The organism is Campylobacter sp. RM16192, assembly GCF_004803855.2.
Classification (GTDB): Bacteria; Campylobacterota; Campylobacteria; order Campylobacterales; family Campylobacteraceae; genus Campylobacter_A.
In genome coordinates this window covers 689534-804876 of record NZ_CP012552.1, presented here as the reverse complement: position 1 = coordinate 804876, position 115343 = coordinate 689534, and the positions used below count along the sequence as shown (strand labels likewise).

The 115343-nt window shown below is 36.3% G+C and carries 112 protein-coding genes and 1 other RNA gene (2 of these 113 running past the window's edge); 39 read left to right on the top strand and 74 right to left on the bottom strand.

Annotation, left to right across the window (positions count from 1 at the left end):
• The 3 genes in view from fliD to CDOMC_RS04120 are tightly spaced (at most 13 nt apart) and all read left to right on the top strand, a layout consistent with a single transcriptional unit that may run on beyond the window.
• Nucleotides 1-1578, top strand: the 3' portion of a protein-coding gene (fliD, locus tag CDOMC_RS04130; protein ID WP_172128169.1) for a flagellar filament capping protein FliD. It extends 210 nt beyond the left edge of the window; the window shows 1578 of its 1788 coding nt (coding positions 211-1788); the start codon falls outside the window, past its left edge; it ends in the stop codon at nt 1576-1578.
• Nucleotides 1579-1591: 13 nt separating this feature from the next.
• Nucleotides 1592-1960, top strand: a complete 369-nt coding sequence (gene fliS / locus CDOMC_RS04125) for a flagellar export chaperone FliS (RefSeq protein ID WP_170018998.1) — start codon at nt 1592-1594, stop codon at nt 1958-1960.
• Nucleotides 1953-2195, top strand: a complete 243-nt coding sequence (locus CDOMC_RS04120) for a hypothetical protein (protein ID WP_172128167.1) — start codon at nt 1953-1955, stop codon at nt 2193-2195. Before fliS ends, CDOMC_RS04120 begins: the two co-directional genes overlap by 8 nt.
• Nucleotides 2196-2251: 56 nt before the next feature.
• On the opposite strand, the gene rnpB is transcribed toward CDOMC_RS04120, so the two are convergent.
• The 5 genes from rnpB to CDOMC_RS04095 form a co-directional block, all read right to left on the bottom strand.
• Nucleotides 2252-2580, bottom strand: an RNA gene (rnpB, locus tag CDOMC_RS04115) — RNase P RNA component class A.
• Between the two features lie 5 nt (nt 2581-2585).
• On the bottom strand, nt 2586-3200 hold the full coding sequence (locus CDOMC_RS04110; RefSeq protein ID WP_172128165.1) for a Type 1 glutamine amidotransferase-like domain-containing protein: 615 nt from the start codon (nt 3198-3200) through the stop codon (nt 2586-2588).
• Nucleotides 3197-3544, bottom strand: a complete 348-nt coding sequence (locus tag CDOMC_RS04105; protein WP_172128163.1) for a hypothetical protein — start codon at nt 3542-3544, stop codon at nt 3197-3199. Before CDOMC_RS04105 ends, CDOMC_RS04110 begins: the two co-directional genes overlap by 4 nt.
• A 9-nt stretch (nt 3545-3553) precedes the next feature.
• Nucleotides 3554-4678, bottom strand: a complete 1125-nt coding sequence (gene truD / locus CDOMC_RS04100; RefSeq protein ID WP_172128161.1) for a tRNA pseudouridine(13) synthase TruD — start codon at nt 4676-4678, stop codon at nt 3554-3556.
• Nucleotides 4656-5477 carry a thiamine-phosphate kinase gene (locus CDOMC_RS04095; protein ID WP_172128159.1) on the bottom strand — a complete coding sequence of 274 codons (822 nt, stop codon included), beginning with the start codon at nt 5475-5477 and terminating at the stop codon, nt 4656-4658. The genes truD and CDOMC_RS04095 overlap by 23 nt, the downstream gene beginning before the upstream one ends.
• 92 nt (nt 5478-5569) lie before the next feature.
• On the opposite strand from CDOMC_RS04095, the gene CDOMC_RS04090 reads away from it, so the two are divergent.
• From CDOMC_RS04090 to CDOMC_RS04080, 3 genes are all read left to right on the top strand, one after another.
• Nucleotides 5570-6610 carry an HdrB C-terminal domain-containing protein gene (locus tag CDOMC_RS04090; protein ID WP_172128157.1) on the top strand — a complete coding sequence of 347 codons (1041 nt, stop codon included), beginning with the start codon at nt 5570-5572 and terminating at the stop codon, nt 6608-6610.
• Nucleotides 6611-6681: 71 nt separating this feature from the next.
• A complete protein-coding gene (locus CDOMC_RS04085) occupies nt 6682-7623 on the top strand; it encodes a 4Fe-4S dicluster domain-containing protein (protein WP_172128155.1) in 942 nt (313 codons plus the stop codon).
• A complete protein-coding gene (locus tag CDOMC_RS04080) occupies nt 7620-8297 on the top strand; it encodes a formate dehydrogenase subunit gamma (protein ID WP_172128153.1) in 678 nt (225 codons plus the stop codon). The genes CDOMC_RS04085 and CDOMC_RS04080 overlap by 4 nt, the downstream gene beginning before the upstream one ends.
• An 8-nt stretch (nt 8298-8305) precedes the next feature.
• On the opposite strand, the gene CDOMC_RS04075 is transcribed toward CDOMC_RS04080, so the two are convergent.
• The 7 genes from CDOMC_RS04075 to CDOMC_RS04045 form a co-directional block, all read right to left on the bottom strand.
• Nucleotides 8306-8746: a helicase IV gene (locus CDOMC_RS04075; protein WP_236861350.1), complete on the bottom strand. Its 441-nt coding sequence runs from the start codon at nt 8744-8746 to the stop codon at nt 8306-8308.
• A gap of 27 nt (nt 8747-8773) precedes the next feature.
• Nucleotides 8774-9469, bottom strand: coding sequence for an ABC transporter ATP-binding protein (locus CDOMC_RS04070; RefSeq protein ID WP_170019007.1), 696 nt, complete (start codon nt 9467-9469; stop codon nt 8774-8776).
• Entirely contained in the window at nt 9466-10230 is a 765-nt protein-coding gene (locus CDOMC_RS04065; protein WP_172128151.1) for an ABC transporter ATP-binding protein, read from the bottom strand. Before CDOMC_RS04065 ends, CDOMC_RS04070 begins: the two co-directional genes overlap by 4 nt.
• Nucleotides 10227-11258 carry a branched-chain amino acid ABC transporter permease gene (locus CDOMC_RS04060; protein ID WP_172128149.1) on the bottom strand — a complete coding sequence of 344 codons (1032 nt, stop codon included), beginning with the start codon at nt 11256-11258 and terminating at the stop codon, nt 10227-10229. The genes CDOMC_RS04065 and CDOMC_RS04060 overlap by 4 nt, the downstream gene beginning before the upstream one ends.
• Nucleotides 11259-12155, bottom strand: a complete 897-nt coding sequence (locus CDOMC_RS04055) for a branched-chain amino acid ABC transporter permease (protein WP_172128147.1) — start codon at nt 12153-12155, stop codon at nt 11259-11261.
• A gap of 29 nt (nt 12156-12184) precedes the next feature.
• Nucleotides 12185-13303, bottom strand: a complete 1119-nt coding sequence (locus tag CDOMC_RS04050) for an ABC transporter substrate-binding protein (protein ID WP_172128145.1) — start codon at nt 13301-13303, stop codon at nt 12185-12187.
• Nucleotides 13304-13526: 223 nt separating this feature from the next.
• Complete coding sequence (locus CDOMC_RS04045; RefSeq protein ID WP_172128143.1) at nt 13527-15341, bottom strand: menaquinone biosynthesis decarboxylase; 1815 nt, start codon at nt 15339-15341, stop codon at nt 13527-13529.
• A gap of 140 nt (nt 15342-15481) precedes the next feature.
• Between CDOMC_RS04045 and CDOMC_RS04040 the strand changes: the two genes are divergently transcribed.
• Nucleotides 15482-17134: a sulfatase-like hydrolase/transferase gene (locus tag CDOMC_RS04040; RefSeq protein ID WP_172128141.1), complete on the top strand. Its 1653-nt coding sequence runs from the start codon at nt 15482-15484 to the stop codon at nt 17132-17134.
• A 21-nt stretch (nt 17135-17155) separates the two neighbouring features.
• Here CDOMC_RS04040 and hemC read toward each other — a convergent pair whose 3' ends face one another.
• From hemC to CDOMC_RS04005, 7 genes are read right to left on the bottom strand one after another with little or no spacing between them, the layout of a single operon-like run.
• Nucleotides 17156-18091: a hydroxymethylbilane synthase gene (gene hemC, locus CDOMC_RS04035; protein WP_172128139.1), complete on the bottom strand. Its 936-nt coding sequence runs from the start codon at nt 18089-18091 to the stop codon at nt 17156-17158.
• 9 nt (nt 18092-18100) lie between these two features.
• Nucleotides 18101-18529: an FxsA family protein gene (locus CDOMC_RS04030; protein ID WP_172128137.1), complete on the bottom strand. Its 429-nt coding sequence runs from the start codon at nt 18527-18529 to the stop codon at nt 18101-18103.
• Nucleotides 18523-20226, bottom strand: coding sequence for a proline--tRNA ligase (locus CDOMC_RS04025; RefSeq protein ID WP_172128135.1), 1704 nt, complete (start codon nt 20224-20226; stop codon nt 18523-18525). Before CDOMC_RS04025 ends, CDOMC_RS04030 begins: the two co-directional genes overlap by 7 nt.
• Nucleotides 20226-21518 carry a glutamyl-tRNA reductase gene (gene hemA, locus CDOMC_RS04020; protein WP_172128133.1) on the bottom strand — a complete coding sequence of 431 codons (1293 nt, stop codon included), beginning with the start codon at nt 21516-21518 and terminating at the stop codon, nt 20226-20228. The genes CDOMC_RS04025 and hemA overlap by 1 nt, the downstream gene beginning before the upstream one ends.
• Nucleotides 21518-22411: a polyprenyl synthetase family protein gene (locus tag CDOMC_RS04015; protein ID WP_172128131.1), complete on the bottom strand. Its 894-nt coding sequence runs from the start codon at nt 22409-22411 to the stop codon at nt 21518-21520. The genes hemA and CDOMC_RS04015 overlap by 1 nt, the downstream gene beginning before the upstream one ends.
• A gap of 5 nt (nt 22412-22416) precedes the next feature.
• Entirely contained in the window at nt 22417-22842 is a 426-nt protein-coding gene (locus CDOMC_RS04010) for a hypothetical protein (protein WP_172128129.1), read from the bottom strand.
• Nucleotides 22835-23092 carry a DUF2018 family protein gene (locus tag CDOMC_RS04005; RefSeq protein ID WP_169973892.1) on the bottom strand — a complete coding sequence of 86 codons (258 nt, stop codon included), beginning with the start codon at nt 23090-23092 and terminating at the stop codon, nt 22835-22837. Before CDOMC_RS04005 ends, CDOMC_RS04010 begins: the two co-directional genes overlap by 8 nt.
• A 267-nt stretch (nt 23093-23359) precedes the next feature.
• Between CDOMC_RS04005 and CDOMC_RS04000 the strand changes: the two genes are divergently transcribed.
• Nucleotides 23360-24082 (top strand): alpha/beta hydrolase, encoded by a 723-nt coding sequence (locus tag CDOMC_RS04000; RefSeq protein WP_169941484.1) that lies wholly within the window; start codon nt 23360-23362, stop codon nt 24080-24082.
• 130 nt (nt 24083-24212) lie between these two features.
• Here the strand turns inward: CDOMC_RS04000 and CDOMC_RS03995 are convergent, their stop codons facing one another.
• Both CDOMC_RS03995 and CDOMC_RS03990 read right to left on the bottom strand, forming a co-directional pair.
• Nucleotides 24213-24836: an HAD family hydrolase gene (locus tag CDOMC_RS03995; protein WP_172128127.1), complete on the bottom strand. Its 624-nt coding sequence runs from the start codon at nt 24834-24836 to the stop codon at nt 24213-24215.
• Nucleotides 24833-25168, bottom strand: a complete 336-nt coding sequence (locus tag CDOMC_RS03990; protein ID WP_170019022.1) for a hypothetical protein — start codon at nt 25166-25168, stop codon at nt 24833-24835. The genes CDOMC_RS03995 and CDOMC_RS03990 overlap by 4 nt, the downstream gene beginning before the upstream one ends.
• Nucleotides 25169-25316: 148 nt before the next feature.
• Here CDOMC_RS03990 and CDOMC_RS03985 point away from each other — a divergent pair, with 148 nt between their 5' ends.
• Nucleotides 25317-26591 (top strand): O-acetylhomoserine aminocarboxypropyltransferase/cysteine synthase family protein, encoded by a 1275-nt coding sequence (locus CDOMC_RS03985; protein ID WP_172128125.1) that lies wholly within the window; start codon nt 25317-25319, stop codon nt 26589-26591.
• A gap of 15 nt (nt 26592-26606) precedes the next feature.
• On the opposite strand, the gene CDOMC_RS03980 is transcribed toward CDOMC_RS03985, so the two are convergent.
• From CDOMC_RS03980 to CDOMC_RS03970, 3 genes are all read right to left on the bottom strand, one after another.
• Nucleotides 26607-28058 (bottom strand): potassium/proton antiporter, encoded by a 1452-nt coding sequence (locus CDOMC_RS03980; protein WP_172128123.1) that lies wholly within the window; start codon nt 28056-28058, stop codon nt 26607-26609.
• 94 nt (nt 28059-28152) lie between these two features.
• A complete protein-coding gene (locus CDOMC_RS03975) occupies nt 28153-28539 on the bottom strand; it encodes a heat shock protein transcriptional repressor HspR (RefSeq protein ID WP_169973883.1) in 387 nt (128 codons plus the stop codon).
• Between the two features lies 1 nt (nt 28540).
• Nucleotides 28541-29449: a DnaJ C-terminal domain-containing protein gene (locus tag CDOMC_RS03970; RefSeq protein WP_172128121.1), complete on the bottom strand. Its 909-nt coding sequence runs from the start codon at nt 29447-29449 to the stop codon at nt 28541-28543.
• Nucleotides 29450-29624: 175 nt separating this feature from the next.
• Between CDOMC_RS03970 and CDOMC_RS03965 the strand changes: the two genes are divergently transcribed.
• From CDOMC_RS03965 to CDOMC_RS03955, 3 genes are all read left to right on the top strand, one after another.
• Nucleotides 29625-31031 carry a Do family serine endopeptidase gene (locus tag CDOMC_RS03965; RefSeq protein WP_172128119.1) on the top strand — a complete coding sequence of 469 codons (1407 nt, stop codon included), beginning with the start codon at nt 29625-29627 and terminating at the stop codon, nt 31029-31031.
• A gap of 101 nt (nt 31032-31132) precedes the next feature.
• Entirely contained in the window at nt 31133-31810 is a 678-nt protein-coding gene (locus CDOMC_RS03960) for a response regulator transcription factor (RefSeq protein WP_172128117.1), read from the top strand.
• 12 nt (nt 31811-31822) lie between these two features.
• Nucleotides 31823-33067: an ArsS family sensor histidine kinase gene (locus tag CDOMC_RS03955; protein WP_172128115.1), complete on the top strand. Its 1245-nt coding sequence runs from the start codon at nt 31823-31825 to the stop codon at nt 33065-33067.
• Nucleotides 33068-33069: 2 nt separating this feature from the next.
• On the opposite strand, the gene CDOMC_RS03950 is transcribed toward CDOMC_RS03955, so the two are convergent.
• Both CDOMC_RS03950 and secA read right to left on the bottom strand, forming a co-directional pair.
• Nucleotides 33070-34266: an ABC transporter permease gene (locus CDOMC_RS03950; protein WP_172128113.1), complete on the bottom strand. Its 1197-nt coding sequence runs from the start codon at nt 34264-34266 to the stop codon at nt 33070-33072.
• Nucleotides 34267-36870 (bottom strand): preprotein translocase subunit SecA, encoded by a 2604-nt coding sequence (secA, locus tag CDOMC_RS03945; RefSeq protein WP_172128111.1) that lies wholly within the window; start codon nt 36868-36870, stop codon nt 34267-34269. It lies immediately after the preceding gene.
• 92 nt (nt 36871-36962) lie between these two features.
• Between secA and lolA the strand changes: the two genes are divergently transcribed.
• On the top strand, nt 36963-37475 hold the full coding sequence (gene lolA / locus CDOMC_RS03940; protein WP_172128109.1) for a LolA-like outer membrane lipoprotein chaperone: 513 nt from the start codon (nt 36963-36965) through the stop codon (nt 37473-37475).
• Between the two features lie 2 nt (nt 37476-37477).
• Here lolA and CDOMC_RS03935 read toward each other — a convergent pair whose 3' ends face one another.
• Both CDOMC_RS03935 and CDOMC_RS03930 read right to left on the bottom strand, forming a co-directional pair.
• Entirely contained in the window at nt 37478-37990 is a 513-nt protein-coding gene (locus CDOMC_RS03935) for a hypothetical protein (RefSeq protein ID WP_172128107.1), read from the bottom strand.
• Complete coding sequence (locus tag CDOMC_RS03930; protein WP_236861349.1) at nt 37987-39285, bottom strand: ATP-dependent DNA helicase; 1299 nt, start codon at nt 39283-39285, stop codon at nt 37987-37989. The genes CDOMC_RS03935 and CDOMC_RS03930 overlap by 4 nt, the downstream gene beginning before the upstream one ends.
• A 75-nt stretch (nt 39286-39360) precedes the next feature.
• Here CDOMC_RS03930 and CDOMC_RS03925 point away from each other — a divergent pair, with 75 nt between their 5' ends.
• On the top strand, nt 39361-41361 hold the full coding sequence (locus CDOMC_RS03925; RefSeq protein WP_236861348.1) for a bifunctional C40 family peptidase/M15 family metallopeptidase: 2001 nt from the start codon (nt 39361-39363) through the stop codon (nt 41359-41361).
• A gap of 2 nt (nt 41362-41363) precedes the next feature.
• On the opposite strand, the gene CDOMC_RS03920 is transcribed toward CDOMC_RS03925, so the two are convergent.
• Nucleotides 41364-42221, bottom strand: coding sequence for a D-amino-acid transaminase (locus tag CDOMC_RS03920; protein ID WP_172128103.1), 858 nt, complete (start codon nt 42219-42221; stop codon nt 41364-41366).
• A 142-nt stretch (nt 42222-42363) separates the two neighbouring features.
• Between CDOMC_RS03920 and CDOMC_RS03915 the strand changes: the two genes are divergently transcribed.
• Nucleotides 42364-42876, top strand: coding sequence for a hypothetical protein (locus tag CDOMC_RS03915; protein ID WP_172128101.1), 513 nt, complete (start codon nt 42364-42366; stop codon nt 42874-42876).
• A gap of 1 nt (nt 42877) precedes the next feature.
• Here CDOMC_RS03915 and CDOMC_RS03910 read toward each other — a convergent pair whose 3' ends face one another.
• Nucleotides 42878-43162: a hypothetical protein gene (locus tag CDOMC_RS03910; protein WP_172128099.1), complete on the bottom strand. Its 285-nt coding sequence runs from the start codon at nt 43160-43162 to the stop codon at nt 42878-42880.
• Nucleotides 43152-44084: a 16S rRNA (cytosine(1402)-N(4))-methyltransferase RsmH gene (rsmH, locus tag CDOMC_RS03905; RefSeq protein ID WP_172128097.1), complete on the bottom strand. Its 933-nt coding sequence runs from the start codon at nt 44082-44084 to the stop codon at nt 43152-43154. The genes CDOMC_RS03910 and rsmH overlap by 11 nt, the downstream gene beginning before the upstream one ends.
• A 66-nt stretch (nt 44085-44150) precedes the next feature.
• On the opposite strand from rsmH, the gene CDOMC_RS03900 reads away from it, so the two are divergent.
• From CDOMC_RS03900 to ftsZ, 4 genes are all read left to right on the top strand, one after another.
• On the top strand, nt 44151-44729 hold the full coding sequence (locus CDOMC_RS03900) for a class II aldolase and adducin N-terminal domain-containing protein (RefSeq protein ID WP_169973855.1): 579 nt from the start codon (nt 44151-44153) through the stop codon (nt 44727-44729).
• Between the two features lie 131 nt (nt 44730-44860).
• The gene (locus tag CDOMC_RS03895; RefSeq protein ID WP_172128095.1) at nt 44861-46336 is read left to right on the top strand and encodes a peptidylprolyl isomerase; all 1476 of its coding nucleotides are present in this window, start codon (nt 44861-44863) and stop codon (nt 46334-46336) included.
• Nucleotides 46337-46342: 6 nt separating this feature from the next.
• A complete protein-coding gene (gene ftsA / locus CDOMC_RS03890; RefSeq protein ID WP_172128093.1) occupies nt 46343-47761 on the top strand; it encodes a cell division protein FtsA in 1419 nt (472 codons plus the stop codon).
• Nucleotides 47762-47775: 14 nt separating this feature from the next.
• The gene (ftsZ, locus tag CDOMC_RS03885) at nt 47776-48918 is read left to right on the top strand and encodes a cell division protein FtsZ (RefSeq protein WP_172128091.1); all 1143 of its coding nucleotides are present in this window, start codon (nt 47776-47778) and stop codon (nt 48916-48918) included.
• Between the two features lie 90 nt (nt 48919-49008).
• Here ftsZ and CDOMC_RS03880 read toward each other — a convergent pair whose 3' ends face one another.
• From CDOMC_RS03880 to rpmH, 14 genes are all read right to left on the bottom strand, one after another.
• Nucleotides 49009-49299: a metal-sulfur cluster assembly factor gene (locus CDOMC_RS03880; protein ID WP_172128089.1), complete on the bottom strand. Its 291-nt coding sequence runs from the start codon at nt 49297-49299 to the stop codon at nt 49009-49011.
• Nucleotides 49289-50470 (bottom strand): peptidase M50, encoded by a 1182-nt coding sequence (locus tag CDOMC_RS03875; protein ID WP_172128087.1) that lies wholly within the window; start codon nt 50468-50470, stop codon nt 49289-49291. The genes CDOMC_RS03880 and CDOMC_RS03875 overlap by 11 nt, the downstream gene beginning before the upstream one ends.
• Complete coding sequence (locus CDOMC_RS03870; RefSeq protein WP_172128085.1) at nt 50471-50818, bottom strand: hypothetical protein; 348 nt, start codon at nt 50816-50818, stop codon at nt 50471-50473.
• A 170-nt stretch (nt 50819-50988) separates the two neighbouring features.
• Entirely contained in the window at nt 50989-52521 is a 1533-nt protein-coding gene (gene purH, locus CDOMC_RS03865) for a bifunctional phosphoribosylaminoimidazolecarboxamide formyltransferase/IMP cyclohydrolase (protein WP_172128083.1), read from the bottom strand.
• A complete protein-coding gene (locus CDOMC_RS03860) occupies nt 52493-53002 on the bottom strand; it encodes a GNAT family N-acetyltransferase (protein ID WP_172128081.1) in 510 nt (169 codons plus the stop codon). Before CDOMC_RS03860 ends, purH begins: the two co-directional genes overlap by 29 nt.
• Complete coding sequence (locus tag CDOMC_RS03855; protein ID WP_236861347.1) at nt 52989-53756, bottom strand: TerB family tellurite resistance protein; 768 nt, start codon at nt 53754-53756, stop codon at nt 52989-52991. The genes CDOMC_RS03860 and CDOMC_RS03855 overlap by 14 nt, the downstream gene beginning before the upstream one ends.
• A gap of 13 nt (nt 53757-53769) precedes the next feature.
• Nucleotides 53770-54828, bottom strand: coding sequence for an SDH family Clp fold serine proteinase (locus CDOMC_RS03850; RefSeq protein WP_172128079.1), 1059 nt, complete (start codon nt 54826-54828; stop codon nt 53770-53772).
• The gene (gene purL / locus CDOMC_RS03845) at nt 54794-56989 is read right to left on the bottom strand and encodes a phosphoribosylformylglycinamidine synthase subunit PurL (RefSeq protein ID WP_172128077.1); all 2196 of its coding nucleotides are present in this window, start codon (nt 56987-56989) and stop codon (nt 54794-54796) included. Before purL ends, CDOMC_RS03850 begins: the two co-directional genes overlap by 35 nt.
• A 99-nt stretch (nt 56990-57088) precedes the next feature.
• Nucleotides 57089-58414: a tRNA uridine-5-carboxymethylaminomethyl(34) synthesis GTPase MnmE gene (gene mnmE / locus CDOMC_RS03840; RefSeq protein WP_172128075.1), complete on the bottom strand. Its 1326-nt coding sequence runs from the start codon at nt 58412-58414 to the stop codon at nt 57089-57091.
• Nucleotides 58407-59546: a Jag N-terminal domain-containing protein gene (locus CDOMC_RS03835; protein WP_172128073.1), complete on the bottom strand. Its 1140-nt coding sequence runs from the start codon at nt 59544-59546 to the stop codon at nt 58407-58409. The genes mnmE and CDOMC_RS03835 overlap by 8 nt, the downstream gene beginning before the upstream one ends.
• Complete coding sequence (gene yidC / locus CDOMC_RS03830) at nt 59546-61105, bottom strand: membrane protein insertase YidC (RefSeq protein WP_172128071.1); 1560 nt, start codon at nt 61103-61105, stop codon at nt 59546-59548. The genes CDOMC_RS03835 and yidC overlap by 1 nt, the downstream gene beginning before the upstream one ends.
• Nucleotides 61105-61467 (bottom strand): membrane protein insertion efficiency factor YidD, encoded by a 363-nt coding sequence (gene yidD / locus CDOMC_RS03825; protein WP_442861612.1) that lies wholly within the window; start codon nt 61465-61467, stop codon nt 61105-61107. The genes yidC and yidD overlap by 1 nt, the downstream gene beginning before the upstream one ends.
• Nucleotides 61452-61742 carry a ribonuclease P protein component gene (gene rnpA / locus CDOMC_RS03820; protein WP_236861346.1) on the bottom strand — a complete coding sequence of 97 codons (291 nt, stop codon included), beginning with the start codon at nt 61740-61742 and terminating at the stop codon, nt 61452-61454. The genes yidD and rnpA overlap by 16 nt, the downstream gene beginning before the upstream one ends.
• A gap of 35 nt (nt 61743-61777) precedes the next feature.
• On the bottom strand, nt 61778-61912 hold the full coding sequence (rpmH, locus tag CDOMC_RS03815; RefSeq protein ID WP_169973825.1) for a 50S ribosomal protein L34: 135 nt from the start codon (nt 61910-61912) through the stop codon (nt 61778-61780).
• A 175-nt stretch (nt 61913-62087) separates the two neighbouring features.
• Here rpmH and CDOMC_RS03810 point away from each other — a divergent pair, with 175 nt between their 5' ends.
• Together CDOMC_RS03810 and CDOMC_RS03805 are read left to right on the top strand one after the other, a co-directional pair.
• Nucleotides 62088-62750, top strand: coding sequence for a uracil-DNA glycosylase (locus CDOMC_RS03810; RefSeq protein WP_172128069.1), 663 nt, complete (start codon nt 62088-62090; stop codon nt 62748-62750).
• Nucleotides 62747-63946, top strand: coding sequence for a hypothetical protein (locus tag CDOMC_RS03805; RefSeq protein ID WP_172128067.1), 1200 nt, complete (start codon nt 62747-62749; stop codon nt 63944-63946). The genes CDOMC_RS03810 and CDOMC_RS03805 overlap by 4 nt, the downstream gene beginning before the upstream one ends.
• On the opposite strand, the gene CDOMC_RS03800 is transcribed toward CDOMC_RS03805, so the two are convergent.
• Genes CDOMC_RS03800 through CDOMC_RS03770 form a run of 7 tightly spaced genes read right to left on the bottom strand, consistent with a single transcriptional unit; the run spans nt 63943 to nt 69573 of the window.
• On the bottom strand, nt 63943-64338 hold the full coding sequence (locus tag CDOMC_RS03800) for a YbgC/FadM family acyl-CoA thioesterase (RefSeq protein ID WP_172128065.1): 396 nt from the start codon (nt 64336-64338) through the stop codon (nt 63943-63945). The genes CDOMC_RS03805 and CDOMC_RS03800 overlap by 4 nt on opposite strands.
• The gene (locus CDOMC_RS03795; RefSeq protein WP_172128063.1) at nt 64335-64859 is read right to left on the bottom strand and encodes a threonine/serine exporter family protein; all 525 of its coding nucleotides are present in this window, start codon (nt 64857-64859) and stop codon (nt 64335-64337) included. Before CDOMC_RS03795 ends, CDOMC_RS03800 begins: the two co-directional genes overlap by 4 nt.
• Nucleotides 64852-65634 (bottom strand): threonine/serine ThrE exporter family protein, encoded by a 783-nt coding sequence (locus tag CDOMC_RS03790; protein ID WP_172128061.1) that lies wholly within the window; start codon nt 65632-65634, stop codon nt 64852-64854. The genes CDOMC_RS03795 and CDOMC_RS03790 overlap by 8 nt, the downstream gene beginning before the upstream one ends.
• 9 nt (nt 65635-65643) lie before the next feature.
• Nucleotides 65644-66120 (bottom strand): DUF4149 domain-containing protein, encoded by a 477-nt coding sequence (locus tag CDOMC_RS03785; RefSeq protein ID WP_172128059.1) that lies wholly within the window; start codon nt 66118-66120, stop codon nt 65644-65646.
• 25 nt (nt 66121-66145) lie between these two features.
• On the bottom strand, nt 66146-66961 hold the full coding sequence (gene prmC, locus CDOMC_RS03780) for a peptide chain release factor N(5)-glutamine methyltransferase (RefSeq protein ID WP_172128057.1): 816 nt from the start codon (nt 66959-66961) through the stop codon (nt 66146-66148).
• A complete protein-coding gene (locus CDOMC_RS03775) occupies nt 66948-68150 on the bottom strand; it encodes a M48 family metallopeptidase (RefSeq protein WP_172128055.1) in 1203 nt (400 codons plus the stop codon). Before CDOMC_RS03775 ends, prmC begins: the two co-directional genes overlap by 14 nt.
• A gap of 46 nt (nt 68151-68196) precedes the next feature.
• The gene (locus CDOMC_RS03770) at nt 68197-69573 is read right to left on the bottom strand and encodes a sodium-dependent transporter (protein WP_172128053.1); all 1377 of its coding nucleotides are present in this window, start codon (nt 69571-69573) and stop codon (nt 68197-68199) included.
• Nucleotides 69574-69852: 279 nt separating this feature from the next.
• Here CDOMC_RS03770 and CDOMC_RS03765 point away from each other — a divergent pair, with 279 nt between their 5' ends.
• The 5 genes from CDOMC_RS03765 to CDOMC_RS03745 all read left to right on the top strand — a co-directional run bounded on the left by CDOMC_RS03765 (nt 69853) and on the right by CDOMC_RS03745 (nt 74876).
• Entirely contained in the window at nt 69853-71283 is a 1431-nt protein-coding gene (locus CDOMC_RS03765; protein ID WP_172128051.1) for a catalase, read from the top strand.
• Nucleotides 71284-71286: 3 nt separating this feature from the next.
• Nucleotides 71287-71778 (top strand): ankyrin repeat domain-containing protein, encoded by a 492-nt coding sequence (locus CDOMC_RS03760; protein WP_172128049.1) that lies wholly within the window; start codon nt 71287-71289, stop codon nt 71776-71778.
• A 223-nt stretch (nt 71779-72001) separates the two neighbouring features.
• Complete coding sequence (locus CDOMC_RS03755) at nt 72002-73663, top strand: carbon starvation CstA family protein (protein ID WP_172128047.1); 1662 nt, start codon at nt 72002-72004, stop codon at nt 73661-73663.
• Nucleotides 73660-73917 (top strand): cory-CC-star protein, encoded by a 258-nt coding sequence (locus CDOMC_RS03750; RefSeq protein WP_172128045.1) that lies wholly within the window; start codon nt 73660-73662, stop codon nt 73915-73917. Before CDOMC_RS03755 ends, CDOMC_RS03750 begins: the two co-directional genes overlap by 4 nt.
• The gene (locus CDOMC_RS03745) at nt 73908-74876 is read left to right on the top strand and encodes an ArsA family ATPase (protein WP_172128043.1); all 969 of its coding nucleotides are present in this window, start codon (nt 73908-73910) and stop codon (nt 74874-74876) included. The genes CDOMC_RS03750 and CDOMC_RS03745 overlap by 10 nt, the downstream gene beginning before the upstream one ends.
• Nucleotides 74877-74914: 38 nt before the next feature.
• Here CDOMC_RS03745 and CDOMC_RS03740 read toward each other — a convergent pair whose 3' ends face one another.
• Both CDOMC_RS03740 and CDOMC_RS03735 read right to left on the bottom strand, forming a co-directional pair.
• Nucleotides 74915-76135: a rhodanese-like domain-containing protein gene (locus CDOMC_RS03740; protein WP_172128041.1), complete on the bottom strand. Its 1221-nt coding sequence runs from the start codon at nt 76133-76135 to the stop codon at nt 74915-74917.
• Nucleotides 76136-76178: 43 nt separating this feature from the next.
• Nucleotides 76179-77648 (bottom strand): NAD(P)/FAD-dependent oxidoreductase, encoded by a 1470-nt coding sequence (locus CDOMC_RS03735; protein ID WP_172128039.1) that lies wholly within the window; start codon nt 77646-77648, stop codon nt 76179-76181.
• Between the two features lie 249 nt (nt 77649-77897).
• Between CDOMC_RS03735 and CDOMC_RS03730 the strand changes: the two genes are divergently transcribed.
• Nucleotides 77898-78239 (top strand): hypothetical protein, encoded by a 342-nt coding sequence (locus CDOMC_RS03730; protein WP_172129636.1) that lies wholly within the window; start codon nt 77898-77900, stop codon nt 78237-78239.
• Between the two features lie 34 nt (nt 78240-78273).
• On the opposite strand, the gene abc-f is transcribed toward CDOMC_RS03730, so the two are convergent.
• Entirely contained in the window at nt 78274-80211 is a 1938-nt protein-coding gene (gene abc-f / locus CDOMC_RS03725) for a ribosomal protection-like ABC-F family protein (RefSeq protein ID WP_172128037.1), read from the bottom strand.
• A gap of 12 nt (nt 80212-80223) precedes the next feature.
• The gene (locus CDOMC_RS03720) at nt 80224-81537 is read right to left on the bottom strand and encodes a sodium-dependent transporter (protein ID WP_172128035.1); all 1314 of its coding nucleotides are present in this window, start codon (nt 81535-81537) and stop codon (nt 80224-80226) included.
• A 214-nt stretch (nt 81538-81751) separates the two neighbouring features.
• Here CDOMC_RS03720 and CDOMC_RS03715 point away from each other — a divergent pair, with 214 nt between their 5' ends.
• The 3 genes from CDOMC_RS03715 (at nt 81752) to CDOMC_RS03705 (ending at nt 84281) form a co-directional block, all read left to right on the top strand.
• A complete protein-coding gene (locus CDOMC_RS03715) occupies nt 81752-83071 on the top strand; it encodes an MATE family efflux transporter (RefSeq protein WP_172128033.1) in 1320 nt (439 codons plus the stop codon).
• Nucleotides 83047-83694 carry a M48 family metallopeptidase gene (locus tag CDOMC_RS03710; RefSeq protein ID WP_169973785.1) on the top strand — a complete coding sequence of 216 codons (648 nt, stop codon included), beginning with the start codon at nt 83047-83049 and terminating at the stop codon, nt 83692-83694. The genes CDOMC_RS03715 and CDOMC_RS03710 overlap by 25 nt, the downstream gene beginning before the upstream one ends.
• 77 nt (nt 83695-83771) lie before the next feature.
• A complete protein-coding gene (locus CDOMC_RS03705) occupies nt 83772-84281 on the top strand; it encodes a tetratricopeptide repeat protein (RefSeq protein ID WP_172128031.1) in 510 nt (169 codons plus the stop codon).
• Between the two features lie 45 nt (nt 84282-84326).
• Here the strand turns inward: CDOMC_RS03705 and CDOMC_RS03700 are convergent, their stop codons facing one another.
• The 9 genes from CDOMC_RS03700 to CDOMC_RS03660 all read right to left on the bottom strand — a co-directional run bounded on the left by CDOMC_RS03700 (nt 84327) and on the right by CDOMC_RS03660 (nt 95885).
• Nucleotides 84327-87065: a M16 family metallopeptidase gene (locus CDOMC_RS03700; RefSeq protein ID WP_172128029.1), complete on the bottom strand. Its 2739-nt coding sequence runs from the start codon at nt 87063-87065 to the stop codon at nt 84327-84329.
• 17 nt (nt 87066-87082) lie between these two features.
• On the bottom strand, nt 87083-87865 hold the full coding sequence (murI, locus tag CDOMC_RS03695; protein WP_172128027.1) for a glutamate racemase: 783 nt from the start codon (nt 87863-87865) through the stop codon (nt 87083-87085).
• A gap of 12 nt (nt 87866-87877) precedes the next feature.
• Nucleotides 87878-89422: a phosphoethanolamine transferase gene (locus CDOMC_RS03690; RefSeq protein WP_172128025.1), complete on the bottom strand. Its 1545-nt coding sequence runs from the start codon at nt 89420-89422 to the stop codon at nt 87878-87880.
• Nucleotides 89423-89504: 82 nt separating this feature from the next.
• Nucleotides 89505-91547: a TRAP transporter permease gene (locus CDOMC_RS03685; RefSeq protein WP_172129635.1), complete on the bottom strand. Its 2043-nt coding sequence runs from the start codon at nt 91545-91547 to the stop codon at nt 89505-89507.
• A 100-nt stretch (nt 91548-91647) separates the two neighbouring features.
• Nucleotides 91648-92586, bottom strand: coding sequence for a TAXI family TRAP transporter solute-binding subunit (locus tag CDOMC_RS03680; RefSeq protein WP_172128023.1), 939 nt, complete (start codon nt 92584-92586; stop codon nt 91648-91650).
• Nucleotides 92587-92842: 256 nt separating this feature from the next.
• A complete protein-coding gene (locus CDOMC_RS03675) occupies nt 92843-93715 on the bottom strand; it encodes a carbon-nitrogen hydrolase (protein ID WP_172128021.1) in 873 nt (290 codons plus the stop codon).
• Between the two features lie 48 nt (nt 93716-93763).
• A complete protein-coding gene (locus CDOMC_RS03670; RefSeq protein WP_172128019.1) occupies nt 93764-94657 on the bottom strand; it encodes a cation diffusion facilitator family transporter in 894 nt (297 codons plus the stop codon).
• Nucleotides 94638-95627: an agmatine deiminase family protein gene (locus CDOMC_RS03665; RefSeq protein WP_172128017.1), complete on the bottom strand. Its 990-nt coding sequence runs from the start codon at nt 95625-95627 to the stop codon at nt 94638-94640. Before CDOMC_RS03665 ends, CDOMC_RS03670 begins: the two co-directional genes overlap by 20 nt.
• Before the next feature lie 3 nt (nt 95628-95630).
• A complete protein-coding gene (locus CDOMC_RS03660) occupies nt 95631-95885 on the bottom strand; it encodes a CBU_0592 family membrane protein (RefSeq protein WP_172128015.1) in 255 nt (84 codons plus the stop codon).
• Nucleotides 95886-96035: 150 nt separating this feature from the next.
• Here CDOMC_RS03660 and CDOMC_RS03655 point away from each other — a divergent pair, with 150 nt between their 5' ends.
• The 5 genes from CDOMC_RS03655 to CDOMC_RS03635 all read left to right on the top strand — a co-directional run bounded on the left by CDOMC_RS03655 (nt 96036) and on the right by CDOMC_RS03635 (nt 100071).
• Complete coding sequence (locus tag CDOMC_RS03655; protein ID WP_172128013.1) at nt 96036-97025, top strand: c-type cytochrome; 990 nt, start codon at nt 96036-96038, stop codon at nt 97023-97025.
• Nucleotides 97026-97127: 102 nt separating this feature from the next.
• A complete protein-coding gene (locus CDOMC_RS03650) occupies nt 97128-97781 on the top strand; it encodes an amino acid ABC transporter permease (RefSeq protein WP_172128011.1) in 654 nt (217 codons plus the stop codon).
• A 25-nt stretch (nt 97782-97806) separates the two neighbouring features.
• Entirely contained in the window at nt 97807-98436 is a 630-nt protein-coding gene (locus CDOMC_RS03645) for an amino acid ABC transporter permease (protein WP_172129634.1), read from the top strand.
• 8 nt (nt 98437-98444) lie between these two features.
• The gene (locus tag CDOMC_RS03640) at nt 98445-99182 is read left to right on the top strand and encodes an amino acid ABC transporter ATP-binding protein (RefSeq protein WP_172128009.1); all 738 of its coding nucleotides are present in this window, start codon (nt 98445-98447) and stop codon (nt 99180-99182) included.
• A 61-nt stretch (nt 99183-99243) separates the two neighbouring features.
• Nucleotides 99244-100071: a cysteine ABC transporter substrate-binding protein gene (locus CDOMC_RS03635; protein ID WP_172128007.1), complete on the top strand. Its 828-nt coding sequence runs from the start codon at nt 99244-99246 to the stop codon at nt 100069-100071.
• A gap of 72 nt (nt 100072-100143) precedes the next feature.
• Here the strand turns inward: CDOMC_RS03635 and groL are convergent, their stop codons facing one another.
• Together groL and groES are read right to left on the bottom strand one after the other, a co-directional pair.
• Nucleotides 100144-101781: a chaperonin GroEL gene (gene groL, locus CDOMC_RS03630; RefSeq protein WP_172128005.1), complete on the bottom strand. Its 1638-nt coding sequence runs from the start codon at nt 101779-101781 to the stop codon at nt 100144-100146.
• Nucleotides 101782-101808: 27 nt separating this feature from the next.
• On the bottom strand, nt 101809-102069 hold the full coding sequence (groES, locus tag CDOMC_RS03625; RefSeq protein WP_172128003.1) for a co-chaperone GroES: 261 nt from the start codon (nt 102067-102069) through the stop codon (nt 101809-101811).
• 167 nt (nt 102070-102236) lie between these two features.
• Between groES and CDOMC_RS03620 the strand changes: the two genes are divergently transcribed.
• Nucleotides 102237-104834, top strand: coding sequence for a hypothetical protein (locus CDOMC_RS03620; RefSeq protein WP_172128001.1), 2598 nt, complete (start codon nt 102237-102239; stop codon nt 104832-104834).
• A 51-nt stretch (nt 104835-104885) separates the two neighbouring features.
• Here the strand turns inward: CDOMC_RS03620 and CDOMC_RS03615 are convergent, their stop codons facing one another.
• From CDOMC_RS03615 to CDOMC_RS03600, 4 genes are all read right to left on the bottom strand, one after another.
• On the bottom strand, nt 104886-105407 hold the full coding sequence (locus CDOMC_RS03615; RefSeq protein WP_172127999.1) for a tetratricopeptide repeat protein: 522 nt from the start codon (nt 105405-105407) through the stop codon (nt 104886-104888).
• A gap of 170 nt (nt 105408-105577) precedes the next feature.
• Nucleotides 105578-106165: an NUDIX domain-containing protein gene (locus CDOMC_RS03610; protein WP_172127997.1), complete on the bottom strand. Its 588-nt coding sequence runs from the start codon at nt 106163-106165 to the stop codon at nt 105578-105580.
• A complete protein-coding gene (gene mgtE / locus CDOMC_RS03605) occupies nt 106150-107523 on the bottom strand; it encodes a magnesium transporter (RefSeq protein WP_172127995.1) in 1374 nt (457 codons plus the stop codon). The genes CDOMC_RS03610 and mgtE overlap by 16 nt, the downstream gene beginning before the upstream one ends.
• 8 nt (nt 107524-107531) lie before the next feature.
• On the bottom strand, nt 107532-108698 hold the full coding sequence (locus CDOMC_RS03600; protein WP_172127993.1) for a peptidoglycan DD-metalloendopeptidase family protein: 1167 nt from the start codon (nt 108696-108698) through the stop codon (nt 107532-107534).
• 116 nt (nt 108699-108814) lie between these two features.
• Here CDOMC_RS03600 and CDOMC_RS03595 point away from each other — a divergent pair, with 116 nt between their 5' ends.
• Genes CDOMC_RS03595 through CDOMC_RS03585 form a run of 3 tightly spaced genes read left to right on the top strand, consistent with a single transcriptional unit; the run spans nt 108815 to nt 111756 of the window.
• Nucleotides 108815-109534 carry a plasminogen-binding N-terminal domain-containing protein gene (locus CDOMC_RS03595; protein ID WP_236861345.1) on the top strand — a complete coding sequence of 240 codons (720 nt, stop codon included), beginning with the start codon at nt 108815-108817 and terminating at the stop codon, nt 109532-109534.
• Nucleotides 109534-110916 carry an FAD-linked oxidase C-terminal domain-containing protein gene (locus CDOMC_RS03590; protein ID WP_172127991.1) on the top strand — a complete coding sequence of 461 codons (1383 nt, stop codon included), beginning with the start codon at nt 109534-109536 and terminating at the stop codon, nt 110914-110916. Before CDOMC_RS03595 ends, CDOMC_RS03590 begins: the two co-directional genes overlap by 1 nt.
• 6 nt (nt 110917-110922) lie before the next feature.
• Nucleotides 110923-111756 carry a YihY family inner membrane protein gene (locus CDOMC_RS03585; protein ID WP_211437404.1) on the top strand — a complete coding sequence of 278 codons (834 nt, stop codon included), beginning with the start codon at nt 110923-110925 and terminating at the stop codon, nt 111754-111756.
• On the opposite strand, the gene CDOMC_RS03580 is transcribed toward CDOMC_RS03585, so the two are convergent.
• The 3 genes in view from CDOMC_RS03580 to ispG are tightly spaced (at most 41 nt apart) and all read right to left on the bottom strand, a layout consistent with a single transcriptional unit that may run on beyond the window.
• The gene (locus tag CDOMC_RS03580; protein WP_172127989.1) at nt 111703-112977 is read right to left on the bottom strand and encodes a ComEC/Rec2 family competence protein; all 1275 of its coding nucleotides are present in this window, start codon (nt 112975-112977) and stop codon (nt 111703-111705) included. The two genes, CDOMC_RS03585 and CDOMC_RS03580, sit on opposite strands and share 54 nt — an antisense overlap.
• 41 nt (nt 112978-113018) lie before the next feature.
• Nucleotides 113019-114401, bottom strand: coding sequence for a replicative DNA helicase (locus CDOMC_RS03575; protein ID WP_236861366.1), 1383 nt, complete (start codon nt 114399-114401; stop codon nt 113019-113021).
• A gap of 16 nt (nt 114402-114417) precedes the next feature.
• Nucleotides 114418-115343, bottom strand: partial view of a flavodoxin-dependent (E)-4-hydroxy-3-methylbut-2-enyl-diphosphate synthase gene (gene ispG / locus CDOMC_RS03570; RefSeq protein ID WP_257793020.1) — the 3' portion only. The gene runs 136 nt beyond the window's last position; the window shows 926 of its 1062 coding nt (coding positions 137-1062); its start codon lies off the right edge, out of view; the stop codon is at nt 114418-114420.

Genomic DNA, 115343 nt, shown 5'->3' with positions numbered 1-115343 from the left:
GCTATGTTCTTAAAAAGAAGTGTTAATACCAATGGTAAAAGTGCGGATCTAAGCGTAAGTTCTGGTGTTGGCTTGCAAGATATAGATATAGATGTGAAACAACTTGCGGCAAGAGATATATATCAAAGTAAAAAATTTATAAGCCCTGAATCGTTTGCGGCTAGAGAGGGTTCTTTTGTAATCAAATTCAATAATATAGATTATAAAATAGATCTTAAACAATCTACATCCTACGAAGAGTTGGCAGCAAAAATAACAGATGCCACTGGTGGCTATGTTCAAGCTAAAATTCTAAAAGTCGGAGGAGATAGACCGTATCAGCTAATTTTGCAATCAAAAGACACCGGAGCCAGCAATAAAATAGAGTTTTCTACCCAAGATTCAAGTGGAAACGAACTAAATAATGCAAATTATATATTAGAAGCCCTAGGTTGGGATAGTGCAAATGTAAATAGCAACAAAATATCTACAGCACAAGACTCCGAATTTACATATAATGGCATAACGGTAAAAAGAGACTCTAACAACATTAAAGATCTATCAATAGGCTTGCATTTGACACTAAAAGAAGTGGGAAAAACAACTTTTAGTGTCAAAGAAGATACTTCTGATATAAAAAAAGAGATAGAAAACTTAGTAAAAACATATAATAGTCTAGTAAACAATCTTGATATAGCAACCGACTACAACAGCGATACAAATAATGCAGGAACTTTTCAGGGAATTAACGAGATAACAAGCATAAAATCTACTATAAATAGACTTTTATTCACTACAAAAACGATAGGAGAACAAGACAATATATCTATGCGCTCTATGCACGATTCAGGATCTTTTGCGGTAGCTATAAAATCAAAAAGCAGCAACCTTAATATAACTGATTTTGGCATAACATTAACCAAAGATGGACTGCTGGAACTTAATAGCCTAAAATTAAGCTCAAAGCTATCCGAAAGTTTAGATGATGCTAAAAAGCTATTCGCAAAATCTAGTATGTATAGCACTATACAAACAGCGAGCAGTAAAGCCATAAATAGCGGTGCAATAAGTGTATCAAACGATGATTTTATAATTAACGGAAACAAAATAACCTTAACCACTCCTAGTACAAATACATCAAAAGAAAACGCCTTAGCACTTTTGAAGGCTATAAACGAAGCTAGTATTGTAGGTATCCAAGCCACTTTGAATAAAGCTGAAGACAGAATCGTTTTAAAAAGCACAGACGGAACAGCTATAAATATTCAAGGCAAAGCTGATGTGCTTGAGAGCTTTGGTTTAAGCGCTATGAATTTAACGTCAAAAGAGACAAGGACTGATGGGGTATTCTCGTCTTTAAATTCAAAACTAGATAATATAGTGGGTAAAAATGGAACATTGACTATATACAATCAAAATTTAATAGAAGAAAAAAAGAAGCTTGAAAAAGATAGGCTAAAAGCGACACAAGATCTTGATACTAAATACGACATGATGGCTCAAAGATTTTTAGCCTATGACAATATGATCAATAAGCTTCAAAATCAGTTTTCTACATTGCAATCAATGATAGATGCCGAGCTAAAATCTAAAAAATAAGAATGGAAAAATAATGATGAATAGCGCAGCTTACGCAGCATACTCTCAAAACGCAGTCGGAGGCATAGAGTCTCCGCATAAACTAATAGAGATGCTATATGAAGGAATTTTAAGATTTATTTTTAGAGCTAGACAATCTATGCAAAATAAAGATGTCGAGAAAAAAGTATACTTTATAAACAGAGCAAATGCGATTTTTGTTGAGCTTTTAAATTCGCTTGACTACTCTCAAGGAAACGTTGCTCATTATCTTAGCGGAATTTACACTAGACAAATTCAGCTACTTTCACAAGCAAATATAACAAACGATGAAAAAAATCTGGATGAGGTAGTAAGTGTAGTAAAGCAACTTCTTGAGGCTTGGAAAGAAAGCAATGCCTGAGACTATATGGCTAAACGAGTTTAAGATAGCGGTCTTAAACGAAGATGAGGAGTCTATAGAAAGACTTATCCAAAATGCTCCATTGATTTTTGACAGCATAGAAGAGCTAGAAGAAGTTGCGACACTAACTAAAGATGCAGAAGAAATCATACAAAAAAGATTAGAAAAACTGAGTCTAGAACTAAAAAAATTAAAAGACGCTAGAAACTACATATCTCAATATATCAATGAATAAAGCTTCACAAAATAGCCTAGAATTCTAGGCTATTTTCTTATAAATTTACACAAATATAAAAAGGCACGGCGATAAGCCGAGTTCTGTCGTGAGTGATTATTTATCTAATCCAAATTTCGCAATTTGGCTCTAGCGAAGGGTTTAACATAAGACTAAAACCATCCCTTCTTGCTGCAAGTCGGGTTTATATAGCCGCCATGCTTTCGCGTGGCGCTGGTGGGCTCTTACCCCGCCGTTTCACCATCACCGCCGAAGCGGCAGTCTGCTTTCTGTTACACTATCCCTTAGGTTTCCCTAGCCATCCGTTAGATGGGACTTTGTCTTATAGCAGCTCGGACTTTCCTCTTTTAAACCGAAATTTAAAAGCAATCACTTGCCGTGCCGATGAGATTATAGCGACTTTGCGCTTAAAATAACCGCTTCTTCACCTCGAATTAAAATCGCTTCGGAGTTATTTATCGCTTTTAGATCTATTTTCTCGCCAAATTTTGCGATTATATTATTACATGCTTCTTCAAACGGAAATTCGCCCAAGTGAGGCAAGGTATAAAAACTCACCAAATTTAAGCCGCTAAGATCTTTTAGCTCTACTAAATTTTCATCCATTAGGCCTATATACTCGATATCAGGCGATGTTATTATGCCGCCTGCCGATTCGCCGATATAAATTTTGCCGCTGTTTACAAGACTCTTTAACTCGCTTATAACTCCTGATTTTTTAAACTCACTTAAGAGATAAAATGTATTTCCGCCACATACATAGATGAAGTCGTTTTGGCTAAATTTCTTCAAAATTTCCGTCTTGTCGCTTACCGAGATATCAAGCTCATCGACTTTCACGTCCGCATTTTTAAAGCACTCTTTTACCTCATCTACGTAGAAATTCACCTCTTCAAATTTGCCAGCCGTTGATATGAAGCAAACACTCTTTCCCTCGCAGTCAAATTTATCTGCAAAGAGCTCAAAGACTCCTGCAAAATAAGAGCACAAAAAGATATTTTTCACGATTTTCCTTTTTGGTTGCTTTTTGATTTTTTAAAGTTTTCTTGCTCTTCCTTGATCTCGCAAGGATCTTTTATGTATTCGATATTGCCCTCAAGCTCGCTTTCCCACTCAAGCTTACCGTCTTTGTTTTTATCAAATTTTTTAAACTCCGCTTTGCTAAAATCTCCAAATTTAACTCTAAAATTCTCCATACTCTTTACATTTTTCCACTCGCTCATATCAAGTACGCCGTCTAAATCCATATCATTTTCATAGACGAAAGCTTCCGCAGCAGGAGGCGACTCACAAGCAAAAGCCGGGTTAAAAGCGAGTACAATACACGCCAAAGCACTCAAACATCGCATATTCTCTCCTTATTCGAAAATATCCTTATGCAAAATTTCTTCCAAAACCACAGTCGCATACGAGCCCTTTTGCAAAGTAAAATTTATGCCAAAATGCGCTTTTTCAGCGTTATAGCTAAAGCTAACATCTTCAAGATAACTCCATGCAAATCGCCTACTTCCGCTCATCTTGGCTTCAAATTTACTTGCCTCGCCAAGGATCTCATCTTCTATCACCTTTGCTAAGCCCTCGCTCTTATACGCCCTACTTCCCGCGATAAGCCCGCAACTTGTGATATCTCTAGCGTTAAAGCGCGCAACCTCAGCATCCAAATCCTCGCAGTTAAAGCACTTACCAAAAGGATAGTGCCCAAGCACCTCGCCGCGGATCAGCTTAAAAAACTGCTTTTGGTTTTTAAGCTCTTTTAGCTCTTTCTCGTTTGCGAATTTATAAATTTCAGCCAGCTCCTTTAGGCTAAACTCACTTGCAAAGCGTGAAATTTCAACGCGCTTGCTAAGCCAGCGGTTAAAAAGATCACTCTGATAAGCCGAGATCAAAAACTCACTCATTTTTGGATTTTTAAGCTTCTTACCGTTTACCGTGCCCTCTTTTAGCAGTTCAAGACCACTTGCCGCATTATCGCCAAATTTACCAAACCTTTGGTAGCCAAAGTAGTTGGCATACCCAATTTTATCAATACTGCTTATAGCCTGCTCAAGCTTTGTAGCTTCGCTAGGAAGCACTTTTTTAAGACGGATAAAAAAGCTGTTGCCCTTTAAGTGCCCTATTCTTAGCTTATTGTTGTGAGCTGCAGTGCTTAAAATTTTCATCTTCTCGTGGCTAAAATTTGCTAAATTTTGCTCAAATTTACGCGGCATAGAGATAAACTGAGTTGTCATTCCTTGCTTATCTTTTAGCCCCGCATATCCAAATTCTTTGATTTTAACTCCACTAAAGTCGCTTAACGCCTTTAAAGCTTCTTGCGTCGTCATATCCTTTTTTTGAATTTGGATTATCAAATGTTCGCCATCGCCGCTAAATTCATAAAGCGGCACCTCGCGCACGACAAAATCATCCGAATTCTTACTGAAATAAGCGTTTATAGGCGTGTGTGTAAGTGCGTAAAGCGGCTTAAAAGTGGTGGTGTTTTGCATGAGTTTTGTATCTTCCTTTTGTGATTTTTCCGATTATATTTATTTTGACGCGGGCTTTTTTGGCTTCATTTTCTATCCTACGTAGGTTTTTTGCGCTAAAAGTAAATAGCATTTCATACTCTTCCCCGCTTTTTAGCTCGTTTTTATTGGGCTTTTTGCTAAATTTTACCCCTTTTTTGCTGGCTTTTGCAAGTCTGGCAAGATCGGTTTCAAGTCCATCAGAGATATCCATGGCTGAGTTTATAAATTTAGCCGCCGAATAGAAGAATTTAGCCCTTAACTTAGGCTTTTTAAAGCGCGAATTTTTTCCTGTCTTAGCGCCTCTCATCAAGCTTTTTAGCCCCTTTAAACTCTCTCCAAGCTTACCTGTATAAGCTATAAGATCGCCTGCTTTTGCGCTGTTTCGATAAACCGCCTTGCCTGATAAATGCGAGATAATCGTAACGCTTATAAAAATTTTATCCGAGCTTATCGTATCGCCGCCTATTATCGTTATGCCAAACTCATCGCAGGCTCGCTTAAATCCTTCGTGCAAAAGCGAAATTTCAGCTTCACTCATCTTTTTTGGCAAGCCAAGCCCTAAAAGAGCGTATTTAGGCACGGCATTCATAGCGATAGCATCGGAGATATTTACGATCATCGCCTTATAAGCGATCTCATCAAGCTTAAGCCAACCAAGCCCGAAGTGGCTGTCCTGTGCAAATAGATCCTTGCTATAGACCCATTTGCCCACAACCGCGCCGTCATCTCCTATAAAAGAATTGCTAAATTTATCGATTATTCGCTGCTCTTTATCCATGCCACATTTTATAAAATTTGACGTTAAAATCTACTTCAAACGTTAGTTAAGCTAGAATTTTATAAACTACGAAAAAGCATTTAAGGACTAGCATGCTTGAGGTAAAAATTTTTAGATTTAACGCCAAAAACGATGTTTTAAGATATTATAAGCCATATTTTTTTGATAGCTGCCACTTTATGGGTGTCGCCGAGCTACTTTGCGAGATCAAAAAAAACGATCCTTATTTTGACTACGATGGATGTGAATTTGTAAAGATAAACGGCGTAGTCACGGCACTTGCTGCAAGGATGGATAGGGTTTTGGCTCGCTTTGGAGCAAATTTGACTATAGAGCCGCTTAGCACGAAAAGAGCGACCAAAGATCTGCTTATAGATGATAGTAATTTTTGGGCGAAATTTGAGCCGTTTAGCAAATTTGCCTCAAAGGATGATAAAGCTTACTACGCGAGTTTAAAGCCATATTTTTATGCGGGATTTATGAGTGAATTTGAGCCAAATTTCATAGGTTCAAGTGCCATTATCTTTGCTAAATTTTTATGCGAAAAGTATCCAGATAAAAAAAATCAAATTTTAGCCCTTGTAGATAACTCGAAATTTGGAGTTTGGATCGCTTGCGGCTTAGAAAATTTTATCTTTGAAGGAGCTACTGAGCTTGCAAATGCCATTAGCTACGTAAAATCAAATTTAAAAGGGCTATTACGAAAACTGCCAAAGATAAAAGACGAAAATGCACTAACTAAACTAAACGCCAAACATGATTTTAAAGAGTTTACTATCGCCACTTACGGAGAAATTTTGCCTGAAATCAAAACCTTAAAAGCGAAATTTATCACGCTTGAAAGCGCAAATTTACCTTGCGGGTTTGATCTGCTTGGATTAAATGACGATCTTGCCTTTAAGCTTGCTAGCGAAATTTTATTTGAATCCTTTGATAGCGGAGCTGATTTTTTACTGGTTAGTCACGAAAAAGCGTTTTATATGTTTGATACATTATCAAAAGAAATTGAAAAGTTTAAAGGTAGAAAATTAAATAATTTTTATATATTAAGAGAGAGCGAGCTAATCGCTATTGCAAACAAAGAGACTACGAATAGCATAAAAGATCACAGGTTAAAAGTTCATCTAATTTAGCCTTTGTTTGTAATATTGTTACTGAAAAATCGTAGCGATGATAGTAGCATAAACAGAAAAAAGGATAAGCGATGGATAGACGAAATTTCTTTAAATTTAGCGCTGTTTCTGCGCTTGGAGCAACTGCTATAGAGGCTAAAGCCTTACCCGATAAACAAATAGCCAGCATAATAGACGTAGATCTTTGCGACGGTTGTGTAAACGAGACCATGCCTCTATGCGTAAAAGCCTGTAAAATCAAAAATGAGCCTATATTTCCGGTTCCAAAAGATCCAATCATGAACTATTGGCCTCAAACTAAGCATGAGGACTACTCAAAACAAAAGAATAATATCTCAAGACTTACTCCATATAACTTCACATATATAGAAAAGCTTGAAGTAGACGGCAAAATGCTTCATATTCCTAGACGCTGTATGCACTGCGATCATCCTCCCTGTCAAAAAATATGCCCTTTTGGCGTTATAAGCAAGAGTGAAGAAGGTGCAGTAGATATAAATAAAGATTTTTGCGTGGGCGGCGCGAAATGTAGAGATGCTTGTCCGTGGGGAGTACCTCAAAGGCAAGCGGGAGTAGGAATATATCTAAAGGTGATGCCAAAACTTGCAGGTGGAGGTGTGATGTTTAAATGCGATATGTGTAAGGATCTGCTAGAGCAGAACAAAAAACCGGCATGCGAGGTCGCCTGTCCTAAAAACGCTATAAAATTTGGAAAGCGAGATGAAATTTTCGCTATTGCAAATGAGATGAAGAAAACTCGCTTTATATACGGCATGGACGAAAATGGTGGCACATCAACCATCTATGTAAGCTCTATTGATTTTAATAAAATTGATAGTGCAATATCCAAAAAATATGAGAACAAGCCAAAAATGGGAATAATGGATATGAAAAATCATCCAAATCCTATGGAAAAATCCGAATTTTTAGCTACTGCGACTCTAGTAACTCCTCTCGCCGCGATAGGTGCTGCAAGTATAGCCGTTATTAAGAGTATAAAGGATAAAAAATGATATCAAATACTAATGAAACAAAACAAAAAATAAAAAGACAGAGCCTGCAAAACCGCGTTATACATTGGGGTATAGCTATAAGTATATTTGGACTGATAGCGACTGGTATTTTACAAATGCCGGTAGCAAAGAGATACAATATAACTAAAATTTTTGAGTGGAGCGGAGAGTATTATTTCACGCTAAGCCTGCACTATGTATTCTCCGTGGCGCTTATATTTTTTGCTTTCTATCACGTTGTATACCATACCATGAAGCGCGAATTTGATATATTTCCAAGAAAAGGAGATGTCAAAAACAGCTTTCTTTTAATTAAAGCGATGATTACAGACTCAGAAGAGCCGGCAAGCGATAAATATCTACCTGAACAGCGTATAGCTTATCTTGGCGGAGTGCTCATAATAGCGCTTTTGATAGTTACAGGAATGATAAAATCGTATAAAAATATACTTGGATTTGATATCTCAAACGATCTTTATATGTGGGCTGCACTGCTTCATAATTTAGGGATGGTTTTAATAATTTTATTTATAATAGCTCATCTAATGGCTTTCGTTCCAAAAGCCAATCGCCCTCTTTTAAGCGGCATGTTTAGCGGTAAAATAGATGCGAAATACGCCAAACATAGACATAGTCTATGGAAAGACATTAAAGATGAGTCTAATTTTTCTTAGACACTATTTTACTTTGCCAAATTTATATACTTAATGTTCAATTTTGCAAATTCTTTTTGAAAAAATTTATTTAAATCCCTTAAGCTATCATCATTCATCTCGATTAGCTTAAGGCGATTTTTCTTATAAATTTTAATCTTCTTTTTCTTACGCTTAAGATAAGCGGGCGTTTCAAGTCCCCAAAATTCGATATAGACATCATATTTAACCAGATAAAAGTCGCTGATCACTCTCTGGATGGCATTTACCTTTTTCTCATAGACAAACTCAAATCCGCGATAAAAGAGCCAATTTGCTATTATAAGCTCCGCCCTACTCTTTACCATGTCGCCACTATCGCTTTTATAGCGAGTTTGCTTGATCTTGGTTTTCTTTGAAAGCTTTATCAAAAGAGCTATCAGCACCAAAACAAGCAGCGAGATAACCGCTAAATCAAGGTCTATTTGCAAGAAATTTCTTTAAATTTACAGATGTTTTTAAGCGCCAAGATACTTTCGCCTGATCTCGTCGTTGCCTATCATATCTTTTGCAACGCCTTGCATAGCGATCTTTCCGTTTTCTAAAACATAGGCATAATCGCTTATCTTAAGTGCCGCAAAGGCGTTTTGCTCGACTAAAAGTATGGTTATACCCTCCTCTTTTAGCCTAACTATGGTATTAAAAACCTCTCCGACGATCTTAGGTGCAAGACCAAGGCTAGGCTCATCAAGCATCAGCAGTTTTGGCTCGCTCATTAGCGCGCGTGAGATGGCTAGCATCTGAGCCTCTCCACCGCTTAAAGTGCCTGCAAGCTGGCTCTTTTTATCAGCCAAACGAGGAAAGAGTCTATACATCTGAGAGCGTAGGTGTTCGTAGTTTTCGTCGTTATTAAAGGCTCCCATACGCAAATTTTCATCAACCGTTAGATTTATGAACACTCTTCTGCCCTCAGGCACAAGAGATATGCCGTGTCTAACGAGGGTGTGGGTTTTGTGCCTTCTGGTATCATAGCCTAAGAAATTTATCTCGCCTGTTTTTTTAACACTATTTAAAAGAGCGTTTAAGGTCGAGGTTTTACCCGCGCCGTTTGAACCGATAAGAGAGACGATATCGCCTGTTTTAACCTCAAAATCTATCCCCTTAACAGCTTCTATAAGTCCGTAATAAACGTGCAAATCTTTAACGCTAATCATTGAATAAAATCTCCCAAATAAGCAGATACGACCTTTTCGTTACGCACGGCGTCGCTTGGCTCACCCTCAAAAATTACCTTACCGTAATCAAGCACCAAAACGCGCTCGCAAAGGCGGTTTACAAATTTCATATCATGCTCTATAAGCAAAATACTAAGCTTGTATTTTTCCCTAAGCATAAAGATAAGCTCGGCAAGATCCTCGGTCTCTATAGGATTCATGCCGGCTGCCGGCTCATCCAGAAGCAAAAGCTTTGGATTTGTAGCTATGGCTCTGGCTATCTCTACCTTTCTTTGAACGCCGTAGCTTAGGCTGGTAGCGGGCTCGTTTGCATACCGGCTTAAATTTAGCTCATCAAGTATACGCATAGCTTTTTCGCGCGCTGCAAGCTCTTCTTTATGAAAGCGTCCCATGTGTAAAATGCTCTCGATAAAGCCATATTTTATATGCCCGTCAAGTCCGATAAGAACGTTTTCAAGCACGCTCATAGAGCTAAAAAGGCGGATGTTTTGAAATGTCCTTGCGATGCCGTGCTTGACGATGACGTTTGGCTTTTTGCCGTTTAGCGTAACACCTCTAAATTTTATCTCGCCGCCGCTTGGCTCGTAGTTGCCCGTGATAATGTTAAAGATAGTCGTCTTTCCGGCACCGTTTGGTCCGATAAGTCCAAAAATTTCACTTTCGTTTACATGAAAGCTTGTGTCGTTTATAGCGGTTACTCCACCAAATTTCTTGCTGATATTTTTTAGCTCTAAAATCATCGTTTAAGCCTTTTGCCAAACCATCTAAAAGTATCGGTCAGTTCGCGCTTGCCAAAAATTCCCTCTCTTGCAAACAGCATAACAAGTATAAGTATGACCGAAAACACAATCATTCTAAGACCAGGCATCGCATCAAATGTATGCCCAAACAGACTTATCGGCTCATCTAAAAATCTAAGCCACTCTCCGCCTCCTATCACCAAGATAGTGCCTAAAATAGCTCCCGTCATAGAGCCAAGCCCGCCAAGGACGATGATAATAAGCAGCTGGAAAGTGAGGTAAAAATCAAATTCATTCGGCACGATAGAGGCAAACGAGCACGCCCAAAGCCCTCCTCCGACACCTTCTAAAAACGCCGACGTGCTAAAAGCGGTAGTCTTAACGGCAAATGTATTTACACCCATGGCAAGCGCCGCATCCTCGTCATCTCTTACGGCTTTCATCGCGCGACCGAATTTTGAATAAACTATATTTAGCACCATAATAACGCTAATAATAGCAATCCCGCCCGTATAATAAAGCGTAGCGTGCTGAGGTATAGAGCTAAGTCCAAGCGAGCCGTTCGTGATGGACGGATAGTTGATAGCTAAAATTTTAATAATAAAACCAAAGCCAAGCGTAACAATAGCTAGATAATCTCCCCTTACGCGAAATACCGGAAAGGAAAGAACTAAAGCAAGTATAGTAGCACAAACTCCTGCGGCAAGCAGTGCCAGCAAGAAATTTGAGGAGTGAAGCCAGAGTATAAAGGCTGACGGACTCTCAAGATCAAACTGATAGTTTTTAGCGTCCGCATCAAGTAAGATAAGAGCCGCTACATAAGCGCCAACCGCGACAAAGCCGTTTGGCTCGAGCGAAAACTGCCCTGTAACACCATTTATAAGGTTGTAACTAACGGCCAAAATGATAAAAATGGCGATATTGTTTAAAACTCTCAAAGAATAATCATCAAAAATGTAGTGAGAGGCAACCAAAAATCCTACAGCCAAAGCAAAAAATATGATATGCGTAATCTTTGGAACTCTCATCTAAAACCTACTTTTCTCAAAGTTATAGCCTAAAATTCCGGTAGGCTTAAATATAAGAATAAGAATTAAAAATATAAAGGCAAAAGCATCTTTAAAGCCTGAAAATTCAGGACTTAAAGATACCACAACAACTTCGGTAAATCCGATAATAAACCCGCCAAGCACAGCTCCGCCAACAGAGCCTATACCGCCAAGAACGGCTGCGGCAAAGGCTTTAAGCCCTATCAAAACTCCCATCATAGGCTCGATAGAAGGATAGTTTAGCGACCAAAACACGCCTCCTATAGCTGCAAGCATGGATCCAAGCGCAAATACTATCGCGATGATCAAATTTGCGTCTATCCCCATTAAATTTACGGTATGTATATCAAAGGCAAGCGCTCTTATCGCCATGCCGTATTTTGTTCGGTAGAGTATAAAAAGCGTGATAGCAAGTAAAATAAGAGTGATGATAGGCACTAGCACCGCACTTATAGCAACCGTGACATCGCCAAAGGTTAAGACTGTTTGCAGATATTCAGGCACGATAAAGGCTTTAGGCTCGCTACCGAAAATCACATTAAAGAGATTTTCAAGTAAAAAACTAATGCCAATCGCGGTAATCAGTAGCGAAATTCTAGGCGCTTTACGAAGCGGCTTATAAGCTATCGTGTCTGTTATGATACCAAGGGCTGCACATATGGTTACAGCAAAGACAACCGCCGCGATAAATGGCAAATTTAAAGAAACCATGCCAAAAAAGCAGACATAAGCTCCAACCATCATGATATCGCCGTGAGCGAAATTTATAAGCCTTAAAACCCCATAAACCATAGTATAGCCTATGGCAATAAGCGCATACATACTGCCAAGGCTAAAACCGTTCACCATATTTTGTAAAAATAGTGAAAATTCCATCATCACTCCGAGTTTAAAGTATTTAAATTTTAAGGATTAACGTTTGCTTTAAACGTCGGTTTGCCGCCAACTATCTCTTTCATTACGACAGAGCGGATAGCATTTCCCTTAGAGTCTATACTAATTACACCCGAAACGCCTGAAAATTCTTTAGTTTGGTGAATTTGATCGTTTATACAAACGCTGTCACTTGGATCTGCACACTTATCCATAGCCTCAACCATTACAAAATAAGCGTCCGCTCCAAGAGCCGTAAAGCCCGCTATATCTCTTGTGCCTTTATCTTTTTCATACTCGTCTAAAAATTTCTTTGAAAGCTCTGTAGGAGGGTTTGAAGCGTCAAATGAATCGCTAAAGATAAATCCATTTACAGCGTCTCCGCCAAGCTCGATAAAGGTCGGATTTGCCACGCCGTCAGATCCGACCATAGGTTTGTTTAAATTTATCTGCTTAGCTTGGCGAGCTAAAAGCGACGCTTCAGGATGATACGTAGGCACATATACGAAGTCTGGATTTTTGCTCTTTATCTGCGATACTATGGCTTTGAAATCCTTGTCACCTGAGCTTATTTTAAGCTTTGATAGAACCTTGCCGCCGTTTTTTACAAATTCACTTTCAAAGGTCTTAGCAAGCCCAAGAGAGTAAACCTGCGCTTGATCCACTACGATAACAGCAGTTTTATATCCAAGCTCTTTTGCAGTAAATTCGGCCGCAGCCTTGCCTTGAAACGAATCCATAAAGCAAACTCTGCTACCAAATTTCACATTATCAAGAAGTTTATCTGATGTAGCGGCAGGTGCGACGACAGGAATTTTGCTTTTATCTGCGATAGCCATTACCTGCATGGTGTTTGCGGTAATAAGCTCACCGATGATACCTACGGCTTTATTTTGAGAGATAGCTCTTGTGGTGGCGTTTGAAGTCTCAACCTTTTCGCCTCTGGTATCAAGCAAAACAACCTTGATCGTATCACCGTTTTTTAGAGTCGGGCGCATTTTATTTGCCAAAGTTACACCCTCGTAAGCTGTCTGTCCATACGCAGCGACAGGTCCTGTTACAGGCATAACGGCTGCTATGGTTATCTCTTTTGCAAAACCAAATGAGCTGATAGCCGCTAAAGATAGCGCTAAAGTCGTGATCTTTTTCATTTATACTCCTTAATAATTTATGTGTTACATTATATTACATTTCTAAGAGTAAATGGGTATTTTTGGATTAATTAGTATGATTTTAAATGTTGATTAGTTTAGAATTTACTCAACTATATACAAAAATGATAACTTTTAGTAACATTTTATAGTGTATTTAAAATTTTAAATATAAAATTTGCTTAAACCAGCCTTGCTTTAAAACCGGTTTAAGCGATACAGACTATCCAAATATCTCAAATTTATTAAATAGCTTCTCATCATTTTCAACGATACCGCGCTCGATGAGACTATTTACAACTTCGCGTGTGCAGTCAGTTTGTTTTGGCCACTCTCTTGTGTAGCCGTCAAGCTTACTTTTTGGCGTTGCGTCTATACATATAACTCCGCTTTTTGTATAGTAGATGTCACGCTGTGCATCGATATTATTTGTGACTCGCCAAACAAGCATGTAAGGATTTTCAAGATAGTTTTCCATACCAACAAACACAAGTAGCTTAAAGTGCTCTTTAAGCGCAAGTAGCTCTTCAAAAGCAAGCTTTACGTGGCGATTTTTAGCGTATTTGATAACACAAATCGGGCATTTTGTATGCGTCATAAACTGCCTTAGCTCAAGCACATCTTTGTCCATGTCTTTAAATTTAGTAAGCAACTCCTCATCGCCTATGAGATTTATCTCGCCTTCGCTAAAATCTTCAGTCGCGTCTATGCCAAGCTTGCCGCCAAAGCAAGAGTTAGGGCTAGCGTGATCAAGCTGGTCACAAACTCCTTCGGTTATAAGAAGGCTTTTTACTCCAAGGCGGTTTAGTACAAATTCGCTAAATTTTGCGTAGTCGGTAAGCTTTGGCGCGCTCTCATCAACAAACACCGCATGCTTAACGAAACTCATCTGCCCAACTCCCCAAAACGCATGCATAGCCTGCTTAGCATGTCCTGGATAGAGCACTTCAAGCTTAGCTAAGATAAGGTTGTGAAAGACGCCATTTTCAGGCATATCATAGTCAATTAGCTCAGGCACGGTAGTTTTAAGAAGCGGAAGGAAAATTCGTCCCGTAGCCCAGCCCATGTATTTATCTTCAAGAGGGGGCTTGCCGACAACTGTCGCATGGAAAATCGGCTCACGTTTGTGCGTAATAGCCGTAACTTCCATCACAGGGAATGGTTCAATCGGCGTATAAAAGCCGGTATGATCGCCAAATGGACCTTCAAGCTCGGTCTTGTCGGTATCCACAAAACCCTCTATCACAAAATCGGCATCATGTGGAACGTAAATTTCATTAGTAATAGATTTAACGAGTTTTGCAGGTGATTTGCGGATAAAACCGTAAAGAAGTAGCTCAAAAATTCCCTTTGGGAGCGGAGTCTGACCGCACCAGATATAAAGCGGATCGCCACCGATAGCCACAGACACAGGCATTTTCTTGCCAGCGCGCTTATACTCGTTAAAGAAATTTGCGCCGTCTTTGTGGATCTGCCAGTGCATGCCAAGGCGATTTTTATCATAAATTTGCAAGCGATACATGCCTAAATTTTGAAGCTCTCCATCAAGGCTTTGAGTATAAACCTGCCCCATGGTTATAAACGCGCCTCCGTCAAGCTCCCAAGTCTTAAGCACAGGCAGACTAAAAAGATCAGCCTCATCGCCTTTAAACTTAACTTGCTGGCACTCGCCCTCACCGCTTAATCTTTTGGTAAAAATTTTTCTCATCCCAAAAAGATAGCTGGCAAAATTTAGCTTTTCTGAGAAATTTTTAGGTTTTTTTGGCTTTAGCAAAGCTGAAATTTCATCCGCCACCGCGTCAGGCTCCACGCCAAAAATAAGCTTCGTAGCCTCAAAACTGCCAAATATATTAGTAAGCACGGGAGCAAATTTGCGTCCTGATTTTTTACAAACCGGATTTGTAAAAAGCAGTGCCTTGCTATCATCTTTTTTTACCTCAATATAACTGGCGTGCGCTATCTCAAGGTCGATATCTACGGGCTTATCGATGATTTTTAGGAGATTATGTTGTTTTAACAGATCGATGTATTTTTGCATAAATTTCCTTTTTAATAACTATTATATATTTCGTATATAGAACAGCATATTAATATAATAAAAACTTCAAAATAGATTTTGCTTGCTTAAAATTTATGATATTATAGCAGAAAAATTTTTTTGACCACAGGACAAATATTATGAAAAAAAAGTATATATCTTACTGTTTAACTGCAATATTTTTTATAGTATCAATGATATTTATACTTAATTATAAAGAAACTGTTTTTGCTATGTTTTTTGGATTATTGCAATTTATGATTTTATTTTTTACTATGCTTTCAATTAGTGGACAATGGCTAAGAAGCTTAAATTTTGCATCAATTATTATGTTTGTATTATTTATGATAAACCGTTTAAGCCTCTATTTTTATAGAAAAGCACTCTTTGCAAATGATTTTTTAGTCTATCTTAATTATGAAAACTGGGATATCTTGATAGACTTTAAAGAGATTGCATTAGCTGTTTTTGTAATTATATCAATAATTGTATTTGGTATACTTGCCTACTCAGAACACAAAAAGTTAAATTTTAAGTTTAGAATTGCAAGTTTGTCAATAATAGCAATATTATTATTTACACACAATCAATTAACAACTTCAGAAAAAGTAAAAAATGCTTGGCTTAATACATTTCCAGAACTCAAAGCAACATATATGAATATATCAATGACTATAGGAAAAGGAACAGAATTAAAATACACAAGTCCAACATTTGAAAATAGTTATCATATTTTTAAAGAAAAATTACAATCTGTTTCTGAATATAAATATTCTAACTTAAAACCAAATATCATTTTATGGCTAGCCGAAAGCACTATTGACGCCTCTTTTTATAAGGGTGGACTAAGCCAACCTGATATGTTTAAAGGAGATTTTAAATTTAAAACAATGAATAGAGTTCACACATTTGGTGGCAAAACTTGGAAATCTGAATTTGAAGTTCTTACAGGGCTAAGTCCTGATGAATTTAGTGCAAATTCATCCTTGGTCTTTCAATATGTTGCACCACATATAGAATACTCTCTACCAAAAATTCTAAAAGATCACGGATACTATAACGTAGCATTAAATCCATATCCAGGTAGCGCTTACAACTCAAAAAATGCGTATGATAATTTTGGAATAGATGAGTATGTTCATCCTAGTCAATTGGGATGTGATGGAGCTGGCAACAAGATAAAAAAACTAAAAAACATATCATCTATACAGATGGGAGACTGTGTAAAAAAACTATTTGAAAAATACAAAGATAAGCAACCTCTTTTTATATATATGCTAACTATAGATGAACACGCGCCTTACAATAGAGCAAAAAAAGTTGATTTTGATCTTGAAAAGTTTTACAATAGTTCTCAATCTTTAAAACTAACAGATTACTATCAAAGGCAATTAAGACTCAGTAAGGCTGTAATAAGTTTTGATGATTTTATGAAAGAGACAAATCATCCTTATATATTTGCATATTTTGGAGACCACCAGGGAAACATGGGTTTAAACAGCAATGATTTAAACTTGAATTTTAAAGACCCGATGACAGTCACTGGTTTTTATGTAAAAGCAAGCAATGATATAGATAATATAAATAGTAATTTTGAATATGACCTAGGTGAGTTATCTTTAATGCCGAGCGTATTGTTAGAGCTTGCACAAATCAAACCAAATGAGTTTTTTAAAGCAAATTATGCAATGAGAAAAATTTGCGGTAATGTGGACGATTGTAAAGACAAAAACCTTATAAAAAGTTACAAAAGTTATATTTATGATTATCTAAAGGCGGCAAGCAAAGAGTAAATTATAATAGTTGATGGCAAATTATATATTTGCCATCTCCTCAGCGCGCTTTAAAAGCTCTTTTGCACCGCGAGCGATAAATTCACGCGCAAGCTCTTTGCCCACATTTGCAAATTCGCTCTTTTGCACGCTTAAACTCTTTTGCAAAACCTCGCTTCCATCAGGAAGTCCCACAATAGCATTTATATGGATTTGCTCTTTATCAAGCTTTGCGTTTATGCCGATAGGCACCTGACACCCGCCTTCAAGCAACGTCACGAAGTCACGCTCCACTGTTGTTTCTATAACGGCTCTTTCATCACGCAAGAACTCTATCGATTTTAAAATTTCTTCGCTATCAACAGCCTCTATCCCAAGCGCACCCTGCCCCATCGCGGGTATCATTTGATCTAGCTCAAAAGGATAGATAAATTTAACCTCATCTTTTAAATTTAGACGGTTTATGCCTGCCATAGCTAGGATGATCGCGTCAAATTCGCCCTCTCTTAGCTTTCTTAGCCTAGTTTGGACGTTTCCTCTAAGCGAGATGATCTCAAGATCCGGTCTCATCCTTAAAAGCTGCATCTTACGTCTAAGGCTCGTGGTTCCTACTTTGGCACCCTTAGGCAGATCTTCAAATTTAGCAAATTTTTCGCTTATCATAGCGTCGCGCACATCTTCACGGGAGCAGATTGCAGCAAGCACAAGCCCATCGGGAAAAGCCACAGGCACATCTTTTAGGCTATGAACCGCGATATGAGTTTCGCCTTTTAGCATGCTATCTTCAAGCTCTTTGGTAAAAAGCCCCTTGCCGCCGATCTTGGCAAGCGGAGTATCAAGTATAACATCACCCTTTGTCTTCATGCCGACAAGCTCTACATCTATATCTTTATGAAATTCTAAAATTTTAGCCTTGATATGCTCGCTTTGCCACATAGCTAGGATACTTTTTCTTGTCGCTATTTTTAAATTTTTCATTATTCGCCTTTAATAATTTTTTATAGTTTTACTCTCTTCAACAATTTCAACATCTATAATATCGATATTTTCGCTATTTTTGGTCTCTTTGCTTCTTGATTTAAATTCACTATAATTTTTAGTATTATTCAAATTTTTAAAAATCGTAAACATAGATAAAATTAATATAGCTATACCCAAAAAATCGCTCACAAGTCCAGGAATAAGTATAAAAAATCCACCTATAGCTATCCCTAAAGCTCCGAAAATATCACTAACTCTTATAAACATAGCTCTTGAAAAAAACTGAACAAATCCTACTCTAAACATAATAACAGAGCCTAAAATTGCAGTCAATATAACTTCTAAAACAAAGTTAAAAAAACCGTATTTATTGACAAAAAGGTATAATGCAAACATCTCAATAATGATATATGGCAAAAACAATCTTCTTAGCATAAAACCTCTCTAATAGCGTCTAAGATTTTATCTTTATTAACTACTGTCTTTTCTAACCCGTCTCGTTTTATCATCTCAACTTCGCCGTTTTCAAGTCCTTTGCCAACAACTACAGCATAAGGAATTCCTATAAGCTCATAGTCATTCATCTTGACACCAAATCTCTCGTTTCTATCATCAAGTAAAGCTGAAATTCCAAAGCTTCTAAGCTCATTATAAAGCTCATTTGCAAATTTCACCCCAGCTTCATCTTTTAAATTGGAGATTATGATCTCTACTTCAAAAGGCGCTGTTTGTTTATTCCAAATAATTCCTTTTTCATCATAACTAGCCTCACACATAACGGCTACCAAGCGGCTAACTCCGATACCATAACACCCCATATAAAACGGCTTTGCTTTACCATTTTCATCAAGGAAAGTTGCATTCATCGCGGCTGAATACTTCTGTCCAAGCTGAAAGATGTGTCCAACTTCAATGCCTTTGCTAACGCTGAGTTTTCCAGCGCAGTGCGGACATCTATCACCCTCTTTTACCGCAACAAGGTCTTTAAAGCGGTCGCTATTAAAGTTGCTAACGCTAACTCCTACGAAGTGGTAGTCTTTCTCGTTTGCACCGCATATCATCTGAGTTTCGCCCTCAAGCTCTCTATCGATAAAAAACTCAACACCATGAAGCCCAACCGGTCCGCAAAATCCAGTCACAAGACCGACTTTGCTTATCTCTTCTTCACTAGCATCCGTTATCTCAAGCGCGCCGCATGCATTGGTCGCCTTCACCTCTTGAAGCTCGTCATCGCCGCGAATGAAAAAGACCACAACCTTTTCTTCATCTTTATAAATAGCCTTTTTTATCACCGCTTTTATGGTATAAAATTCGCTAACCCTAAAAAACTCAGCTATGTCCTTTATGGTTGTTGCGTTAGGAGTATAAAATTTGCTCGCATCGGCTTCAGGCCTTTCGGTATCGCTAGTTCGCTTTTGTCTTTTAGCAGCTTCTATATTTGCTGCGTATTTACAGCAAGAGCACACCAATATATCATCCTCTCCGTTATCTGCTAGAACCATAAATTCCTTGCTTCCGCTTCCTCCGATAGCTCCGCTATCTGCCTCAACCGCACGGAAATTTAGCCCCAAACGGGTAAAAATTCTAGAATATGTCTCTTCCATGAGATCAAATTCGCGCTTTAAATCCTCTTCGTTAGCGTGGAAGCTATAAGCATCTTTCATCAAAAATTCTCGCCCTCTAAGCAGTCCAAAGCGCGGTCTGGCCTCATCTCTAAATTTAGTATTAATCTGATACAAATTTAGCGGCAGCTGCTTGTAGCTAGTAATTTTGCCGCGCACAAGAGCCACTACAGCCTCTTCGTTGGTAGGACTTATTACAAAATCATTGTCTTTACGATCTTTAAATCTCAAAAGCTCCTTACCAAACACATCAAATCGTCCACTCTCTTTCCATAGTTCACCAGCAGTAACAACACTCATCGTTACCTCTTGAGCTCCGGCGTTATCCATCTCATCTTTTACTACGTTTCTTATCTTATCAAGCACGATTTTACCAAGTGGCAAAAAGTTATAAAGCCCACTTCCGGTTTGCTCTATAAATCCCGCTCTTAACAAAAATTTATGACTCGGCAAGCTAGCATCCTTTGGAGCCTCTTTCAAAGTCGGTACATAAAGTCTAGAAAATCTCACTACTCACTCTCCCATTCAAATTCGCCATCCTCAATATGTGTGTGGTTCTTTATATCAAAGACATTTTTTGTAAATTTTATTATATTTTCGGAGTTGCTATCATCTGCCAAAGATTTTAATTTCATAGTAGGCGCATGTAAAAATGCCTTAAAAACTTGATGAATCAGCTTATATGCTTCATCATGATCGCTATGCTTTAAATAGCCCTTTTTAATAGCCTTTTCAAGCTCTTTTTGAGCGCACTCTTTAGCCTGCTCTCTAATACCTTTTATAACAGGAGTGATAGCAAGCTCTCTAAGGTGTCTAAAGAAGTGTGTCGTATTTCTTCCTACGATAGTATAAGCTATCTGCGCCTGTTCCTCTCTGAGAGCTAAATTTCTACTCACGATCTCCTTTAGATCATCGACTGCATAAATTTTAATATTTTCACTAGGAGTTACAGCTATATCTCTAGGTACCGCGATATCAAAAAAATATCTATCAAACTCTCTTTTTTCTATCATCGAATCAAGTATTACAGGATATGGCGAAGCCGTAGCAGAAAATATAAGCTGATATTTATTGATATAATCTTTTAAATTTTCAATAGAATCATATTCGTTATTATCGCCTAATGACATAGATAAAACTTTTGCTTTGGCGATATTCCTACCAAGGATTATTACTCTGGCACCGCTACTTATGATATGCTTTGCGGCAAGCTCTGCCATCTCTCCTGCGCCTACTATTACGGCAACCATTCCATTAATATTACCGTCAAACATCTCTTTTGCTTTTTGAGCCGCCACGCTTGAAACAGATACTGGATTTTTAGAAATTTCAGTCTTATTTCTAACCTCTGCAGCACACTTAAAAGCCGCTTCTATGGCTCTACCAAGCTTCATTCCGCAATTTCCGTTTGCGTAAGCGAATTTAAAAGCCTCTTTTAATTGTCCTGCTATCTGAGTCTCGCCTATAACTAAGCTATCAAGAGAGCTTGCTACGGCGAATAAATGGTGAATAGCCCCGTTATCTTCATATATATCGGCTCTAGTGTAAAGCTCCTCATAATCTATACCGCAAAGCAGAGATATACAGGATATTATATGCTTACTAGCTCCCTCTATCTCCTTTACGCTAGCGATAATTTCGACTCTATTGCAGGTATTTAAAACCATACATTCATTAATATTTTGGCTTGAATTTAAGAGCCTTAAAATTTCTGTCTTTCTCTCTATATTAGAAAACGAAAGCCTCTCTCTAACTGAAATATCAGTATTTTTATGTGTAAAACTTACGCTTGTATAATGCATTAAAATTCCCTATCGATCATACTGCTAACCATATGATCAAGTTCACTAATATTATATTGAGCTATGCTTTCTAAAGCCTTTTTACCAAGCTCTTTGGCCTCTTTTATCGAGCGTTCTATAGAGCTGGTTCTAGACATTTTAGATTTCACCCAATCAATTTGAGCAGTGTTTAGCTCCGCTTTAAAAAGATTCATAAGCCTTCCTCTATCCTCATCACCTAAATTTTCATAAAGATAGATATATGGAAGAGTTACTTTGCCCTCTTTTAAATCACTTAGATTAGGCTTACCCAAAGTTTGAGCATCTTGAGTAATATCTAAAATATCATCGACTAGCTGAAAAGCTAATCCCAAATTTTTACCATAATTTCTAAATTTTTCCTCATCAAGCCCGGTCAAATTTGCACCTACCGCAGCAGTAGCCTCTATAAGCACTGCGGTTTTATAGTAAATCATGGTGCGATAAGCCTCTTTATCGGTATTAAAATCTCTAGATAGCTCCACATCCATCATCTCGCCTATACTTAGTTTGCAGACTGCATCTGAGATATTTTGAGCTATTTTTGGGTCAAATTTGGATAGTTCGTAAAAACCTTTAGAATATAGTATATCGCCTAGCATTATGGCTCTTTTTGTACCAAAAGTAGCATTTATACTAGGCTTGCCTCGCCTTGTATCAGAATTGTCTATCACATCATCGTGAAGCAAGCTTGCAAGGTGTATAAGCTCTATTATAGCGCACAACCTCAGGCTCTCCTCACTCTCTCCGGCAATTTTTAAAAGCAACTTTGATCTAAGCTTTTTACCTGAGCTAACATTCCTAAAAATTTCACTAGCTCGGTCATATCCAAGATCATCTATAAATTGATACATTATTTCATCAATTTTATCCATACTAACTACCTCTTTACAGGATCTAAAAATTCTACATCAAGACGTTTTTTATCATCTTTTATATAAACTTTAAAAAAACCTTTGCCATCTTTAAAATTTTCAAATTCAAGATATAGCCATGCAATATCCATCGGAGGCTGTCTAAAATCCGGTATTAAGCTCTGTTTATACAGACTCAAACCACGCCTAAGAGACATAACAAGCTGACGAGGATAGTTGCGATATCTGGTGTGAAGAATTATATTTGTGTTATCGAACAAAGTCCATCGAAATTCAAAGCTATCTCGATCCTGTGCGCCTTTTTCTGTCACAAAAACTCTCGCCCACTCATCCTTTTTAAGCTCAAACAAATGTTGTTCGCTAAAGCCTAAATCAACGGCATTTGCAAAGGCTAAAAAAAACATAAAAAAAACAGAGAGTATTTTACTCATTTTGACTTAAAATATCCCCACTAAGTCCGATGTAAATATCATTTAAGCCTTCATGAATTTCAGTTTGATTTTGCGCTATGAATGCGTTTTGCTGAATTTCATCAAATCCGTTACGCTCGCAATATATGCTCATAGCCACAAATCTTTCAAGTAGTTTTTCAGTCTCGTTCTCTACTAAATTTCTGTTTGCGTTAAATAAAATATCAAAAAATTTATCTCTTGGATTTTGAGCAAAGATATCATAATCCATAAATTTCCTTTAAATAAATTTTAAATTTATTATAGCCAAACAAACTTTCATTTTGATTATAAAAGACGCTTTTTTATTATGTATATATTTAAATAAAATAATATTAAATAATAATTTTATATAAATACGAATTAGAAATTTGCAAGCTGATTTTTTGTATTTTTAAAAAGTGCCAGAGCAAATATTAATATTAAATAGATTGACAAAAATGATATGACAAGTTAAAATAACAATACAAATATTTTTAATATCGGCTTGAGCTATAAAATGAATCTTGCAAGAAGAAAAATATATATCGGTAAAATACCAGCGATTTTATGGGGTCAGTCATGCGAAAAAATATGCATCTACATACACGGACAATACGGCAACAAAGAAGAAGCGGAATTGTTTTCAAAAATAGTATGCAAACACGGCTGGCAAGTTATTAGCGTTGACTTGCCTGAACACGGCGAAAGAGTGTATGAAAAAGATAAGTTTAATCCTTTAAATGTGGTTGCGGAATTAAAATCACTTATGAATTTTATCAAAAATAGATGGTCTAAAATATCTCTGTATGCAACCAGTATAGGCGCTTATTTTAGCATACTGGCATATAAAAATGATAAAATTTATTCTTGCTTATTTGTATCTCCAATTTTAGACATGAAGAAGTTGATTTTAGATATGATGTCCTACGCCAATGTAACAGCTACTCAACTAGAACAATGCAAAATTATCAAAACAGATTTTGGACAAATCCTTTCTTGGGAATATTTTAAATATGTTTTAGACAATCCTATTGAAAAATGGGATTTACCTACCGAAATACTATATGGCAAAAAAGATGAGATGGTTAAAATAGATACCATAATTAAATTCGCCAGTAATTTTAATTGTTCTGTGACGATATGCAATGAAGCAGAACACTGGTTTCATACAGAAAAACAGTTAAGATATTTGAAAATTTGGATATTGGAAAAATTTTGTAAAGACAAGAACTTTTCCTGAAGAAATTTGGAGTGAAATTTTAAAGTTATAAAAAGATAAAAATTAAAATTTGGCTTAATTTTAATATATTTTAAGCTAAATTTATATGTAAAATAATGAGTATTTTTATATGTATTATTTTATGTAGTTACTACAAAGACTCTATATATTGCCATGCTTTTTGGGTATCGTATATATTTATAGCATCATTACTCTTAGCTCCAAACCCCCAACATACGTTTATATAATCCACCTTAGCATTGATAGCGGCAAGCTCATCTTTATAACTATCCCCCACAAACAAAACCTTACCAAAACCACTCATATCCTTAAGCAAATTTATCATAGTCGGATCAGGCTTTTGCGGTACATCTTTACTGGCTCCAATGATATGATTAAAATATTTATAAATATTATTTTTTACTAAAATATCGTTTAGGGTTTCTTGCGGTGCATTACTGGCAAGTGCTACAAAATAGTTTGCCTCCACGCACTTTTTAAGCAGCTCTTCTACGCCCTCATAAGCCCTTGCGTATCTGTCGTAATTTATCTTAAATTTAGTCTCAAAACCATCTCTTAGCTTTGAATTTATGACGTTTAGTCCGTAAAATTCTTTGCCGAGATCTCGCCCAATTTCATTTATCGCTTTAACTATAAAATCCTCAGCCAAATCGCTATCAAACCCAAGCTCTCTGCGAACCTCATTAACCGTCACGCAAATCGCTTTTGAGCTATCTATGAGAGTGCCGTCCATATCAAAAATTATCGTTTTCAATCTTCATCCTTGTATCTATTTTTATGCTTATCTTTTTTATATGTTTTAGAGTTTTTTAGCTTCTCAAGCGAATTTGCAGCGTCTAAAAGCTCGTTTCTGTCATTATTTGCTATGATTAAATTTACAAATTTTTCAAGCGCTTTTGAATATGCCGAGTCAAGATATACAGGCTCGATTTTAGCTAAAATTTCAGCATTCTTAGCAACTCTTACTCTAAACTGCTCCTCGTCATAATCCTCTCTTTTAAGCCCGTTTATGGCTGATTTTGCAAATTTTTCAAGTCCGCGCAGATATTTTACGCGCTTAAATTTATCATATCCTACAGTGTTCATCTTACTCTCCAAATCAAAGTACAATTATACCCTACTTTTGTCTTTCGAATTTCAAGCTAAATTTTAGTGCTTAAAGCCGCTACGTTAATAAAATGTAACCTTTTTATCTGTATAATACCGAAATTTAAATTTATCATAAAGGCAAACAATGAAACAAGAAACCATTGCCACGCACTTTGGCTACGACACCAAAATCGGCACAGGCTCGATGGCGGTACCTCTTTACCAAACTACGGCTTATGATTTTGGCACTGCCGAGACTGCGGCAAATCGTTTTGCACTAGCCGAACTTGGACCGATTTACACAAGACTAAACAACCCTACGACAGATATTTTTGAAGCTAGACTTGCAGCTCTTGAAAACGGCGCGGCTGCTATAGCTACGGCAAGCGGACAGGCTGCTATATTTTACGCGGTTGCAAACATCGCAGAAGCAGGCGAAAACATCATCGTAGCTAAGAAAATTTACGGCGGCTCAAACACTTTGTTTCACCACACGCTAAAAAGATTTGGCATAGAAGCAAGAGCCTTTGATAGCGACAGCGCGGACGATCTTGAAAATTTGATAGACGGCAAAACTAGGGCGATATTTTTTGAAACGCTCTCAAATCCGCAAATCGCCATCCCAAATATCGAAAAAATAGTCGCTATCGCAAATAAACACGGCATCATAACCATAGCCGATAACACCGTGCCTACACCGATCCTGCTTCGCCCTATAGAGCACGGCGTGGATGTCGTAGTGCATAGCGCAAGCAAATACATGAGCGGTCAAGGGCTAAGCATAGCAGGTGCTGTGATAGCTAGTAAAGACCTTAATAAAAAAATCATAAATAGTTCAAGATATGTTCATTTTAAAGAGCCTGATGATAGCTACCATGGACTTGTATATGCCAAACTTACGGACAATTTTGATATATACACTCTTAGAATGAGGCTTTCTTTAATAAGAGATATCGGAGCAACTATTTCACCATTTAACTCTTGGCAGCTGATACAAGGACTTGAAACACTTGCTCTTCGTATGAAAAAACACTCCGATAACACACTAAAAATTGCTGAATTTTTAAATTCTCACAAAGCAGTTAAAAGTGTCACATATCCAGGATTAAAAAGCGACAAAGGATATGAAAGAGCTCAAAAATACTTCGACAGTGGCATGGCAAGCGGTCTGCTTTGCTTTGAAGTTGATAGTTTTGAAGTAGCGAAAAAAGTGCTTGATAGAGTTAAAATTTTTAGCATCGTTGTTAATATCGGTGATTCAAAATCGATCATCACTCACCCTGCTTCAACTACGCATCAGCAAATTCCAGCTAAAGAACTAGAAAAAATTGGCGTTCCAGCGGGTCTGATTCGACTAAGCATTGGCTTAGAAGATGCTGATGATTTGATTGAAGATTTAAAACAGGCTTTAGAGGGATAAAATCTCTCTAAAGCTTTAATTTTGAGGTATAAAATATTGCTTTAAAATTTCATTATATTTCTTTTCATCTTCACATTGAATGAGTAGCAAATCACCCTCTTCAAATACTGATGAACCTGTAGGCTTTATGTATTCACCCTTGCGTTTGATAAGCAAGATTAAAAAATCGCTTGGCAACTCAAGCTCTGCTAGGTTTTTTTCGATGATTTCAGAGCCAAAATGTATAGTGTATTGCCTTAATGTATGATAGAAAATTGGTAGGTTTGATGCCTCTGCTTCTTTAACCTCATCATCGTCTTTAACTCCACATTTTACCGCTGAAAATTCAAGAGTGGCACCTTGAACAGCTAAGGATATCAAGACTACGAAAAAGATAGTATTAAATATTAAATTTGAATTTGGCAAATTACTTCCATAAGGATATGTCGCAAGCACTATAGGCACGACTCCTCTAAGGCCTACCCATGAGATAAAAATTTTCTCTTTGATATTATATTTTGAAAATAGAAGGGATATAAATACGCCTACAGGTCTTGCAACAAACATCAACCATAAGGCTATTATAAAGCCCATAAATGCAACAGATGGAAGTTCTGATGGAAATACAAGCAACCCTAGTGTCAAAAACACAACAATCTGCATAGTCCAAGCAATACCATCGTGAAATCCGACAAGACTCTTTTTATGGGCGAATTCCTTTTTGTTTATAAAAATTCCGGCTATATACACAGCCAAAAATCCGTTTCCACCAACCTTTGTAACAATAGTGTAAATAAGCAAAGCCCAAGCTATCGAAAATACCGAATAAAGTCCAGAATACTCGAGTCTTAATCTATTAAATATAGATGGCAATAAAAATCCAAATATATAGCCTAATATGCCACCTATTAAAAACTGCTCCGCAAGTATAAGTGCTATATTTGCCGGTGTCGGGGTGGTTGATAAAGATATCATTTGGATCATGGTCATAGTAAGAAAGATTGCCATAGGATCGTTTGAACCAGATTCTAGTTCAAGAAGAGGCCCTAAATTGTTTTTAAGTGAAATTCCTTTAGCTCTTAAGATAGCAAATACCGCTGCTGCATCAGTAGATGAGATAATAGAACCTAATAAAAATGCTTCCATCCAGCTAAAATTTAAAAGGTATCTTGCTAAAATGGCAACAGTGCCTGCGGTTAACACAACCCCGATAGTAGCTAAAACTATACCGCTTACCATTACAGGTCTAACTGATTTAAAATTTGTATCAAGACCACCGGCATACAATATAAATATAAGAGCTATAGTACCGATCTCTTGAGCCACTCTGTGATTTGTGAAGTCAATTCCTAAAAGTCCGTCAGATCCGGCTAGCATACCTACAGCCAAAAAGACAATAAGGGATGGGATACCAAATTTATCAGAAACTTTACTAAAAACAATGCTTGCTATCAATAAAATAGCAAAAAATAGTAAAAAATTTTCCAAATCATACCCCGCAATAAGCCGATAATTAAAGTTAAATTTTAATTATCTATATTGAAAATTATATCAAAAACAACCTTATTTTAATAAATAAAAATTAGCCTTTATCTTTATGTTCATAAAAAATAAGATCAAAACTATTCTTACGTTTAACAAGGGCTTTTTTAGATGGAATAGTGCCTGTATTGTTAAGCCTATCCACTTCACTTCTTAACTCATCTATAGTTTGCTCAAACTGATCAAGTTGCTCTTTTAGCTGCAATATCACATCAACTCCAGCCAAATTTACACCCAAATCACGAGTCAGACGAAGTATCATCTTGATACGATCCAGATCTTTCTCAGAATATAGCCTCATACGACCATCGGTTCTTGACGGCTCAACAAGACCTTCTCGCTCATATTGACGCAAGGTTTGAGGGTGGATGCTAAGCACTTTAGCAACGACACTTATAAGATAAACAGGCTCATCATATCCACGCATTTTATCTCTCCGGAAGTTTTTCTTTCATAATTTTTATCAAATCATCATCAAGCGAATTTGTATCCGGCAATGCAACTTTGATCTTAAGATACAAATCTCCATAAAGTCCACTTTTTCTATTTTTGACACCATAGCCTTTAATTCTTATCTTTTGTCCTGATTTTGAATTCTCGGCAATCTTTATAGTAACATCTTTTTGCAAGGTAGATATAGTTACCTTTCCACCAAAAAGCATTGTTCTAAGCGGAATTTCAGCCTCCTTATACAAATCATCGCCATCTCTTTCATACTCACTGCTCGGTTCTATATTTACAGTCAGTATCAAATCGCCCGCCTCGCCACTTCTAGCGCTCTTACCTTTGCCTTTTATACGAAGCTTCTCCTCATTGTTTATACCGTTTGGAATTTTTATCTTTAGACTATCTCCATTAAAATTTATCCTATGCTCACCACCCAAAATAGCAACCTCAAAAGGTATATTTACTCTGGCTCTTATATCTAAATCTTGTGCAAATCCACTAAATCCATCATCAAATCCGGAATTTGAAAAGCCACTAAAGCCATTTCTGGAAAATCCGCTAAATCCACCGCTTGAAAATCCTCCAAAGCCTCCACCAAAGATATTTTTTAATATCTCGTTAAGATCACCCATATTGGCTGAACTGCTGGCAAAATCATGGAAATTTTGTCCTCCAAACATAGCATCGCCATATTGATCATATTGAGCCCTTTTCTTATCATCACTTAAAATTTCATAAGCAGCATTTATCTCTTTAAATTTATCTTCTGCGCCAGGCTCTTTATTTATATCCGGATGATATTTTCTTGCCAATCTGCGATATGCCTTTTTAATCTCATCGCCAGTTGCGCCTTTTGAAATGCCCAAAGTATCATAAAGACTATTACTCATTTCATATCCTTAAAGCAATTTATTTTATAATTATTGTAGCACAAAGCTTTAGTCTATGTCAATCAAGTATATAAAATTTATATATTTACAATAGGCTAAAAAACATTAACTTTGCGTTAAGTGGGATGCTTTATAATCCTTTTTGAGAATACTAATTATAAAAGGATTAATAATAATGAAAAAAATAGTTGCGATATCGCTTGTTGCGGCTTGTTCTATTTTTGCGGCAACAATAAATTTTAATGAAGCAAAAGATGAATTTACAAGAGTAAATCCAGAGCAGTCAAAAGGAGTCGTTCTATCTTATAATAGCTCTATTGCAGAAGCTAAAAAATCTGTAGTAAATATATCTACTACAAAGACTACTACTACAGGTAGCGGATTTGACCAGATGTTTAACGATCCTTTTTTTAGAGATTTTTTTGGATTCAACTTTAAAGTCCCTCAGGATAAGCAAAAAAGTACATCTTTAGGTTCTGGAGTAATAATATCAAGCGATGGTTATATAGTCACTAACAACCACGTAATAGAAGATAGCGATGAAATTTTAGTAACATTACTAGAGAGCGAAAAAGAGTATAAAGCAAAGATTATAGGCACTGATCCAAAAACCGATCTTGCAATAATCAAAATAGAAGCAACCGACTTAAAAGCAATCAAGATCGCAGACTCATCTAAAATAATGGAAGGCGATATTGTATTTGCTATAGGAAACCCTTTTGGAGTTGGCGGTAGCATAACTCAAGGTATTATTTCAGGACTAAATAAAGATAATATCGGACTAAATCAATATGAAAATTTCATCCAGACTGACGCATCTATAAATCCTGGCAATTCAGGTGGAGCGCTTGTAGATAGTCGCGGTGCATTAGTCGGCATAAACTCAGCGATCTTATCAAGAAGCGGAGGCAATAATGGTATAGGATTTGCGATCCCTTCAAACATGACTAAAGAGATAGCCAAAAAGCTTATAGAAGACGGTAAAATAGAGCGCGGATATATAGGCGTTATGATATCAAATTTAACAACCGAGCAAAAAGAAATTTATAAAAATAAAGACGGAGCGCTAATAAGTAGTGTAGAAAAAGGTCTTCCTGCCGATATAGCCGGACTTAAAAGAGGAGATTTGATAATACAGATAGATGATAAGCAGATAAAAAATGCAAATGATCTTAAAAATACTATAGGCTCTCTTACTCCGAATAAAGAGATAAGTCTAACGTATGAGCGCTCAGGAAAAATAGAAACCACAAAAATAAAGCTAGCAAATATGCAACAACCTAATCTAGGAATGAGAGATGGCTCTGCCATAAGCGGATTAAGCGTTACTCCTATAAACGATGAAGCAAGATATAGATATAAAATTCCTCAAGATATAGTAGGCGTGTTGGTAACGGACGTAAAGCCAAACTCAAATGCGGATAAATTCGGCTTTCAAAAAGGCGATATCATAATACAAATCGGAGAAGAGAATATAGTAAATATGAACGACTTCAACAAAGCTCTTTTAAATTCTAAAAGCAAGAAAACCCTCGTTTGGGTAAATAGAGGCGGAGTTATCCAAGGACTTGTTATTAAATAAATTTAAGGGCGTAAGATTGCGCCCAACTTTTTTCTTTATATAGTTTTATAAATTTTCTGTTATAATCGGTATCAACTTAAAATAAATTTTGGAAATATGGTATGATAAACATTTTGATGATAGAAGATGATTTTGAACTAGCTGAAATTTTAAGTGAGTACCTTGAAAACTATGATTTTAAGGTTACTATCGCAGAAGAGCCTTATATAGGTCTATCCACTTTAAATACGGGCAAATTTGATCTTGTAATACTTGATCTTACACTGCCTGGCATTGATGGGCTTGAAGTATGCAAAGAGATTAGAAAAAGGCATAATATTCCTATCATAATCTCAAGCGCAAGGCATGATATTACCGATAAAGTAAATGCACTTGATAATGGAGCGGATGATTATTTGCCTAAACCTTACGATCCTCAAGAGCTACTAGCTCGTATCAAAAGTCATCTAAGACGCCAAAATGTAACTATAGTAGAAGAAAAAAAACATAAAAATAAAGATCTTGTTTTAAATGAATTTGAGCATATTATCACTCTTAAAAATGAGCCATTAAATTTAACTGCTGCAGAATTTGACATCTTAAAATATTTGATTAAAAAAGAAGGTGGAGCTATCACAAGAGAAGAGCTCATATATAACTGCAAAAGCATTAACGAGGACTCATCAAATAAAAGCATAGATGTGATAATAGGCAGAATCAGAGCCAAACTTGGCGAAAATCCAAAAGAACCTACATATATACATGCGATTAGAGGGATAGGATACAAGCTTGTTCAATAAAATTAGCCTAAAATGAAGCGTTCGTCAGTTTTTTATACTATTACTTTTATATTTATACTTGCGGCTACAAGTATCTTTCTGGCATTTTTATGGCTAATGGAATATGATAAGCAAAACTACACAAGAGAATTAAATGCAAAATATTCAACAATAGCCAGAAATACGCTATTTTATATGAGTGGAATTATAAATGACAAAGAGTATGAACGACAAGTTGAAGGTATCAAAATGCCTGAGGTTATAGATCAGGAAGAAAAAGATAAAATTTTAAAAAATGCTACGATTTTAGAAGAAATTTCAGCTGATATTGGCTCAGGTGCCATTATGATATATGAAAAACACCATTATTTAAAAGTCCAACATATAGATAAAATTCTGCTTTTAAAAGATAACGAATATCAGCCGTATAGATATGATATTATAAAGATTATTTTTTCCATAGTTGCGATTATCTTGCTCGCTGCTTATGTCTTTGTCATTAGAAAATTAAAGCCGTTAAGAAAATTAAAAAGACAGATAGATATATTTGCCAGAGGAGACATTGACAAAGTAAAAGACGTAAGCAGTGGCAATGATGAGATTTCAGAAGTTTCAGAGGCATTTTATAATGCAGTTTGTCAGATTAGACACTTAAATAATTCAAGAAAGTTATTTTTAAGAAACATTATGCATGAGCTTAAAACCCCTATTACAAAGGGAAGAATAACTGCTGAAATGATACAAAAAGACAAAAATCAAGAAAGGCTCGTGTCTGTATTTGTAAAACTTGAAAGTCTTATAAACGAATTTGCCGCTGTCGAACAAGTAACATCAAGCACCACTCTAAATAACACAAAAATTTGCTTAATAGACGATGTAATAGACGAGGCTCTGGATATAGCAATGGTAGAAAAAGATAGCGTAAGCATAGATAAGGCAAAAGATATTAGCATAAATATTGATTTTAAACTATTTGCAATAGCTATTAAAAATATGATAGACAATGGCTTAAAATACTCAACCTATAAACATGTCAATATGGATATTGGTGATAAATCCATCAAATTTATAAGCAAAGGTGAAAAGCTATCAAAAGACTTAAAGTACTATATAGAGCCATTTACCAAAGGTGAAGATGCTCAAAAAAGCTTTGGCTTGGGACTTTATATAGTAGATAGCATACTTAAGGCGCACAAACTAAATTTAGCATATGAGCACAAAAACGGATTTAATATATTTAGCTTTGAAAATTTAGAAAATATAGTAGTTAAAAAATAGCACTATTCATTTCTTAATGTTTCAAGCACATTTATCTGAGCTGCTTTTTTAGCAGGATAGTATGACGAAAACGCCACTATTACAATAGCTCCAACAAGTATCAAAGATAAATCGATTAAGGATAACTCCATCGGCAGTTTAGCGCTTCCATATACGTCCGCAGGTAAATTTATAATATCAAAACTTCCTAAAAGCCAAACTCCAAATAGTCCTAGCATAAGCCCAAACAATATCCCACTTCCACCTATAGTAGCACCTAAGGCAAAAAAGCTCTTTTTTATCTCTCCTTTACTTGCACCAAGAGAGAGTAGAAGCGCTATCTCGTGACGGCGGTTCATGACAGTCATCAGAAGTGAGCTAACTATATTTAAAGAGGCAACCAAAATAATCAGCATTAAAACTATAAAAAGCGCACGCTTTTCTAATGCAAGAGCCGAAAAGAAATTTCCGTTTTGTTGCCACCAGCCAATCGCTCTTAAAGAGAGCGGAAGTTGAGCCGAAATCTTACTTATATCATCAAATGGACTATCCGAATATACGTGAATTCCGTCATATCTGCCCTCTTCGTAATCTAAAATTTTACGCAAAGCTTCTACAGAAGTATATAGATAACTCTTATCATACGCCACAAGTCCGGAATCAAAACTAGATATCACATCAAAGCGCTTCATTTTTGGTATCAAAGCAAATCCTCCTGGATCGCCTTTTGTAAATATCAATGTTAGCTTCTCTTCTCCGCTAAGCACGAAATCATTTTTAATAGCACTCCCAACTAGTAGTTCATATCCACTTATTTCCTTATCTTTAAGCCCCTCTTTAACAACAGAATTTATCATCTTTTCATCTGCCGAATTTATTCCAAAGAGCATTCCGCCATCTAAGCCATTATTACTCTTTATGATAACCTGAGTCATAATATAAGGGCTAAATTTAAGATTTGGAAATTTGGCTTTTAAATCGTTTACATCGGCATCCTCTATACTTGCGCGTATGCTTGAAAGGATAGTTATGGGATAATTCATCGTAAATAGCTTACGTTCAAATTCCTTATCAAATCCATTCATTATGGCCATTGCCACTATAAGCACCATAAGTCCTATACTAACTCCCAAAAAAGCCAAAATAGCCGAGAGAGTGATAAAAGGCTGGCTCTTATCAAAGCGTAAATATTTAAATAAAAGATACTTAACCAAACTCATCTACGCGAACATTCCCTTTTTAGGACCGCTTTTACCACAACACTCCTTGTATTTTTTGCCACTTCCGCAAGGGCATGGCTCATTGCGAGGTATTTTTTTTGCCCTTACCTCATTTGTTGCGGTGTCTTTGTTTTCTTCGTTTGAGTATTTAAGCCCTCTATTTTGCTCTTCTTGCATCTTTTGCATAAGCCTTTGCTCGGCGTCAACCTCTTCTTGACTCTTAAATCTAACAGCCTGAAGCATCTTAATGCCTTCAAATTTGATACGAGATACAAGCTCCATAAATAGATTAAAGCTCTCTTTTTTATATTCTGTTAACGGATCTTTTTGATTATATCCTCTAAGTCCAATTCCTGTTTTTAATATATCCATCTGATAGAGGTGCTCTCTCCACGCATTATCAACCACTTGAAGGCAAAGCACTTTCTCTAAATACCTTCTTTGGTCATCGGCTATAACACTCATCTTTTCTTCGTATTCAGACTCTAAAACTCCCTCTATCTTTTGAGCTAAATCATTAAAATCGAGCTCTTTTAGTTCGTCTGCATTTATTGCCAATCCGTTTTCAGAAAGTATTGAGACAAGTTTATCTATGTCAAATTCACTTCTAACACCGCCTGCAAAAATTTCAGCCTGCTCAAGCAAATTTATTACATATTCGCCTCTATTTTGTTTGATTTTTTCACCGATATCAAATTCAGGATCAAGCAGTTCGTTTCTAAATTTATATACGGTCTTTCTCTGTTCATTTGCAACATCATCATACTCTAGGATATGTTTCCTGGCCTCAAAGTGCAGACTCTCGACTTTCTTTTGAGCATTCTCTACCGCTCTTGTAACCATTTTAGAGTCGATACTCTCGCCTTCATCTATTCCAAGCCTATCCATTATACTTTTTATGCGGTCGCTTCCAAAAATTCTTAAAAGATTATCCTCTAAGCTTAAGTAAAATCTACTCATTCCAGGATCTCCTTGACGACCCGAACGACCTCTTAGCTGATTATCGATGCGTCTACTCTCATGTCTTTCCGTACCTATGATATATAGCCCTCCAAGATCTCTTACTTCGTCATTTATCTTGATATCTACACCACGTCCAGCCATATTAGTAGCTATGGTAACAGCTCCTTTGGCACCTGCTTCAGCTATGATTTGAGCCTCTTTTTCGTGATTTTTAGCATTTAATACGGAGTGTGGGATCTTTTCTTTTACAAGCAGTTCATGCAAAAGCTCGCTTCTTTCAATGGAAGCCGTACCTACAAGCACAGGCTGGCCTTTATCGTGAGCTCTTTTTATCTCGTCTATTACGGCCTTAAATTTCTCTTTTTGAGTCTTATAGATAAGGTCGTTGTGATCAATCCTTATTGTAGGCACGTTTGTAGGTATCGAAATAACATCTAATTTATAAATTTGAGAAAACTCTGTCGCTTCCGTCTGTGCAGTTCCTGTCATACCGGAAAGTTTATTATAGAGCCTAAAGTAATTTTGAAATGTAATATCTGCAAGCGTTTGGCTTTCTTCCTTTATCTGCACGCCCTCTTTGGCCTCAAGCGCTTGATGAAGCCCCTCACTAAAACGTCTTCCCTCGCTCAATCTACCAGTAAATTCATCAACTATCACTACTTCATTATCTCTTACGACATAGTGCACATCTCTTTCAAATAAATTTCTAGCCTTTAAAGCTTGATCTAAATGGTGACTTAAGATCGCATTTTCAAGGTTGTATAAATTTTCTACGCCAAATAGCCTCTCAGCCTTGCTTATACCCTCTTCGGTTATGGCTATGGTTCTATTTTTCTCATCCACTACAAAATCACCAGTAGCCTTATCCTGAGGAGTTGCAGGCGCCTCTCCTATTATCATTTGACCGGCTACTTCGTTTGCTTTTATATATCCATCAAGAGTACGGTTGGTAGGTCCAGAGATAATAAGCGGAGTTCTGGCTTCATCTATCAAAATACTATCTACCTCATCCACTATTACGAAGTTATGCTCTCTTTGAACCTTGTCCTTAAACTCCATCTTCATATTATCACGCAGATAGTCAAAGCCAAATTCGTTATTGGTGCCATAGGTTATATCGCTAGCATAAGCGGCTTTTCTAACCTCGTCATCATATTCGCCGCCCAAAACAACACCTACGCTAAGTCCAAGAAAGTTATAAATTTCACCCATTTGTGTTGCATCACGCTTGGCTAGGTAGTCATTTACCGTAACTACATGCACACCCTTACCAGTCATTGCGTTTAATACAACAGGAAGACTTGCCACTAGCGTCTTTCCTTCACCTGTCTTCATCTCAGCTATTCTTCCGTCATTTAGCACCATGCCGCCTATTAGCTGGACATCAAAATGACGCATATTTAGAGTTCTTTTACTAGTCTCCCTAACAATAGCAAACACATCGTTTAATACATCATCAAGTGTTTTTGAGCCATCTTGAATAGCCGATCTAAGCTCGTTAAAGCTACCTTTTAGCTCCTCATCGTTCATGGCTTGATATTTTGACTCAAGCGCATTGATATCTTTGACTCGTTTTGCGTATTTTTTTACCTCTCGATCATTCTTTGTGCCAAAAATTTTCTGCATAATACCAACTATCATCTATCCGCCTTATTTTAGTTATTTTATAAACCTAAGATTTTACCATTTATTTAATTAAACTTAGCTACAATTCGCACTTAAAAGGAAAATTAATGAAAAAATTTATACTATTTTTATCCCTTTATATAGCCTCTTTTGCATCCAATCTCGACTTCAATACAATTCAAGGTGATTTCACACAAACAGTTACAAGCAATAAGACTTCAATAGACTATAGCGGTAAATTTTATCTCAGAAAAGACAACAATGCACTTTGGATATACACTAGACCAACGGCAAAAAAAATATATTTTGACAATAAAAAAGTAGTAGTTTTAGAAGAAACTTTGGAGCAAGCCATAATTTCAAGAGTAAAAAATATGCCAAATTTGGGAGATATTTTAAAAGAGGCGAAGAAAATCAAAGAAGGTCTATACAAGGCCGATTTTGACGATACCGAATATTTTTTGACTATGAAGGGTATCTATCCAACTAGAATTGACTATGAAGACAGACTTGGAAACAAGATAAAAATAATATTTCAAAACGTAGTCAAAAACTACGAAATAACTAATGAGTTTTTAACTCCGGTTATCCCGTCACACTACGATGTGATAAATCACTAAACCTATTCGCCAAAATCTTTGCCGAAATTTTTAATTGAATTTAGATCAAGAGGCTTTAATTCTATCTTGCCATCTTTTTTTATGATTATATCATCCTCATCATTTTTGCCTTTATCCTTATTTTTCGTTAGATAATTTCCCTGCTCTCTTATGATCTGTAAAATTTCTTCAAGTTTTGGCTCTCGCAATATCTTAAGCGAGATTATCAGCACTTCATCTATATCTACAGAGTGTTTTTTGGCAGTATATTTGGCAAAGGTCTCTTTGAATTTTTCCTTGCCCATAGAAGTAAGAAGATCTTCTACATAAAAGCTTCCTATCACTACATTAAGCCCGTCAAACACATAAGCCTCATTATCGTTAATGTCTCTACCAGAAACACGAAGACTAACTGTTATTTTTTTTATTGAATTTTGACTATCCTTTGAGTATAGATCGGCTTCAAAATTTTCTATATTAAGCACATCCGAATATGCAAAAACTATTAAAAATAGTGATAAAAAGAGCTTTTTCATATCTCCTCCTTAATATTCTCAAAGATATTTTCCCTATAAAATTTATCAACCTCTTCATCAATTTTAACAACACTTCTTAAATAATCCCTAAAATTTTGCCCTCTTTGGTATATCAGCTTTAGCTTTTTAGGATCTGTAGCCCTAGATAGTGCAACATAAAGCTGTCCGTTTGCAAAAATATGATTTAGATCGCAAACTAAGCTACCTATACTCATTCCTTGCGATTTATGAATAGTAAGAGCATAGGCTAGTTTAAACGGAAACTGCAAAAAAGAAGCCCTGACTCTTTGCTCTATATTATCATCAACTAGCTCAAATTCTGTAAGCTCAAACCTACTTGGCATCACCTCGATTATCTCGCCATTTGTCTTTTGCACTATGACGCTTTCTATATTATTGCTATCTTTTAAAATTTGCATTATAACTCCGCGCTCACCGTTATAATATTCACCCCATTTGTTAGTGACAAAAATTACTCTGGCACCAACTTTGATGTGCAAAATTTCAGGCACGCTAAGACTATTTATCCAGTTTTCAAGACTCTTTTCGTGTAATTTTCCATCGTGAATTTCAACCAAGGCATTTGATATTTCAAGTTTACTGTCAAGCTTTTCAAGCATTGCAGAATTTAGTCTATCAGCCTCATAGTTTCTACCAAAAAGCACACTAGTGTTATCATCTATATCAAATTTATCTACGCATAAATTTTCAATATATTTTATAACTTTCTCATCTAATCTACCCACTCTTAAATTAGATAAAATTTCATAAAACTCTAGATCTTTTGTCCGTTTTGATTTTACTAACTCTATGTTTTTAAGACCGAATTCACTCCACGCATAGGAGCTAAATGCATAAACAAATTGAAATAAAGAATTTTGATTAGTCTCTTTTTTCTGCACCGGAGGAAGCTGATAAAAATCCCCGACAAGCATTATTCTGCCTACAAATTTAGAGTTTATAAGTCTATAGTAAATCATCTCCATAAGCCCGGCGCTAACCATAGATATCTCATCTATCACAAGCAGATCACAGCTATCAAGAACCGCCTTTACTTTGCTTAGTTGCGACTTTTGTTTTTTATCAAGTCCTCTTAACTCCTCCAAATTCGAGCAAATTCCGAATTTAAAAAAACTATGCACACTAACCCCGCCTACACTAACTGCACTTATTCCAGTACTTCCCAATACTACTACATTTTTAAGCTCATTTTTATAGTGTTTTATGACAGAAGTCGTTATGTAGCTCTTACCTACCCCGCCTCTACCGGTTAAGAATAAGTTTGATCTCTCCAAAATCTTTAAAATATGATTTAACAATGATTTTCCTAATTTTTTGTAAAATTATAGCCTAAAACAAAGGAGATAAATTTGAAACAGATAGCTTTTTTAATTTTTATAGCTATATTTTTTACTTCATGTTCAAAAAATGCTTTGACACCCAAAAACGATGCTGAAAAATCACTTAATAAAGAGAGTATGGGTAGAATCTCCTATCTAAATTTAGATATAGAACAAGACGAACTATCACTTCCTACAAACCAAAAAAACCTCAAATTTGACGCAGAAGCTCTACTGAAAAAACGCTTCGGAGTGCTTTATCTAAAAAAGCCACCTGTTAGTAAAAAAGAGGCTTTTTGGGCTATAAATTTATACAAAAACTCTAAAAACAGACAGTATTACGGACTAAATTTCAAGCCTATTAAAGATGAGTGGTTTTACAATCTTCAAACTAGCGCAAACACTCCAGCCTTTGGCACACTTTCTCTTCCGGCAATTACGACAGCTAACACTAGCCTTAGAAATCTCCCGACGGATGAGCCTATCTTTATAAATCCTGCACGCGCAGGAGAAGGCTATCCATTTGATTATTTGCAGCTTTCAACTATATCTATAGGAACTCCGGTTTTGCTCTCGCACTACTCGCTAGATAGGGCTTGGGCGTTTGTGGGAAGCGATAACGCCTGGGCATGGATTAAGGCTAACGACATTCAAATTTTAAGCCATCAAGAGGTAAAAGAGCTAACAAACTCAAATTTTATAACTATAACAAAAGACAAATCTCCAGTTTATAATGCAAATGGAAATTTCTTGTTTTTTGCCCGAGTAGGTGCGATTTTGCCATTTATAAAACAGGATGAATATAAATTTTACGGGGAAATTTACACCAGAAGTGGGGTAAAAAAATATGAAATTTCAAAGCAAATTTCAGCCACATATCCGCTTATTTTTAACGATCAAAATATTAAAAAACTAGCTTCTGGTATGCTAGAGCAACCTTACGGTTGGGGAGGTTTTGGAGATAACCGAGACTGCTCTTTATTTACACAAGATTTCCTAGGAGAGTTTGGAATCTGGCTTCCTAGAAATTCACTAGCCCAAAGTAAAATAGGAAAACAAATTTCGCTAGAAAATCTATCAAACGAGGAAAAGATAAAAAAGATAAAAGATGAAGCCTTGCCATATCTAACTCTGCTTCATTTACCCGGACACATAATGCTCTATGCCGGGATAAAAGACGGTACGCCAATCGTTATTCATGATATGTGGGGACTAAAAACCAAAAATGACGGAAGAGCTTTAGTGGGAGGGGTGGCAATAACCTCGCTTGAAATCGGACAAGATAGAGAGGATATAGATAGTAAAAATTTGTTAATTTCCAAGATAGACTCTATGAATATCTTAGTGCCAAAACCGACACTTCAAGATATAATAGCCAAAGCCTATGATGTAAATATAAGTGAAAATTCAGTGATTTTTAAAGACGGCACTACTGAAATTTTTGATGACAAAAAAGCAAAAAACAAAGAAGAATTACTAAATAGTGCGGACATAGAGGATATTTTTGCGGACGAATATCCATTATTTAAGCCACTAACCTTACCTATAAACGATGCTGGCAGATATAGAAACTACGCACTTTTAGATAAAATTTACGGAGCCGATGAAAAAAGCATAAGGGCAAATTTAGTAGATGTAATATGGCTTAAAAACCATGTAAATAAAAAGTTTAAATTTAACTCTAAAAACGGTGCCGCAAAGGCTCTTGAGGCAGTTTCAAAAGAGCTTGATGAGCTTATTGGCAAAGAGCCTGAGATGATTAAATTTTTAGACAATCCATCAGGAACATTTAACTACCGACTGATTGCTAAAACAAATCGTAAAAGTGCGCACGCTTACGGCATAGCAATAGATATAAATACCGATAAGAGCGATTATTGGCAGTGGAGCAAGGATGGCGTATATAAAAATCAAATTCCAGAATCAATAGTCAAAATATTTGAAAAACATGGATTTATCTGGGGCGGTCGCTGGATCAGCTTTGACACAATGCATTTTGAATACCGCCCAGAATTTTTATATAGGTGGTAATCTTATAAAATTCCAGCCTCTTTTTTTATCTTATCTGCATACATCTGCCTTAAAATAGGTACATACTTGCCTATTTTGCCTCCATTTATAAGCTTTCCGTCAGCTTTAATGACAGGCAGAAGCAAAAGTGTAGCAGCAGATATAAAAACTTCATCAGCGCTATATACATCGTTCATTGTAAATGCGCGTTGCTCGACTTTAAGACCGGCTTTACCAGCAAATTCCAAAATGTTTTTTCTGCGAATTCCTGGTAAAATTTCATTTGAAAGAGGCTTGGTTATCAAAACACCGTCTTTTATAATAAATGCGCTAGAGCTTGTAGCTTCGGTTACGAAGCCATCTTCTACCATAAACCCTTCATAAGCACCTCTTTTTACCGCTTGCTCTTTTGCGTAACATTGAGCCAGAAGTGAGATAGACTTGATATCTCGACGCTTCCAGCGTATGTCTTCGACACCTACTATCTCTATGCCTGTTTTTGAATCTGGATTTTCGATAATCTTTTGTTCGTAGCAAAATACAAAAATAGTAGGCTTAAGTCCCTTTAGAAACTTAAAATTTCTCTCTGCCACTCCACGGGTTATCTGCATATATACCCCGCCTTCTTGCAAGCTATTTTTGCTTATAACCTCTTTTAATATATCTTCAAATTCGCTCTTTGAGCAAGGCAAATTTAATTCAATGGCCGCTAAGCTATTATCAAATCTATGCCAAAAATCCTCTCTATCTACAAGCTTTCCATTAAGAACCGGCACAACTTCGTATATTCCGTCTCCAAATATAAATCCTCTGTCAAAAGCACTTACTTTAGCCTCATCAGCTTTTACAAATTCTCCATTTATATATACAATTCCGTTCATCACATATCCTTTGATTTAAATTGTGTAATTTTAACTTAGAGATCATAAAAAAGCCCATAAATATAAATTTGATAAGCCTTAAGTCGCTTATTAAAATTTTTTTTGATATAATTAAAAGAAATTTACGAAAAAGTATGAGAAAATGAGAGATAGTGAGCTTAAAAAAATAATTTTAGAAAATATTTTTGTAGTGTCAAAGAAGCCTGTATTATTTCGTGATCTGCTTGAGGCAAACTGCCTTTTTAACGAGGGAATGCTTATTGATCCGGCTAAGTTAAATTTCAAATTTAGATATTTTAAAACATATCTTGTCTATGGAATAATATGTATTTTGATAGTAGGGACACTTTTGACATTGACTCACAATCTATTCACAAGGCTTGATTTTCACCTATCTATAATAAGCTGTATTATATCCACAGCTCTTGTATTTATTGGATTTGATATGTTTAAAATTTGGGCAAGAAAGGCCATCAGTAAAGAACTTATAAAAAAGGCTTGGGCTATACATTTTCCATATTTTCCTTATGAGAAATACTCCACTAGAGTTGAAATGATATATAACGAAGCTACTAAGAATGAAATTCCAAGAAAAGATTTAGAAAAATATGTATTGGAAAGATTGGTAGCGCAGTCTGAAACAGGGATAAAATAACTTATTTTAAATTTAGCTGATCAGAGATCTGGTGCTTATATTTGATCTGTTCAACTCTTAGCCTAAGATCTCTATTCTCCTCTAAAAGCACATCTCTCTTACCGCTTAAATCAGCTATCTCACGGCTTGTATAGTAAATTTGATTTGTTATGTAAATTTTAGGCAAAAATATTGCAAAAGCTATAAGCATAGCTATATAGACAACCAAAAGAGTATTGAAATTTAAATTTTGCTCTACTTTTTGGCTCTCTTCATGAAGAGCCAGTAAATCCTCTTTATCTTGCATTATTGCCTCTTAAAATTTTAAACACCCTCATCTTTGCACAGCTACTTCTTGGGTTTTCTTTTATCTCTTTAGAGGATGCCATTATAGCTTTTTTTGTTATTATTTTGCCTTTTGAGTGATTATTTCCGCAAGTACAGCGCATTGCGGAATCATCACAGATACAACTTTTGACCCACTTTTTAAATCTTGTTTTTACTATCCTGTCTTCAAGCGAGTGAAAGCTTATTATAGCCACTACACAGTTATCAATATCTGAATTTTCTATAGCGTCAAGTAGAGTCTCAAGCTCTGCTAATTCGTTATTGACTTCTATTCTAATTGCCTGAAAAGCCAAGGTAGCAGGACTTATGCTTCTATTTTTTAAAAATTTAGTTCCTATTATATTTGCAAGCTCACTAGCGCTCTTTATCTCACCATTTTTTCTTGCCAAAATTATCTTTGAAGCAATCTGCTTTGCATTTGTAAGCTCACCGTAATCTCTAAAAATTTGAGCCAATCTATCTTCGTCGTAAAAATTTACAACATCAAAGGCTGAAATTTGAGAATCTCTATCCATTCTCATATCCAAATTTTCACTTTTTAGACTAAAACCTCGATCATCTTTGTCAAGTTGAAGAGATGAGACTCCAATATCTGCTAAAATTCCGCGAACCTCTTTTGTATCGATTTTATTTAAAATTTCAGAAAATCTACTCTTGTAAATTTTAACTCTACCGGCAAATTCTTTAAGTCTGCAAGATGAAAAATTAATAGCCTCATCATCTCTATCGCAAGCTATTAAATTTACATTTTTATTGTTAGCCAAAATAGCACTAGAATGACCCGCGTAACCAAGAGTACAATCCACGACACTTCCATTTTTAATATCATCAAAAGCTGACAAAACTTCCTCTAACAAAACGGGAATATGTGGCGATTCCAAAGTTATCCTTGCAAAATATATTTTTTATGTATAATAACAAAAAACAAATTCATCAAAGGTTAAGTCATGGATTTAAAATATTCAGCCGAACAGATAAGTAAAATTTCACTCTCTATGTTTAGGAAGAATTTTTTAGGTATTTTTCATGGCTCAATATCTGCCAGAATAGAGTTTGAACAGTTTTTGATAAATAAAAAAAATGCTATTTTTGATAATCTTAAAGAGGAAGATTTAGTCCTTTTAAATTCCAAAAAAGACTATAGATGGAATGATGCGAGCTTAGATGCTGACATACACATAAATATTTACAAAAACATAAATGAGGCCAAATATGTCTGTTATGCGATGCCTCCTTATTTAACCGCATATACTTTAAATCACACTTTTATCAAACCAAAAGATTATTTTGGATACATGAAACATCATGAAATTCCAATATACGATCCAAAACAATTTGACGATTGGTACGAAAGAGCGGATACTGAAATTTATCGTTATATGAAAGAAAATAAAACAAACATGATCATCATAAAAGGTTATGGGGTGTATGTCTATAACAGAACTGCGTATCAGCTCGCAAAAGACGTTGCAATTCTTGAAAATACGTGCAAATTACTTCATATAGCACACTCATACGAAATATAGATAACTAACAGTGTTAAAATGTTAGTAAATTTATAAATTTTACATATTATAAAGTGCGAATTTAAGGTTACATTCACATAAATTCGGTAAAATAAAATCTAAATTTTAATTGTTAGTTTAAAGGGAACTTAATGATAACTTGGATGCAAAAGCATAAAAAATACTTAGTGGTCACTATTTGGATAAGCACTATAGCATTCGTCGGAGCAGGCTTTGTCGGATGGGGAGCTTATAGCATGAACACCGAAAAATCTACTTCGATAGCCAAAGTCGGACATAGAGCGATAAGTGTCCAAGAATTTAAAAATAAATATGGCGAACTATACTCTTATTACAATCAACTGCTTGATGGAAAACTAACAGAAGAAAAGGCCAAAGAGATGGGGATTGAAAATTTGGCTATAGAGTCTTTGGTGCAAGAAAATTTGTTGTTAAACTTCGCTGATGATCTAGGGCTTGGCGTAAATGATGACGACATAGTTAAATACATAGTTGCCGATCAAAATTTTCAAATTGACGGCAAATTTAGTAAAGACCTTTACAATGACGTTTTAAAAAGAGCCAGAATAAATCCTGCAGATTATGAAAAAAATCTAAAAAGAGCAGTATTGCTTGACAAATTAAGACATGCAATAAATTTACCTACAAACAAAAACGACATAGACATGATGACATCTAGCTTCTTGATGCAAGATAGAGTTTCTTTGCAAGTTGTAAAAGCGGCAGAAAATGAGATAACCATAGATGAAGACGGAGTAAAAAAACTATGGGAAGAAAGCAAGGGAAACTATAAAACAAAAACAGAATATAACCTAGAAACAAGCTTTATACCTGCGATAAGTGCCGATGTGAACGTAACAGAATTAAAAGAATTTTACAATGAAAATAAAAATTCATACAAAAACAACGAAGATAAAATTCAAGAATTTGAGACAGTCAAAAATGATGTCTTAAAAGATTATAACTTCAAAATCAGTAAAAAAATAGCGCTTGAAGAGTATCTTTTAGTAAAAAAAGGCGAGAAAAAACTTAGCGACAAACAAAAAATATTAGAGGATGACTTCAGCTTCCCTATAATAGACGAACTAAAAAGCTTAAAAGCTGGCGACATGATAAAACCTTTTGAATTTTCCAAAGAGAATCAAGATGGTTATATGATAGCAAAATTAGTAGAGGTTAAAAAACCAGAAATAATGAGCTACAAGCAAGCTAGAGAGCAAGTATTGTCTGTATACAAAGATAGGAAAGAGAAAGAATTAGTAGAGCAAAAGGCTAAAAAATTACTAAATGATGGCTTTAAAGGTAAGGATATAGGCTTTATAAGTAGAGATTCTGATTTGAATATAGAAGATCTAAGCAGCACAGAATTTAACGCTTTTGTTAGTAACTTGTTTGATAGCAATAACAAACAAGGATATGTGTTATTAGACAATAAAGCCGTTGTATACGAAATTTTGGAACAAAAGTTGCTTAATAATAAAAAGGAAAATGAGTATAAAGATATAGTAACACAAAATGTTAGTTATCTTAAAAATAGCGAACTCATTAAAGACCTAACAAGTGCGTTACAAAAACGTTATCAAGTAGAATATTATTACAAAAGGTAGTGGATCTTGAGCACTAAAATTCTAGGCATTGATGTCGGCTCCATAGAAGTATGTGCCGTAATAGCTCAGCATGACGAAAATGGACTTAAAATAATCGGCATCGGAACAGCAAAAACACAGGGTATAAAAAAAGGGATAATCACAAATATTGAGCTAGCTTCAAAATCTATAAAAAACGCTTTAATGGATGCTCAAAGAATAGCTGGAACCTATTACGAAAAGGTTGTAGTATCAATTTCTGGCGCGTATACAAAAAGTGTAGATAGTAACGGAGTTGTAAATATACCAAATCATGAAATAGGAATTAAAGAGATAAATCGCTCAATGTTTGAATCAGATAGAAGAGCTTTAATTCATAATGATTATGAAAAGCTTCACATACTTCCTTACAACTTTAAAGTAGATGATCAAGAGCACATAGAAGATCCTTTAGGAATGAACGGAAGTAGACTTGAGGTCCAAACCCATATAATAACAGCGCAAAAATCTTCACTTAGCAATCTAAGAAAAGCTTTAAATTTAGCTGGAGTCGAGCCTGATAATATAGTTCTTTCAAGCTATGCCTCAGCCATAGCCACTCTAAATCAAGATGAAAAAGATCTAGGTGTAGCGCTTATAGATATGGGAGGCGCCACTTGCGATATGATAGTACATTCCGGAAATTCTATAAGATATAACGAATTTTTAGGAGTCGGCTCTGCTAATATCACAAACGATCTTTCAGCAGCGCTTCATACTCCACTTTTAAAAGCCGAAGAGATAAAGATAAACTATGGCTCACTTATAAATAGAGCCAATGAGCTGGTTGAAATTCCACCTATAAATGATGATGGAAAAGTTCAAGAAGTCTCACTTGATGTCATATCAAACGTTATTTACGCAAGAGCCGAAGAGACTCTTATGATACTTGCAAAAATGCTAGAAGATAGTGGCTACAAAAACTCCATTGCAGCAGGAGTCGTTCTAACAGGAGGCATGATAAAGCTTGAAGGTATAAGAGATCTGGCATCTGCCATCTTTGATAACATGCCTATTAGAATAGCAAAACCAAGAGAAACAGAGGGGCTTTATGAGATCATGAGGGATCCTGCTAACTCTTGTGCTATCGGTCTTTGTATGTATGGCGCAGGATATTTTACTCCATACGAAATAGATTCTGAGAAGAAGATGAGATATAAAGATGAGTCTATCGTAAAAAATAAAAATTTGAAAAACATAGTTCAAGATCCGAAGAATCAAAATACAAATACACAAAATGATGCTAATAACAAAATGTTTCAAGGAAGTGTTTTGGATGATGAATTTGATCCAGAAGACTTAAAAATAGAAGACAAACACGAATTAGCTGATATTGTGAATATTAACAAAGAGAAAAAAGATAGTTGGCTTTCGCAAGCTTGGCAAAAAATGACACAACTATTTTAACTAGGAGATTATATATGAGTGGCTTTACTGTAGAGGAGAAAAAAAGCACTTACGGCGCTAAGATTAAAGTCGTAGGTGTTGGCGGTGGCGGCGGAAATATGATAAATCATATGATAAGAGAGAGTGGCGGAAATATAGACATTGATCTAATTGTAGCCAATACTGATGTCAAAGCTCTTGAAAACTCTTTAGCATATACCAAGCTTCAATTAGGAGAGAAAAAAACTAAAGGTCTTGGCGCAGGAATGATGCCTGAAGTAGGACGAGAGGCCGCCCAAGAAAGCTACGAAGAGATAAAAAGCACACTCGAATACTCAGACATTGTATTTATAGCTTCAGGTCTTGGCGGAGGTACAGGCACAGGAGCTGCTCCTATAATAGCGCAGGTGGCTAAAGAAGTTGGAGCTCTAACAATAGCCGTAGTCACAACTCCATTTCCTTTTGAGGGTAAGAAACGTAAAAAATTAGCAGATATGGGTCTTGAAGAGCTCAGAAAAGAGAGTGACTCAATAGTTGTTATTCCAAATAACAAGCTGCTAACACTTATAGACAAAAAAGCAGGCATTAAAGATAGCTTTAAGATAGTAGATGATGTATTAGCACGTGCGGTAAGCGGAATGAGTACAATAGTACTTGGCTCAGGAAAGAGCGATATAAATCTTGACTTTGCGGATGTTAAAAAAGTAATGGAGCATAGAGGAATGGCTCTAATGGGGGTTGGCGAAGCTGAAGGCGAAGAAGCAGCTCAAGAGGCTATCAAAAACGCTATCCAATCTCCACTTCTTGATGATGTCTCCATAAATGGTGCAATGGGTGTATTGGTTCACTTTAAAATTCACCCAGAATGTCCAATGTCTGATATAGACGAGGCCATGACTATCATAAATGATGCAGCAGACGAGTATGCTGATATAATTTTTGGCACAACTTCAGATGACAACATAGAAAACAATAAGGTTCAAGTTACAATAGTAGCCACAGGCTTTAAGAGCAAAGAGGAGAAAACAACTACCACAGAACAACCTATTCAAAATTGTTCAAGTAATCCATTTTTAAACCAAAGACTACACAAACTAAAAGTAAGCGGCGGATATGATAGTGAAGAGGCTCAAGCTATACTTGAACTGCCTACATACATCAGACATCAAATGGACTAACAAATCCTCAAATTTTAGATCCGTACAAGCCACTCTGCGGATCTAACCTCAAAATTTAAGTAAATTTATATTAATTTATTTAAGCAAACTTCAAGCTCCAAGAGCTGCTTTTACCTCATCGCTTGCCATAGAGATATTCCAAGCCGGTTCCCAAACCAAATTTATATCGCATTCATTTACCCCTTCAACACTTAAAGTTGCCTCTTTAACCCAACATAAAATGAGCTCATGAAGCGGGCAAGAACGAGTTGAAAGCGTCATCGTAACAACCGCCCTGCCATCATTTTCCTTAACATCATATATAAACCCCAAAGACACTATGTCAAATCCCACTTCGGGATCGACTATATTTGAAAGCGCTTTGTAAATTTTATCCTTCATTTTTAACTCCGAATTTAGTATATTTAAAAAAGTTTATCACATTAACCACAACTAGCACCACACTTAACACAAGGCAAATTTGACTTAGCAAATTTAAACCGCCAAAATAAGCCGCAACCGAAACCGTCTGGAGCGCCAAAGACAAATTTGCGACCCATTTTATCATCATATCATCAAGCAAAGGCACCTTAGTCTTGCCTACAAATTTCGCCACATAATGATACCAGATCAAAAACGGCATTATCTTATAAAGATGTCCGACTATAAAGGCATACAAAAAGCCAAAAGTAAGCATAAATACGGCAAATTCTATTTTATTAAGAGCTATAAAAACTATGCAAACAAGTAGCCAAAGAAGAGCAAAAAAGACATTTAAATTCCAGTAGTCATAAGCCTTTCTAACTCTTTTTTTAAGTATCAAAAGCGCTTCAATAAAAAAGCAAATCACACTCAAAGATATCAAAGTAAAAGCCAGCTCAAGGCTAAATTTAAGCGCCACGCCGCCAGCTAAAAATAGTGCTATAGATAGTTTGCTAAGATAAAATTTAAGATCATGCACAAGAGCAAACATAGGCAAAAGCACGCTTGCGACACCCACTATGATCAAAAATACAAAGCCAAGCACAAAGTAGATGTGGTAGTGTAAAACGAGTTCAAAATCAAGCGCGAATTTGCCAGACAGTATCAAGATAAGCATGAAGCCAAGCACGACTCCGACAAGCAAAAATAGAGCCGAGATAAGTAGCGCTATGACAGCCAAGCCGCCCTTTTTAGCGCCTAAAAAGCTAAGTGCGTAAGTAACGGCAAAAAATAGTAGCGCGATAAATAAAATCCCGCCTCCCGCATGGATAAGCGCCATCTTTTCAAGATACATCCCAAGGCTTAGCACTAAAACGCCAACCGAATATAAAAGCAAATTTAAAAAAGCAAATTTTATAGTAGAAAAAGCCTTTTCAAGGATGACGGAAGTAAGCTGATAGAGCGCTCCGATGATGATACTCATGACAAATCCCACGAGATAGACGTGGAAAAGCCCGGCTGTTTTTAGACTTGTAAGTGCGCTTAAATCAACTCCGAAAAAGACAAACACGCTTGCAAGCAAAAACAAAATCCCAACAATAAAATATCCGCCTACCAGACTAAATGGCGGAGCAAATGTGTTTAGCAGCATTTAGCCACCGCATTTTACGTTTGTGTCTAGTGTCTGCGCGCTTGCGCCCTCTTTTAGGCTGATTATCACTTTTACCTCTTCACCTTGAAGCTTTTCGTGGGTGATATCGTAGCTATGCTCGATCTTTGGGATGAGAGCGACGGGATAGTGGTGATTTATCATCATGACTTTGGCTTTGCTATCTGCTATCAAATTTAAAGCTACAAGAGCATTTACCATAGGCTCAGGCGGCACACACTTGCGTGAATCAAACCCGATATACTCAACTCCCCCTTCGCTAAATTTATAAAAAGGCAGCGTCGCACCTTCAACTTTGATCTGTGTAGCGTTTTTGAAAAATTCGTTCATTTTTATCCTTTTTTGAAATTTAGGATAATTATACTCTGATATTTTGTGTGAAAATCTTGATTTAGTTCAAGATGTATTTGATTTTTAAAAGTAGATATTGAATTTCATGGAGCAAATTTAAGCCAAATTTCTTTGTCAAGGTAGCTTAAATTTGCTAATTTATTTAATTCTTAATGCAAGAAGTGTCTAACTCCGGTAAAGTATAGCGCCATTCCATGGTCGTTTGCAGCCTGCACAACCTCATCATCACGGATACTACCGCCCGGCTCTATGATGGCTTTTACGCCTACTTCAGAAGCGATATCTATACTATCTCTAAACGGGAAAAACGCCTCGCTGGCAAGCGCGCATCCGTTTAGATCGATGCCTAGATCACGAGCTTTATTTACAGCAGCCCTTGCAGCATCCACACGACTTGTCATACCCATACCGATAGCTACCATGGCTGAATTTTTCACATAAACCACGCAGTTGCTCTTAGTAAGTGCAGCCACTTTCCAAGCTATCTCAAGGTCTTTTAACTCATCTTTGCTCGCCTCGCTCGTTGTTTGTAGCTTCATATTTTCAAGCTCGCTAGGCTTAACCTCGTCGCTTTCTTGAAAGACAAATCCGCCGTCAACATGCTTAAAATCGTATTTGTCGTTTGCTCTTGTTAAGAATTTATTGCCTTGAGAGAAAATTTTGATACGTTTTTTTGACTCAAACACTCCAAGCGCTTCTTCATCGACATTTGCAGCTATTATCACTTCGACAAAAATTTCATTTATCTTTTCAGCCAAAGCCTTATCAAGCGTGCCGTTTATCGCCACAACTCCGCCGTAAGCCGAGATAGGATCGCATTTTAGCGCTTCGGTGTAGCTTTCAAGCAGGCTTGATTTCACCGCAAAGCCGCAAGCGTTTGCGTGCTTGACGATAGCTACCGCAGGTGCTTCATCAAAGCTACTTGCAAGCATCAAAGCCGCGTTTATATCAGTCATATTATTAAAACTTGCTTCGCCCTTTAATGCTTTAAAGTTATTGCTAAAGAAATAATCAAACTCATACAAAGCGCCTTTTTGGTGCGGGTTTTCTCCATATCTAGTGTCAAACACCTTGCTAGCGGAGATAAACTTCATCTCGCCAAAACCACCGTTAAATCGCTCGTTCATATAGTTTGCTATCATCGAGTCGTAAGCCGCTGTATGCTCATACGCTTTTATCATTAGCGCGCGTCTAAACTCCTGTGCGCACTCGCCGCTTTTTAAATTTTCAAGCACAGCTTCATAGTCAAGCGGACTAGTTACGATATATACGTCTTTAAAATTTTTAGCCGCACTTCGCACCATCGCAGGTCCGCCTATATCGATATTTTCAATGATCTCCTCAAAATCATCGGTGCGTATAGTAGTCTCTTTAAAAGGATACAAATTTACACAAACAAGATCAATCCCTCCGATAGAGTTTTTCTCGGCTTGCGCTACGTGGTTTTTATCATCTCTTTTATGCAAAATTCCGCCGTGAATTTTAGGATGAAGAGTCTTTACCCTACCCTCAAACATCTCTGGACTCTTTGTGTACTCGCTCACTTCAAGCGAATTTATGCCGCTTTGCACAAGCAACTTATGCGTCCCGCCCGTTGAAAGTATCTCAAAGCCAAGCGAAGCAAGCCCCTTGGCAAACTCCACAACCCCTTCTTTATCGCTCACACTGATTAACGCTCTCATTTCCTCTCCTCTTTTTGATATATCTTAAAATTTCAAGTTCGTTTAGCTCTTCATATCGCCTCGGCTCAAAGCTATAGTCTAGCTTGAAGCCAAATTTTTCATACATCTTAACCGCTATCTCAAGCTCTTTGTTTGTATATAGATAAATTTCATCAAAATTTTCATCACAAAATTTAATCGCCTCTTTTAAAAGCTCTCTTCCAATGCCTTGGTTTTGAAATTTTTCATCAACCATAAGCCACCTAAGCAAAGCTGCGTTTTCACTCTCATCAACGGCTATACAACCGACCAAAGCGCCGTCTTTTAGGCAAGTAAATAGCTCTCGCTTGCCTCTTCCAAGACTTGCTACAAATTCGGCTATATCTTTAGCTATTTTTGTTTCAAAAACCTTGCCAAAATCAAATCTCTTTGCATAATATTTCGCATTAAGCGAGATTATATCGCCCACGCAGCCGCTTGTGTAGCCTTTAGTTATTTGCACTGCTAGCCTTTATCTCCTCGTAAGCTTCATTAATCTCTTGAAGCTTTCTGGTTGAGCGCTCGATAATCTCCTCACTCTCGCCCCTGCCCATCAAGATATCCGGATGATACTTTTTCACAAGCTCGCGGTAGCGCTTTTTAACATCGCTAAACGCTGCATTTTCACGAAGCCCTAGCACTCTATACGGACTCTTTTTATAATATGAGTCATCTTTTCTTTGCTCATATCTTTTTTGATCATAAAATCTATCAAATTTATCAAATATCTCTTCCAATACTCTATCCGATATATTAAAGGCATCGGCTATTTGAGAAATTACAATTCTTTCCGCATTTAAAATTCTGCCGTCTATATAAGCTAAATTTATAAGAAACGAAACCTTAGCAATAGCGTCATTTTTACTTAGCTTAAATTTTTCATAATACTCTCTAGCAACGTCATAAACATTATTTAAATCCTCTTTTTGAGTGTTATAAATTTGCTTTAATTCATCTCTTTTTCTTGTATCACCACCTAACATAGAGGTTATATCGTCAAGTATCTCGCTTACTAGCTGAGCTTCCAGCTCACTTACCCTTCCATCGCTTTTAGCAACTTTTGCAAGCAAGCTTACTATATATTTAGCCTCTTCAAATAGGATTTTTTTTCTTGAGTTTTTAACGTTTTGCATCATATTTTGAGGATTCTTACCAAAATCAAAGGCAAGCAGATATATGGCAAGAACAATAAGTATAACAATAAAAAAATTACCCACTATTGCGCCTATTTTACCAAAGATGATAAATAGTATTTTTTAACTTGCCGTTAACAAGCTCGTTCTTGCGCCATGAGCTCTCATCATTCATGACGTTCCAGCGGCGCTCATCAGGACGATAAAACCAGTCTTTATCTATCTGATAATATATCTGCTTGCCGTTTGCTTCGATGATGTTTGCGATGTTGTTATCATGATAGCTGTTTTCATCAAAGTCCGTAAACGCCCTTTGCCCCATCTCTGAATAAAGCAAAGTAAGCTCTTGAAGCATCTCATTTAGCTCATCATCCATCTTTTTTACATGAAGCCCGATCTCTTCGGCTTCGCGAAATAGTATCGGATACTCATGCGCAGGATAATCGCTATTTAGCCGCTCCGAAATTTTTTGAATTTTTTCATCGTCATTGATGTGATAACGCAAAATTTCACGACAAATTTTAAGCGAAAGCGAGCTGGCGCGATCTACTGCACCGAATACAAGCGGATGAATGTACTCATATAGGGATTTATACGGGTTTTCATCCTTATCTTTTTCGTTTGTTTTCCATAGTTTTATCACGCGGCTTAGCTCGTCCATCGACACGCTTACAAGCTCGTTATTTTTATTTGTAGGGCTTAGTTCGTGCTTAAGCGAAGTATCAACGGGAGTTAGATACGCAAGCGGACCCATAACGATCTCATTTGCGCCAAGAGCCATCATAGTTGCAGCCGACGCGCAGTTTGCAGGCACAAGAGCGGTTATATTCTTGCAGTAGTTTCTAAGCGTACTTATGATACGAAGCGAGGCGATACCGCTACCGCCGTCACTTTTGATAAACAAAAAGGCGTTTTCTATCTTTTTACCCTTTAAAATTTCATACATCGCACTTGCGTCGTTTCCGCATACGCTACCTGCGTTTGAGTTGTAGTAGGTGATGAGCGAACCGCCAAGCTTCGCCTCGATCGCCTTGATAAGCTGCTGCGTTTCGTTAAATAAAATAGGCGGCTTGGCTACGTTTCTTTGATTCATCTTCTGCTCTCTTATCTCCTCTTTTTCCTCAGTCTTCTTGTTTAATAACTCTAGCAAACTCATTAAAGTAAACCTCGCTTATATCTTTTAAATTTTCGCTCACGCCATCTATTTCAAATTTGCTTCCGCCCGTTACGCCTATTTTGCTTACTTTAAGCCCGAATTTGCTTGCTAATTCACTAAATTTCGCCTCATCCTTTACGCCAACAACGGCTCGCGAAAAGCTCTCGTCAAATATCCATCTGCTATCGCCAAATTTACACTCACATCTTGCGCCTATCTCGCTCATGCAAGCCATTTTAACTAGCGTCATAGCTACTCCGCCCGTGCCAACCGAGTTTGCAAATTCCAAAACTCCTTCTTTATTTGCCTCTATCACAAGATCCCAAAGCGCTCTTTCTTTTTTATAATCAATCTCTTTTAGTTCGCCGCTAACCGAGTTGTATAAATTTTTCATATAAAGGCTTGCAGCAAATTCGCCTGTAGTTTCGCCTATCAGATATATCGGTGTCCCTTCTTTTACAAAGACGCTCGGTAAATTTTTATGAGCGCTTTCATTTACGCCTACACTTACGATAGCAGGTGTCGGATACACACTTACGCCGTCCGTGTCGTTATAAAGGCTCACATTTCCGCTTACAACGGGAGTCATTAGCTCTCGGCACGCCTCTTTTATACCATCACAACCCTGCGCGAACTGCCACATAACTTCGGGATTTTCAGGATTTCCGTAGTTTAAGCAGTCGGTTATAGCAAGCGGCATAGCGCCACTCATAGCCACCTTTCGTCCGCTTGATGCAACCGCCATAGCTGCGCCTATCTTTGGATCTACGTAGTTGTGGCGAGGAGAGCACTCCATGCCCATAGCTATAGCTTTGCCGCTCTGCCTTACTCTAATCACGCTTGCACCTAAATTTCCTGGCTGCTTGATCGTGTTTGTCTGGATATTTGCATCGTATTGATCATAGATCAAAGATTTATTTAAGATATGCGGATCGTAAAGAAGCTTACCAAAAGCAGTTTTGTTATCAACCTTTTCAAATTTATCCAAATTTATATCTTTTATCTCGTCAAGATACGCCGGCTTTTTCGTAGGACGATCAAGCACCGGAGCTGCCTGAGCAACAGGATCTATCGGAATTTCGCCTGCAAGCTCGCCGTGCCAATAAAGCTGCATCTTGCCGGTATCGGTTACCTCTCCTATGATCTCGGCGTCCAAGTCCCACTTCTTAAATATCTCTACAACCTTTTGCTCGTAGCCTTTTTTGGCACATATCAGCATTCTTTCTTGGCTTTCGCTAAGCATAAGCTCATAAGGCGTCATACCGCTTTCTCTCATCGGAACGCGGTCAAGATACATCTTCATACCGCTTCCGCTTCGTCCGGCCATCTCAAAGCTACTTGAAGTAAGGCCTGCTGCGCCCATATCCTGAATGCCTATGATGTAATCTTTCTTAAATAGTTCCAGACACGCCTCAAGAAGAAGCTTTTCGGCAAACGGATCGCCTACCTGAACGGTCGGACGAAGTGATTTATTTTCATCGTTAAAGCTATCGCTTGCCATAACGGCTCCGCCAAGCCCATCGCGACCTGTCTTGCTTCCTACGTATATAACGGGATTTCCTATGCCCTCAGCCTTGCCGTAGAAAATTTCATCGCTTTTGCAAAGTCCAAGAGCGAAGGCATTTACAAGGATGTTTCCATTAAAGCTCTCATCAAAGCTCACTTCGCCTCCGACAGTCGGGATGCCCATGCAGTTGCCGTAGTGAGAAATTCCAGCCACCACACCTTTTACAAGATATCTTTGGTGGCGCGCTACGCTTGAGCTACCGCTAATTTGTCCAAATCTAAGCGAGTTCATGTTCGCCACGACTCTTGCACCCATGGTAAATACATCGCGCAAAATTCCACCCACACCGGTGGCTGCACCCTGATAAGGCTCGATAAAGCTTGGATGGTTATGACTCTCCATCTTAAATACGGCAGCAATTCCATCGCCCACATCTATAACGCCTGCGTTTTCGCCGGGACCTTGCAAGACCCAAGGAGCTTTGGTCGGAAAACCGCTTAGGTATTTTTTGCTTGACTTGTAGCTGCAATGCTCGCTCCACATCGCAGAAAATATCCCCAGCTCAAGCAAATTCGGCTCACGCCCTAAAATTTTAAGAATATTTTCATACTCGCCGTCGCTAATTTTATGCGCTTTTATCGTAGCCTTATCCATTTTTTGCACCTTTGTAAAATTTCTTCTTATTCTACTTAAATAAGCATAAAAAAAGGGTAAAAATATAGTTAAAAATTTATGATTTTAAGCGGATAAATTTCACTTGCCTAAGCAAAAATTAGAAAACATCTGATCTAAAATTTCAGCTCTTTCAAAAGGTCTTGTAATAGATGATATGTTAAAAATAGCAGAATTTATCTCGTATGCAAATAATTCAAGCTCGCTTTCGTTTAACAAATTTAAAGCTCTTTTTATAGCAAAACTAGCATTTTTACAACACTCAATCTGACGTGTAGAGTTTAATAAAATCTCATTTACATCCTGACTATCAAGATAAATTTCAAGGGCTTTTATTATCTCGCTTGCTCCATTTTTGGCTGAAATTTTAAGCACATGAGCTAAATCCAAACTATTAAATTTTAACTCTAAGTCACATTTATTCAGTATATAAAATATCTTTTTTTGAAGATCTTTAAGCAAATTAATTATCTCAAAATCCTGTTCATCGGCAATATTTGAGCTATCAAAAACAGCAAGAATTATATCGGCTTCTTCTATGGCCTTAAGCGAATGCGTTATGCCTATTTGCTCTATCCTGCCCGCATCTTTACGAATACCTGCAGTATCAATAATCCTAACTAGATGAGTGCCGATATTTATGCTCTCTTCTATGCGGTCTCTAGTAGTGCCGGCCTCATCACTGATAATAGCCCTTTCATAGTTTAAAAGAGCGTTTAAAATAGAGCTTTTGCCCACATTTGGTTTGCCTATTATAGCTACTTTAAAGCCTTCTATAAGCCCTTTGCGACTTCTGCTCATACCGACTATACGATCTAGCTTTTCATGGTTTGTGGCAAGCATATTTTTTATTTCAGTCATCAAATTTAAAGGCAGGTCATCGTCTGCATAATCTATACTAGTCTCAACAAAAGCAAGAGTTTTAACAAGCTCATCTCTAATCTCGTCTACAAATTTACCAAGATCGCCCTTCATGGCTCTAGCTATGATTTTAGCGGCACTTTCACTTCTTGCATTGATTAAATTTTGTATGCTTTCGGCTTTACTTAAATCCATCTTTCCATTTAAAAACGCACGCTTGCTAAATTCGCCAGGTTTAGCCAATCTTGCGCCCAACCTAATAAGTTCTGAAAGTATTAAATTCGCCACCGCAAATCCGCCGTGAGTTTGAAACTCAACTACATCTTCGCCAGTAAAACTCGCAGGAGATTTAAAATATATAACTATTCCCTCATCGATAAATTCATCATTTGAATAAATCTTAGCAAGAGTAGCAAAACGTGGTTTGAGAGTTTGAAGTTTTGTGAGTTTAAAAGCTAGACCAAGGGCATTTTCGCCACTTAGTCTTACTATGCATATAGATCCTACGCCGTGAGCCGTAGCAATAGCTACTATTGTATCATTCATGCTTTTTTACAAAATCATTAACCACTACGAATTGCTTATCCCCATCGCTTTTTATGCCTACATATTTATCTGGAAATTGCTCGCGTAGTTTTTCTAGTGCGATTTTGACTAAAATTCCATCAAGTGGCTTGGTTTTGGCTTTTTTAGATGAGTTAACCCTCTCTATTATGCCTTTTAAATACTCATCCATGGCCGCCTCTTGATTTTTTAAGAACTCAGCTATCTCAAGACGAACTGAAATATTATATTTAGACCCTATCCAATTATAGACAAGGTATGAAATCGCCTTATATCTATACCCTTCTTTGCCTATAAGAAGTGCTGCATCCTCACCGTCAAGCTCTATTAATATAGTATCGTCATTAAATTTACTAACCTCTATCCTATCTATTTTAAAGCAACTAGCATTTAAAAGATTTGTCAAATTTTCTCTTATCTCAGGCAAAACTTTCTCTATATCAGCTCTTGGCTTTTGCTCTTTTGCTTTATTTTCGTTAGTTTTATCCTCTTTATCATCGAATTTATCATCGAAGTCACTTTTATTAAAGGTATCAATGATCGAATTATCAAGAATATTTTTACAACTCTCTTTATTCGCTTTTGGCTTTTGCTCGACTTCTTGACTAGGCTCTACATATAAATGAGTTTGTTCAGATTCATCAAATTTAAAAGCATTATCGGATATATTAGCGGATGTGGTTTTTGAAGGCTCTTCTTTTTTGTCCGCTTTTGTGAAATTTCCGTTTAAGGCCTGTTTTTCATCCCTGTTTTCATGATTTCTTTTTTTATTTCTATTGCGTTTTTTATCGTTTGATCTTTCAGATTTTTGAGAATTTTTGCTATCTTTTTTATTTTCAACATGATCACTGCAATTTTCAGAGCTATGTTCTTTATTTTCGACTCTATCTTTTTTATGTTTTTTTTCGAATTTGGAGCCGTTTTTTGAACCCTCTTTGTCTTTTTTCTCTTTATTTTCTCTATAAGCCTCTATTATTGCCGTTTTTTTAAAAAAGCCCAAAAATCCAGAGCTTGGATTTTGAATAATCTTAATATCAAGCTCAGTAACAGAGCAATTAAGTTCAGCGGCAGCCTTCTGAAAGGCCTCTTGTAAATTATTAGCCTCTATACGCATTATGCCTTTACCTCCACTTTTTTGTGTTTTTCAAAGAGCTTATTTACAAAAATTTGTTGAATAACCGAGCAAACGTTATTTACGAACCAATAAAGAGTAAGTCCTGCAGGGAATGTCACAAAGAAGAATGTAAAAATCAAAGGCAGGAATTTCATAATCTTCTCTTGCATAGGATCTGCAAATGTCGTAGGCGTAAGCTTTTGTTGTAAAAACATTGTAATACCCATAAGTATAGGCAAAACGAAATATGGATCCATAACAGCTAGATCTTGTATCCAAAGTATCCATGGAGCAGCTTTTAGCTCTATAGCATTTAATAAAACCCTATAAATTGCGAAAAATATCGGAATCTGCATAAGTATAGGCAAGCAACCTCCCATAGGATTCGCACCGTGTTTTTTATAAAGCTCCATCATATGAGCGTTTAGCTTTTGCGGATCTCCTTTGTACTTAGCCTGAAGCTCCTTAATTTTTGGAGAAAGCTCTTTAAGCTTATTCATAGATAGCATTCCCTTGTATGTAAGAGGGAATAGCACAAGTCTTATAATCAATGTAAGCACTACTATAGCCCAACCCCAGTTTCCTATATATCCATAAAGTAAATTTAAAAACCCAAACATAGGCTTAGCTATAAATGTAAACCATCCATACTCTATGACATCTGTTAATCTGGCGTCTATAGACTCCAATGTCTTATGATCTTTAGCTCCTATATACCCGCTAGTCTTAAAATCTCCTGTATTTTTAATAAAAACTATGGCATTATCGGCTGTATCTTTAGACATCACTACATTTAAAGGCTTATCAAAAGAGTAAAATAAAGCAGTATAGTATCTATCGCTATCGGCTGCTACATTCACATCATCAAATTTTTCAGTGCCCTCTAAATCGCCATCTTCTAGTATAGTTAACTTCTCATCCGCATGACGTATAAGTGCTCCATGAACAGTATAATTATCCACAACCACACTTGGTCTAAATCCAGGAGTTATAAAATACTCTCCGTTGCTAACCGAAACTTCCAAATCATAGTTACCACTAGGATAGAAAGTAATGTTTTTAACTACTTTAGATCCATTTAAATTTTGAGTTAAAACCAAAGTTTGCTTTGAGCTCGTAACGTCTATCTGACTAAGATTGCTTACATAGTCTGTTTTAAACGCCTGCTCGTTTAAATTTGTATCGCTAAATCTAATTTCAAGCGGAAGAAGGGTTTTAGAAGTTAGCTCTATCCTGCCTCCATCTTCATTTTTGTATTTATCTTCATTTAAATAAAATTTTGAAATTCTGCCTAAATTATCAATTTGCGCTTCAAAATAAGCACCTTTGATAGTAGCTATTGTCTTGGTTTGACTTGCGCTCATATCAGGTACAGAAGCGGTGGAATTTGAAGTTGTAACAGGTGCTTGTTTTACTTGTGTTTCTTGAACACCCACTGTTATATTTTGATCTATTGGCAAATTTTTAGGGATAAAAAAATAATCATATACTATAAAAAAAATAAAAGAGATGACCGTAGCCAAAACAACTCTCTTTTGAACAGATAGTTTATCTAACACTATTTTTCCTTTAACGAATCTAAGACTTTTATAACATAAAATTTATTCTCTTTATATCGGATAAACCAAAAATTTATATTAGGTCTAACGTTTTGGTAAAAAATTGAAAAAGAGCTAAATTTTTTATAAATAACAGGGTAATCTATACCACCTCTAAATAGCTGATTGCAACGAAGAATTCTAATAATAGTAGCCAAAAAAGCTAAAAAAAAATTATTGTTTTGAAACTGCCAAACGGCATATTCTGAGCATGTAGGATAGTATCGGCATGACTTTGGAGTAAATTTAGAAATATAACGCTGATAAAATTTGATTAAAGATATCATTGCCTCTCTCATCGTTATTTTTATTGCTTCAAGCATCCAAGCTTTTTTAAAGCCCAGGATATATTTTTCTGAATCTTTAAATAAGGGATCTGCTCAAGTCCCGCCTTAACAATAACCACATAAACACCGTCTTCAAGCTCATTATGAATTTGATTAAAAACTGCTCGCAATAGCCTTTTGCAACGATTACGAACTACAGCTTTGCCAACTTTTTTGCTAGCTACTATGGCTAGTTTAGGCTCGCTTGAAGGTTTATAAAAAATAGTGCAGCAATCGCAATACCACTTGCTTGCCTCTTTATAAACCGTCAAAAATTCCTTTGATTCGCTTATGGAACCAAATTTACTTAAGCCGCCAATATTCTTCTACCTTTTGCACGTCTTGCATTTATAATTTTGCGTCCATTTTTTGTTTTCATTCTTTGGCGAAAACCATGAGTGCGTTTTTTAGGCGTTTTATGAGGCTGATAAGTCCTTTTCATAACTTTTTCCTTGTATTAAATTTTATGATAAAGTCGTGATTTTAACAACAAATTACTTAAAATCCATTGAATAAAATTTATAAAGCTTATAAGAGATAGTCAAAATAAAAATTTTCTAAAATAGGCTTTTAAAAATTTTATTTAGTTTTAACTGGCAATTTGATAGTATTTTTTAATGATTTATGCAAACAAAATTGAAATTTTAAGACAACTTCACTACTTAAAAGCATTTGGGTACAGATATATAAATCCGTCCTTTGGATCACAGATAAAAAACGATGTCTCAAGCGATATAAAAGAGCTTGAAGAGCAGATTAAAAACTGTAACTTATGCGAGCTTTGCAAGAGCAGAAATAACGCTTTAGTAGGAAGCGGGCGATTAGATTCCAAGATAATGTTTATAAGTGATGCGCCAAGCGTTAGCGAGGATATCAGCGGAAAGTTTTTAGAAGGCTCTATTGGAGAGAAATTTTGCAAGGTAATATATGAAATTTTAGGCCTTAATAGGCATGAATTTTACATGACAAGCATAATAAAGTGTAAAATTCACCAAAACAACTTAGCCATAAATCTTAGCTACGAACTTTGTAAGCCATATTTAATGTCTCAAATAGATATAATTTCACCAAAGATTATAGTCGCTCTTGGCGAAAACGTATTTTTAAATTTAATCAATGATTTGGAGCGAACAAATAGCTTTGAATCCATCAGAGGAAATGTTTTAAGATTTAAAAATTCCTATCTTATGGCCACTTATTCGCCAGCATGGGTGCTAAAAAATCCAAGCAAAGAGCAGGCCTTAATAGATGATTTAAATAAAATCAAAGGGTTGTTATGAGAAAAATTCTTTTAGTTTTTTTAATTATACAAATTTCACTTTTTGCTAAGAGTGATAAGCTTTCAGATATTCCGCCTGCGTATGAAATTTACATAAATTTAGAACCATTTAAATGCGACGATACCTGTCTTTTAAATTTAGTTAAAGACGGTCTTTTGCATAGTTTTTTGGCAAGATATGAAAGAAGTGACAATGCAGAAGTTATTCAAGCTTTTAGAACTATCAAAGGAGAGATATCAACAGAGAAAGTATTTATACCAAGCACTAATGCAGAGTTTAAAATCGCTATTATAATACCCCAAGATAGTATCAAAAGCTACGCCGCAGTAGTGTCAAATTCTGCTATCGCATACATGATAAGACAAAATGCGAATATAGATATTAAATTTTACAACATCGGTAACGAATCTACGAATAGTATAAGCAATGCCTTAACAAGAGCCAAAGCTGAAAACATAAGCTATCTGATAACTCCATTTACTCAAGTTGGAGTAGCGCATCTAAATAATCTGTTAGAAGATTCTATGCTCGCTTATATACCTACACTCCACTCTTCAACTCTGCCTAATTTAAAAGTAAATTTGATATTTGGCGGAATTGATTATAAAGAGCAGATTGTAAGACTTTTGGATTTTTCAAATGGCAAAAATGCTGCATTTTCGGACGGTAGCCTATTAGGAAGCACATTAAATAAATACTCAGAAGAGCTTAGCGGAGGTCTTGTATATCAAAACGAAATAGGAAATCAAACCGATCTTAAAAATTTCGTAGATAGAAACAGCAAGATAAACGAAGCTTCAATATTTTTAAATATTCCTATTTTAAAGACATCGCTATTAAGCTCGCAACTTAGAGTATACGACATAAATGCAACTAATCTATTAAGCACGCAGATAAACTATACTCCAAGCATATTTAAACTAACTCAACCGCAGGATAGAGAGTTAATTTATATAGCAAATTCCCTCTCTGCTGTAGATAGTAGCCTCGATTCAAATAATAAAATTTTAGGACAAGATATTAACTTTAACTGGGTAGGATACTCTACGGCTGTGGGGTTAGATTATATATATACGACATATTTAAACCAAAACGCCCAGAGTCTGTTTGGCGAACGCATTGAAAATTCGCAGGTTATTTATAATACTAAAATTTTAAAAGCCGGGGAATTTAGTTTCAAAGAGGCTCTGCCTTAAATGTGAGATGATAAAAATTTGATTATATCATCACTCATCTTAGCGGGCTTATCCTCTCTCATAAATGCTACAGTAATATCCGCACTAAAAAGCAGCTCTTCTTCGCACTGCTCTTTTAGCTTGCCAACTCTATAAATTTGCTGATTTATAGTCACGCAAACTTTTTTGAGCTCGGATACCTTTGTTCTAACTTCAATTAGATCCCCCAAAAGCGCCGGCTTAATAAATTTGGCATTTATTGCGCTAACGACGAAATAGCCATCTTTACTAAAAGGCTTTATGTCCGAATTAAAAAACATCTCGCTTCTAGCTCTCTCGCAAAATTTAATATAGTTGGCATGATACACTATACCTGCCGCATCGGTATCTTCGTAATAGACTCTAAATTTCATCTCTCTTCCCTTTTACTTTTCAAATCGCATCTTACGCCTCTAGTTACCATCAAAGATTGCTCGTAAAATATCAAAAGCGTGACAGAAACCCCTACTCCAAGCGCAATAGATATCGTCATAGTAGTAATTGCATTATCAAAAAAGAGCATTAGATACATTGTCTTTTGCTCTATCTCAACACTTTTGGTATAGGATAAAATCGCTAAAATACTCTTATATGCATAAATTCCAGGAACCATAGGCAAAAGTGCCGGAAAGGCTATAATCTCAGCCGGAACCTTTAGTCTTTTTGCAAAAAACATACCTAAAATTCCTATCATAAAAGAGGCTATAAGAGTAGCTAGGGCTATGCTTAAAAGTCCTGTTTGAAGCATCAAAAATCTAAAAGAGTGAGCCACAGCTGCAAGTAAAGCCGAATAAAGCAGAGTTCTTTTAGGAGGAGAGCTCACATAGGCAAACCCCAATCCGGCAATAGCGGCAAACATAGCATCAACGACTACTGATACCATTAGATCAACCATTTAAAAGCCCTATATTTGATATAGCCAGAGTCATATAGACCCCTATCGCTATACAGATGATCAAAAGCCCTGTATTTAAGCCTCTACTTATGCCCACTAGCATATTTTCATTGAGTATATCAAACACCGAATTTATAAGTAAAACTCCCGGCATTAAAAATAAAATACTAGCTCCTATGGCCACATCAGGAGTGTTTGATACTCCAAAATGAACGCCAAGATAAGCTATAAACGAGGCTAAAAAAGAGATGATGATGTATTGAACCTTTAAATTTATCCTATACTTTGTGAGCAGATGCCTCAAATAAAACCCTATAAAAGTCGCTACAAATACCGACAAGATAGAGCCCAAATCGCCCTCAAAAAGCTTACAAAATGCGGCATTAGCAAAGCTCATAAATAAAAGAGTCTTTTTAAAATCCCTATTTTCGGCAGATACAATGCCTGTAAAAAATTTCTTCGCCATAGCAATAGAAATCTTCTCATCATAAATTTGCCAGCTAAGTGCGCTAAGCTCTGATATTAGATTAAAGCTAATAGGCGCTGCCATGCTTGTTTTTACATAGGTTCGGCGCATTGAGTTATCATCAGGATCAAGCACGCTTATAATAAAGTGCTTTACAAAAATAGTCAAACTTACATCATAGCCGTAAGCATTGGCTATCCTATAGACGCAGCGCTCGATCCTAGCCGTATAAGTGCCTATGCTTAGCATCTTTAGCGCATACTCTACTAAAAAATCAGTAACCTCTTGAATATCCGGCTTTGTATTCATATTTCCACTTTAAGCCCTAGCCTGCCTTGGAAATTTGATAAAAAATAGCAAAATTTGAGCAAACATCATAATTTTCATCACAAGCTCACTAGCCTTATGAACTTGCACAAATTCAGCTGTAGTAGTGCCAGATACCCCTAGCTTTTGAGCATCCAAGATGTATGGAGTGAAATAAAAGACAAATGCGGCAGCCAAAGCTAAATTTATAAAAGATAGGGCAAAAGAGCTAAATTTAAGTGCAAAGTGGCTATTTTTCTCAAATTTGGCAGCAAAAATTTCATAAACAATAGCCATAATACTAATAAATAAAAGCACGTAGTTAAATTTTACAAAAATATTTGTCATCAAAAGTCCGCTTTGAAAATGCGTTAAAACGCCCTGTCCTAATATATTTTGAGGATAAAAAATCGTAGGTGCCACAAAAGCCCCTATTGATGCCTCTATGCCGATTAAAGCGGCAAGTAAAAGTAAGTAAAGCGCCTTCAAAATTATCTCCTTTTAAATTTTATTTTTATAGTTTTAATCGAGCCACAAAACCTCTATCAAAACCGGCTAGATCTTGATAGAATTTTGCCTCATAGCCACTGAGGTTTAATGTATCGCTTAATGATGCCTTTTGATCATAACCCATCTCGCAGGCGATAAATTTTATCTTCCTCTTTTTGGCAATCAAGATTATGTTTTTTAAAATCTCATCGCCTATATCTCCGCCAAAAAGTGCCTCTTTTGGCTCATTTAATACGAATTTGTCAAGATTATATGAGTTTTTGATATATGGAGGGTTTGATACTATCATATCAAATTCGCCCAAAACACTATCCATATATGAACAGCAAACAAACTCTATCCTGTCCGCAACTCCAAATTTAACGGCATTTTCGTATGCTAACTGCAAAGCTTTTTCATTTATATCTGTTGCCGTAATTATAGCATCTGTTTTCAGTGCCAAACAAATGCTTATAATGCCTGAACCTGCGCCTATCTCACATACTTTTGATTTTTTAAATTTTTTTAAAATTTCAAGTGATTTATCCACTAAAATTTCGGTTTCCGGGCGTGGTATCAAGACCCCTTTTCTTGTATTAAACTCCAGCCCATAAAAGCTAGATACTCCGGTTATATATTCAAGCGGCTCATATGATTTAAATCTTGATATAAGATCAAAATATTCGCTTTTCTTTTCAAGTTCTTTTTTTAAATTTAAAAAAACCCACTCAATATTAACATTTAAATGATGCATCAGTAAAATTTTAGCCACTCTAGCGGGATTTTCACAAACCCCAACTAGAGTGAAAGTTGCTTCTTGTAAAGCCTCATCTATGGTCATCTAGTTCTCTTATGCGCTCATATAGACTTGGATGTGAGTGATAAATAGCAGCATATATAGGATGTGATTTTGGAAATGCACGATTTTCACTACCAAGTTTTTTTAGGGCGCTTATCATATCTTCTCTACTTTTCATATTAGAGCCAAATTGATCCGCGCCAAATTCATTTTGACGGCTAAAATATGAGATAATCGGGCTAAAAAGAAAGCTATAAACTGGTGAAAAAAGCAACATAAATACTATTATAGCTCCTCCGCTTTTATCTAATCCAAGCGCACTATAGGCCGAATTTGGAATATTTCCAAAAACTAAAAACATAACAAAAAGCATAATAGCGCTCAAGGCTATCATTTTAAGTATGTCTTTATGCTTAAAGTGTCCTAACTCGTGACCCAAAACAGCTATAATCTCATCAATACTAAGTTTTTGTATCAAAGTATCAAATAGCACTACTCTTTTGGTTGCTCCAAAACCACCAAAATAAGCATTTAAGCGGTTATCGCGCTTGCTTGCGTCCATTGTAAATACTCCACTGCTTTTAAAGCCACACTTTTGCATAAGATCTTCGATAGATCCTTTTAGCTCGCCATCTTGTAGAGGTTTTACCTTATTAAAAATAGGCGCTATAAGAGTTGGATATATCAAATTTATAATCAAAATTATCACAAAGCTTAAAACAAAAGCCCAAAACCACCATAGTTTGCCTAAAAAATCTATACATAACAAAATAAGCCATACAAATAAGGAGCCAAATACTATTGTAAGCGCAAGAGTTTTAAATGTATCTACAATAAAAAGCTTTGGTGTCATATTGGAAAATCCATGCTTTTTATCCTTTACAAATGTCTCGTAGATACTAAATGGAAGCTCCAAAATAGTAGATATTATTAAAAAACTCATTACAAATATAATATTTTCACCAACAGAGCCGCTTTTAATAATAGTGTCTGCTAAAAATTTAAGTCCAAAAGTAGCCCACATTATAAAGACTAAAGAGTGATACAAAAGAGTAATAATCTCAAATTTTTGATTAGTTATCTTGATATTTGCAGCGCTTTTATATTCGATTTCATTAAGAACTACAGCTGGCTTTAGACTCTCTTTTTGCACGAAATTTATCTCTAAATTAGCCAAAACTATTTTAATTAAAATATATGCCAAATATAAAGTTATTAAAAAATAAAACATCTCATTCCTTTCTAAAATTCTAAAATATTACCCTTGTTTTGTAAATTTATTTCAAGAAATTATCATAAAAGCTACTGACAAATACGACTAAGATTATAAAAGGAATAATGTACTTTACGTATAAAAACCAAAAATTTATTACTTTTGTATAATTTTGACTACCTTGTGAAATTTCAGCCTTTGCCTCATCTTTTAAAACCCAGCCTACAAATATAGCGCATCCAAGAGAGGTAAGTACGAAAAATATGGTTGCACTTATGGCATCGTAAGCATCAAAAATGTTTTTACCAAAAATAGCAATATCAGAAAGTAAATTAGTAGCCATCAAAGACGGTAAATTTCCTATTAAAAATATCAGACCAAGCACTAAAAGTATAGTTTTTTTGCGAGCTACGCCCATCTTTTCTTGTAAAGTAGTTATCAAAACCTCGTATATAGGCAAAGAAGTCGTAAGCGCGGCTATCATAAGCAGAGTAAAAAACGCAATAGCAAAAAAGCTTCCAAAAGGCATATGAGAAAACACTATCGGCAAGCTCTTAAATACAAGGCTAGGACCGGCATCTGGCTCAATTCCAAATGTAAAAAGAGATGGAAATATCATAAATCCTGCCAGCACAGCTATAAGAGTATTTAAAATACCGGTTATAATTGAAATTTTAACCAACTCCTCATCTTTTTTCACAAAACTTGAGAGAGTAATCATCACACCAAAACCTAAAGATAGCGCAAAAAACACTTGTCCAAGCACATCTATAAAAAGCTTCATATTAATCTTTGAAAAATCAGGAGTCAGATAAAATTTAATTCCATTTACAGCACCATCAAGCGTGATATTTTTAATTACCATAATAATCATAAGTAAAAATAAGATAGGCATAAGGTATTTTGCAGCTTTTTCTATACCGTTAACAGCGCCTTGGACCAAGATTATATAATTAACAAGTACAAAAACGAAAGTAGCCAAACCGATAGCTAATGGATTATTTATGATATTTTTATCATAAAAGGCACTTGTGGTCTTTAAATCTATAATATTTGACAGATCAAGAGTACCAGATATTATTTGTGTTATATAGTTTAATACCCAGCCGCCTATAACCATATAATAAGCCATGATCCCAAAGGCACCGATAAGGCCCATTGCACCGACTATTTTCCAGTATTTTGATATATTTTTTCCATTTACGCTACCGCCAAACGCATCTACTGCATTTACTTTAAGCCTTCTTCCAATAGCGTTTTCAACAAGTATCATAGGTATGCCTATAACTATCATTGCCAAGCAAAAAATGAGCACATAAGCTCCGCCTCCATTTTGTCCTACAAGATATGGAAAACGCCAAGTTGCGCCAAATCCAACCGTAGCACCTGCAACTGCTAATATATATGTAAGTCTTGAACTCCAAGATCCTCTATTTTTCATAATCACCCTTAAAAAAATTATGATTATATAAAAATTTGCATAAATTTCAGCCTATGGCTTTGCAGTAAAAAACTATAAAGCATTCAAAAAATCCTAAAATACAATATATTTGCCTACGCCTACTACAAAAAATATCAAAACAGAAGTACTTTTTAAATTTATTTTTATCTTTTAAAATTTTCCAAAAAAAGCTTAACAATAATTTTTATTAATTAAGAAATATTTTATTTTAAATAAGTATAATTCTGAAATAATAAATTTTATTAAAAGGAAAAAATTATGAGACAACTAACAACTACTTCAGGCAATCCAATCGCCGACAACCAAAACTCGCTAACGGCAGGTGCTCGTGGCGGCGTTATGATGCAAGATTATCAACTAATCGAAAAACTTGCTCACCAAAACAGAGAGAGAATCCCTGAAAGAACGGTTCACGCTAAAGGTAGCGGCGCATACGGCGTACTTGAGATAACTAACGACATATCTAAATATACAAAGGCTAAAGTTCTTCAAAAAGGCGAGAAAACAAAGCTATTTTTACGCTTTTCGACAGTTGCAGGCGAAGCGGGAGCTGCTGATGCAGAGCGCGATGTAAGAGGATTTGCAATTAAATTTTATACAAAAGAAGGTAACTGGGACTTAGTAGGAAACAACACTCCTGTATTTTTCTTAAGAGATGCTTACAAATTTCCTGATTTCATCCATACTCAAAAGAGAGATCCTCGCACACACCTACGCTCAAACGAAGCGGCATGGGATTTTTGGAGCTTAAGCCCTGAAACACTTCACCAAGTAACGATCCTAATGAGCGATAGAGGAATTCCTGCAAGCTACAGAACTATGCACGGATTTGGAAGCCATACTTATAGCTTAATTAATAAAGACGGCGAGAGATTTTGGGTGAAATTCCACTTCAAATCACGCCAAGGAATTAAAAATTTAACTAACAAAGAAGCGGCTGATATCGTTGCAAACGACAGAGAGAGCCACCAAAGAGATCTATACGAAAATATAGAAAAAGGCAATTTCCCAAGCTGGGATTTCAAGATCCAAATCATGACTGACGAGCAAGCTAAAAAACTACCTTTTAGCCCGTTTGACCTAACTAAAACATGGTCTCATAAGGATTTCCCACTGATTGAAGTAGGTGTTATGACTCTAAATGAAAACCCTAAAAACTACTTCAACGAAGTTGAGCAAGCGGCATTTAGCCCGTCAAACATAGTTCCCGGCATCAGCTTTAGCCCTGATAAGATGCTTCAAGCTAGAATTTTCAGCTATCCTGACGCTCAAAGATACAGAATCGGAACTCACTATGCGCAGCTTAAAGTTAATCAACCTATAAACGAGATAGGCACTTACACGGTTGGCGGCGCTATGAATAACGGCATGTATGATATAGAAGACAAGGCTTACTATGAGCCAAACAGCTTTGGCGGTGCTAAAGAAAACAAAGACTTCCTAGAGCCTGACATCGCTCTTGAAGGAGTAATGCAAAGACACGATCATAGAGCCGAAGATAGCGATTACTACAGCCAACCAAGAGATCTGTTTAACCTAATGAACGACTCTCAAAAATCTCAGCTATTTAACAACATAGCAGAGAGTATGTGCGGAGTAAGCGACTTCATAGTTGAGCGCGCACTTGGACATTTTGAGAAAATTTCACCGGCTTATGCAGCAGGCGTTAAAGCTGCACTTAAGAAATAAGCTATGAACGATCAAAATTTAGAGATTAGCAAAGAAGAAGAGGCAAGGTATAACGAACTTTGCCTCATGGCGCTTGATTTTGCAAGAAAAGATGAAGTTAGCGAGCTTGAAAAGATGATAAAAGCGGGACTAAATGTGAATTTAAAATCCGCTAAAGGCGATACGCTCTTAATGCTTGCAAGCTATAATAACTCCATAAATACCGTAAAAATGCTAATAGCAAACGGCGCACTGGTAGATGAAAGAAACGACAGAGGGCAAACTCCCCTTGCGGGAGCTGCATTTAAGGGATACTTAGATGTGGTAAAGGCTCTAGTTGAAGCGGGTGCGGACATAAACGCAAACAACGGCATGGGAGCTACGCCTCACACTTTTGCCGTGATGTTTGGTAGAAGCGAAGTGGCAAAATACCTGCTAAGCGTAAATAAAAAGCCAAGCCTGCTAGCTAAGATAAGCTCAAATTTGCTATCTCTTTTTAGCAAGAAAGCTTCATAGTATTCCAAATTTAAGAGAGTTTCGGTTCTCTTAAAATTTATATGCTTAAAAACTTAGATTATAAAACATTTTTAAAGATTAGTTAAAAAATATAATATTTATAATAAGATTGTGTAATTTTAGTAAAATTACATATCCTTTTGATATAGTTAAGATAGTTTTATAAAATTTTAAAGATCATTTTAATTATAATCTCTCTAAATTCTAAGCAAAAGGAGATTGTATGAACTCTTTAATCCTCATGTTTATAGGCTTTGCAGCCTTTATAGCTGGATTTTTTATATATTCGAAATTTATAGCCGAAAAGATATTAAGGCTAGATCCGAATTTCAAAACACCTTCACACGAATTTGAAGACGGAGTAGATTATGTTCCGACGAACAAATTTGTGCTTTGGGGACATCACTTTACTTCTGTTGCGGGTGCTGCACCTATAGTGGGTCCTGCGATCGCGGTTATTTGGGGGTGGGCACCTGCGTTTTTATGGGTTATATTAGGAACTGTATTTTTTGCAGGAGTTCATGATATGAGTGCAATTTGGGCAAGTGTTAGAAATAAAGGCTACTCAATAGGCACAATCTCCGGACAAATTTTAAGCAAACGCGCCAGAAGCCTTATGATGGTGGTGATCTTCTTGCTTTTACTTATGGTAAATGCCGTATTTGCCGTTGTTATCGCAGGCATGATGATAAAAACTCCATCATCAGTAGTTCCAGTATGGGGTGCTTTGGTGGTTGCATTTTTTATAGGACAGGCGATATACAAATTTAAATTAAATTTGCCTTTGGTTTCTTTAATAGGTGTTATTGCACTATATTTTCTGATATATATAGGACCTAGTATGCCGATATCGTTGCCTGATAATGTGCTTGGACTTGATGCTAACGCAGCATGGATAGTGATATTATTTATCTATGCGGCAGTTGCTTCCATGCTTCCGGTTTGGATGCTGCTTCAACCAAGAGATTACATAAACGGCCTTCAGCTATTTGTAGGACTTATAGCTCTTTATCTATCTTTTATTGTAGTATCTCCTGATATAGTCGCTCCGGCATTTAATTCAAATTTACCTGCCGGAACTCCATCTATGTTCCCTCTACTTTTTGTAACTATAGCTTGTGGTGCGATTTCAGGATTTCATGGCTTAGTCTCAACAGGAACTACGGCAAAACAAATAAAGAGCGAACCTGATGCTAGATTTGTAGGATACTTCGGAGCCATAGGAGAAGGATTACTAGCACTCGCCGCCATCCTTGCAGTAACAGCAGGGTTTGCTAGCTTAAGCGAATGGGAAGCCGTATATAGCGCATTTGGTAAGGGTGGAATAGGTGCATTTATAGATGGAGGCGGTAAGATTATGAGTATGGGCATAGGACTAAGTCCTGAGCTCTCGGCTACTATGCTAACAGTTATGGCGGCTTTATTTGCCGGAACTACTATGGATACTGGAGTTAGGCTTCAAAGATATATCTTTCAAGAGTGGGGAGAGGTGTATAATATAAACATATTTAAAAACGGAAATATAGCTACTCTTTTTGCGGTAGGATCTTGCTTGCTTCTTGCATTTGGAGCGGGCGGAATCGATGGTAAAGGAGGTATGATAATATGGCCGTTATTTGGTACTACAAACCAACTTATGGCAGGGCTTACTCTGCTAATTATCACAGTTATGGTAATGAGACAAAGAAGCGCTATAAGATACACTCTGATACCTTTAGTATTCTTGCTTTTTGTTACAATAGCGGGACTACTATTGCAGCTTGTAAGTTTTTACAATAAAGGAAATTGGCTTTTAATCTTCCTTGATTGTATTATATTAATCGCTACTATAATGGTCTGCTTAGAGAGCTTTGCTATCCTCAAGAAAGAATTTGTAAAAAAATGATAGAGAAAATAAAATCTTTTTTAGAAGGGCTTGATGAACACTATCAAGCCCCTTATAGAAGTGCGCTAACAAAGAGTTATCAAGAAGAAAATGATTTTTTTATGCTTATGGCTTTTGCTGAAAGCTTAGGCGTACAAAATCCTGCTAGCTTTTATACGATGGAGCTTTTGCCATTTTTACTGGAAGAATTTCACGCATGGCATAAAAGAATGGGCATGCAGCACTCCCTGATAGAGCATTTCGGATGCTGCTAGAGTCTATCACGCCTATAATCTTTGTCGGTGGAAAAGGCGGCGTAGGCAAAACCACCATATCATCATCTATAGCTTCTAAACTAGCAAATTTAGGTAAAAAAACTCTTATCATATCAACAGATCCGGCACATAGTCTATCTGACGCACTAAACGTAAAACTTGGCAGCAAAATAGTAAATGTAAGCTCAAATTTGGATGCCATAGAACTTAATCCAGACGAAATAGTAAATGAGCATTTTAAAAACATAGAGGATACCTTAAAAAGCTACGCGAAGCCGGAGATGTTTCCTAAAATAAAAGAGCATTTAGAACTATCAAAAGAGACTCCGGGAGCGCAAGAAGCAGCTCTTTTAGAAAAGATTTGCTCTCTTTTAGTTGAAAGAAAAGATTATGAGCATATAATCTTTGATACTGCGCCTACGGGGCATACAATTAGACTTTTAGCTATGCCCAGCGTGATGTCAGCTTGGACCGAAGGACTCATGAAACATCAAAAAAAGCGCGACGAAATAGCAGACGCAGCCAAGGTATTTTGGAAAAATAAACCAGAATATGAATTTAACCCATTTGCTCCAAGCAAAGAGATGAGATGGAAAAAGGCTATAGCAAAACTAGAAGAGAGAAAAAGCCTATTTTTAAGAGCAAATAAAATTTTACAAGATATAAATTTAACATCAATATATCTTGTGATGATACCAGAAGCATTGCCGCTTTATGAGACTTTAAGGGCTCACGAGACTCTTAAAAAATTTTCTATCAATGTGGGTGGAATTTTTATAAATCAAATAATACCAAAAGAACAAAATAGCGATTTTTGGCAAAATAGAGTTGATAGACAGATTGAAATTTTATCTCAACTAAATAAAAATCTTCCGAATACAAAAAAGATACAAGTAAAACTAAATTCAAAAGATTTAAGAGGAATAGAAGAGCTTAAAAATATAAATTTTGAATTTTAAAGAGATTAGCCGCACCTATTTGGCACGGCTAATATTTATTACCAGTCAGCTGGATCTAATGGCTCGTTTGGAGTAAATGTACATTCTTTACCTTTGCATTTTACTGCCGCATCGATATATAGGCCTTTTTCAAAGCCTCCCTTTTTAGCTTTTCCATAAGCCTCAAGAGAGCGTCCACCTGCAGAGCAGTGGAATATCACATATGTATCAGGAAGTTTTGATAAAAATGTTTTTGTATCATTTTCTTCGATTGACACATGTAAAGAGCCAGGTACAAATCCAGCAGCTCTCTCATCACTTCTTCTTACGTCAACTATTGTTACACCGGCTGGGAGTTTTTTATAATTTTCTACAAACCAAGCGCCATCTACAGAACCCTCATCTAATCCCTTTTTAACAGGCCCCATAAACGGTTTACTTAATTTTGTTACAGCTCCACTGGCAGCAACTTTCTCCTCTCCGCCTTTAGTAGTCTTTAGTCCGGCTTGCTTCCACGCAGGAACGCCAGCTGAATAGTTAGACACCTTTGTATATCCCAATGAAATCAATTTTTGGGCTACTACGTGAGATTTTTTGCAATCATATCCTTGGCAAAATGTTATGATAGGTGTATTTTTATCTGTTGGAAAACGTCCCATAAGAGTAGGAATGTCTGTATCATTTACAGAGATAGCTCCAGGTATAGACTCGGCTAAAAATTTAGCATAAGGTCTAGCATCTATCAAGAATGCACCATTAGCATCAAATGCGTTTTTAACTACAGCTGTACCAACCTCTATATAATCTTTTTTAGACCACTCAGGATAGCCTGCTTGATACAGTTTTACATTTTTATATCCAGCCTCTTTTAACATCGCTGCTACTTTAGGACTCTTTGCACAATCCCAGCCTTGGCAAAATACTATTATCTCTTTATCTTTTGGAGTGCCGTCTATTCTCTTTACGTGATCTTTAAAGTCTGTATCATGAATTTGGATACTAGAAGGTATTGTTCCAGCATTATAGTGTCTATCAGGTCTTGCGTCTATAAATAAAGCCTCGGTTGCACCTCTCATACCGCTGCCTAATTTACTTCTGGCATATTTATAATCTACCACCTCAAGCTTATGCTTGTTTATTAAAGATTGTACAGCCTCTGTAGGCTTAGTAGCTATAGCTTGTGCAGCCGCAGAAGATGACATAGTCGATGTGCCAGTTGCACAACCGGTTAACAATAAAGCGGCGCCAAGCGCAATAGCACCAACAAATTTTAAACGCATATATTCTCCTTTTTCAAAATAATATTTTTATATTTTAATTTATTTAAATTCTTCCCGGAAGCATTCCGTGATATATCATTGGTTTCATTAGGTAAACTTTAAGTAGCCACATTAACCAACGTTCCTGCGTAGGATCAAGCGGGAATGAAGGTGCAGGCTTACCAGACCAATCAAATTCCGCAAACATAACAGTGCCTATGCTTGTTATAAATGGGCAAACAGTATATCCGTCATAAGCTGCAGGAAGTTTATCTTTTTTCTCCATTACGGCTATTAAATTATCAACAACAACGTGATATTGTTTTCTAGCGCTTCCGCCTGTCTTTCCTAGAGGAACCGCAGCGCAATCTCCTATCGCAAATACATTTGGATATTTTATATGTTGAAGCGTCTCTTTATGCGCAGGAACCCAACTAGCAGGTGAACCTAGTGGAGATTTGCCTACAGCATCAGGAGCTTTTTGAGGCGGTACTATATGTAGGAAATGAAATTTCTTAGTGATTCTCTCACTTTTTTTGATCATCTCATACTCTTCTAAATCTTTATCCCACTCGCCTTTTTCCATCCATGTCTTCTCAAGAGTTGCGACTCTATTTTCTACATCAACTGACACAAGTCTTGTTTTAAATTCCCATTTAAAATCACGCTCTTTGTACTGTTTTTCAATCGCTTGAGCATACTCTGGAACACTAAATAATTTATCGCTATTTGTATAAAATAGCATCTCTACCTTATCTCTAACTCCAGCTTTTTTGATTAGATCGTGAGCGATATACATTATTTTTTTAGGAGCGCCACCGCATTTAATGGCTGTAGGAGAGTCTGTAAATATAAGCTGTAGCTTCTCGTCTCCTTTGATTTCTTTAGCTTTTTTTATGATATCCTGGATTCCTTCGTAAGTATCCACAGAACCATCTGCAAAATAAAGAGAATATACACCATTTTTACCTATTTTTTTGCGAACAACATCGCTATTGCCCAGAGTTGTTATCTCGCCTTCCAATCCTTCAATAGCACCATAATTAAGAGTAACACCCATAGCCACAACAAGATAGTCGTATGAAACTTCACTACCATCCTCTAAAATTACTTTGTTGTTATCTGGATCAAAATTTTTAGCAGCTTTTTGTATCCACTTAGCGTCTTTTGGTATATAATCTTTTGTCTGATATATAATGTCTTCTTTCTTATAAACACCTGCGGAAATAAGAGTCTGTCCAGCCTGATAAGATACCGAAATAGGATTAGGCTCTATAATAGTTACGTCTGGATTCTTTAGCTTTTTGCAAAGCTTTGCAGCCGTAGCAATTCCTGACAATCCACCTCCAACTATTACGATTTTACCTGTTGCAGAAGAAGAAGCTTCGGCATTAATAGGGGCTACCGTATTTGCAAACACACCAGCAGCTATAGGGGACATCGCTATAAGTTTCATCGCATCACGACGACTTATCTTATGACCCTCTTTCTCAATTTCTTCAAGAACCTCATCAATAATCTTGTTTGAGTCCATAAAGCGCTCCTTTGAGTCAATATTTATTGTAAATTCTTATCTTTTAAAATTTTAGATTACACTAATATTTTAAGAAAGTGTAAAATTGTATCATTATGTGATTTGATTAATATGTGACTATATCACATATTATTTACAGAATATAAGATATGATTTCATACTCAAAAATTTAAGTTTTTATCTTAGCATAAACAACTAAAATATATTTAAGGAGAAAATATGTTCTTAAACAAAAAAGCATCAGCTTCAATGTTGACAAAGTTTGCATCTATATCATTTGCTGCACTAGTTGGTCTAAGCTTAACAGTAAGTAGCGCTTCAGCCGATCACGCACGCGGACAAAAACTATATCTTAAATTTATGAAAGACGCTACCGGCATAAAAGGTGATGCGTTCGCAGCTCAGCATACTATGGCAGAGTGGAAAAATCTTTGCTCAAACGAAGGTGCAGGATTTATAGATGAATATTCTAAAAAATATCCAGGCGCAGCAGACTTCTTAAAAGGTCCTCAGTTTAAGAAATTTCAACCTGACATCTGCGACTTTGTGATCCACTATGCAAAAGATAGTGGCAACGTACCTTCTTGCTAATTTAAATTTAGGAGCGAAGCTAAGCGCTCCTTTTTTAACTATCCAAATTTTCAGCGATTTCTAAAACTTCAAAATACTCTTCTTCTAAAATTTCAAGCTCTTTTTTAGCCGCTTCAAGCTCTTCATAAAGCTTTGTTAGTCCTATCTTTTGATAGACATTTGGATCGCTAAGCCCTTCGTTTAGCTTTGAAATTTGAGCTTCTAAAGCAGCGATTTTATCCGGGTGATTTTGTAAAATTTGATTTTCTTTATAGCTTAGTTTTTTGCTTTTACTCTTTTGTTTTTCGGCTGAATTTTCGTTATCCGCACTCATCTGAGCTTCAAATTTATTAAGCTCGTTAAGCTCGTCTTCAAGTTCAAGATAGACGCTGTATTCTTGATGCACCACTTCGATTTTAGTGCCCTCAAAAGCCCAAAGTTTGGATGAAATTTTATCCACAAAATACCTATCGTGACTAACCAGCAAGATAGCACCTTCAAAGCTTTGCAAGTAGTCTTCTAAGATATTTATAGTAGCTATATCAAGGTCGTTTGTCGGCTCATCAAGCACGAGCACATCGTATTCGCCTGTAAAAAGTAGCGCTAACGCGACGCGGTTTTTCTCGCCACCGCTTAGCACGCCGATAGGCTTATCCAAAAACTCCTTTGGAAATAAAAAATTTTTAAGATAGCCGTAAACATGCATATTTCTACCGCGCACCTGCACTCTATCGCCGCCGTTTGGGCAAAAGACTTCAATCAGGCTCTTTTCATCGCTTAAAGCGCTTCTTGATTGATCAAAATAGCCTATCCTTACATCGCCTCTTTTTATCTCACCCACGCTTTGCTTTTCTAGTCCAAGCAAAATTTTAAGCAAGGTGCTCTTGCCACTTCCGTTTCGTCCGACTATAGCTATGCGCTCGCCTTGCAAAACCCTAGCGTCAAATTTCTCAAACAGCACCTTATCGCCAACACTTTTACCTAAATTTTTAATCTCAAACAGCATTTTCTTGCGGTTTGTCGAGTGAGCTTGGTTGAAATTTTTACTCGCTCGCTCAAGCTCAAGTCTTACTCTTCGTATGACGCCCGGATTTTTCTTAGCCTCCTCACGCATCTGCATTACGCGCTCTTTGCGCCCTTCGTTGCGCTTTAGCCTTGCTTTGACACCTCGCCTTAACCACTCCTCTTCGCTTTTAAGCTGTTTTAGCAAGGTCTCGTGAGATTTGGCCAAAGAGAGTAAAATTTCCTCTTTTTTGGCTAGATAGTTAGCATATCCGCCCTCAAAACTACGAAGCTTACCCTCCTCAACTTCAACGCTTCTGGTCGCCAAAGCATCGATAAAATAGCGATCGTGGCTTATAAATACGATAGTTTGCTTCGAGCTTTTAAGCATCTCTTCAAGAAAGCGCACCATATAGACATCAAGGTGGTTTGTCGGTTCATCAAGCAAGAGCACATCGGGCTTTTTAAGTATGAGCGCACCGAGTGCCACACGGCGAATTTCGCCACCGCTAAGGCTAGAAACCGCCCTATCCTCATACTCTTTTAACTTAAATTCGATCAAAACCTGCTCGATCTTTCGCTCGATCTGCCAGCCGTCTTTTGCCTCGATAAATTTTATGAGCTCATCTTGTCTAGCGTGAAGCTCTTTATCATTTGGATCATTTGCGAGTTTTTCAAGGACTGCGGCGTACTCGTCTCTAGCGTCAAATATCTCTTTAAGCTCCAAATTTAGCGTCTCTTTTACGCTTGCGCCTTCGCTGAAATTTGGATTTTGCGCGAGCATCTCAACCTTTATGCCGTTTTGCACTATGCGCCTACCAACATCAGGCTCATAAGTTCCTGCTACAAGCTTCATTAGCGTACTTTTTCCGCTTCCGTTTTTACCTATGATAGCGATTATCTCGCGCTCATTTACGCTAAAATTTACTTGATTTAATATCTCGTTTGGACCAAATTTTTTACTTACATCTATTAGATCAACTAACGCCACAAAAAGCCTTGATTAAAATGAAATTTGCTTACTAAGCGCAATTATACAAAGTGTAAGAGCCATCGGCACATAAACATATCTACCTATGTTATACCAAAGATCGCACTGCTTCCTAGCTGCGCCCATGTTTATCTCATCCATAATCTCATCTTTTTTTATTACCCAAAACCAAGATACAGCTCCGATAACCGCTCCAATTGGGATAATGTAGATAGAGACAAAATCCATCCAAGGCCCCCAGCTTGATATAGCCTCCATATTTACGCCTATTCCAAAACATATAACACAAAGAGCTATTAGCATAGGAGCGCGTTTTATGCTAGGAAATTTGTGTATTATGGACTCCGCTACCGCTTCAAACATATTTTGAAGAGAGCTGATACCTCCAAAAATTACAGCAGTAAATAAAATAATTGCAAAAATTTGTCCGCCAGGCATATCTTGTAAAATTTTAGGAAGTGTCACAAAAAGTAATCCAGGTCCTGCCGCAGGATCCATTTTGTAAGCAAAAACAGCAGGTATCATCACAAGCGCTGCAACAAGTGCGGCGATAGTATCAAAAATAGCCGTCTTTTTAGCAGAATCTACAACATCCTCTTGTTTAGAAAGATAAGCGCCATAAACTATCATTCCAGAACCCGTAATAGAAAGCGAGAAAAATGCTTGTCCCATCGCTGCAACCCAAACCATAGGATCGCCTAGCTTAGCCCAATCGCCTTTAAATATAAATTTATACCCCTCAAAAGCACCGTCAAACATAGCTACTCTAATCGCCAAAATAAAAAATAGGATAAAAAATAGAGGCATCATAATCTTGTTTGTTTTTTCTATACTTTTGGCTCCAAAAAATAAGGTAAAAAGCGTGCCTGCAACAACTATGAAGTGAAACGGGATAACCGAATAGCTACTTAACGCAAAGGATTCAAACCAAGTATTTGTATCGACACTCATCAAAGAGCCTGTTACGGCTTGAAACAGTGCTTTTAAAACATAAGCGATGATTACGGCATAACCTATGGCTATACACATGGATCCTGCAAGCGGTATCCAGCCTACGATCTTTCCAATCTTACCAAGCCCGCGAGTGTTAAAGGCAAATTCATAAGAGCCTAGAGTACCGGTTTTTGCGCGTCTTCCTATAGCATACTCAGCAGAAAGACCGACATAAGAAAATATGGCAACAAAGAATAGATATATGAGCAAAAACGCTCCACCGCCATTTGTGCCGACCTTATAAGGGAACCCCCATACATTGGCCATACCTACAGCAGATCCGACGCAGGCTATGATGAAAGCCCAGCGAGAGGTGAAACTTTTCTTTTCCATTTTTACATCCATTAAGTTGAAAATTTTAAAAATTATACTTAAGTAAACTAATAAGAAAATTATACTAGCTATTGTTATAAGATATTTAAAAAAGGCTATAAGCAAGGCTTTTGTCTTAAATTTGTGAAATATAAATTCTATTAAATTTATATTCTGATATAATCAACAGTTATTTTTAGAAATCTTGCATTGATATATTAAAGGTGAAAAATTTATGAACCTGTCGCTTAGAAAGCTCGCACTTCCCATATTTTTAGATATGTTTTTACATTTTGTAACACTTATTATAAATACATATATGGTTACAAAAGTAAGCATTCATCTAGTGGGTGCGATGGGTGCAGGAAATCAAGTCATGGATCTTTTCATGACCATATTTAGCTTTTTAAGCGTTGGTTGCTCTGTAGTAGCAGCTCAAGCCTTGGGCGCAAAGAATAAAAATTTAGCTACAAGAATAGTGCATGCAAGCATTACATTTAATACGATTTTTGGGATAGTTGCGGCTACATTTTTATATTTTCAGGGATACTTGGTGCTTGAAATATTAAGAGTGCCTGAAAATTTACTCGATGAGAGCTACAGCTACCTACATATTTTAGGTTTTGCACTATTTATCGACGGAATGGGTATGGTGCTGGCGGCTGTTTTAAGAGTGTATAATTTCGCAACAGCGGTTATGTTTGTATCGTTACTAATGAACATTATTACGCTTATTGGAAACGCTATTGCGCTATTTGGCTGGTTTGGACTACCAAACTACGGTCTTTACGGAGTAGGAATTTCTACGCTCATGGGCCGACTAGCAGGCGTTGTCGTGCTATTTATAATTTTAATCAAAATAGCAAAGGTAAGAATTTATATAAAAATGCTTCTAACATTGCCATTTAATATCCTGCGCAAAATTCTATCTATCGGGGTTCCAAGTGCTGGCGAAAATCTATTATGGATGGCGCAATATATGGTCGCATTTGGCTTTGTAGCAAGCATGGGAGAGGCTAGTCTAAACGTGCAAACAATATACTTTCAAATAACTCTACTAATACTTCTATGCGGAGCCAGCATTAGCGTAGCAAACGAGGTTATCGTCGGACATTTAGTAGGCGCAATGAGATTTGAAGAGGCTTATATAAGGGCTTTTAGGGCTTTAAAACTTGGTTTTATAGCAACCTTAGCCGTTGTTTTAATAACATATTTTGCAAAAGATGAGATTATGAACAGGCTAAATTTAACAGACGAGCTAAAACAGATAATGCTTCCGCTATTTACACTATCGATAATTCTTGAAACAGGACGAACTTTTAATATAGTGATAGTAAATGCTCTTAGGGCAAGCGGAGATGCGAAATTTCCACTAATCACGGGAGCTATATTTATGTGGGGTGTTAGTTTGCCACTTGGATACTATTTAGGAATCATGCAAAATATGGGCATAATAGGAGTCTGGATAGGGTTTGTAGCCGATGAGTGGCTAAGAGGACTTGTAAATACATGGCGATGGAAGAGTAGAAAATGGCAGTCAAAACGACTTGTATAAAATTTGATAAATTTGATGTTACGCTCAATTTTAAAAGAATAAAATCAATTCGCATTAAAATTTCAAAAACAGGTAAAATTTCGCTCTCATTACCGTATTTTTGCACCCAAAAGCAGGCATTTGAAATACTGAATAAAAATACAGAGTGGATAGAAAAAACTCACTCCAAAATTTTAGAAAATTTGCCAAACAGTGATGAATTTAGGTTACTTGGTAAGGCTTATAAGCTCAAATTTGATGAAAATATAAAAAACATAAAAATAGTTGATAAAGAAATTTGGACTCCGAGCTTAAAAAGGCTCGAAAAGTATAAAAAAGATGAGGCCAAAAAGATTTTTTATGGGCTGATAGAGAAATTTAGGCCATTCGTTGGTAAAGATATAAACAGAATCGTAATCAGAAATATGCAAACCAGATGGGGTAGCTGTAACTCTCGCAAAGGCTATATAAACCTAAATCTAAATTTGATAGAAAAACCAATAGAATTAATCGAATATGTAGTGCTTCATGAGCTCACGCATCTAATATATCCACATCATAAAAAGAGTTTTTATGATTTTATCGCTTCAATTATGCCAAATTTTAGAGATCTTGAAAAAGCCTTAAACAATAAAAATTTATAAATACCCAAATATGCGTTTTAAGCACAATAGTAACAAAATATGTTAAAATAGCATATTATTAAATTTAAAGGATTTTTATGAAAAAAATTTTAGCATTTGCACTGCTATCCTTAAGTGTTTTCGCAGGTGATTTTGAAGACGGTTTAGCTGCATACAAAAATGCCGATTATGCAAGTGCATTTGAAAAATTTAACACAGCTTGTATGAATAAAAACGCTGCAGGTTGCGAGCAAGTAGCGTTGATGTATCATACAGGCAAAAGCGTTAAAAAAGATGTCAGTAAAGCATTTTCATTATATCTTCAGGCTTGCGAAGCAGGACAAAAGCATAGTTGCTCAATGGCTGGCGGAATGCAAGATATGGGAGAAGGAACAAAGATTGATAAAGAAAATGCAATGAAACTATTAGTAAAAGCTTGCGATCTTAACGATGCTCACTCTTGTGCCGTAGTCGGTTCTTTTCATCTTGAAAAACAAACGCCTGACAGTTTAAAAACGGCAAAAAATCTCTTTCAAAAAGCTTGCGATCTAGGCGACCGCTTGGGATGTATGTGGGCCGAGGATCTAAGTAGATCAAAGAAAATATAATATCAGTTACGGCGTTAAATTTGCGCCGTAACTTTAGATTTATCTCTACTTAATAGGACTGTTTATACCTATTATCATATTATCTTCTTTTAGGTATAGCTTAGCTGCATTTTTGATATCCTCATTTGTTATCATGCTAACAAATTTCTCATACTCATCCAGACTAAATATCTCATTATCATATATCTTGCTTGATACCAACTCATTTAGCCAAAAACCGGATTGCTCATATTTTTGTTTTAGCTTTAAAATAGTAGATTTTTTATAGCTTTGAATATATCTATCAAGCGCACCTTTACTCTTTAAATTTGATATCGTCTTTTTTATTCCATCAAGAACGCTATCAAGTTTTTGAGGAGAAGTCGTAAACGATATTTCTACTCTTGAATGAATATAAGGATGTTTATTTAGTCTAGTACTCAAAGAGATTCCGTAAGTCTCACCTTTTTCTTCGCGTATATTCTCTCTAAGCGCCATTTTAAGCACCTCTCCAAGAGCAGAAATTTTTATTAAATCAAATTTAGAATACTCATTTTGAACGTTTTTCATCTTTACTATCACATCGCTACGATTTGAAGTCTGATAAAATCGCTCAAATATATGAACTCCATCTAAACCCCTTACGCCGTCATCTATAAAATTTTCGCTATTAAATTTAGCAGGCAAGGTAGCTATGTATTTTTTAATAAACGGCTCCATATCGGTCTCTTTGAAATCTCCGACAAAAATAAATGTATAAGATGAAGCGTTAGTAAATTTATCATTTACTATATCTTTTAAGTCATTAAATTTAACCGCCTCTATATCGCTTCTGCTAAAATGCTTTTTACGCTCATTGCCGTTGTAATAAAATTCGCTAAACTCTTTAGAAAATTTATAGCTCGGCAAAGACTCTCTTTTAGCAAGATCTTCTATTCTTTTAGTCTTAATCTTTTTTAGCATATCATCATCAACTCTTGGGGAATTAAACTCAAGATATATGGCTTCCACTAAAGACTCTATATCGCTAGTGCTACTCTTGCCGTAAAACCCATGAGATAAAGAGCTTATTTGCTTTTGATAACTTAAGTATTTTCCGTTTAAAATTTTACTTATCTGGTAGTTATTAAACTCTCCCGCCCCACTTTCATTTGAAAGTGTAGTTGCAAACTCTCCTAGCTGAGGTCTGGTAAGGTTTGAGACACCTCCTTTACTAACAGCCGCGAAAGATATTAAATTTTTCTCATTTTTAAGAGTTTTTAGAATCACAGTAGCATTATTTTCAAGAGTATAACTCCAAATTTTATGCTTTTCATCAAATTTTTTTGAGATAATTTTGCCTGGTTTTATCTCTTTATTTATCAGTTTTGAAGGCAATTTAAAGCTTTTAAGATGAGATGTATATGGCTTTATATCATTTGCAAGCTGTTCAAATTTCTCCTTACCAAGCCTATATCCTTTAGAACTAAATATACTGACGCTCTTTTCATCAAGGCTCAAGATTCGTCTAAATTCAGCATTAACCTCATCAAGAGTTAATTCGTTTAAAATTTTAAGACTTACATTTTTGCTATCAATATCGCTTAAAATCACATTTCCAAGCTCAAGGGCATAGACTATATCTCTTAGATAATCGGCTGATTTTTTACTCTTTGATTGCAGATATCTATTATTGATAATGTTGATTAAATTTCTCTTCTCATCATCAAAGTCGCTTTGGCTAAATCCATGAATTTTTATGCCGTTAATAACGCTTAACATATCTTTTATAGAGTCCTCTTGATCATCTCCTATGATTTTCATATCAAAGCTATACATTGTCTTTTGCGCCTGAATCGGCATATTTGTAAAAACCGCTCTTTGAATAGAATTTTCTCTATTTGTTTTCTCTTCATAAAGCGTATTTATCAAATTTGAAATATATAGATTTATAATCGCTTTGCGAATTTGCGATTCAGTTTGTCTTGGTGAAAATTTATCAAAAAATGAAATTTTAATAGAATTTTCAGCGGTTTCATTTGAATCATAGTTGTAGATATTAAGTCCGTTTTTAGCAGGTATAGTTCTGTTTTCTTTAGTATCATAATTCGTATTTTTAACAGAAGAAAAACTATCTTTTATACAGTTTAGAATTTCATCTTTTTTAAAGTCTCCTACAGCTACAAATTCCATAAGTCTAGGCTGATACATCCTATTATAAAAGTCTTTCATCTGGCTTACGCTAACATTTCTTACTATATTCATATCACCTATCGGGTCTCTACTAGCATAGATACTCCCTTCCATTAAATCATCCCAATGTAGTTTATAAAGCCTATATTCAGGAGTATTTCTAGATCTCTCTTCCTCTATAATTACCCCGCGCTCCTTATCAAGCTCATCTTTATCGAAGTTAATTCCATCCATCCAGTTATGAAAAACCAAAAAAACATCTTTTAAATTTCGCTCGTTTACCTCTATATTTAGCATGTAAGCCGTTGAGTCATAAGTCGTATAAGCGTTCAAATCAGCGCCAAATGCCACGCCTAAACTCTCAAGTTTTTGTATCAACTCGTTTTTACTAAAGTCCCTACTCCCATTAAATGCCATATGTTCAACAAAATGCGCTAAACCAAGCTCGCTTGGCTTTTCATCCGCAGAGCCTGCGCGTACAACAAGCTGAAAATATGCCTTATTTTCCGGCAATCTATTTTCTTTAATATAATATTTTAGTCCGTTTTCAAGAGCTCCTGAAGTCAAATTTGCATCTTGAGAAAGAGCAAAAAGACTAATGGCGGTAATTAAAAATAGTAAAATTTTTCTCATATCTTCCCTTTTAAAATTTAATCTATCAAAATCATCTTATCAAGCCGTTTTAGATGCCTCTCTATCCTTTCTAATTCGGCTTTGTTACTAATTTTAACATCAGAATAATAATAATCTATGGTTTGAATTGAGTATTCAATTAAATTTAGCCTTTCAAGCTCTGATTTTAGTTTATTTACAGTCCCTTCATTGCCATCTATAAATTTTATATTTGGTGGCAAAATTTCTCTTAAAGTATCTTTAAAATAATTAAAATGTGTGCATCCAAGAACAAGCGAAGAGTAATTAATGAGATCAAATTTTAGCAGTTCATTTTTTAAATATTCACACACTCTTTGAGAGCAAAACTCCTCGTTTTCTGCAAATTCAACAAGCTTAGGCAAGGCAACTAAATCTATTAAACTCTTATTGTCAAAACGATCTATGAGATCTTTTAACTTTTTACCTTTTACCGTTACTGGAGTTGCGATTATGATTGTACGTGAGTTTTTAAACATATCTGCAGCCTTTTTAACAGCAGGCTCCATCCCTATAATAGGTATAGCAAACTCCTCTCTTAGCTCGTTTATAGCTGCACTAGTGGCGGTATTACAAGCTACAACTACCGCTTTTACGTCTTTTTCTTGCATAAATTTAAAAGCATGAGTAGTGTAAGATAAAATTTGCTCTTTTGTTTTTAATCCATAAGGAACATTTTGCCTGTCCGCGTAATATAAAAACTGCTCGTTAGGCAATTTTTTAATAGCCTCATTTAATACGCTAAGCCCGCCAAGCCCTGAGTCAAAAATGGCTATCTTCATAATATTTCTAATCTAATCACTAAACAAATCATAATCTTTTTTATAATCCTTAGTTTTTACACCAAAATACCCGAGTAGCGAACTAAAAACATTATCATGCGATAAATTATTGTAGGCTTTATCATTAAAGCTTTTAAATATTAAATCATTATTTGAAAAAAGCACCATAGGAACATGCTTTTGGTAATCTGGAGCAACAAGATAAGGCATCCCGTGCAAATAAAGACCATCTTCGCCAAGACTCTCTCCATGATCTGAAACATACCAAAGCGTGCTATCTTTAATACCTTTGTCTTTAACTATATTAATTATCTCGTTTAAGAAATAATCTGTATACAACAAAGTATTATCATACGTATTTCTTATAGACTCAGGAGAACATTTACCAAGCTCATTTGTATCACATGTAGGCTTAAATTTATCAAATTCCTTTGGATATCTTTGATAGTAAGTTGGTCCATGAGAGCCTTGCAAATGCACAATAATGATTCTATCTTTAGTTGTTTCATTTATACTATTTTTTATATCATCAAGCATATCCGCATCAAATCCACCACCAAAATACTTCACACCTTGCTTATCAAGCCTATCACAAACTCCTTTACAGCCGCCTGTATTATTACCAAGCCATATAGTATCAACACCTACTCTTTTTAAAACATCAAGTGCATTTTCTTGATACTGAGTGTCACTAAATTCGCTTCTGGTTGATTTAGAAAACATACAAGGAACAGAGATAGCAGTAGATGTACCACAAGAATAAACATTAGAAAAATATGTCAAATTTTCTACATTTTTAAGGTAAAAATTCGTTTCATTGCCTTTGTAACCGCCAAGTGAGTAATTGGCTGCTCTAGCCGTTTCACCTATTACAAAAACCATAAGCTTAGTATCGGCATTTAGTGCTTTTATGGCGTCTGTTGCGATTAGTTCTAACTTCTTTTTGCTTATAATATATTTTTTTACAAAATATTTTCTGACAGAGTAAATTTGATAAAATGGAGTGTGATATGATTTTATTTTATTATGATTTCTAGCAAAAGGGATCATAGTGTTTGTTTGCAAAAACAAAAATATCCCCGCCACAGCCAAACATAAAAATACAAAACCAAATTTTACAGCCAAATGCCTTTTAAAAGATCCGTAATCTATCCTGACAATGAATATAAACAAACAAGGAAGTATAACAAAAAACAAAATCCAAGCTATAAATTTTAAATTTATAAAACTCAAAGCCTCTTTTGTATCAGTTTCAAATAAATTATTTATCATATCACTATCTATAATAACACCATAAAAATACATAAAATAAAGAGACAGTGATGACACAGATATAATAATAATACTTATAATTTTAGTTAAATACGGTAAATATAAGATAGATAAAATACTAGCCCAAATACAAAAGCACATAATAGGAAGTGTAATAGTCATAAAAATATTATTAATTACATCCAAATTTGAATAGATATATCTAAACAAGGTAAAGTTACAAAGAAAAACTATAAAAGTATTTAAAATTACAAATTTAAACCAAGAAATTTTAAATTTATTCATATTTAATAACCCTAAAATAAAAAATATTATTATTCTAAAATAAACACAATTAATAAAAAATTAAAAAATCTTAATTTAAAAACTATGTATTTTTCTTATTTGTAATCCACTGATATGCAAAAACAAGTCCGTAAATACCTACTCCGATAGCATAAGATAAATATTCGTTTGGAATAGCGGCTATATATTTAACGCACATATTTGGAACCAAGACAAGAGGCACTACCGCAAGCAGTAAAACTCTCTCCCAAATTTGCACTCTTGTTACAAAAAAACCTTGAAGCGCAGAAGAAAATGCAAACATACCTATAAGTGCGGTTGAAAATATGAGTAACATCTCAAGAGTATTTGTTATCCATACAATACCTTTGGCATCATTTGGGGCGGCAGGATTTATACTGTCTATCAATAAAAGTTTATTATTAAATACAAAAGCAAAAGGTAAAACCGTAGTTCTTAGATCGTAAAAGAAGCCTTGTACACCAACTGTTACAGGGTTTGCTTTGGCAATACCGGCAGCAGCATAAGCGGCAATTCCTACAGGAGGTGTATCGTCAGCCAAAATTCCAAAATAAAATACAAATAGATGCACTGCAATAGCAGGGATTAAAAATCCGTTTTTATAAGCTAAAAATAAAATTACAGGTGCAACAAGAGATGAGACCACTATATAGTTAGCCGTAGTTGGAAGACCCATACCAAGTATCAAAGACATAACCGCTGTTAAAAATAGTATAAGCAATATATTATTACCTGCTATAATCTCAACCACTTCAGATAAAACCTGACCAATGCCCGTAAGAGATATGGAGCCTACTATAATTCCGGCTAAACCTGTGGCTATAGCTATAGTAGTCATGTTTCTAGCGGCAGTTACCATAGCCCAGAAAATATCAGCAAAACCTATAATGAAATCGTTTTTATTTACCTTTTCTCCCATAGCCATTTTTTTAATAGGCTCTTGAAAGATAATTATTAAAAATAAAACATTTATAGCGTTAAAAGCTGCGGATATCGGCGACTCTTTGGCTATCAAAAGAGTATAAAGCATAACTAATATAGGTATTAGATAGTGAAGTCCACTAAAGAAAATTTTAAACTTAGAAACACTTTTGTCTTGTTTCATTCCTTTTAAGCCAAGCTTGCAAGACTCCAGATGCACTATAAAAAATAAGGATGCATAGCAGACAAAGGCAGGAATTACAGCAGCTATCATTACATTAGTATAGCTCATGCCTAAAAATTCAGCTATTATAAATGCAGCCGCACCCATAATAGGTGGCATAAGCTGTCCGTTTACACCAGCTGCTACTTCGATAGCACCGGCTTTTGTACTAGTCAGCCCGGCTTTTTTCATAAGAGGAATAGTAAATGTTCCAACAGTTACAACGTTTGCTGTAGAGCTACCAGAAACCATACCTGTTAAACCGCTAGCTATAACAGAAGCCTTAGCAGGACCTCCTCTAAATCTGCCAAGCATGGCAAAGGCTAAATTTATAAAATACTGCCCCGCTCCCGCTCTTTCAAGAAGTGAACCAAACAAAACAAAAAGATAGATAAAGCTCACACTAACACCAAGCGGCACTCCAAATACACCCTCGGTAGTTAGATACATATGTCCTGCGAGTTTATTTAGGCTGGCACCTTGGTGAGCTATGATATCTGGCATATACTGTCCAAAATAGTCATAACACAAAAATATAGCAGCAATAATGCCTAAAGCAGGTCCTATCACACGCCTGCCAGCCTCAAATAGTATAAGTACGGCAGCACTTGATATCAAAACATCAAATTTAGTATAGTCTCCTGGTCTTTGGGCAAGAGAATAAAACTCTACAAAAGGATAAAGTGCTGCTATAACACCCACTACACAAAGTAAGATGTCATAAATCGGCACGCTAGTTTGAGCTTTTTTGTGAAATTTCACAGGATAAAGCAAGAATACAAGCGCTATCGCAAAAGAGAGGTGAATGGAGCGCGACATAGTGGTATTCATAGGAAAATACGCGATATATAGCTGGAAAACTGACCAAGCAAAACAAATTATACTTGTTAAATAGATATAAAAATTCGAGTTTATCTCTCTTGTTTTTACTTCTACAAACTCCTCTTTTTCTTGAGGCATTGCATTTTGCACATCATCTTGCTCTTCTATATCCGTGTTTATATCCTTGTTTTTTAAATCACCATTTTTGCCGTTTAGCTCCATTAACCCACCCTTAAAATTATTTTATTATTCCATGTTTTTTAAACTCAGCTTCAGCAGCAGGATGAAGCGGAGCTGAAAGTCCTTGAACAAGAGACTCTTTAGTAACCGCACCAAGTGCCGGATGAAGAGTTTTGTACTCATCAAAGTTATCTAAAATTGCTTTTACAACAGCACCTACTGCTTTATCACTCATATCTTTAGTGGTTACTAAAACAGCTTTAACACCGATACTTTCCACATCATGACTTACGCCTTCATAAGTGCCTTTTGGTATTACACCCTTTGCAAAATAAGGGAATTCTTTAAGCATCTTATCTATATTTTCACCTTTTATATTTACGATATCTATAGGCATAGAGTTAGCCGCATCTGTAATATTTGCTGTAGGGTGACCTACCATATAAAAATATCCGTCGATTTTCTTATCTTTAAGCGCATGAGGGCACTCTTGAGCTGTTAAAACGCCGTGATGTTTTAATTTTTTTGCATCAAATCCATAAGCGTTAAACACAGTAAGTGCTGTCATCTCATTACCGCTACCAGGATTTCCTACGTTGATGCTTTTACCAGCAAGATCATTTATTGAAGCAATTCCGCTTGCTTTTGATACAACAAATGCCAAAAGTTCAGGATAGATAGAGACTACGGCACGTAAATTTTTATCTCCCATATCCTTAAATTTGCCTACGCCGTTATATTTATCATACACTACGTCGCTTTGAACAAAGCCAAAATTTAGCTCTTTTTTAAGAACGTTATTTACATTATATATAGAACCGCCAGTTGATTGAACGGAACATTTTATCTGAGGATCTTTATTGGCAAGTCTGCATATAGCTCCACCAACAGGATAATAAGTTCCAGTCATTCCACCTGTTCCGATAGAAATGAACTCTTTTGCGCTAAGTGTTGAAGCCAAAAGCAGTCCAGCCAAAGCCAAAGATGTTTTTTTCATAGTCAATCCTTTATAAAAATTTGATTTTCTATCGTATCACAAATTCTATTTTTGCCAGAAATTTATTTGAGATTTTTTGAGACTAATTCTAAAATTTTTCACAATTTTACACATTTTAGGCTTAAAAAATAATTTTCTTAAGTTTTAATTTATATTATTTTTATAATGATATTTTTATTTAAGTCTTATGTAGAGAAAATTATGTAAATTCTTAAGCCTGCTCTGTGCAAAGCTTAAGAATTTAAAATGTATAAATTTAATCGATAAAACGCTTTGTTAAATTTTGATATTCATCTATCCTACGATCTCTAAGAAATGGCCAAATTCTACGTACTTCTTCGCTTCTTTTCATATCAACATCTACTATATAGCACTCTTCGCTCTCACTATCAGCTCTAAATAGCTCCTCGCCTTGAGCGCCAAATACAAAGCTATTGCCCCAGAATTTTATTCCGTCCATGACACCGCTATCATCCTCTTCAAAGCCTACACGATTTACAGATACCACAGGCAAACCATTTGCGACAGCATGTCCTCTTTGAACCGCCACCCAAGCCTCTAGCTGACGTGATTTCTCTTCGCTACTATCAGATTCAAACCAACCTATAGCAGTAGGATAAATCAAAATTTTAGCACCGCGCAGAGCCATGAGTCTAGCAGCTTCAGGGTACCACTGATCCCAGCAAACAAGAAGTCCGAGTTTGCCTACGCTTGTTTCAATCGGCTCAAATCCCAAATCTCCCGGGGTAAAGTAAAATTTCTCATAAAATCCTGGATCGTCAGGAATATGCATTTTGCGGTATTTTCCAGCGATACTGCCATCTTTTTCATATACAAAAGCGGTGTTATGATAAAGTCCGTCAGCTCGCTTTTCAAAGAGTGAAGTAACCAAAACCACACCCTTTTGTTTAGCTACATGCCCCCAAAACTTGACATCCTCTTCCCACTCGTTAGCAAGATCAAAGAATTTAGTATCTTCGCTTTGACAAAAATACTGAGTTTGATGAAGCTCTTGACAGACTACAAGCTCAGCCCCACCCTCAGCCGCCTCTCTTATTAGCTCTATAGTTCTTTGATTCGTAGCCTCTTTTGAGCCATGAAATTTTTGTTGAATTAGCGCTACTTTCATAAAATTACCTCAAATTAAATTTTCAAAAAATTATATCACACAAAGCTTTTAAGCCAAATTTCTATCATCATATGGATCTAGGTGGGTTGTTATCTCCCATCTAAATTCACTAAATTTATCCCTTATTTCATATTCGATTTGGTTGGAAATCTCATGCGCCTTAACAAGTAAAATTTCCTTATCAAATACCAAATGAACGACCATATAGCAGATATCAGAGCTCTTTCTGGTTGTCAATCCATGAAAGCTATTTATCTCTTTTTTGGATTTTATAATATCTTCTATTTGACTTACTATTGTGGACTCAAGAGCCTTGTCTAACAGCACTCCTAGGCTCTCTTTCATCAAAGATATGGCTGAATTTACAATATATCCGCTAATTACGATACCAAAGATTGCATCTATTATCGTAAATCCTGTAAATTTGATAACAACTAAAGCTAAAATTATGCCAAAATTAGTAAAAAAATCGCTTTTATAATGAAGCGCATCGGCCTTGATTATCAAATTTTTTGTCTTCTTTGCTACAAAATTTAAAAACGCAACAAGAGCACCAGTAACCGCAAAAGAAAATACCATAACATATAGGCTCAAATCGACATTCAGCTCTACTTCGTAGGCTCTAAATTTAAGTATACTTTCATAAAAAATAAAAACTCCTATACCTACGATTAAAATCCCTTCAAACATCGCAGCTATGGCTTCTAGTTTGGTATAACCAAAGTTAAATTTATCGTTTGGTTTGGCTTGAGATTTTCTAAGTGCAAAAAAGTTTAAGGCAGATACCAAAAGGTCAAGCATAGAATCAATCGCGGAGCTAAGCACCGAAACAGAACCGCTTGCTATACCTGCGATAAATTTAATAACCGCAAGTAAAAAAGCCGTAGCTCCAGCGACTATTACGGCTAATCTTTGTAAATTTTTATTTTCTATCCGATCCATCTCTTCTTAAAAACCTATTTTGACTTGAGCAGTGAAGCGAACCGTTTTGACGCACAAAAACGAGCGAATTTACGCCTATGATTTTGTGATCAGGAAGTGCCTTTGCAAGCCTTTCAAGCACGATTTTATCGTTTGGATCGTTATACGTAGGCACGATCAAAGCGCCATTTACAAAGATAAAATTTGCATATGTGCACCCTAGCCTCTTGCCTTCATAAAATTTAGCTTTTGGAAGCGGCAGCTCAAGTAGTTTAAATCCCGTAGTCTCAAGCTCTTGCTTCATCTTTTTAAGCTCTTCATAGTGCTCATCGTCTTTATCATCCGTGCAAGCATAAGCGATCGTATCAGACGAGATAAACCTAGCCAAGGTATCAACGTGAGAGTCGGTATCATCGCCCTTTATAAAGCCATGCTTTAACCAGATAACGCGTTTTAAGCCAAAAAGCTCTTTTAGCTTGGCTTCTATCTGCTCTTTATTAAATTTTGAATTTCGGTTATCGTTTAAAAGGCAAGTTTCGGTAGTTAGTAAAGTGCCCTGCCCATCAAATTCGATACTTCCGCCCTCTAATATAAAATCAACTTCGCGCAGATCGCTTTTAAAATGCTTGGCAAGCTCTAAATTTACGGCATTATCTTTTGAACTCTCAAATTTCCCGCCCCAAGCGTTAAATTTAAAATCATAGCTTAAAATTTTATCGCCATTTTCAATGTCAATCATCCCGTAATCGCGTATCCAAGTATCATCTGTGTCGATCTTTATAAACTCTACATTATCAAATTTAGCAAATCTTGAGTTAAAAATTTCCTCATCGGGACAAATCAAAACTACCTTTTGAAAAGGCACGATAGCCGCCACAAGCTCTTCATAGCTATCTAAAATTTCATTTAAATATGGCTTCCAGTCGCTGTTTTCATGAGGAAGCGATAAAAATATCAACTCTTGTTTTTCCCACTCTGCATAAGCTCTCAAGATTTACTCCTTAACTTCTCTTTTATCTTTATAAATTTTAAAAATTCCATATAGTGTTATAAAAATCCAAAATACTTCTATCAAAAATGAACCTAAATTAAAATGTACGAAAAGCGAGATGATAAGCAGTATAGCTCCTGCTAAATTTATGAACTGATAGCTTAAATCAGCGCTTGTCATCTTGCCAATCTGGAGAAAAAAATATGCAAGCACGATGCAAATCATGCCTAAAAATCCGATAAATTGAAAAATATCCATAAAATCTCTCTGCTCAAAATCAAAACTAATTGTAACATATTAAAAAAATTCTAGTTTTAAAAATTAAATATTATTTACAATAAATTTGTGTAATATTCCAAAAATATATTTTAAATAAAATTTAAATAATTTTTATTATAAGGAGATTTTATGAAGAATAGTTTTCTACTCATGGCTGTGCCGTTTGTGCTAACAAGCTCTTTTGCATTTGATGCAGCAAAAGACAAGGCTAAGGGTGCCTATCCATTTGAGGTTAAAGTTCAGGAATTTAAGCTTCCTGTGGGAATTGACGAAAACGGCGTAATAGACGAAGCTAAACTTGGTGACTCTCCTTATGCAAAAACCGTTATATTTGGCTCAAAGCTATTAAACGAAACTTCAAGATACCTTGGCCCTATGGCAAAAGATGAGAAAAAGCGCTTTGCTGGCAACAATCTATCCTGTTCAAGTTGTCACTCAAAAGGCGGAGTTGAGCCAGGGCACTCTCCTTTCGTAGGAATTACAGCTAGATTTCCTCAATACAACTCAAGAGCAGATCAGGTCGTAACTCTTCAAGACCGCATAAACGGCTGCTTCCAACGCTCAATGTCAGGCAAGCCGATCCCTGCAAACTCAAAAGAGATGCGCGCGATGGTAACTTACATGCACTGGCTATCAACAGGATACGAAGTGGGCGCAAAGGTTAAAGGTCAAGGACTAGTTAAGGCTGAGTATATAGACCGCGCCGCCGATCCTAAAAAAGGTAAAGAAATTTACGCCGCTAGATGTGCTGCGTGCCACGGAGAAAACGGCGAAGGTATGGTAAATCCTGACTTTGCAAACGGCGGAGATTATTATGTATTCCCAGCTCTTTGGGGTAAAGATAGCTATAACACTGGAGCTGGCATGTACCGCCTCATAAAAGGCGCTCAGTATGTCAAATCAACGATGCCTCAAGGCGATGCGACCCTAACTTGGGAAGAGGCTTACGACGTGACAGCCTATATGAACTCACACGAAAGACCGATCAAACAAGGCCGCGAGAAAGACTTCCCTGATCTTGATATCAAACCTATGGATATGGACGTAGGACCTTACAACGACGGATTTGACGAGAACGCTCATAGATTTGGACCTTACAAACCTATGCTTAAAAAATAAATTTTTCTTTGAATAGCTGTATTAATACTAATTTTGTCTTTAAATTTAGTATTAATACGCTAAAATCTCGCAAAAATTTTAAAAAACTAGGCTAAAAATTTTATGGATTTTGAATTTATAGCTGAATTCTATCCTATGTACATAAAGGCTGGGATTCTAACACTAAAGCTCGCATTTTACGGTATTTTAATCTCTATTATTATAGGGATTTTATGTATGGCGACTAAATTTTATAAGATCAAATTTTTAAATCCTATAGTAGACGGATACGTAGAGCTTAGTCGAAATACACCGTTACTTATTCAGCTATTTTTCCTTTATTACGGACTGCCAAAACTTGGAATTAGCCTAAGTTCATTTTCTTGTGCTGTCATAGGACTTGCCTTTCTTGGAGGAAGCTATATGGCAGAAAGTTTTAGATTGGGATTTGAATCGGTAAAACGATCTCAGCTTGAAGCCGGGCTTAGCGTAGGACTAAATCAAAATCAACTTCTTATGTACGTTATATTGCCTCAAGCATTTGGAGTTGCTCTTCCTAGCATAAGCGCAAACATCATCTTTCTACTAAAAGAGACATCAATAGTTAGCATAGTAGCACTTGCTGACCTTGTATATGTAGCAAAAGATATAATAGGCTTATACTACATGACCGACGAAGCGCTATTTATGCTAGTTATCAGCTATCTTATAATTATTTTGCCAACTTCACTTCTTTTAACTTGGCTTGAAAAAAGGATGAAGCGTGCAAGGAGCTAGCATCTTATTTGACGTGCAAAATTTAATGCGCCTTGGCGGAGGACTTATAGTAAGCCTTGAAATCTCTATAATATCGATAGTTATTTCTGTATTTGGCGGTTTATTTATGGGCGTTTTAATGAGTTCAAAAAATAAATTTATATATTGGATTTGCAAAATTTGCCTTGAAATAGTCCGTATTATGCCTACTATAGTATGGTTGTTTATATTTTACTTCGGAGTAAGCAGAGCTTTAGGGCTTCATATCAGTGCATTTGCGGCTTCGCTTTTAGTATTTAGCGTTTGGGGAGTATTTGAGATGATGGATATAGTGCGAGGTGCGATAACTTCAATACCTAAGCATCAATTTGAAAGCGCATCATCACTCGGACTGAATAAGGCTCAAATTTACATATATGTCATCATCCCTCTTGCTATGCGCCGTCTGGTACCTGGAGCCGTAAATTTACTAAGCAGGATGATAAAAACAACCTCAATAGTAGTATTAATAGGAGTCGTTGAAGTCGTCAAAGTCGGCCAGCAGATTATAGAAAATCACGTATTTACAAATAATATGGCGCCGTTTTGGATATACGGCTTTATATTTTTTCTATATTTTATTATATGTTATCCTATTTCAAAGCTTTCAAAGCGACTTGAAGAGAGATGGGGCTAGGAATTTAAATGGACAAATATATCTTACAACTCAAAAATTTGGATAAATTTTACGGACAGACTAAGGCACTTAAAAATATAAATTTAAATGTAAAAAGTGGCGAAGTTGTCGTTATCTTAGGACCTTCAGGTTGTGGCAAAAGCACTACGCTTAGATGCATAAACGGTTTAGAACATATTGAAAATGGAGAGATAATAATCCACAATCAAGTAATCACAAAAGACTTTAAGGACTGGACTAAAATTAGGCAATATGTAGGCATGGTCTTTCAAAGCTATGAATTATTTGACCATATGAACGTAATAGATAATATCCTACTAGGGCCGATAAAGGCACAAAAAAGAGATAAAAAAGAGGTAGAAAAAGAAGCTGACATGTGGCTAGCAAAAGTTGGCTTAAGCAGTAAAAAATACTCATATCCCAAGGAGTTAAGCGGTGGTCAAAAACAAAGAATAGCAATAGTAAGAGCGCTTTGTATGAACCCAGACCTAATGCTATTTGATGAGGTTACGGCAGCCCTTGATCCTGAAATTGTACGTGAAGTACTAGACGTAATAATAAATTTAGCCAAAGATGGCATGACAATGCTAATTGTAACTCATGAAATGGAATTTGCTCGTGCCGTTGCAGACCGCATAATATTTATGGATGCCGGTGAAATAGTAGAAGAAAATACACCTAACGAATTTTTTACAAGTCCAAAAACGGAACGTGCAAAGAAATTTCTAAATCTATTTTCATTTTAATTAAGTATTTGTTAGTCAAATTTATTGCATAATTTATCTTATTTCAATCAAAGGAAAAAGAATGAGAAAATTTATGCTTTCATTTTTGGCAATCTTCGCCACTGTATTTTTAACAGCTCACGTAGCCGAAGCAAACGACACTTTAGCCAAAATAAAAGAGCGCGGATACGTGCGCATAGGAGTTTTTAGCGACAAACCTCCATTTGGATATGTCGATAAAAATGGCAAAAATCAGGGATATGATATCTACTTTGCAAAACGTATAGCAAAAGATCTGCTTGGCGACGAAAGCAAGGTAAAATTTGAGCTTGTAGAGGCTGCTAGTAGGGTTGAATTTTTAGTTGCTGACAAAGTTGATATTATTCTAGCCAATTTTACACATACAAAAGAGCGCGCTAGAGTAGTTGATTTCGCACTTCCCTATATGAAAGTATCACTTGGCATAGTTAGTCCTGAAGGTAAAGTCATAAAAGACATAAACGAGCTAAAAGGCAAAAAATTGATCGTAAATAAAGGAACTACAGCTGATGCGTACTTCACAAAAAAACATCCTGATATTGAGCTTTTAAAATATGATCAAAATACAGAGACATTTGGCGCACTATTAGATAAAAGAGGTGTAGCCCTAGCTCACGATAATGCCCTACTTTTCGCATGGGCTAAAGAAAATCCTGGCTTTGTAGTAGGTATAGAGTCGCTTGGCGATGTAGATGCAATAGCACCTGCAGTCAAAAAAGGCAACAAAGCTCTACTTGAGTGGATAAATAATGAAATAATCGAACTTGGAAAAGAAAATTTCTTTCACAAAGCATACGATGCCACACTTAAACCAATATATGGTGATAGTGTAAATCCGAAATCTCTTGTAGTAGAAGGTGGAAAATTATAACTTTTTAAGAGAAGAATATATAAATTGATTCCCCTTTGCTTGTTTACAAAGGGGGATTTTATTACTGGCAGCTTACATCATTCCGCCCATGCCACCCATTCCGCCCATATCAGGCATTGCTGGCATTGTAGGCTTATCCTCTTTTAATTCGCTTATAGTAGCCTCAGTTGTAAGAAGAAGGCTTGAAACGCTAACCGCATTTTGAAGTGCTACACGCTCAACCTTAACAGGGTCAATGATGCCTGCTTCAAACATATTTACATACTCGCCTGTAGCAGCGTTAAAGCCGAAATTTGCATCTTTACTTGTGCTAACTGCATTTGCAACAACACCTGCGTCAAAGCCTGCGTTTTCAGCTATTTGGCGAAGTGGAGCAGTTAAAGCGCGTCTTACGATAGCCGCACCGATTGCCTCATCGCCACTTAGATCAAGCTTTACTCTTGCGCTTGCTTGGATAAATGCAGCACCACCGCCGATTACGATGCCCTCTTCTACGGCAGCTTTTGTAGCGCTTAGTGCGTCATCTACGCGGTCTTTTTTCTCTTTCATCTCAGTTTCGGTTGCGGCACCTACTTTAATAACAGCCACGCCGCCACTTAGTTTTGCAAGACGCTCTTGAAGTTTTTCTTTATCATAGTCACTTGTAGTCTCTGCGATTTGAGCTTTGATCTGAGTGATTCTAGCATCGATTCCCGCCTTGTCACCTGCACCGTTTACGATCGTAGTGTTGTCTTTATCTATAACAACAGTTGAAGCTTGTCCTAGGTCATTAAGTGTAGCTCCATCAAGAGTTCTACCAAGCTCTTCGCTAATCACTTGACCGCCTGTTAGAATGGCGATATCCTCAAGCATCGCTTTTCTTCTGTCGCCAAAGCCAGGAGCCTTAACAGCAGAGATGTTTAGCACACCGCGAAGTTTGTTTACAACAAGTGTAGCAAGAGCTTCACCCTCGATATCTTCAGCGATGATTAAAAGTGGCTTGCCTGTCTTTTGAATTTGCTCTAATATAGGCAAAAGCTCTTTTAAATTTGTAATCTTCTTATCAAAAAGCAATATATAAGGATTGCTTAGTTCTACTTGCATTTTCTCGGCATTTGTGATGAAATACGGACTTAGATATCCGCGGTCAAACTGCATACCTTCAACCACATTTAGCTCATCGTGGATTGATTTAGCCTCTTCTACTGTTATAACGCCGTCTTTGCCTACTTTTTCCATAGCATCAGCGATTAGATTACCGATAGTAGAGTCTGAATTTGCAGAGATTGTAGCTACTTGAGCGATCTCTTTTTTATCAGTTACTTTTCTTGCCATAGCTTTTAGCTCAGCTATGATAGCAGCTGCTTCTTTATCCATACCGCGTTTTACTTCGATCGGATTTGCACCAGCAGTGATGTTTCTAAGACCCTCTTTAAAGATAGCGTTTGCAAGAACGGTTGCTGTAGTAGTGCCGTCTCCAGCCTCATCGGCAGTCTTGCTAGCTACTTCGCGCACTAAACCTGCACCCATATTTTCAAGCGCATCTTTTAACTCAACCTCTTTAGCTACGCTTACACCGTCTTTTGTGATAGCAGGAGCGCCGAAACTCTTTTGTATAAGCACGTTTCTGCCGCGTGGCCCCATTGTCACTTTTACAGCGTCATTTAGCTTTCTTACACCCTCATATAGCCTATTTCTAGCCTCATCTGAAAAAAATATCTCTTTTGCCATTTCTTATCCTTAATATTTGATTTTAACTTATTTTATAACGCCCAAAACATCATCTAAATTTAGTACAAGATATGTTTTTGCTTCAAGTGTGATCTCTGTTCCAGCATATTTTCCAAACACTACTTCATCGCCCGCTTTTACGCACTCAACTTCGCTGCCCACAGCTAAAACTTTGCCACTTAAAGGTTTTTCTTTAGCATTGTCAGGTATAATAATACCTGTTGCTGTTGTTTTAACGTCCTCAAGGCGTTCAACTAATACACGCTTGCCTAATGGTTGAAAATTCATAATTCATCCTTTTGGTTAATTTTCATTTTTAGCACTCTTTTATTTTGAGTGATGAAAGTATATGATATTTTTTTGAATTTGTCAATAAATTAGTCAAATTCCTTAGTAAAGTTTAGTCTATATAACTAAACTTCCATGAATGTATAAATTAAATGTAAAGGAAAACTATGCGAATCCTAGCTGTCATACTTGGACTTATTATATTGTTGCTTTTTGGCTCTTATATCATCGCTTTTACTGATTTTGGAAACGGGATCGTAAAGCCTTATGTCGAAAATATTATTAAAGAAAAAAGCGGATTTAACGTCAAATTTGACAAATTTCAGATAAGGCCTACAACTATTGATATAGCAACAAATATAAATAGCGAAATAAACGCCAAAGTGGCCGGAGGACTATCGGTGTTTGGTCAAACTCTTGATCTTAAATATGACGTAGTAGTGGATAATCTAGTCTCTCTTGGCGTTGAGCTTAAAGAAAAGATGTTATTTTCAGGAACAGCCAAAGGAAAATTTAACGATTTTAATGCAGATGGAGCGGGAAATTTACTTGGTTCTAGTCTAAAATTTGCAGCAAATTTAAAGGATTATAAACCGCTTGCGCTTATTTTAGATGCGAAAAACATAGAGGTTGATAAGGCTCTGGCTTTAGCAAGTCAGCCGATATACGCTAACGGCAAAATAGATATTGTAGCAAATATAGCGGATGAGAACGGCAAACCAAACGGAACAGCAAATATCGATGTTTTAAACATTAAAACTAATAATGCTTTAATCGCAAAAGACTTTAATATCACATTGCCTTCAAATTTCAATGCAAATGGAGCAATAAAAGCCAACATAAAAGATTGGCTAGTAAATGCCAAAACAGCCTTTGTGACGCCTATAGTTGTAGCAGGAAGCGAAAATACCATGTACGATATCAACTCACAAACACTAAGCAGTGATTTTAGAGTGATGATAGATGATTTGACCAAATTTGAACCTATAATAAAACAAAAAGTCGTAGGTGCACTAAACATTAAAGGAAACACAATCGTAACCAAAAACCAGCTAAAAAACCTTGAAGCTGATATAAATGGATTTGGGGGTAGCGTTAAGGCTGTGCTAAACAACGATAAGCTAACAGCTAAAATAAACTCATTAAAGCTTGAAGAGCTTATCAAGGTTGCGGCACTTCCAGGCTTCGCAAGCGGAGTTGTAAACGGTGACGCTGTACTTAATGATATAAAAAATACAAAAAATATCTCAGGCGGTATTAAACTGACAGCCAGCAACGGCAAATTAAATCCAAGCGAATTTAAAAAGCTTACAAATTTAGATATTGCTAATGGTGTAAATTTTAATCTTAACGCAAATGCTGATGTTAAAAATGGAGAAGCGAAATTTGACGTAAACTTTCTTTCTAATTTGCTAAATTTAAAAGACCTAAAAGGCACCTATGATATTGATAAAAAAGCCCTTACAAGCAAATTTAGTCTAAACTTAGAAGACCTTGCAAAACTTGAGAGCATAGTTGGGCAAAAACTATCCGGAAAAGTCGATATAAACGCAGATGTAAGCGCAATAAACAATCAATTAAAAAGCTTAAATATCGACGGAAACGCGCTTGGCGGAAATATCAAAGCAAATTTAAAAGATGAAAAACTAACAGCAAGTCTAAATTCGCTTCTGCTCAAAGATATTTTTATACTAATAGGCTCTAAGTCTTTAGCAAACGCAACAATAAATGCTGATGTGAATCTAAACGGACTTGATATGAAAAATATAAACGGAACAGCAAAAGTAAACATTAAAGACGGACTGATATACGAGGCTGAAATGGGCAAGATACTAGAAAAAAAGCTTCCATCTGGACTTAAATTTAGTGCCAATACAGATGTAAATATACAAAAAAGCATAGCAAATTTTGACGTAATAGCAAATTTGCTAGCAAATAACGGCAAAAATCTTATTGAAGTAAAAAATACTAAAGGTAGCTTTGATATAAATCAAAACAGCCTAAAAAGCGTATTTGAACTTGATATACCAGAACTTAAAAATATAAGCTTTTTAACAGATCGCGTTCTATACGGACCGATAAATTTAAAAGGAGATGCTCAAAAGCAAGGTGAGAATTTGAGTGCAAATATAAGCTCCAAGCTATTTAATGGAGATCTTAACGCAAATCTCAAAGACAATAAACTTGTAGTAAATTTAACTAAATTTACAGCCAAAGGGCTAACTGATATGTTAGGTTTTGACAATATTTATAACGGAATCGGCGATATGGCTGCAGATTACAACCTTGCCACACAAATCGGTAAATTTAATGTTTTAGTAGATGAAGGAAGACTTGTCAAAAATAATTTTACTCAGACTATAGCGACTTTTACAGGTAGAGATATTACCGATGAAATTTACAGAAACAGCAAAATTTACGGAACTATAGATAAAAATTTAATAGACTTCAATGCCGATATGAATGCTACAAGAAGTCAAATAAACGTCACAAACGGTAAATTTAATACCGTAACAAAAGCTATAAATGTACCAGTAAAGATGAATTATGAAAAAACAGATATAGCTATCAATATAACTGGAGCAAGCGATAATCCTAAGTACAATATTAGCTCTGATTATATCAAAGGCAAGGCACTAAAAGAGCTAGATAGATTTTTAGATAAAAAGCTTGGCAAGTCAAAGAGTGACAGCAATGAAACAAATTCTACCGGCGGAATAAATAAAAATGATGTGATAAAAGATCTTATAAAAGGACTCTTTTAATTAATTATAAATTTGAGTGAAATGAACTTTCACTCAAATTTTACTTATATATTATTTTAGTGAATTAACGTTGTTACAAGCTTGTTCGTTGCCGTATTTGCAACCTTTTGATAAGAGATCTTTGGCTTTTTGCAAATCTTTAGCTACCTTATCCATGCCTTTGCTGTATATAAGACCGCCTTTTAAGCAAGAAACATCATCTCCGTACTCGCAACCTTTTTCATAAACATCAATAGCTATTTTTAAATCTTTTTTGATAGATTTAGTGCCGTTTTCATATAGTCTACCTACAGCACCGCATCCAAAGCCTAATTTATTTTCACAGCTCTTTTTATAAATTTCAAGAGCTTTTTTCTCATCTTTGAGTACTCCTCTGCCATTTTCGTAAAAACTGGCTAGATTGTAGCAGTTAAACATGTGTCCTTTTTCACAAGATTGCTCAAAAGCTTTCGCTGATTTTTCATACTCTCCAGCCAAAACAGCCTCGTCTAAAACAGGACCTACATGACTATCAGAACCCATAGAAAAGGCAAACGAACAGGCTGCCGCCAAACAAAATATAGTTTTTTTCATCCACTCTCCTTGTAATTTATTAAATTTTATTCTAAATCTATATTTTAATAATACAAGCTTGATTTTAGCAGAGATTTTATAAATTTAAAAGTAATTTTATAAGTTTTGCCTAGAAATATTAATTATATTAATGATTTAAATTTACTATAACAAAAATAAATCATTAATGTCTATCTTTTAAACTTATCAAAAAACCACATAAATGCAAATAACAATCCAGCGGCCTTTACTCTATTTTGATCATACATAAAATCTCTAGCCTTATTTACATCTATATAGACAAGCTCGATATTTTCACCATCTATGCCGCCACCTTCACTTACTTTCATACTATCGTTTATAGTGGCATAAAACATGGTTTGAGAATTTCCACCAAATCCAAGCGCTCCATGAGTAACTACTATTTTTTCTGCATCTTTTATCTTAAACCCAACTTCTTCCGCAACCTCTTCTATGATTGTCTCTTTTTCGCTAATCCCTTTATCCATAAGTCCTGCACAAAGCTCGTATGTATAGCCCATTTCATCATAGCTCCTACCCTCTTTTTGCAAGTTGTACCACACAGCCGGACGAAACTGCTTAACTAACAAAAATGCATCCTTTTCCTCGTGATACAATAAAATAGACACGCTATTATGCACTTTTACACAATCCCAATATTTTCGCACTCCATCCATAGAGTACCCAAGTCGATAAGGCTTTATAAAATCAGATTCCTCTAGGTTTAAAACTTCAATATCTTTTATAATAGTATCCATTTGGCAAGTCCTAAAAAGCTAAAAAATCCAACAACGTCGGTAACAGTAGTAAGCAAGACACTTGAGCCGACAGCCGGATCTATATTAAATCTCTTCAAAGTTAAAGGTATTACAGTTCCAAAAAAACCGGCAAAAAAGAAATTCATGAGCATAGCGGCACCTATAACCACGCCAAGCATTGGTCTATTAAACCAAAACGAAGCTACAATACCTATTAAAATAGCAAAAATGATACCGTTTGTGAAAGCTATGCCAAGCTCACGTTTTAAGGCGTGTTTTGCATTTTTAAACTCAATTTCACCTAAAGTCAAACGCCTAACTGTAACAGTAAGCGCTTGGGTGCCAGTATTTCCGCCCATTGAAGCAACTATAGGCATCAAAATAGCTAGAGCTACATAGCTTGCAATAGTATCGTCAAAAAGACCTATTATACTAGATGATACAATTGCTGTAAATAAATTGATAAGCAACCAAATACCGCGAGATCTGGTAGCCTTAAGCAGGCTCTCATCCTCTTCTTCATCCGCATCACCAACGTTTGCAAGGTTATAAATTTGCTCCGTTGCGCTATCTTCTATAAAGTCATGCACATCATCTGTCGTAATACGTCCTAAAAGCACGCCCTTGCTATCAACTACAGGTATAGAGTTTAAGTCATAGTTTTGAACTCTATCTACGACATCCTCTATAGGCTCATTATCCATGGCTACATGAGGTTTATACCTATCTTCTTCGCTTTTTTGAATAATCTCTTTAAGAGTTTTATTAAAATCAAACAGGATTAAATCTTCAAGAGGAATGGCAAATTTTAAAATTTGTTCATCATCTATAATAAAAAGCTGAGAGACGTTTTCTAGTTCGCCATTTTCTTTCTGCTCTCTTAGTCTATTAACGGCTACTTGCAATTTTTCTTTTAGGTTTGCGCTAAAAAGCTCGGTTTGCATATATGCGCCGGCTTCGTTTTCATCATAGCTTCTAATCCTTAAAATTTCCTCTTGATCATCTCTGTCAAGACTATCAAAAACCTCTTTAGCTTTTTTTTCGTCAATATCTTCTATGTATTCTAAAAGCTCGGCAGCGTCGTCACTCTCTAGCTCTTCTATAGCCTCTATAATCTTATCCGTAGGCAGAGTTTCGATGACATCCTTAAGCATATGATCAGGAAGCTCTATCGCAACATCACCTAAAATTTCAGGTTCAAGCTTCTCTATATACTCGGCAAATAGATCTTCGTCATGTTGCCTTACAGTCTTTAGATGCTGGGCTATGTCAGCGGGGCTAAGTTCTTCTTCAATAGTATCGTTTAAATGCGAATCTATGAGCTCTTTGGCTTCGGCTAATTGATCGTTTTCATTCATCTTAATCCTTAAAATTCCACAAAGTTATCAAACGACTCTTCTTTTTCCGAAGTTAATTCTTTATCTAAATATTTTTTTATTTTCGAGTCATTTTCAGCCATAATCTTTTTAAATTCAGCATTTACAGAGCTATCCACGCTACTCTTTTTAATTTTTAGCATACTTTCTGGGTTTATAGCTTTTTGATTTTTATATAAGCCAAAATGCAGATGTGGACCAGTACTCATACCAGTATTTCCAACATATGCCACGAGTTGATTTTGTTTAACTTTAAGACCTGATTTAATGCCTTTTGCAAAGCCGTTTAGGTGCGCATACAAAGTTTCATATCCGCCACTATGTCTTACTATAATTACCTTACCGTAACCGCCCTTTCTGCCTACAAATTTTACCGTTCCATCACCTGCAGATTTTATAGGAGTACCCTTGGGTGCGCCATAATCAACTCCAAGATGAGCCTTGTATCTTTTTAATACTGGATGATATCTTTTGAGCGTGAAGCGTGAGGTTATGCGTGCATTTGCTATAGGTCTTATGAGAAAAAATTTATCATTTTGCTTACCGCTTTTATCATAAAATTTATTCTCCATCCTATATACAAAATGCTGTTTTTTATTCACTTCAATCATTGCAGAGTGAATTTCTGGCATACCAAATACTCGGCCAAGCCTTCTTTTTTGAGTATAAACAATAATCAGCCTATCGTCTTTTTTTATCCTTCTAAAATCCACCTGTCCATTCATGGCAATGCTAAAGGCATTTGCAAGTGCCACACTGCCAGTATGATCTAAAATATCTTGATATGGAGAGACATTTACCTTGATACTTAATACCATATCTTCTACTTGGTATGATATAGGTGTTAGTTGAACTTTAAATTTGTCATGCTCGTCTTTATATATTTGAATTTGAAGCTCTTCATTTATAGGGATTAAAACCTGCTTTATGCTACTATCTTTATCTCTTAAAATTTGATATCTTACGCCCGCCATTATCTCACTTACAGCCTCTTTATCCTCTCTATCCAAATTATAATAAATAGATAAGGGAATGGAATTGCTTTCAAGGAAGGTTAAAAATGTAGCGCCATTTGGCCATATAAGCTCTTCTACACTAGGTTTTGTGGCAAACAGCTGTAAAAAAAATGTCGTAAGAATAAATATTTTTTTTACCATAAGCTCCCCTAGACAAAGAATAGTTGTAATTGTACTTTAAACTTACTTATATTTTGCAAAACTAAAGCGGTTTTAGGCTATAATCCTTTGAAATCTTAAAAATTTAGGAGAGAAATTTGAAAAAGATAGTAACATTTTTAGTTATTTTTATATCATCTTGTTTTGCGGCGGAATTTAGCATGAACGAATACAACACTCCGCTAATAGAAGCAAAAGACGGATACGGCACAATAATAGACAGCCCTGATATAGTTGTAGGATCAAGCGGTATAGTAATGCACAATTTCGGTCCGTCAAAAAGATCAATAATAGCTCGTGCAAGCGTAACAGAAAAAAGCGGAGGATTTGCCAAAGTTCGTTTTGAAGTATTCGACTCATTAGAACAAAAAGCAATGCCAATACCTGGAATTCTTCCCGCAAGAGGTGACACTATCATATTAAACTACTTATATAGCCGTTCTTTAATAGTGGTTCCAAATAAAGAAATTTATAATGAAATAGTAAGTTCTTTTAAAAACATGGAGTTTATACATCCTGATATTGTAGGTTCGTATTTAAGCTACGAATATAAGCCAAATCCAAGCCGTAATGATTTTCGCAAAATGTGTTCTCAAAGTGCAGCGGGACTAATATTTATAGCAATGAACAACGAAGCGTTATTTGCAGATTGCCAAAGCTTTGAAGTTTTAAAGAGATTTAAAAGCGGTTCAGTAAGCTACTATCAACTACCGTTTTATACTCGCGTTAAAGATATAGATACCGTATTTTGGAAATTTGGTTCAAGCAAAATAAGCGACTTTGATCGCCACTACAAATCACTTTTGAAAGACAAATAATGGAAAAAAGACATATAGATTTTTTTACTAAGCTACTAAATCAAGATAACGCCTATTTTGACAAGGCTCATCTTTTAGCCTATAGCTACGATGCAACAAGAAAACGCCATTTGCCTGATGGCGTGCTTTTTCCAAGAGATGAAAGTGATGTAAGCGCTATTTTAAAATACTGCAATGAAAATAAGATACCTATAATCGCGCGTGGAGCCGGAAGTGGCTTTACAGGGGGCTCTTTGGCTATAGAGGGCGGTATAATTTTGGCCTTTGAAAAACATATGAATAAAATTCTTGAAATAGATATGCAAAACATGGTTGCAGTAGTGCAGCCTGGCTGTATAAATATGGATTTACAGCGAGCGGTAGAGGCAAAAGGGCTATTTTATCCGCCAGATCCTGCTAGTCAGGACTACTCTACCATAGGTGGCAACGTAAGTGAAAACGCAGGCGGCATGAGAGCGGCCAAATATGGTATTACCAAAGACTATGTAATGGCGCTTAGAGCCATTCTTCCAAACGGAGAGGTTGTAAGAGCGGGTAAGCGCACTATAAAAGATGTCGCAGGATATAATATTGCTGGTATTTTAATAGCCTCAGAGGGCACACTTGCTGTAATAACCGAAATTACTCTAAAGCTAATCGCAAAGCCAAAATTTAGAAAAACCGCTATGGGTGTATTTGACAGTGTAAATTCAGCTATGAATGCCGTATATAAGACCATGGCTGCTGGAGTAACGCCTGTGGCGATGGAGTTTTTGGACAACTTAAGCATACGCGCGGTCGAGGAGAAATTTAATAAAGGCTTGCCTACAAATGCTGGCGCGATTTTAATAAGCGATGTTGACGGCGATATCGAGGCCGGCTTAGTGCAAGATCTAGAGATAATACAAAAAGTATTTAAGGAAAACGGGGCTAGCGATTTTAAAATTGCACGAGATGAGGCCGAGAGAAATGATATATGGTTTGCGCGCAGAAACTGCTCTCAAGCGATAAACATATATGGAACCTTGAAGCTAAACGAAGATATTACAGTGCCTAGATCAAAGCTTCCTGAACTGTTGGAAAAAATTAGCGAAGTAGCGGCTAAATACGGAGTGCAAGTACCTTGCTTTGGGCATACCGGAGACGGAAACGTACATACAAACGTAATGGTGGTAGACAAAACCGATCCTGCGCAGGTAGAAAACGGACACAAGGCGATAGAGGAAATTTTTAAAATCACCGTTGATCTTGGAGGCACACTTAGCGGCGAACATGGCATAGGTATAAGCAAGGCCGAATTTATGCCGCTTGCATTTACAGATGCGGAGATGACTCTATTTAAAGAGATAAAAAAAGCTTTTGATCCAAATAATATTTTAAATCCGAACAAGATGGGGCTGTAAAACAAATTGAAATTTACAAAAGACGACTTAAAAGCATATATTAAAATCGCATTTAGTATCAAAGATAAGCAGCTGCTTCACTACGCTTCAAGCCTTAGCTTTCATACTATGCTTTCGATTATACCTGTGCTTTTAATCTCGTTTTCGATATTTACTCAAATGCCCAGCTTTAGCGTATACTACGGCAAGATAAAAGAATTTATATTCTCATCTTTGTTGCCTTCAAATCAAGAAATGATAACAGAACACATAGAGACCTTTTTACAAAACAGCTCGGCCTTAGGAGTGCTTGGTCTTGGCGCTATTATCTTTACTTCGATAATGTTTTTTATGGATTACGAATATGTGATCAATAAAATCATGAAGAGCGAAGGAAGAAATTTTTGGAGCTCTCTAAGTGTATATTGGACGCTTATTACACTAGCTCCCATAGGGCTTGGGCTTAGTTTTTATCTATCCAATATGCTTCAAAATTTATTAAATTCAAACTCATACACAAATTGGATAAATTTCTTAAGCATATTTCCATATCTAATCATTTGGGCGATTTTTTGCATCACATATCTCATATCAGTAAGCCGGCCTATAGCTATAAGAAACGCTCTTTTTAGCTCCTTTATAGCCTCTCTTATCTGGTATTTTGGTAAAAACATATTTGTATTTTATGCGGTTAATAACAAGACCTATCTTAGTATCTACGGCTCATTTTCTGTCGTTCTTTTGTTCTTCTTGTGGGTTTATGTCTCTTGGATCATATTCTTATACGGAGTTAAACTTTGTAGCTTTTTAGAGCAAAGAGATAAAGCAAAAGAGATTGGAAAAAACGAGCAAGAGGGCTAAATTTCTGTTTTTTATACTAATTAAACTTAAAATATTATAGATTAAAAAGATATATAAATTTATATCCAAATTTACGCTGTCCGTCCTTAACTCTAAAAACCAAATTAAATTTTCATCGAAAATCCCGCCTAAATTTAGTAGATGAAGCACCAAACCAAGAGGGTAAAAAATCACAAAAATTAAACTTAAAGGCAACACGGCAAACTGCTGAAAGCTAATCAGAGGGAAAAAGTATAAAATCGGGATTATCATAGCCAAATACACCCATAAATTTAGCAAGATAACATGAGCGAGATTTGAAAATTTATCACCAAAATGATGCAGATAAAGATAGATATAAAATACTCCTGCGCAAGAGAGATAAAAGCCGATACTAAACAGTAAAGAGGGCATAAAACTAACCGCAAAAGCTATCAAAATAAACAGAGCTTCAAAACTAATAATTCGCACATTTCTACTAAGCATATAAAAAATAAGCAAGCTCATCAAAAATGCCCGCAAAAAAGACGGCACAAAGTCTATCAGCATAAGATAGCCAAATAAAAATATAAAAATAACTATACTTAGATCAAATTTCTCACTTCTAAAAGGAAAAAATCTAGCCTGAAAATAGCGATAAATATGGTGCAATATAAAATACAAAAACCCAAAAATAATCCCTAAATGATAGCCGCTGATGGCTATTAGATGGGCTATTGCAAAGTGATTTACATCGCTTCTTAACTCCTTTGATATCGGAGTGGCTAAAAATAGCGCAGTATATAGCTCTTTTGCCTTTGATATGTCGTGTTGATTGGATATAAAATCATAGATTTTTTCTCTAAATTTATCCAGATATTTGCTATTTTCACTATATCTTATCTCTAAAATTCCAAAATTTGGCAGATAAAAACTACGGCTTAAATAATCGATAAAAGTAAGTTTATTTTTAATGGGACGAAGCAAAATTTTAGAATTTATCTCGGGCTCGAAATCCGCTTTAGTGGTTGTATACAGTATAAAATTTCCTGTTTTTAGCCTTAAAACTCGGTAAGTTTTACCTTTTTCATTTGTTTTTAGATAGCTTTGAAGCACCTTGGCTTGCAAAATTTCATACCTGTCTGCCTTAAAGCCTTTAAATTCATAAAATTTGATAGCTAAATTAAAGGCTAAAACAAAAAGACAAAAAAGGCAAAACAGCCCTATTTCACGCTTGCTTTCAAAAACTTTATTACTATACATAAAGTGTTAAATTGCAAATTTAGCAAACGACCAAAACCCCATCAACCGGTAAATTCGGCCATATGAATTGCGCCAAAACTCTTATCGACAAAGCGGGTAAATTCTTTTTGAAATATTACATCAACCGTGCCGACAGGTCCGTTTCTGTTCTTGCCGATTATTATCTCTGCATCCTCTTCGATCTTGTTTGGTATAAATTTAGGCACATACTCTTTACCTTCGACCTTGGCTCGCTTCTCGCGCTCCTTCTCCTCCTGCTCGAGATAGACCTCATCACGGTAGACGAAAAGTATCATATCCGCATCCTGTTCGATCGCTCCCGATTCTCTTAAATCACTTAGCATCGGACGCTTATTTGCACGCGCTTCAAGGCTTCGGTTTAGCTGAGATAGAGCGATTATCGGCATATCAAGCTCACGCGCAAGAAGCTTTAATCCGCGCGAAATTTCAGCGATCTGCAAGTGGCGATCGGCATAGTTTGAAGTAGCCATCATAAGTCCGATGTAATCAATCACGCAAAGCGAAATTTCAGGATGGCTCGACTTTAGCTTACGCATCTGAGTTCTGATCTGATGGATATTTACATATCCGCTATCATATACGAAAAACTTCTTATTAGACATATCCTCACAAGCATCGCTCATCCTGCTCCACTCCTCATCATCCATCTTTGCCGTCATTATGTTTTGAAGTGGGATTGAGGTTTTAGCAGAAAGCATCCTTAGCATAATCTGCTCGGCAGGCATCTCAAGCGAGAAAAAGACAACTCCGTTACCCCGCTGTAAAACATTACTCATTAAATTTAGACATATAGTGGTCTTGCCCATGCCCGGACGAGCGGCAATAATGATAAGATCGCCGTTTTTAAAGCCTTTTGTTTTTTCATTTAATTCTTTAAATCCGGTATCTATTCCTACTATATCCTGGTTTTCAAGCATCTTTTGCTTCTCAAGATGAGCTAAGACATCTACTATGATCTCTTTGCTTTCCTTTATGACTCCAGCCGCCGAGCCCTCCACAAGTGAATAAAAGCTCTGGCTTAGCTCATCGACCATATCGCGGCTTGGCTTATCCTCGCTTACTTTGTTTGGGATCTGGTGAGCTATCTTTACAAGCGAGCGCTTTATCGACTTTTCGCGCAGCTCGGTTGCGTATTTTTTGATATCAAGTATTGAGTTTGTACCTACAACGCTAGCTAAAATTTCCTCATCAAATTTGGCTCCCAGCTTGGTCTTTAAAAAGCTAGTTTCTATCGGCAAATCGGCATTCATACACTCAACCATCGCCGTATATATGTCCGCATGGCCTTTGAGGTAAAAGTCGCCTGAAGAGACGATGTCAAAAATTTGAACCAAATTTTCGCCGCTATAAATGATGGAGCTTAGGATAGAACGCTCCATGTCAAGGTCGTATAGGTTGTGCATGTTTATTTCGTTATTTTTAGCCACGAGATTTTATCTCCTCGTCAAGTTCGAGCAAAAATCTATCCACCAGCTCGCTCTCTTTCAGTCTTGCCACAACTTCGCCGCGGCGCATTATAAGCCCGCTTTCCTTGCCAAATGCTATCGCTACGTCAGCGCCTTTGGCTTCTCCGATCGCGTTTACCACGCAGCCCATGACCGATACGTTAAGCGGCTCTTTGATATGCTTGGTTTTTTCTTCCACTATCTTTATCGCGGCCATCAAATCGCTTTGAAGACGCCCGCACGTAGGGCATGAGATGATGTTTATACCCTCTTTTTGGCGTCCGCTATCTTTTAAAATAGCCTTTGCGACTTTTATCTCCTCTTCAAGCTCGCCTGTAATGCTCACTCTCATCGTATCGCCGATACCTTCAAGCAAAAGCCCCCCAAGCGCAATAGACGATTTTATAGTCGCGTGAAAGGTGGTGCCAGCCTCCGTAACGCCCAAGTGAAACGGATACTCAACCTTTGGACGCAAGGCACGGTAAGCAGCCATGGTTCGCTCAACATCGCTTGATTTTAGTGAAATTTTGATATCGGTGAAGTCAAAATCCTCAAGCAAATTTATGTTATAAATCGCAGAAGCCACCATAGCCTCAACCGTTCTACCATATTTATTCTCAAACTGCTCCTCTAGCGAGCCTGAATTTACACCGATTCTTATAGGTAAATTTCTTTGCTTGCATGCATCCACAACTGCTTTTATGCGCTCTTTTGAGCCGATATTGCCCGGATTTATCCGTACAGCATCTACAAATTCACTAACTATAAGTGCATATCGGTAGTTGAAGTGTATATCAGCTACCACAGGAAGCGGACTTTGCCTTACTATTTCGCGCAGAGCTGCAGCGTCCTCTTTGTCAAGTACCGCACAACGCACTATATCGCATCCCGCGAAATAGA

Bases quoted from the DNA above. Each gene is read 5' to 3' on its own strand.
- fliS (WP_170018998.1), top strand. From the start codon at position 1,592: ATGATGAATAGCGCAGCTTACGCAGCATACTCTCAAAACGCAGTCGGA.
- CDOMC_RS04120 (WP_172128167.1), top strand. From the start codon at position 1,953: ATGCCTGAGACTATATGGCTAAACGAGTTTAAGATAGCGGTCTTAAAC.
- CDOMC_RS04105 (WP_172128163.1), bottom strand. From the start codon at position 3,544: ATGCGATGTTTGAGTGCTTTGGCGTGTATTGTACTCGCTTTTAACCCG.
- truD (WP_172128161.1), bottom strand. From the start codon at position 4,678: ATGCAAAACACCACCACTTTTAAGCCGCTTTACGCACTTACACACACG.
- CDOMC_RS04095 (WP_172128159.1), bottom strand. From the start codon at position 5,477: ATGGATAAAGAGCAGCGAATAATCGATAAATTTAGCAATTCTTTTATA.
- CDOMC_RS04090 (WP_172128157.1), top strand. From the start codon at position 5,570: ATGCTTGAGGTAAAAATTTTTAGATTTAACGCCAAAAACGATGTTTTA.
- CDOMC_RS04085 (WP_172128155.1), top strand. From the start codon at position 6,682: ATGGATAGACGAAATTTCTTTAAATTTAGCGCTGTTTCTGCGCTTGGA.
- CDOMC_RS04080 (WP_172128153.1), top strand. From the start codon at position 7,620: ATGATATCAAATACTAATGAAACAAAACAAAAAATAAAAAGACAGAGC.
- CDOMC_RS04070 (WP_170019007.1), bottom strand. From the start codon at position 9,469: ATGATTAGCGTTAAAGATTTGCACGTTTATTACGGACTTATAGAAGCT.
- CDOMC_RS04065 (WP_172128151.1), bottom strand. From the start codon at position 10,230: ATGATTTTAGAGCTAAAAAATATCAGCAAGAAATTTGGTGGAGTAACC.
- CDOMC_RS04060 (WP_172128149.1), bottom strand. From the start codon at position 11,258: ATGAGAGTTCCAAAGATTACGCATATCATATTTTTTGCTTTGGCTGTA.
- CDOMC_RS04055 (WP_172128147.1), bottom strand. From the start codon at position 12,155: ATGGAATTTTCACTATTTTTACAAAATATGGTGAACGGTTTTAGCCTT.
- CDOMC_RS04050 (WP_172128145.1), bottom strand. From the start codon at position 13,303: ATGAAAAAGATCACGACTTTAGCGCTATCTTTAGCGGCTATCAGCTCA.
- CDOMC_RS04045 (WP_172128143.1), bottom strand. From the start codon at position 15,341: ATGCAAAAATACATCGATCTGTTAAAACAACATAATCTCCTAAAAATC.
- CDOMC_RS04040 (WP_172128141.1), top strand. From the start codon at position 15,482: ATGAAAAAAAAGTATATATCTTACTGTTTAACTGCAATATTTTTTATA.
- hemC (WP_172128139.1), bottom strand. From the start codon at position 18,091: ATGAAAAATTTAAAAATAGCGACAAGAAAAAGTATCCTAGCTATGTGG.
- CDOMC_RS04030 (WP_172128137.1), bottom strand. From the start codon at position 18,529: ATGCTAAGAAGATTGTTTTTGCCATATATCATTATTGAGATGTTTGCA.
- hemA (WP_172128133.1), bottom strand. From the start codon at position 21,518: ATGCATTATACAAGCGTAAGTTTTACACATAAAAATACTGATATTTCA.
- CDOMC_RS04015 (WP_172128131.1), bottom strand. From the start codon at position 22,411: ATGGATAAAATTGATGAAATAATGTATCAATTTATAGATGATCTTGGA.
- CDOMC_RS04010 (WP_172128129.1), bottom strand. From the start codon at position 22,842: ATGAGTAAAATACTCTCTGTTTTTTTTATGTTTTTTTTAGCCTTTGCA.
- CDOMC_RS04005 (WP_169973892.1), bottom strand. From the start codon at position 23,092: ATGGATTATGATATCTTTGCTCAAAATCCAAGAGATAAATTTTTTGAT.
- CDOMC_RS04000 (WP_169941484.1), top strand. From the start codon at position 23,360: ATGAATCTTGCAAGAAGAAAAATATATATCGGTAAAATACCAGCGATT.
- CDOMC_RS03990 (WP_170019022.1), bottom strand. From the start codon at position 25,168: ATGAACACTGTAGGATATGATAAATTTAAGCGCGTAAAATATCTGCGC.
- CDOMC_RS03985 (WP_172128125.1), top strand. From the start codon at position 25,317: ATGAAACAAGAAACCATTGCCACGCACTTTGGCTACGACACCAAAATC.
- CDOMC_RS03975 (WP_169973883.1), bottom strand. From the start codon at position 28,539: ATGCGTGGATATGATGAGCCTGTTTATCTTATAAGTGTCGTTGCTAAA.
- CDOMC_RS03970 (WP_172128121.1), bottom strand. From the start codon at position 29,449: ATGAGTAATAGTCTTTATGATACTTTGGGCATTTCAAAAGGCGCAACT.
- CDOMC_RS03965 (WP_172128119.1), top strand. From the start codon at position 29,625: ATGAAAAAAATAGTTGCGATATCGCTTGTTGCGGCTTGTTCTATTTTT.
- CDOMC_RS03960 (WP_172128117.1), top strand. From the start codon at position 31,133: ATGATAAACATTTTGATGATAGAAGATGATTTTGAACTAGCTGAAATT.
- CDOMC_RS03955 (WP_172128115.1), top strand. From the start codon at position 31,823: ATGAAGCGTTCGTCAGTTTTTTATACTATTACTTTTATATTTATACTT.
- CDOMC_RS03950 (WP_172128113.1), bottom strand. From the start codon at position 34,266: ATGAGTTTGGTTAAGTATCTTTTATTTAAATATTTACGCTTTGATAAG.
- secA (WP_172128111.1), bottom strand. From the start codon at position 36,870: ATGATAGTTGGTATTATGCAGAAAATTTTTGGCACAAAGAATGATCGA.
- lolA (WP_172128109.1), top strand. From the start codon at position 36,963: ATGAAAAAATTTATACTATTTTTATCCCTTTATATAGCCTCTTTTGCA.
- CDOMC_RS03935 (WP_172128107.1), bottom strand. From the start codon at position 37,990: ATGAAAAAGCTCTTTTTATCACTATTTTTAATAGTTTTTGCATATTCG.
- CDOMC_RS03920 (WP_172128103.1), bottom strand. From the start codon at position 42,221: ATGAACGGAATTGTATATATAAATGGAGAATTTGTAAAAGCTGATGAG.
- CDOMC_RS03915 (WP_172128101.1), top strand. From the start codon at position 42,364: ATGAGAGATAGTGAGCTTAAAAAAATAATTTTAGAAAATATTTTTGTA.
- CDOMC_RS03910 (WP_172128099.1), bottom strand. From the start codon at position 43,162: ATGCAAGATAAAGAGGATTTACTGGCTCTTCATGAAGAGAGCCAAAAA.
- CDOMC_RS03900 (WP_169973855.1), top strand. From the start codon at position 44,151: ATGGATTTAAAATATTCAGCCGAACAGATAAGTAAAATTTCACTCTCT.
- CDOMC_RS03895 (WP_172128095.1), top strand. From the start codon at position 44,861: ATGATAACTTGGATGCAAAAGCATAAAAAATACTTAGTGGTCACTATT.
- ftsZ (WP_172128091.1), top strand. From the start codon at position 47,776: ATGAGTGGCTTTACTGTAGAGGAGAAAAAAAGCACTTACGGCGCTAAG.
- CDOMC_RS03880 (WP_172128089.1), bottom strand. From the start codon at position 49,299: ATGAAGGATAAAATTTACAAAGCGCTTTCAAATATAGTCGATCCCGAA.
- CDOMC_RS03875 (WP_172128087.1), bottom strand. From the start codon at position 50,470: ATGCTGCTAAACACATTTGCTCCGCCATTTAGTCTGGTAGGCGGATAT.
- CDOMC_RS03870 (WP_172128085.1), bottom strand. From the start codon at position 50,818: ATGAACGAATTTTTCAAAAACGCTACACAGATCAAAGTTGAAGGTGCG.
- purH (WP_172128083.1), bottom strand. From the start codon at position 52,521: ATGAGAGCGTTAATCAGTGTGAGCGATAAAGAAGGGGTTGTGGAGTTT.
- CDOMC_RS03850 (WP_172128079.1), bottom strand. From the start codon at position 54,828: ATGAGTTTGCTAGAGTTATTAAACAAGAAGACTGAGGAAAAAGAGGAG.
- purL (WP_172128077.1), bottom strand. From the start codon at position 56,989: ATGGATAAGGCTACGATAAAAGCGCATAAAATTAGCGACGGCGAGTAT.
- mnmE (WP_172128075.1), bottom strand. From the start codon at position 58,414: ATGAATGATACAATAGTAGCTATTGCTACGGCTCACGGCGTAGGATCT.
- CDOMC_RS03835 (WP_172128073.1), bottom strand. From the start codon at position 59,546: ATGCGTATAGAGGCTAATAATTTACAAGAGGCCTTTCAGAAGGCTGCC.
- yidD (WP_442861612.1), bottom strand. From the start codon at position 61,467: ATGCTTGAAGCAATAAAAATAACGATGAGAGAGGCAATGATATCTTTA.
- rpmH (WP_169973825.1), bottom strand. From the start codon at position 61,912: ATGAAAAGGACTTATCAGCCTCATAAAACGCCTAAAAAACGCACTCAT.
- CDOMC_RS03810 (WP_172128069.1), top strand. From the start codon at position 62,088: ATGATTTATGCAAACAAAATTGAAATTTTAAGACAACTTCACTACTTA.
- CDOMC_RS03805 (WP_172128067.1), top strand. From the start codon at position 62,747: ATGAGAAAAATTCTTTTAGTTTTTTTAATTATACAAATTTCACTTTTT.
- CDOMC_RS03800 (WP_172128065.1), bottom strand. From the start codon at position 64,338: ATGAAATTTAGAGTCTATTACGAAGATACCGATGCGGCAGGTATAGTG.
- CDOMC_RS03795 (WP_172128063.1), bottom strand. From the start codon at position 64,859: ATGGTTGATCTAATGGTATCAGTAGTCGTTGATGCTATGTTTGCCGCT.
- CDOMC_RS03790 (WP_172128061.1), bottom strand. From the start codon at position 65,634: ATGAATACAAAGCCGGATATTCAAGAGGTTACTGATTTTTTAGTAGAG.
- prmC (WP_172128057.1), bottom strand. From the start codon at position 66,961: ATGACCATAGATGAGGCTTTACAAGAAGCAACTTTCACTCTAGTTGGG.
- CDOMC_RS03775 (WP_172128055.1), bottom strand. From the start codon at position 68,150: ATGTTTTATTTTTTAATAACTTTATATTTGGCATATATTTTAATTAAA.
- CDOMC_RS03770 (WP_172128053.1), bottom strand. From the start codon at position 69,573: ATGAAAAATAGAGGATCTTGGAGTTCAAGACTTACATATATATTAGCA.
- CDOMC_RS03765 (WP_172128051.1), top strand. From the start codon at position 69,853: ATGAGACAACTAACAACTACTTCAGGCAATCCAATCGCCGACAACCAA.
- CDOMC_RS03760 (WP_172128049.1), top strand. From the start codon at position 71,287: ATGAACGATCAAAATTTAGAGATTAGCAAAGAAGAAGAGGCAAGGTAT.
- CDOMC_RS03755 (WP_172128047.1), top strand. From the start codon at position 72,002: ATGAACTCTTTAATCCTCATGTTTATAGGCTTTGCAGCCTTTATAGCT.
- CDOMC_RS03750 (WP_172128045.1), top strand. From the start codon at position 73,660: ATGATAGAGAAAATAAAATCTTTTTTAGAAGGGCTTGATGAACACTAT.
- CDOMC_RS03745 (WP_172128043.1), top strand. From the start codon at position 73,908: ATGCTGCTAGAGTCTATCACGCCTATAATCTTTGTCGGTGGAAAAGGC.
- CDOMC_RS03740 (WP_172128041.1), bottom strand. From the start codon at position 76,135: ATGCGTTTAAAATTTGTTGGTGCTATTGCGCTTGGCGCCGCTTTATTG.
- CDOMC_RS03735 (WP_172128039.1), bottom strand. From the start codon at position 77,648: ATGGACTCAAACAAGATTATTGATGAGGTTCTTGAAGAAATTGAGAAA.
- CDOMC_RS03730 (WP_172129636.1), top strand. From the start codon at position 77,898: ATGTTGACAAAGTTTGCATCTATATCATTTGCTGCACTAGTTGGTCTA.
- CDOMC_RS03720 (WP_172128035.1), bottom strand. From the start codon at position 81,537: ATGGAAAAGAAAAGTTTCACCTCTCGCTGGGCTTTCATCATAGCCTGC.
- CDOMC_RS03715 (WP_172128033.1), top strand. From the start codon at position 81,752: ATGAACCTGTCGCTTAGAAAGCTCGCACTTCCCATATTTTTAGATATG.
- CDOMC_RS03710 (WP_169973785.1), top strand. From the start codon at position 83,047: ATGGCAGTCAAAACGACTTGTATAAAATTTGATAAATTTGATGTTACG.
- CDOMC_RS03705 (WP_172128031.1), top strand. From the start codon at position 83,772: ATGAAAAAAATTTTAGCATTTGCACTGCTATCCTTAAGTGTTTTCGCA.
- CDOMC_RS03700 (WP_172128029.1), bottom strand. From the start codon at position 87,065: ATGAGAAAAATTTTACTATTTTTAATTACCGCCATTAGTCTTTTTGCT.
- murI (WP_172128027.1), bottom strand. From the start codon at position 87,865: ATGAAGATAGCCATTTTTGACTCAGGGCTTGGCGGGCTTAGCGTATTA.
- CDOMC_RS03690 (WP_172128025.1), bottom strand. From the start codon at position 89,422: ATGAATAAATTTAAAATTTCTTGGTTTAAATTTGTAATTTTAAATACT.
- CDOMC_RS03685 (WP_172129635.1), bottom strand. From the start codon at position 91,547: ATGCCTCAAGAAAAAGAGGAGTTTGTAGAAGTAAAAACAAGAGAGATA.
- CDOMC_RS03680 (WP_172128023.1), bottom strand. From the start codon at position 92,586: ATGAAAAAAACATCTTTGGCTTTGGCTGGACTGCTTTTGGCTTCAACA.
- CDOMC_RS03675 (WP_172128021.1), bottom strand. From the start codon at position 93,715: ATGAAAGTAGCGCTAATTCAACAAAAATTTCATGGCTCAAAAGAGGCT.
- CDOMC_RS03670 (WP_172128019.1), bottom strand. From the start codon at position 94,657: ATGGATCGGATAGAAAATAAAAATTTACAAAGATTAGCCGTAATAGTC.
- CDOMC_RS03660 (WP_172128015.1), bottom strand. From the start codon at position 95,885: ATGGATATTTTTCAATTTATCGGATTTTTAGGCATGATTTGCATCGTG.
- CDOMC_RS03655 (WP_172128013.1), top strand. From the start codon at position 96,036: ATGAAGAATAGTTTTCTACTCATGGCTGTGCCGTTTGTGCTAACAAGC.
- CDOMC_RS03650 (WP_172128011.1), top strand. From the start codon at position 97,128: ATGGATTTTGAATTTATAGCTGAATTCTATCCTATGTACATAAAGGCT.
- CDOMC_RS03645 (WP_172129634.1), top strand. From the start codon at position 97,807: ATGCGCCTTGGCGGAGGACTTATAGTAAGCCTTGAAATCTCTATAATA.
- CDOMC_RS03640 (WP_172128009.1), top strand. From the start codon at position 98,445: ATGGACAAATATATCTTACAACTCAAAAATTTGGATAAATTTTACGGA.
- CDOMC_RS03635 (WP_172128007.1), top strand. From the start codon at position 99,244: ATGAGAAAATTTATGCTTTCATTTTTGGCAATCTTCGCCACTGTATTT.
- groL (WP_172128005.1), bottom strand. From the start codon at position 101,781: ATGGCAAAAGAGATATTTTTTTCAGATGAGGCTAGAAATAGGCTATAT.
- groES (WP_172128003.1), bottom strand. From the start codon at position 102,069: ATGAATTTTCAACCATTAGGCAAGCGTGTATTAGTTGAACGCCTTGAG.
- CDOMC_RS03620 (WP_172128001.1), top strand. From the start codon at position 102,237: ATGCGAATCCTAGCTGTCATACTTGGACTTATTATATTGTTGCTTTTT.
- CDOMC_RS03615 (WP_172127999.1), bottom strand. From the start codon at position 105,407: ATGAAAAAAACTATATTTTGTTTGGCGGCAGCCTGTTCGTTTGCCTTT.
- CDOMC_RS03610 (WP_172127997.1), bottom strand. From the start codon at position 106,165: ATGGATACTATTATAAAAGATATTGAAGTTTTAAACCTAGAGGAATCT.
- mgtE (WP_172127995.1), bottom strand. From the start codon at position 107,523: ATGAATGAAAACGATCAATTAGCCGAAGCCAAAGAGCTCATAGATTCG.
- CDOMC_RS03600 (WP_172127993.1), bottom strand. From the start codon at position 108,698: ATGGTAAAAAAAATATTTATTCTTACGACATTTTTTTTACAGCTGTTT.
- CDOMC_RS03590 (WP_172127991.1), top strand. From the start codon at position 109,534: ATGGAAAAAAGACATATAGATTTTTTTACTAAGCTACTAAATCAAGAT.
- CDOMC_RS03580 (WP_172127989.1), bottom strand. From the start codon at position 112,977: ATGTATAGTAATAAAGTTTTTGAAAGCAAGCGTGAAATAGGGCTGTTT.
- CDOMC_RS03575 (WP_236861366.1), bottom strand. From the start codon at position 114,401: ATGCACAACCTATACGACCTTGACATGGAGCGTTCTATCCTAAGCTCC.